Genomic DNA, 115,343 nt, shown 5'->3' on the forward strand with positions numbered 1-115,343 from the left:
ACAACCAGCTCGTCCCCTTCTCGCTCGACGCGGTCGGCTACGACGACATCATCGTGCAGGAAGTCCGCCTGGCATCGTCGCATGGCGGGCCCTTCGAATGGATCCTCGGCGGCTTCTATTTCGACAAGCGGCGCGAGGTCGACTTCGACTATCGCACGACGCCGGAGTTCCTCGACCTGACCGGCGTCACCGCCTTTCCCGACCTCTACTACCAGCGATTCAAGAACTTCACCGACATTACCGAGAAGGCGGTGTTCGGCGAACTCACCTATCGTTTCAGCGACAATTTCTGGGCGACGGGCGGCCTGCGCTATGGCCAGGTTCAGGTCCAGACAACCACTAGGCAAGGGGGCTTCACAAGCAATTTCCTGACGCGGGGCTATTGCACGGTGTTCACCGCACAGTGCTTCGGCTTCGTTCCCGCGCTGACTATTACCCCCGTCCAGGCGGCGACCGGCCTGCTCGCTTCGGACGACAAGCTGTCGTGGAAGGCAAGCCTTTCGTTCAAGCCGAGCGACAATCTGACCACCTATGCGACGATCTCGACCGGCTTTCGCCCGCCGGTGGTCAATGCACGAGCCGGCCTCGCACCGCCTGCCAGCGCCCCGAACGACATCACCATTCCCGATGGCGCAAGTTCGGACAAGCTGACCAATTACGAAATCGGGCTGAAGGGCAGCTTCTTCGACCGTCGCCTGACCGCCAACATCGCAGCATTCTACATCGACTGGAACAACATCCAGGTCCAGGCCAACCGGGTCTCGGACACGATACAGTTCGCCACCAATATCGGAGGCGCGGTCAGCAAGGGCATCGAGGTCGAGTTGGCCGCCTATCCCGTCAAGGGCCTGAGGCTGGCCGCAAGCGGTGCCTATATCGATGCGAAGATCGACGATCTGACGGCTGAGGAAGCGGCCATCTCGGGAGCCGTCGACGGCGTCCGCCTCGCTGCACCGAAATTCTCCGGTTCGGCTTCGGCCACCTACAGCTTCCCGGTGGGCGATACCGAGGAGGCCTTCGTCACCGGTAACCTGTCCTATGTCGGCTCCTACCCGGGTCTGCTGCCCAACATACCCGGGCAGCCTGGCGTACCGTCGCCGCAATATGACGTGACCGACGCGTACACCTTCGCCAACTTCTATGCCGGGATCAGATTCAGCTCCGACTTCAGCGTGACCGCCTATATCGAGAACGTCTTCGACAACGATGCGATCACGTACGTCCATCCCGAAGCGTTTCTCGACGGTCGCTACGCACGCCTCCAGCCAAGGACCTTCGGTGTGCGGACGAGTTTCGCCTTTTGATTTGGGGGGAGAGCCGCGCGGCTTCCTCTTCGGCCGCGCGGTTCGAGCGCCCCTCACCTAGCCTTTTGGGATCGCACGCCATGAAGACCCGCCTATCTGCACTGCCCCTGCTTGGGGCAGCCCTGCTTGCGAGCGCCTGCGCCACGGTCGAGGAACCAGTGCTTCACGGGGCGCCTGGCCTCGCGCAGGTGGATGCCCCCGCGGGCCTGGTCGAGGGGCGCCTCGACGACGGTATCAGAAGCTTCAAGGGCATCCCCTATGCGCAGCCCCCGGTGGGGCCGCTGCGCTGGAAACCGCCCGAACCGTTGCCCCGCTGGCAGGGCGTGAAGGACACCGGCGAATTCGGCGATTCCTGCGTGCAGTTGCGCGCCAATCCCGCCGCGAGTTCGATCTACGCCGACGACCCGGGGCCGACCAGCGAAGACTGCCTGACGCTCAACATCTGGGGCGATGTCGATGCGCGGGACGCGCCAGTCATGGTCTGGATCCACGGCGGCGCGCTGGTATCGGGCGGGACCCGCTTCGGCATGTACGATGGGGAGAGCCTGGCCCGGAAGGGCGTCATCTACGTCTCGATCAACTACCGCCTGGGTCCGCTCGGCTACCTGGCGCATCCCGAACTCAGCGCCGAATCCGACCGCGGGATTTCGGGCAATTACGGCCTGCTCGACCAGATTGCAGCACTCCGCTGGATCAAGGACAACATCGCGGCCTTCGGTGGCGATCCCGAGCGTATCACCATCGCCGGCGAATCGGCCGGCGCGCTGAGCGTCCTCTATCTTATGGCGTCACCCGATGCCCGCGGGCTGTTCCAACGGGCGATCTCGCAAAGCGGCTACATGATCTCCAGCCCGGAGCTTTCGAAGGCGGCGCATGGCCACTATTCGGGTGAGGCGCTCGGCCTGTGGCTGCAAGAGAAGCTCGGCGCGGCGAACATCGCCGAGATGCGCGCGATCGACGCGCAGAGCCTGACCGACCGGGCGATCGGCGCGGGCTACCTCACCTGGGGAACTATCGACGGGAAGGTCCTCCCCCGCCAGACGGTCGAGACCTTCGACCGCGGCGAACAGGCGCCGGTGCCACTACTGGCCGGATACAACAGCGGCGAGATCCGCAGCCTTCGCCGACTGCTCGCTCCCGCTCCCGCGACCGCCCAAGCCTATTCGGAGGCGATCGAGAAGAGCTATGGCGACCTCGCCGAGACCTTCCTTGCGTTGTATCCGCCTTCGGACATCGACGAGAGCATGCTCGCAGCCACGCGCGACGCCATGTACGGATGGACCGCCGAACGGATGGTGGCGGGACAGCAGAAGCTCGGCGAACCCGCGTTCCTCTATCTCTTCGACCATGGCTATCCCGCCGCAGACACCGCAGGGCTGCATGCCTTCCACGCGTCCGAGATCCCCTATGTACTGGGCAATGTCGCTCGCATCACCCCCGCATGGCCGGCCATTCCGGGCACCCCCGAGGAACACGCCTTCGCGAACTCCCTGGCCGAATACTGGGCTGCTTTCGCGAAAAGCGGAAAGCCCTCGGCGTCGGAAGCTCCGGCCTGGCCCGCCTATGGCGCCGAACGGAACATCATGGTCTATGCGGACGAGATCGAGCCTCAAGCCGGGGGGATAGGCCCGGCGTTCGAGCTTCAGGACAGGATCGTCTGCCGCCGACGGGCGGCGGGCAATGTCTCCTGGCACTGGAATGTCGGCATCGCCTCGCCCGAAAACCCGGGCCCGACCGCGCAATGCCAGTGAACCACGGCGCCCTGCAGGACTATTCGCTGACGCTCGACAAGATCATCGGGCATGCGGCCAAATGGCATGGCGCCAAGCAGGTGGTGACCGCCGGCAATGGCGGGCCCGATCGGAGCACCGGCTACGGCGAACTGCTTGCGCGCGCACGGCGAATGTCCGCCGAACTGGCAAACCACGGCGTCGTGGCGGGCGACTGTGTCGCCACGCTGGCCTGGAACACCGAAGACCATATGGCCTCCTGGTATGCCATCATGGGGATGGGCGCCGTATGCCACACGCTCAACCCGCGTCTCGCGGCGGACGCCCTCGCAGCGATGGTACGCCAGTCGCAGGCCCGCATCGTGATCGCCAGCGCCGATCAGCTCGATCAGGTCGACCGGATCGTCGCACAGGGGACGGCGCTCGAAACGGTTCTCGTGATCGATGAAATCCGTCCTGCGACACCCCCGGCGACTCTTCGCCTGACGATCGCGCGTTTCAGGGATGGGGCCGTCTGTCCGGAAGTCGACTGGGGACGGTTCGACGAGAACCAGCCGTGCGGCCTCTGTTTCACTTCGGGGACGACCGGATCGCCCAAGGGAGTGACCTACACGCATCGAGGGAACTTCCTCCACACGCTGCGGCAGTTGCAGGCCGATGTGGCGGGCATCACCGAGCGTGATGTCGTCCTTCCCGCCGTACCGATGTTCCACGCCAATGCCTGGGGGCTGCCCTTTTCCTGCCCCGCCGTCGGGGCAACGCTGGTCCTGCCGGGGAGGAGCACCGATGGCGCGAGCCTCGCGCGCCTGATTGTCGAGCACGAGGTGACGATCGCGGCGGGCGTGCCGACGGTCTGGCTCGATCTCTTCGACCATATCGATCGCGAAGGGATCGAGATGCCCTCCCTGCGACGGATCATGGGCGGCGGCGCGCCGATGCCCGAGGCTCTGCAGCGCCGGATTGCGGCACGCGGGATTGAGGTCCAGCAGACCTGGGGCATGACCGAAATTTCGCCGCTCGGCACCGCGATGCGCCCCGGTGATACAAAGCCAGTCACCGGCACGTCGGGGGTGCCGGCGCTGGGGCTCGACCTCCTGCTTTTCGACCATGACGGGCAACCACTGGCCGAGCAGCGCGACGGCGAAGGCAGGCTGCATGTCCGCGGGCCTTCGGTGGTCGAGCGGTACTTCGGCCAGGATGACAGTGCCACGGTGAACGGCTGGTTCGATACCGGGGACCTCGCGATGATCGACCGCGCCGGCAATTTGCGCATCACCGGCCGGGTCAAGGACCTGATCAAGTCGGGCGGCGAATGGGTCAATCCGGTAGAGATCGAAAACGTCGTCGGGGCGCTTCCGCAGGTCAGCAAGGTCGCAGTAGTCGCACGCTCGCATCCGCGTTGGGGCGAACGGCCTGTCATGGTGGTAGAGATCGCCGATGGGGACTCGATCAGCGATGACGCCTTGCTCGAACCGGTCAGACATCGCTTCGCCAAGTGGTGGGTTCCCGACGATATCATCCGCGTGAGCAGCATCCCCCTCGCCGCCACCGGTAAGATCGACAAGCGGCTGTTGCAGGATCGTTACGGAGCAGGAGTATGAGCAGCCTCGTCAACCGCATCTGGCCCGCCTGCGTGCTCGCATTGTCGCTCACCGCCTGCCTTCACGCCCCGGCGGACGCATCGGGTGAACCGGAAGTCACGACGCCGGCGGGTTCGCTGCGCGGCAGCCAATCGGGTGCGATCCGCAGCTTCAAGGGAATTCCCTATGCCGCCGCCCCTGTCGGCGATCTGCGCTGGAAGGCTCCGCAGCCCGCACCCCGATGGACGGGCGTCCGCGAAGCGCAGGACTTCGGCCCCGGTTGCATGCAGCCTCCGGTTCCCGCGCAGAGCCTCTACAACGATCCGCCCGCAGCGACCTCGGAAGACTGTCTCTCGCTCAATGTCTGGGCGCCGCAGGCCGCCGACAAGGCGCCCGTTATCGTGTGGCTGCATGGCGGCTCGCTCCGGATCGGCGCGAGCAGCCTGCCGCTGTATGACGGCAGTCATTACGCCGAGCGCGGTACCGTCTTCGTGTCGGTCAATTACCGACTGGGCGCCCTCGGCTGGATGGCGCATGAGGAACTGGGCGAAGAAACGCCTTCGGGCCTGTCGGGCAATTACGGCCTGCTCGACCAGATCGCCGCGCTCGAATGGGTGCGCGACAACATCGCCGCTTTCGGGGGCGATCCGGCGAATGTCACGATCATGGGCGAATCCGCCGGCGCGCTGAGCACGACCTATCTGCTGGTGTCCCCCCTGGCGCGCGGGCTGTTCGGCAAGGCGATCGTCCAGAGCACCAATGTGCGCAACTTTCCCGCTCTGCGTGAGCCGAGCTACGGCCTGCCATCGGCCGAGAAGATCGGGGCCGATCTGCTTGCAACGCTCGGCGTCGCCGATATCGCCGAGGCGAGAAAGCTCGATGCGCAGAGCCTTACCAATCGTTCGACTCTGGCGGGCTTCGTCCCGCAGGGGACGATCGACGGGACCGTTTTGCCACGCCAGCTGGTCGACAGCTTCGATGCCGGTGAACAGGCGCGGGTCCCGGTTCTCGTCGGCTACAATGCGCACGAGTTTCGGCCCCAGGGCAGCCTAGGCAACCGCAGCGCGCCGTCGATGGCGAATTACGGCGCGCAGATCGACGAGATCTACCGCGATCTCGGGCCCGAATTCCTGCGCATCTATCCCGCCAGCAAGGGTGTCGACGCGCTGTTCGACGCGACGAGCGACGCGATTTTCGGCTGGTCGGGCGAACGCATAGCGCGAAGCCAGCAGGCGTTGGGGCTCGACGCCTATCTCTACGTCTTCGACTATTGCTATCCTTCGGCCGAAGCGCGCGAGCTGTGCGCCTTCCATGCCAGCGAATTGCCGTTCACCTTCGGCAATATGGACGCCGACGCCCTGCCCGCCATGTGGCCCGTGCCCGACGGCCCGTCCGACCGGGCGGTTTCGGAGGCGATGCTCGATTACTGGACCAGCTTCGCCGCCAGCGGGCACCCCGGAGGCGGCGGTCTGCCCGCATGGTCCGCCTACGACACACAGCAGAATTTCATGCGCTTCGCCGACGAGCCACAGCCGGGTCGCGACATGGTGCCAGGCATGTTCGAGCTGCACGAGGAATTCGCGCGCCGTCAGCGTGCGCTCGGCAAATCGTGGGGCGGTGCGATCGAGCTCGCAGCCGCCGAAGCCGGGCAGGACAGATAACGAGATTTCGGGGAGAGACGAGAGATGACCGACCAGACCGCCGCCAACCCCTACGCGAAGCCGCGCTATCGCTATTTCGTACTGGCGGTGTTGACGCTGGTCTATTCGCTCAACTTCATCGATCGCCAGCTGCTGGTCATCCTGCAAGAGCAGATCAAGGCGGAGCTGGTCCTATCGGACACTCAGCTCGGCCTGCTCTCGGGCTTCGCCTTCGCGCTGTTCTACGTATCCTGCGGAATCCCGATCGCGCGCTGGGCCGATCGCGGGAAACGGCGCAGCATTATCGCGCTCGCCTTGACGGTCTGGAGCCTTATGACGGCGGTCAGCGGACTGGCGCAGAATTACCTCCAACTGCTGCTCGCACGGATCGGGGTGGGGGTGGGCGAAGCCGGCGGGAGCCCCCCTGCCCATTCGATGATCTCCGACATCTTCCGCAAGGAGGAGCGTGCCACCGCGCTCTCTATCTATTCGATCGGCATCTATATCGGGATCCTGTTCGGCTTCGCGCTGGGCGGGTGGATCGCCGATAGTTTCGGCTGGCGCACCGCCTTCTTCGTCGTCGGCCTGCCCGGGGTTGCGGTGGCACTGTTCCTGCGTTTGACGGTGCGCGAACCGGTCCGCGGCTGGTCCGAAGGGCGCGAGAACGACAATGCAGAGGCACCGCCGCTCAAGGCCGTGCTCGGCTTCCTGTGGTCGCGGCGGACCTTCCGCAATCTCGCGCTGGCGGGCAGCCTGCAGGCGCTGGTCATCTATGCCATCGGCAACTGGCTGCCTTCCTATTTCCTGCGCAACTTCGACATCGGCCTGACCGAACTCGGTATCTGGATGGCGCTGACCTCGGGCTTCGGGGGCGGTGCGGGCTCGTTCTTCGGCGGCTGGATGACCGATCGCCTCGGCGTGCGCGACAGCCGGTGGTACGTCTGGGGTCCGGCCATCCTCATGCTCGGCATCGCGCCGGTGCTGCTGGTGATCCTGACGACCCAGACGCTGACCCTCGCCCTGGTTCTGACTGGACTGTTCCATTTCTTGTCGGCATCCTATCTCGGGCCGGCTCTGGCGGTGTCGCACGGCCTCGTCGGCCTGCGGATGCGCGCGCTCACCTCGGCGATCTTCTTCTTCTTCATCAATCTGATCGGGCTGGGGCTCGGGCCGCTGATCGTCGGCTCGCTCAGCGACAGCTTCGCTGCCGGCGACGTGGGGAACCCGTTGGCGATCGCCATGCTGCTGACCGGGTGTACCGCGTCGCTCTGGGGCGGAATGCATTACCTCGTCGCCGCGCGATCGATTCAGGCGGATCTCGACGCGAGCCCCTCGAACGATCCGGTCGCGGCGTGACATGCGCTGCTTGCGAGTCCTCCGGGTTGTAGCCATCGCACCGCTGGCGATGGCGTTGCTCGCTGCGTGCCAGTCGGTTCCAGAGATGCAGGCGCGGTCACCGCTCACCGTAGCCGAGACGCCGACGAAAGCGATCGCCGTCGACGGCCGCTTCATCGCCTGGCGCGAGCACCTGATCGACGACGAGGCGACCAATGGCGGCATCCCGATCCGCGGCGGCGACGGACTTGTGGAAGGCGACATCGACCGCGACGGCTATATCGACATCGTCTCGGTCCACGAAGACTCCAACCATCTGCGGATCGCCTTCGGCAGTGCCGACCCGGATGATTGGACCCTCGTCACCGTCGCGTCGGGGGACATCGTCGGCGCGATCGAGGACGTCGCGATCGGTGACCTCGACGGCGATGGCTGGCCCGATCTCGTCGCAGCCTGCGAGGAGGCGCAGCTCGCCTATTTCCGCAATCCCGGCAAGGCCGTGCGCACCGTCCCCTGGCAATCGCACATTCCTGCGATCACCAAGGGACGCGGCTCGTGGCTCCGCGTGTTCCTTGCGGATGTCACCGGCGACGGGCGCGTGGATGTCCTCGCGGCGAACAAGGGCGCGAGCGATATCGTCGACTCGACCGCTCCGCGCGCCGATCGAACGACCTCGCTCTTCACCCTGTCGGGCGATCCTCTCCTCGATGCGAGTTGGCACGAACAGGCGCTGCTGACGCATGGTGTGCCCAATACCGCGATGCCGGTCGATATCGATGGGGATGGCGATCTCGACGTGCTGGCGGCAGCTCGGATCGACCAGCAGGCCTTCATGCTCGAGAATCGGGGCATGAGCACCGATGGCCGGATCCGCATCGAGACCCATCCGATCGTCATCGATCCGGCGGGCTCGGCCTGCAGCGTCTCCACCTCGGCCTTTCAATCCGATTTCGCGGATATGGATGGCGACGGGCGGACCGACCTCGTCGTCGGCGTAATCGAGAAGTGCGGCGATCCACGCGCACCGAATGGGCTGCCGGCGCTGGGCTGGCTCCATCAGCCGGCCTCGCTCGACCAGCCGTGGGCCTATCGCCGCATCGGCGATATCCTGCCCGACATGGTCATCGGAATCGAGATCGCGGATTTCGACGGCGATGGCGACATGGATGTGGTGACCGGCGGATATTCGGGGCTCAACATCGTCGGGGGCGGCTATTCGGATGCCGAACGCGAAGTCGACAGTCCCTCCGTCACCCCCTCCTCCAGCGTCGGGCGCATCGCCTGGTTCCAGAACCCCGGCGACAGCGCAGGTGAATGGACGCGCCACGATATCTCACGCCGGGTCAGGGGCATGTACGATGGTTTCATCGCCCGCGATCTTGATGCAGACGGCGATCTCGATATCGTCGCAACCCGGGGAAACAGCGGACAGTTTGATGGCGTCTTCTGGCTTGAACAGTTTCGCCCCAGAGCGACTTCCAAAGCCTTCACCCCGGCTCGCGAAGCCGATAGCAGGGCCCTTCCGCTTCCCCCCCAGGACTGGCTCGATCACTACGGCACGGCAAGCACGTTGGTGGCCCCCAACAAACGAAAGTCATTGCCGGGGATCGACAGCCACCAATGAGCTACTAACCGCGCTGCGCGGTTGCGGTACTACTCTTGCGTAGCCGATAGAGCCAGGCGTCAGACTGCCGAACTGAATTGCCCCGACTTCGGTTGTCGATAGACGTCGAAAATCGCGGCGATCGAGCGCGCATAGGGCAGACCTTCGGGAAGGATGGTCAGCCATTCGCGGTCGACCGAGGCGAGCCCACGCGCGACGAAGGGTTCGAGCTGCGGTCGGGCTTCGCGCATCAGCCCCGCCCCGAGCCGGGCGCGGCCATGGCACAGCAGCCGTTCGATGACCGCGCCGCGATAGCGATCCTCCGCGCTGCGAACGATCCCGCGATGCGCGGCCAGCCGGCCTTGCGAACTGACCATGCGGTAGCGCCCGCTGTTCTTCTCGTTCTGCGCCAGGAGGTGCGGAAAACTGCTGATTGCGGAGGCACCGAACCCGATCAGCACCTCGTTCCCATCGTCGGTAAAGCCCTGGAAATTGCGCCTCAATTTCCCTTCGAGCGCTGCCCTCGCCAGTGGATCCCCTCCCGGCCGCGCGAAGTGGTCGAAACCGATCGGGACATAGCCATGCGTGGCGAAATAGGCGTAGCCCAGTTCGGCCATGGCAAAGCGCCGTGCCTGGTCCGGCAGCGCCGAGACATTGATCGCCCGCTGGCGGGGCACGACATGCGGGACATGCGCATAACCGAACAGCGCGATCCGGTCGGCGCCGAGCACCCGGGTGCGCTGGAGGCTGTCTTCCAGGTCCTGCATCGTCTGGCCCGGCAGGCCGTACATGAGATCGAAATTGAGCGACGCCACCCCCGCATCGCGCAGTCCATCCACCGCGCGCACGATACAATCCTCGGGCTGGATGCGCCCGATCGCCTGCTGGCAATGCGCCGCGAAGGTCTGGACGCCGAGGCTGGCGCGGGAAATGCCCAGCTCTGCGACGACCGCCATCCAGTCGGCCGTCAGCGTGCGCGGATCGAGCTCGATCGAGAGCGTCGGATTGTCGAGCGAGAAACAGCTGTCGAGCGTGGCAAAGAGCGCGCGGAAATCGTCGGGCGTGACGGCATTGGGACTGCCTCCGCCGAAAGCTATGGAGGTGACTCGGACACCGGCAGGCAGTTCGCGCGCAACGCTGTCGATCTCGCCATCCAGCGCGGCGAGATAGGATTCGAGCCGCTGCCGCCGGTTGGCACGCCCCGTATTGCAGCCGCAATAGAAGCAGATCTTCTCGCAGAAGGGGATGTGGACGTAGAGCGAGACCTCCCCCTGCGTCCGCTGCAACGCAGTGCGGTAGAGATCGCCATCGATCGCATCGAATTCGGCGGCGGTGGGATAGCTGGTGTAGCGCGGTACCGGCTTCGCCAGCAGCTCGGGGTAATAGGTCCACATGCACGCCAGTTCGCGCATGCGGGCACGAGCGTCATTGACGCAGATCAATTCTCTTCCGGCACGATCCCGCGTGGCAGCCCTTCATCGTGCATGGAGGTGCCGGTTCGCGGTCGCGGCGGATCGGGATCTCGATCGTTCCGCCGCCGCAGAACCTTGCGGTGATGCTGGTCTGCGCGGCGGGCAGCGGGCCGATGGCGAGCGGCAGCAGCGCCGCGAGGCCGATGGCGAGCGAATGGATCACCTCTCGTTCTCCTCGTCCTCGATCAGGATGCGCTGCGCCGCTCCGTCGAGATCCTCGAACTGTCCGCCGCGCATCGCCCAGAAGAAGGCCGCTAGCCCGAGCAGCCCCATGCCGAGAGCGACAGGGATCAGGAAGGCGAGGCCGCTCATCGGGCCGCCCTCGCCAGCCGCAGCGAATTGCCCACCACCACCAGCGAGCTGAGCGACATCGCGACCGCCGCGATCAGCGGTGTGACCATCCCGGCAAGCGCAAGCGGCACCGCGCAGAGATTGTAGAACAGCGCGAAACCGAAATTCTGGCGCACGATGGCCATGGTCCGGCGCGCGACGCGCACGGCGAGCGCAACGGGCATCAGCGAGCGGCCGAGGAACACGGCATCGGCGGCCTGCTGGCTGACATCGCTCGCGCTGCCGGGAGCGATCGAGGCATGCGCCGCGGCCAGCGCTGGGCCGTCGTTGATCCCGTCGCCGACCATCAGCGGGCGGTGCCCGGCGGATTTCAGTTCCTCGAGCAAGGCCAGTTTGGCGTCGGGCAGGAACTCGGCCCGCCATTCGATCCCGAGTTCCCCGGCGACCGCCGCAACCGGATCGGCGCGGTCGCCTGATACGATGCTTGCCTTGATACCGTCGTCACCGAGTGCACGAAGCGCCTCGCGTGCATCGTCGCGTATCGGGTCGGCATAGGCGATTGCAACGCTGTCGGATCCGATCCGCAAGCTGGTCGACAGCGCCGTGCTGGCCCCCGCAGGCCGTTCGAGCGCAACCGGCACATCGCCCAGCATCCCGCTCACGCCGCGCCCGGCTTGCTCCTGCACCATCGCGACCGGTGCCGCCTCGATCCCGCACTCGACCAAGGCCTTGGTGATTCCGCGGCTCAGCGGATGGCGGCTAGTCCGCGCGAGTGCGAGGGCGACCGATGCCTGCTGCGCGGTCAGGTGATCGAGCTGCGGTACCGGCTCGCCCAGCGTGAGCGTGCCAGTCTTGTCGAACAGCGCGATATCGACTTCGGCGAGCCGCTCCAACGCACTGCCGTCCTTCACCAGCAGCCCCCGCCTCGCCAGCGCTCCCGAGGCGACGACCTGCGCCGCGGGAACCGCCAGACCCATGGCGCAAGGACAGGTGATGATCAGCACCGCGATGGCGATGACCAGCGCGTGATGCCAGCCCGCCCCCGCGATCATCCAGCCCACGAAGGCCAGCAAGGCCAGCGTATGCACTGCCGGTGCGTAGAGGCGCGAAGCGCGGTCGGCTATGCGCACATAGGTGCTGCGCGACTGGCCCGCTTCGTCCATCATTCGCGCGATTTCGGCCAGCGCCGTGTCCGAAGCCGCAGCGGTCACGCATACCTCGATAGCGCTGCCGAGATTGATCGCTCCGGCATAGACCAGTTCGCCAGCCTCGGCCGATTGCGGCACGCTCTCGCCGGTCAGCATGGCATTGTCGAGCGAAGTCGCGCCCTGTTCGATCACCCCGTCCGCCGCGAGCGCCTCGCCCGCCGCGACCAGCATCAGCATCCCCGGTTCGAGCTCCGCCGCGGCGAGCGTGCGGCTGGACCCCTTGTCGTCGAGCACCGTCGCGCTCTTGCCCATGCGCGAGAGGAGAGCCCCTATCCCGGCGCGCGTCCTGTTGCGCATGGTGGCGTCGAGCGCACGGCCCGCTAGCAGGAAGAAGAGCAGCATGACCGCGCCGTCGAAATAGGCGTGCGCGCCGCCGGTCAGCGTCTCGTAGAGACTCAGGCCCGCGGCGAGCAGCACGCCGATCGAGATCGGCACGTCCATGTTGGTCCGCCGATAGCGCAGCGCCATTGCCGCGCTGGCGAAGAAGGGACGCCCCGAATAGGCGATCACGGGGATCGCGATCAGGGCGGATAGCCAGTGGAACAGCTCGCGCGTCACCCCGCCCGCCCCCGACCACACGCTGATCGACAGCAGCATGATGTTCATCATGCCGAAGCCCGCGACCGCCAATGCGCGGAGCAGCGCCCTTCCCTCGCGATCGTCCTGCGCCAGCGGATTGTCGGCCACCGGTTGCGCCTCGAACCCGAGCCGCGCGATCGCCTCGACGATCGCCTCGCGCGTCAGTGCGGCATGGTGGCGCACCGCGACCCGTTTGGCCGAGAAATTGACCCGCGCCGCCTCCACGCCATCGAGCCCGGCAAGTCCGCGTTCGATCTTGGCGATGCAGCCGGCGCAGCGCATGCCGGGCACGGTGAAACGGCTATCCTCGAGTCTTTCGGCAGCGAGCGGTTCGGCGGTCAGCGGCGCAGTCATGGCACCTCGCTCTCCTCGACCCAGCGCCCCCCGCCGGCATCGATAGCGAGGCGGACGACCCAGCGCCCTTCGGGAAGGCTCCGGGTAGAAACGAAGCGGTCGGGTCCGATCTGCTCGAACCGCAGGCTGAAATGGTCGGGCCGGCCGAGCGGGCGCCTGAGATCCGCGGAAAGCAGTGCGCCTTGGGGCACCCTTTCGGTCGTCGCCACCAGCCGGCCCTCGGCGTCGCGCCCCAGCGCGGCCGCATAGCCGAGCCGATCCGACACGCGTGCCTGTTCGAGCCAGCCGTTGAACTTCTGGCTGGCGACATAGGAGTTCTCGACCACGACGCCGCCGAACCCGCCAATCGCGAGCGACGCCATGTAGAAATTGACCGCGACGACGATGCCGAAGCCGGCCACCAGGACCAGCGCCATGTGCCTGCCGGTGAATTCGCGCTGCATCACTGGTCCTCCGGAGCATCGAAGCGGGTGGTAACGGTATCGCTCTCGCGCTCCTCGTCGAGCGAGGTCACGCGGAAGGTGAATTCCTCGGACGCGGCGCCCGGCGGGACCGCGACATAGGCGCGCACCTGGCGGACGAGGTCGGCGGGAGCGGTCACTCGCTGGGTCGGCGCCGCATCGCCGCGACCGATGGCATCGGTCCACATCACCGCGCCGGGCAGGCCCTCGACGGCGATCTCCATGTCGCGCGGCCGACTTTGCATGTTACGCAACTTGAGCGTGTAGGAATTGCGCACCGACCCGTCGCTGAGCAGCATATAGGGCGGATTGCGGTCGGGGGCCACGGTCAGCTCGGTATGGCTGCGCACTCCCAGCGCGAACAGCAGCGCCCCGCCGATCCCGCCCCAGATGAGGAAATAGGCCACCGTGCGCGGGCGCAACAGCGTGCGCCAAGGCGATCTCGGCGCCTCGCCCGCCGCCTCGCGCTCGCAATCCTCGAGCGTGGCATAGTCGATCAACCCGCGCGGACGACCGATGTCCTTCATCACCCGATCGCAGGCGTCGATGCACAAGGCGCAGGTGATACAGCCGATCTGGGGCCCCTCGCGAATGTCGATTCCGGTCGGGCAGACCTGCACACACTGAGTACAATCGATGCAATCGCCGAACTTGCCGGGATCGCGTGCGGCCTTCTTGACGCTGCCGCGCGGTTCGCCGCGCCAGTCCTTGTAGGTGACGATAAGCGATTTCTCGTCGAGCATCGCGGTCTGGATGCGCGGCCAGGGACACATGTAGATGCACACCTGTTCGCGCATGAAGCCGCCGAGCGTGACCGTGGTCAGCGTCAGCACCGCCACGGTGATATAGGCGACGGGTGCCGCCTCGCCGCGCCAGAAATCGTGCACCAGGGTGGGCGCGTCGGCGAAATACATGATCCATGCGCCGCCGGTCCAGAAACCGATGACGAGATAGATGCTCCATTTGAGCGCTCGGCGCATGACCTTGCCCCAGGTCCACGGAGCCGCATCGAGCCGCTTGCGCGCATTGCGGTCGCCGTCGACGAAGCGATCGACATGCTGGAACACATCGGTCCAGACGGTCTGCGGGCAGGCATAGCCGCACCAGGCCCGGCCGACCGCGCTAGTCACGAGGAACAGGCCGATCCCCGCCATGATCAGCAGCCCGGCAACGAAATAGAATTCGTGCGGCCAGATCTCGATGCCGAACATGTAGAAGCGCCGATGCGCGAGATCGACCAGCACCGCCTGGTCGGGCGCATAGGGCCCGCGGTCCCAGCGGATCCACGGCGTGACGTAATAGATCGCCAGGGTGACGACCATGACGAACCACTTGAAGCGCCGGAAGGGCCCGTCGATCCGCTTGTTATGCACGAATTCGCGCTTCTCGTAGAGCCGTTCGGGTAGATGCTCTTGCGCCGGTTCGTGGGGTTCGTGTCGGCGGGTCGCCGCCTCGGCATCGGCGACCGCGCTCGACACGGGTTCGTTGGTCTTGGTCACGCCGTCCTCGACGACGAGCGACCAGTCGCGCTCGCCTTCAGACCGGGGTGCGTCAGGGTTGCTCATCGACCTCGACCTCGGGGTCGGCAGCGACCTCCACGAAGTCTTCGCCGCCCCCGAGCGAATGGACATAGGCCGCGAGCATCTTGATCGTCACCGGATCGAGACGCCCTTCCCACCTGGGCATCATCCCCATGCGCGGGTTGAGGATCTGGCGCTTGATCGCCTCGCGGCTGCTTCCGCGCAGCCAGATGGCGTCGTTAAGGCGCGGTGCCCCGACGTCGCGGCTGCCTTCGCCCCGGGGGCCGTGGCAGGCGACGCAATTGTCGGCGAAGAGCTGCGCGCCGAGCGCACTGCTCTCGGCCTTACCGCTGAGCGCCAGGACATGGTCGACCAGCGCGTCGAGCTGGCGCGTATCGAAAGCCCCGGCGAAGGCCGGCATCTGGCTGGTACGGGTCTGGTCATCGCCCGCCTGGCGGATGCCATGCGTCAGCGTATAGTGGATCGCCTTGAGATCGCCGCCCCACAGCCAGTCGTCGTCGTTGAGATTGGGATAGCCGAGCTCGTGATTGCCCGCTGCGCCCGAGCCATGGCACTGGACGCAATTGATGCGGAACGCGGCCGCGCCGCCGGCGACGGCCTGCTGCATCAGCGCGCTGTCCTCGCCCAACCGCTCGATCGGGATGCGCGCCAATTGCTCGCGCACGCCGGTTTGCGCCTGGTCGGCCGCGCTCATGTCCTCGGCAAGCTGGCCGCGGCTCGACCAGCCGAGCACGCCCGCGGTGGCGCGGTCGATCATCGGCCAGGCGGGATAGGCGATGACATAGCCCACCGCGAAGACGATCGTGAGATAGAAGGTATAGAGCCACCAGCGCGGCAGCGGCGTGTTGAGTTCCTCGATCCCGTCCCATTCATGGCCGACGGTTTCGGTGCCGGTCGGCCGATCGATCCGCTTACTCGCCATCGTCTTGCCCTTCGAAAATCAGCGTTGCAGCCGCGTGGTTGCGTTTCCCCGCCCCGGGCCGGAAGGGCCAGGCGCACAATCCGACGAACAGCACCAGCATGAACACCAGGGCGTGGCTGTCGGCGAAGTGCCGGAGCGTGTCGTAGAGGCTCATCGACCCTTCTCCTGCGCGAGTTCCTCCATCGCGGCGGCGCTGTCGAAATCGACCAGCGTGCCGAGCATCTGGAGATAGGCGATGAGCGCATCCATCTCGGTGAGCCTGTCGGGGTCGCCGTCGAAATCGCGAATCTGCGCCTTGGGATAGCGGGTCGCGAGATCGCCCGCATCGGCGTCGGGATCGGCTTGCGCGAGCATGTCGGCATAGGCCTTGTCGAGATCTTCGTCGCTATAGGGCACGCCGACGCGGCGAAGCGCGGTCAGGGTGGCCTTGGGGTCGCCGATGTGGAGTTCGGTATCTTTGAGGAAGCCGTATTGCGGCATCACGCTCTCGGGCACCACGCTCTGCGGATCGGTCAGGTGCTGGACGTGCCATTCGTCCGAGTAGCGCCCGCCGACGCGCGCCAGGTCGGGCCCGGTCCGCTTCGAGCCCCACTGGAACGGGTGATCGTACATGCTCTCCGCAGCGAGGCTGTAGTGACCGTAGCGTTCGACCTCGTCGCGGAACGGGCGGATCATCTGGCTGTGGCAGACATAGCAACCCTCGCGGATGTAGATATCGCGCCCCGCCTGCTCGAGCGGGGTATAGGGACGCACCCCTTCGACCTTCTCGATCGTGTTCTCGAGGTAGAACAGCGGGGTGATCTGGACGAGCCCGCCGATCGCCACGGTGACGAAGGTCGCCACCGCCAGCAGGGTGATGTTCCGCTCCAGCTTCTTGTGGCCGGACAGGGGTTCCTTGGTGGTATCGCTCATGGCTTGCCTCTCATTCGGTCGGAACGGCGCTGGGCTGGTTGGCGACGATCGGGCGGTCGGCCTGGGGATCGTAGGCGGCATCGCGCAGCGGGGCCTCCTCGCGCAGCTTGCCGGCCAGCGTCATCCAGATGTTGTAGGACATGATGATCGCGCCGGAGAGGTACATCAGCCCGCCGACCGCACGCATGACATACATCGGGAACATGGCGGCGACGCTGTCGGCGAAGGACCAGACGAGATAGCCGTCGGGGCCGTATTCGCGCCACATCAGCCCCTGCTGGATGCCGGCCACCCACATGCTCGCGGCGTAGAAGACGATGCCCAGCGTCGCGAGCCAGAAGTGCCAGTTGATCATCCGCAGCGAATACATCCGCTCGCGCTTCCACAAGCGCGGAACGAGGAAATAGACGCAGGCGAAGGTGATCATGCCGTTCCAGCCGAGCGCACCCGAGTGGACATGGCCGATGGTCCAGTCGGTGTAATGGCTGAGACTGTTGACGCTCTTGATCGACAGCATCGGGCCTTCGAAGGTGCTCATCCCGTAGAAGGCGAGCGCCATCACCATCATCCGGATGATCGGATCGGTGCGGACCTTGTCCCATGCCCCGTTGAGGGTCATCAGGCCGTTGATCATGCCGCCCCAGCTGGGCATCCACAGCATCACCGAGAACACCATGCCCAGCGTCTGCGCCCAGTCGGGCAGCGCGGTGTAGTGGAGGTGGTGCGGGCCCGCCCAGATGTAGAGGAAGATCAGCGACCAGAAATGGATGATCGAAAGCCGGTAGGAATAGACCGGGCGTTCGGCCTGCTTGGGCACGAAGTAGTACATCATCGCGAGGAAGCCCGCGGTCAGAAAGAAGCCCACGGCATTATGGCCGTACCACCACTGCGTCAGAGCGTCCTGCACGCCCGAAAAGGCGCTGTAGCTCTTGGCGCCGAGCAGGCTCACCGGCATCGCCAGATTGTTGACGATGTGCAGCATCGCGATGGTCACGATGAAGGCCAGGTAGAACCAGTTCGCAACGTAGATATGCGGCTCGTTGCGCTTGGCCAGCGTGCCGACGAAGACCAGAAAATAGGCCACCCAGACGATGGTCAGCCACAGGTCGACATACCATTCGGGCTCGGCATATTCCTTCGATTGGGTGACGCCGAGGAGATAGCCCGTGGCGGCCAGCACGATGAACAGCTGGTAGCCCCAGAAGACGAAGCGCGCGAGGCCGGGGAAGGCGAGCTGGGTGCGGCAGGTGCGCTGGACGACGTAGAAGCTGGTCGCGAGCAGCGCGTTGCCGCCGAAGGCGAAGATCACCGCGCTGGTGTGCAGCGGGCGCAGCCGGCCGAAATTGAGATAGGGTTCGAAGTTGAGCTGCGGGAAGGCGAGCTGGCTGGCGATGAAGACGCCCGCCAGCAGCCCCGCCAGGCCCCAGAACATGGTGGCGATGACGCCCCAGCGGATCGGATCGTCGTCATAGCGCGAAGGGCCATCGGGCATTTTGAAGAAGCCCTGCGCCTTGCCGAGCGGATCGAAGCGCGTGGCGCTGATCCAGATCATCGCGAAGGCAATGACGGCGATAATCGTGGCGTGGGCGGCGAAACCGCCGTCGGCAGCAGCCACGGCTGCCGCGATCGCGGCGAGCATGATCAGGAACCACAGGCCGATGCGGCCCAGTGCAGCTTCCGCTTGCATGAAAATTCTCCGTCCGTTTCTCGCTGGTTAGGCGGCCCGGTCAGCGCTCGCATTGATCCAGGTCAATTTTGGAAAAAGAAGTCAGGCGGCGTGTTTCAGGAACCCCGCACGCCGCTGGAGATCGGGGCAGTTCCGGAGGATGATTCCGGAGCGCCCCGCGGTTTCGATCACGCCATCGTCCTTGAGCTTGCTCAATTGCCGACTGACCGTCTCGATGGTGAGGCCAAGGCTCTCCGAGATGTCGCGGCGTGACATGGGCAGTTCGAGCGCGACCCGTCCGTCCTGTTCGACCCCGATCCGCCGGGCCATGCCGAGCAGAAAGACCGCGACGCGCTCGCCTGCGGTCTTGCGCCCCAGCGCGATGGTCTTTTCGCGGCAGCGCCGCAGCGACAGCTTCGTGCTGTCGAGCAGCTGCCGCATGATCTCGGCCTCCCCTTCCGCTAGGGAAAGGAACTCCGGCGAGGCGAAGGTGAGGAGGTCGCATTCGCGCAGCGCGCAGACCGAATAGGAGTAATTGTCGGGCTCGGGCACGGTGAATACCTCGCCGGCGAAGTGGAAGGCCACGACCTGATCTCGCGCTTCCGAGGCATGCGCCACCAGCTTGGTCGCGCCTCGAACGACGAAGACGATGTGCTCGCCCCCCGCCGCGAAATCGAGCGAGACGTCACGGGCGAGCGGATGGCACCGCGCGAGCGCCCGGAAACCGCACCGCACGTCCCCGCCCAGAGTCGATGGCAGGACCCGCTCGGCAAATTGTTCGAAGGGATGGGAGAGAGAGGTCATGTCTCTCCCTTTCGCCGGTTCGCCCGGCGAACTCCTTGATCCAGATCAATGCGACGCGAATTGCGCGTCGTTAGCCAGAATGCCGACGCTGCAAGAACCCTGGGTCGCGAAGGGCGACCACTGCAGCGCGAAGGAAGATGGAAATGAACAAGGTGCTCATGGCCGCAGTGGCCGGAGTCGCAATGGTCGCTGCCCCGGCGTACGCCAAGGCGCAGGACGACGAAGGAAAGATCCAGATCAAACTGCTCGGGACCTACGTAGTACCCGATGGCAAGATCACGGCCGTCAACACCGACATCGTCGGCCTCCCCGCGGGGACGCAGACCGAGGCAAGCGACAATTTCGTACCGACGCTGGCGGTCGAGTATTTCGTATCCCCGAACTTCTCGATCGAGACGATCTGCTGCGTTACCCAGCACGATGTCGATGCGGTTGCGGGCCTGCCTGGCGCCGAACTCGTCTCCGACGCCAAGGTTATTCCGGCGACGTTCACCGCGAAATACCATTTCGATCTGGGCGGAGTGAAACCCTATCTCGGCGCGGGCGCGACCTATTTCTGGTGGATCGACGTCGAACCGGGCGCCGCAACCATCCCGCTCGGCGTCACGCGGACAACGCTGTCCGACGAATTCGGCCTGGTGCTGCAGGGCGGCGCCGACATCGCCATCGGCGACAGCGGCCTGGGCTTCACGGTGGATGCCAAGCGCTATTTCGTCGATACCACGGCACGCTGGTATGCCGGCAACACGCTCGCGATCGAGACCGAGCACAAGCTCGATCCCTGGGTGCTCAGCGCGGGCGTCAGCTACCGCTTTTGACCGGCCATCTGCTGGCCCCGCACTGGGGACGGAGTGCGCCCCGCCAGACCCCCGGCCGTTTGGCCCGCCGGGGGTCTGATTACCGTCAGGGAGCCGCCGCAGCGGGAAGCCGCGATCGGGCCTCGCAAGTCGGGTCAGTCCTCGGCGATATGTCCTAGGGGCAGGCTCGGCGGCCTGATGCCCAGGTCCAGCGCGGCCAGCATCTTCGCACTCGTCGTCGGTTTCCCGAGACAGAAGCCCTGCGCATAATCGCACCCCATGGCGCGCGCCAAGGCGAACTGTTCATAGGTTTCGACATGCTCCGCTACGCAGCGGGCACCCGCTGCATGACACAGGTCGACCATCCCGAGAAGAATCTGCCGCGACCTTTCGCTGTGGAGCACGTCGTCGATCAGCGATCCGTCGAGCTTGACCGTGTCGAACGACAATTCCCTGAGATAGGATACGGAGGCATAGCCCGATCCGAAATCGTCCAGCGCGATCGTGAAACCGATATCCGTGAGCTTCCTCAGCTCGCGCTCCGCCTGTCCCAGATCGGTCAGGAGGACGGTCTCGGTCACCTCGAACTGGATCCGCTCGGGGGGTAGCGAGTGGGCATCCACGATCCGAAGGATGCGCTCGGCAGCGGCCGGTCGGCTGAGCTGCATCGCACTCAGGTTGAACGACAGCGAAAGGCCGGGCGGCCAATGCACGGCCTCGCTCAAGGCCTTGCCCAGCAGGCTTTCGTTGAGCCGGTCGATCACGCCCAGCTTCTCGGCGATGCGAATGAATTCGCTGGGACCGACGACGCCCAGATCGGGGCTGTCCCACCGGGCCAGGGCCTCTGCATATTCGGATCGGCCCGTCTCGACGTTGACGATGGGCTGGAAGACGACATGCATCTGGTCGACCGCGTTACCCGACAGGATCAGCTTTTCGATCCTCGCCCGGCGCTGATCGGCCTGAAACTGGGGCTGGTCGTAGAGGTGCCAATGGCCGCGTAGCGATTCCTTGGCATTGTAGAGCGCCGAATCCGCCTGGCGGAAGAATTCGCCATCGGACCGGGTGAAGGGGCCGGCCTCGGTCAGACCGCAAGAAACCCCGACCGAGAGGTCCTTGCCATCCCATTCGATGGGCCTGGCGGCGAGTTCGCAAATCCGATTGCCGACATCCTCGATCTGTTGCCGCGAAAGTCCTTCCTTCCAGAAGATCGAGAACTCGTCTCCGCCCAGGCGCGCGACGAGAGCTGTGTCGGCGAACTCGTCGGTCAGTCGATCCGCAAATTCCTTGAGAATGGCGTCGCCCGCAGCATGGCCGAAGGCATCGTTCGCCGACTTGAAGCCGTCGAGATCGCATATCGCCAGCACGCTGCCGCCGCCGGAGGCAGGCCCCCGCACCAGGTGATGGCGAATTTCGCGGACCAGCCTGCCACGGTTCGCGAGGCCGGTAAGCGCATCTTCGTCGGCCCGTTTGACCGCCTGGGATTCCGCCGCCACCGCGCGGTTGCGTTCGCGCGCGATGGCGAGCTGCCCGCTCACCAGATCGGACAGCGCACGACTATGGACCTGCAATAGCCACATGAAGAGGATCAGCACGAGGAACAGGCTGACCCCGATGCCCTTGGCCGACTGGTCATCGAACAGGAACAGCCTGATGGCGAGAGGCATGCCCAAGATGATCAGCGGCAGCAGTGCCGCGCGCGGGAAACTGCTCAGGCCGTAGGCAGCGCCCAGGGCCGCCAACAGACTATAGAGAATGATGGTCAGTGACTTGTCGGGGTACTGGGTGATGAGCGATTGCGCCCATAAGGAAAAACCGATGCACAAGAGCGCTGTGAAGACCGCCATCTGGATCAACTCGCGGCGAATCTCGCGGAATTGGCGCGTCGGCTTCTGGAAGGCGATCCAGTAGATCATCCGCCACAAGAGGATGCATGACAGGATCGTGACGGGCGAAAACCAATCGAGATCGCGACCATCCGTGGCCACATGCATTCCGACAAGATTGACCAGCGATACGCCGTAGAGCAGCGGGATCTGCTTACGCAGGTTCTCGAAAGTCCCGATGATCTGCTCTCGCTGCTCGCGCGAGCTTCTCGCCGGGAAGAGATAACGCAGGGACCATTGCATCAAAACGGCCATAAACGATCAGTCTCGCAGCCTGGTTAACGCGCTCTAGCTGACCCTACGTAAGACCTCAAACGAACGACCGGCCCCCGCCGTTCCTGTCGGCGGCGATCCGCGGTGTGCGCCAGAATTTGGGTTGCGGCATGAAACCCGCTTGCTAGGCATGGGCGAGAGGAGAACCGCATGAGCGAACTGGACCCCGAACACGTCCCCGTCATCGTCGGTGTCGGCCAGGTCAACGACCGGCCCCAAGAGCCGGGCGACGGGCTCGATCCGGTCGGATTGATGGTCGAGGCCCTGCGTCGTGCCGACAGCGATACGGGCGCTGATCTGCTGAAGGATTGCGACTCGCTTTCCGTCGTGGCCCAGCTCGCCTGGCCGCAGCTCAACCCCGTCGACGGCGCGGTGGCGGAGAGGCTCGGCATCGCCCCTGCGCACCGCATGCAGACCGCCATGCCAAATGGAGACAGTCCGATCCTGCTGCTCCACGAGGCTGCCAACCGGATCGGACGGGGCGAAGCCAGGATTTGCGCCATCACCGGCGGCGAGGCGCTGCGCACGGCGGGCCAGCTGGCGGCGCTCAGGAAGCGTGACGATAGCGAAAAGCCCAATGCACTACGCGATGCCACGCATCGCGTGCGCAAGGGCTATGCGCAGAGCTACGGCCTCGTCGTACCGACAGATGTGTACCCGCTCTACGAAAACGCCGGGCGCGCCGCCCATGGGCAGACGCTCGCCGAAGGGCAGGCGGAGAGCGGCGCCATCTGGTCGCTGATGAGCGAGGTCGCTGCCGAGACCGAAGGGGCCTGGATCCGGAATCCGGTGAGTGCCGACAGTGTCACCACGCCGTCGGAGAGCAACCGACAGATCGCCTTTCCCTACACCAAGCTTCAGGTCGCCAATTCCTCGGTCAATCAGGGTGCCGGCTTCATCGTAACCTCGTTCGCCGAAGCGCGCCGGCGCGGTATTGCCGAAGACCGCATGGTGTGGATCGGTCACGGGGCGGCAGCGCACGAGAACGGCAATTTCCTCGCCCGCGACCGCTACGATGCCTCGCCCAGCCTGGCGACCTCGATCGAGCGAACGATGACGCTGAACGACATTGCCACCGAGGATCTAGCGCATGTCGAACTCTACAGCTGCTTTCCCTGCGTTCCCAAGATGGCGCGCCGCGTACTCGGCTGGCCGCTCGAGAAGCCCGCCACCGTCTTCGGCGGCCTCACCTTCGGCGGTGGTCCGATCGGGAATTACATGAGCCATGCAGTGGTCGCGATGGTCGAGAAACTGCGCGGGTCCGGGGACAAGGGCCTGCTGTTCGCGAATGGCGGCTATGCCACCCACAACCATACGATCCTCCTGTCGGGAGCACCGACCGGCGCCGCTTTTCCGCAGGATTTCGACTACCAGGCCGAAGCCGATGACCGTCGTGGCGCAGTTCCCCCGCTCGACGAGGGCTATGCCGGCCCCGCGACGATCGAGAGCTATACGGTGCATTACGGCCGCGACGGCTCACCGCAATCGGGCGTGGTCGTCGCCCGCACACCCGATGGCGTACGCACGCTCGCGAGCGTCGCCGCAGACGATGGGACGACGATCGCTTTCCTTACCGATGGAAAGCGGGAACCGGTTGGCACGGAAGGCACGGTCGTGCGCGAAGGCGAGGCGCTCGCAGTCTGGCGCCGCGGCTGAGCCTCAGAAGGTGAGCGCCTGTACCACCGTTCCCGCGTGGAGTTCAGCCTGGCCGGGAGGACACCGGATGAGCCAGTCCGCGCGCGCAAGGCCGCCCTGCACGCCGCTGTCCTGATTTCCGATCGGGACCAGGCCCGCATCGTCCCAACACGCCCGTGCGAAGGTTTCGCGGCCTCCTGTCGCCCCCAGCATCGCCGCGAGTGGCAGGTTGCGCCAACGATGCGCCCCATCGCCCCCCTGCAGTCTGGCGAGGAGCGGAACGAGCAGCAGGCGCGCCGTGACCATGGCCGAGGTCGGATTGCCCGGCAGGCCCATCACCAACGCCCCCCCGGCCCGGCCCAGCCACACAGGCTTGCCGGGCTTGATGGCTACCGTGTCGAAGGTGAGTTCGAGCCCGTGGGCGACGAACATCGGCTTGGCGAAATCGCGCTCCCCCACCGAGGCGCCGCCGGTCACCACCACGAGATCGGCGGAGGCCAGCAGATCGCCCGCCAGCTGCTCGAGCGCAGGCAAGTCGTCGACCGCACGGTGACGCGTCACGACCGACCCGCCCTGCCGTTCGATCAGCCCGGCGAGCGCGTGGGTGATGCTGTCGGGAATTGCACGGGGCGAATCCATCGCCTTGCCCGGCTCGGCAAGCTCGTCACCCGTCGCGACCAGCGCGATTTGCGGGCGGCGATGGACCCGGACCGCGCCGACGTCGGCCGCCGCTGCGGCTACCAGCGCCTGCGGATCGAGCCGTCTTCCCGCCGGCACCAGCACCGTACCCGTGTCGAAGTCGCTCGCCCGCTCGCGAACATGGCGAGAGGGGCCATGGCCTTCGCGAAAGCGAACTTCGTCGCCTTCGCGCTCGGCGTATTCCTGCATGATGACGCAATCGGCACCCCCCGGAAGCGGCGCTCCGGTAAAAATCCGGACCGCCGCGCCGATCCCCAGCTGGTCATCGAAGGCGTGACCGGGGCGGGCTTCCCCCACCACCGGAATGGCCTTGCCGACTGAAATACCGCGTTCGATCACGGCATAGCCGTCCATCGCGGAAACCGTATGGCGCGGCGACGCGATCCTCGAGACGATGTCTTCGGCCAGCCAGCGGTGGGAGGCCCCGGCCAGCGCGACGGTCTCCGAACCGAGCGGCGAGACGAACGCACGCAGGCATGCCAGCGCTTCGTCGAAAGAGATCATCCCTTCGACCAGTTCCCGTAACGACCGCCTTCCTTCTCGATCACGCAGACGCCGCCGATCGTCATCGTCTTGTCGACGGCCTTGAGCATGTCGAAAAGCGTCAGGCAGGCGACGGATACGGCCGTCAGCGCTTCCATTTCCACCCCCGTCCGTCCCTCGGTCCGCACAGCGGCCTCGACCGTGAAGCCGGGCAAGGCCTCATCGATCCCGATCGCAAGGTCGACCTGCGAGAGCGGCAGCGGGTGGCACAACGGGATCAGTTCGGCGGTCCGCTTGGCAGCCATGATCCCGGCGAGTTCTGCCGTAGCGATGACGCTGCCCTTGGGCGCCTCACCCCGCTGCACCACGGCCAGCGTTTCGCGCGCGCAGACCAGCTGCCCCCGAGCGAGCGCCCGGCGCGCGGTGACCGGCTTGTCGCCGACATCGACCATCCGCGCCCGGCCGTGTCCGTCGATATGCGATAGTTCAGCCATGTGCCGATCCCTCTTGCATCGTCGCGGCAGGAAGCATTTTCCTACACCGGTGTCGAGCGCCATGATGGCGCAACGGTCGATGGCGTAGGCGTCCTATATCCTCGCCCGAAGCACTGGTAGAACCTCGGCGACGCCCGGGCAGGGTGTCGGGGGTCGGCTTCCATCTCCGGGCGGAGACGGTTTTTGGGGAGACGAGACATGCCACTGGAATTTGCAGGACCGGCGACACCTCTGGACGACGAAGCGATCGAAAGCGCCGCCACCAAGATCGGCTGCCAGGTCGCCGCGGTACGCGCGGTGATCGATGTCGAAAGCCGCGGCGGCTTCCTGGCCGACAAGCGCCCGAAAATCCTCTTCGAACGGCACTATTTCTCGCGCCTGACCGGCCGCAAGCACGATGGGACACACCCGGCGATCTCGAACCCCAAATGGGGTGGCTACAAAGGCAAGGAAGCCGAATACGATCGCCTCGGTCAGGCCATCGCGCTCGACCGCGACGCAGCGCTCCGCTCCGCCAGCTGGGGCGCATTCCAGATCATGGGCGACAACTACCGCCTCTGCGGTTTTCAGAACGCCGAGGATTTCGTCGCAGCGATGGTCTCGGGCGAACCGGCACAGCTCGATGCCTTCGTCGCCTTCGTGAAGAAGAACCATCTCGACGACGAGCTGATCCGCACCGACTGGGCGGGTTTCGCCCGGGGCTACAACGGTCCGGCCTACCGCGCGAACAAGTATGACGAGAAGCTCGAAGCGGCCTATCGCTTCCATTCGGCGGGCGGTCCGCATGTGCTTTCCCCCCGCCCCCTGTTGCGTCAGGGCGACCGCGGCGACGCGGTGAAGGACCTGCAGGCGCTTCTCGGGCTGACCGTCGATGGGGATTTCGGCCCCAGGACCAAACAGGCCGTGGTCAAGTTCCAGAAATCCAAGAAGCTCTATGCCGACGGGATAGTCGGCAAGAACACTTGGGCCGCGCTGGCAGCCGACTGAGCAGCCCCACCGGCGCTTGATGTGTCGGGGGAGTCACGCCCGGCGCGCTGTCGGGCGATACCCGTGGATGATGACGGCCATGATCTGGGACGCCCTCTGGTATATTCAAGTTAGCTTTAACTTTATATCTTCTTGACGAGCCGGAGTTCGTGGAGCTCGACGTCCTTCTGTTAGACCAGCAGCGAGGCGTACGATCGAGACGGGTCAACACGCGCGCGCTTTGATCGCCAGCATACGCGGACAAGCGATCCCATTCCGGGAGGACGCCAACTGGCTCGAGCGCCAAGGTCGCACTTCCCAACCCGACGAATTAGCCTTTGCGTGTCATCGAATAGGGTCGCGAGTGATCGAACTCGTCGATCCCATCGTGATCCGGGCCTTCGAACGGTCGGTTGACGAGGCTGCGAATCTTTTCCGATTGCGGCTCGCGGTGCCGTTCGAGCAGTTCCCGTGCACCCAGCTCGTCGATCGGGCTTCCTAGGTAGAAGCCCTGCCCGAATTCCGCTCCCAGTTCGAGCGCCGTCTCGTAGTCTGCGCGACACTCGATGAACTCGGCAACGGATTCGAGCTTCATCGAGTTGATCATCTGGATTACCCCACGCAGCATGTCGCGCCCTTGCTGCACGCGAGCGCCGCGGATCAGTGACCCATCGATCTTCACCTTGTCGAAACTGATCTCTCGCAGATAGACAAGCGATGCGAACCCGGCGCCGAAGTCGTCGAGCACCATCCTGCACCCCGCCTCACGCAGAATTTCAACGTTGGCGCGCGCCACCTCGAAATTCACCAGCATAGCAGTCTCGGTAATTTCGAACTGCAGACGATGGCTGGGGAAATGGCAGCGTTCGATCAATTCGACAATGTTGCGAGCGGCATCCTCGCAACAGATATGGGCGGCGCTGAGATTGAAGGAGAGCCGGCATGGCAGATCCCAGTCGGCAGCAAATGCCAGAGCCTTTTCCAGCATGCCGAGGGTAATGTCGGTGATCCTCCCAAGCCGCTCCGCAGCTGGAATGAAGAGTGCGGGAGAAATCTCGCCATGGGTGGGGTGGCACCATCTCGCCAATGCTTCGAACGACGCGAGTTCGCCGGTCCTCAAGTTGAGAATAGGCTGATAAACAAGCGACATCTCATCGACAGCATCAACCCGCATGAGCTCGGCTTCGATCGTATGCAACCATTCGCTCTCGTCACGGATGACGTCGTCGAACAGCTTGGTTGCTTCGAGCCCCTCTCGCTTTGCTACGTAAAGCGCAGCGTCCGCGTCGCGCAGCGCGCGCCCGACATCGACCGCATCGGAGCCGAGCACTCGCGCGCCCGCACTGCCGCCGATGCTCACCAGGGCGCTCGACAAGCGCATCGGCCGCCGAATTTGCACCAACGCCTCGTCGCATTGCGCCACCAGTTCGGCGATGCCGTCGGCATGCGTGATACCGCCTCGGAAGAGGCCGAATTCATCACCCCCGAGCCGCCCCACGATCGTTCCCGAGGGCAGCGCCCGCTTGAGGCGACGGGCGACGTGCCGAAGCACCACATCTCCGGCATGATGGCCGTAGAGATCATTGATCGGCTTGAACCGGTCGAGGTCGATGACCGCCAACAGGCCGGTTTGCCCCTCCGTGAGCTGCGCCTCGACATCGCGGATGAAAGCGAACCTGCTCCGCACGCCGGTCAGGCTGTCGGTTTCCGCCTGATGCTGGGCCTGCCTGCGGGCATTGATCAGCTTGAGATGGGTCTTCTCCATTCCGATCAGCGCCTGGTCGGCGTCGTACTGTGCCTTGAACAGCCGCAGCTGTATCCGGTGGCTGGCCTCGCTCAGCAAAAGGCCGACGGCGGTCAAGAATACCACGGCGATGGATGCTGGCAGATTCACGCCGACGAACAGGTAGAGCAGCGTGAGAACCATCGGCAGGACGAAACAGAAGAAGATCACGCGCGACGCGAAGATGATCCCCGTCAACGCGGCGCCTTGAATGAGCGCCGCCAGCATCCCCAGTGCCAGGATGGGACCCCATCCGAGATCTCCGGGGGATTGCTCGGCTTCGAAAAGGCCGATCGAGATGTAGAAAGCTGCCTGCGCCGTCGACAGCAACACGACCATCGCGCCGGTTACCCGGGCCGCAACCGGATTGACGTCTTCGGACTCTCCCGCCACCGGCGGCGAGCTCCAGTGCCGAAAGCGCAGCACGACGGCGAACACCAGGATTGCGCCGACTACCTTGGTGACGGTCTGATCCCGATAGATCCAGGCGAAACCTGCGAAGGGGGCGAGAATCGTGAGATAATAGAGGTGTATGACATCGCGGACGGCCTTGATCCGTTCACGACCGAAAGCGGCAGCGACCTGGTTCTCGGATTCGAACCCGATCATCCTGTCAATGCGTCGCCAAAGATTCACACGCGTCCCCACTTGGCCGAAAATGCCACTCGGAAGCGAAGTTATGGTAAATCGGGCGCCCGTAAAAATACCGTTACCGCCAGCTCGGGAGCGGACTATTTCCCATTACATCCTGTCGACAGTCGATCGCTCCTTCCAATTCCATGGTCGCATTCCGGCCGCCCGCCCAAGGAAAAGTGCGGTAAAACCAGATCGTCTAAGGAAGTCTGAGGTCTACAAGACACGGACATTCTCGGCCCGTTGACTATTATTGCATGCGACCAAAATTCGACTCTCCCATGAAACTATACTTTCAAAGCGGTCGGTTGTTCCATCCGCCAAATGACCTAGGTACCGCTACCAAGTCGGACCGGGATGTGACCTGTCAATCGCAAGAACAGGGTTGCAACTCGCAAAGAGCCCACTCGAACTTGAAGGCTTGAGAGGCCGAGCGTCCATGGCGAGGTGCCGAGGGCGGCTGAGCTGTTCGCCTAGCGGCTGGTGCAATCAGCGCGTCGCCGCTTTGGCCCGCAAGGCAGCGGCAGGCCGGCTGCCAATTTTCGCCGTCCAGAAACTCCAGCTGGCAAGCAGGCCCAAAACGATGAGGGCGAAGCCGGCGAAAGTCAGCGCGATCCGCCATGCAAGCCCCCCGACCTTGCCCGCATGGAGCGGATAGAACTTCTCGACAATCGCGGATGCACGATCGCCCTTCGCGGGGTCGTCCGTCGCGATCACCGCCCCCGTCTCCGGCGCGATCCACACGTAACTTCGTCCGTTCGGCGTCCATTCGAAGTCCTGGCGAAAGCGAATGGCGATCGGCTGGCCGGATTGCTTGGGCATCATCAATCGACGCGCTGCGCCCAAAGGGTAGGCCCATTGGGCATTCGCCATCACGCGTTTCCAGTCGGTGTCGCGATCGGCAGGGGCGAGCCCATCGGGCAGCGTCGGCTGGGAATTCGGCGCGGCGATCGATGACAGCAGAACCGAAGAGATGGCGGGGAAGACCATCATCGTGCCGGTCGCTGCGGTAAGGATCAGCAACGGCGAGGCGATGACGCCGAGATCGCGGTGGTGCCGCACGATCGCGCTGGCGGTATAGCGGGCCGGCCAGAGTCGAAACCGGAACGTCTTTCGCGTGCGCCACCACAGGATCGACCCGGTGATCGCGAACGCCAGCAACAATATCCCGAACACACCCGTGATGGTCTCTCCGGTTTCGCCGGCAAGCAAATGGTGATGGAGATCGAACAGCCAGAGCTCGGGCCTCCCCCACGGCCCGGTCCAGCGGTCGACGACCGTTCCGTCCTGCGCGATATAGGCGCCGCCCCCATCCGCATAGATCGCCTGGTGCAGGCCGATTTCATCGCCCGCAAAGGTTATCCGAGACAGCCCCGGCGCGGTCTCCATGGCGACTTCAATCGCATCGCCCAGCTCTGCCGGGGTGCTGACCGGCGCATCATGCGCCCCGTCGAGCAGGATCCAGTTGTCCTCCCACAAGAGCGCCGTGCCCGAGAGGCCGATGACGGCCAGCAGGAGGCCCACGAAGCCGCCTGTCCAGCGATGCAGGAGGGACAGCAGCTTCATCAGAATTCGCTGCGCAGGCTCAGCGTGAAGGTGCGCCCACGACCGGCGAAGAAGCGGCTGTTGTCGGTCACTCGCACCGTATCGCTATCATAGGTGACGTAGAACTCGTCGGTCAGGTTCTGCGCGGCCAAGGCGATCTCGCCGAAGTCGGCGCGATAGGAGATGAAAGCATCGAGCAGCGTGTAGCCATCGAAATCGGTGGTCGTGGCTACATCGTTGAACTCACGTGCCAGATACATCCGTGCCTGCGCCCGCGCGCCGAAGCGACCCGAGCTAAAGTCAGCGGCGAGATTGATGCGGTCGGGAGAGATATTCGCGCCGTCGAGATCCTCGTCGACCAGACCATCGCCGTCGCTGTCGGTCTGCCCTTCGAGCGCGGCATAGCCGCCGCTGAGCGAAAAGCCGGGCAGCGGGGTCTGCCAAGCGAGGCTGGCTTCGAAGCCTTCGATCTGGATCGGCTGGCGCTCTACCTCGAACACGTCGTTGCGCAGCACGAGGAGCGAACCGAAATCGCTCGACGACCAGAAATAGCTCGCCGATGCCTTCAGGGCGCCGCGATCCCATTCGAGCCCGAGTTCGCGATTGTTGGACACCACCGGTTCCAGCGAGAGGAACTCGTCGACATCCACGCCCTGCTCGGTGATCCCGCGCAGGATCCGGCCGACGTCCGCGATGGTGAAACCCTCGGCATAGCTGCCATAGGCCCGCAGCCCGTCAATCGGTTCGACGATCACCCCGCCGTTCCACAGCAGATCCTTGAACGAGGGGGAGCCGCCCGCGACGTCCACGGCACCGTAATTTGCCAGCGTGGTGAAGTCGCCTACCTTGAGTTCGACATTCTCGTAGCGCAGGCCGCCGGCGAGGCGGACCAGCCCATCGGCCAAGGCCAGGTTGCCCTGGAGGAACGGCGCGAGGCTGCTGAAGTCGCTCCGCGGGACCCAGATGCGATCGGTCTGGACGAGCGACTGCTGCGTCCGGTCGAACAGGGCATCGAACCCGGCCGTCAGGACCAGATCCTCGAAGCCCGAAACCGCGCGTTCGTAGCTGACCTTGGCGCCGAGCTTGCGCGAGCGATTGGCCGACTGGTCGAACAGATTGCCGCTGGGATCGATGGCCGGATCCTGGAAGGTCCCGAAGACCCCGCCGCCGAACACGTCGTTCGTGCGGCTGTAGAAGCCCTGCAGAACGAAGGTACCGCCGCCGAGATCGGGATCGACCAGCGAGGCCGACAGGAGATGCGCGGTGTTCGAAGGCGGCGCGCCCGGCGTATCGCCGCGGATACTCGTCGAGGGAGTGTTCGTGGCGCGGTCGCCGGGGACGGAGACGTAATTGGCGTTGCCTTCCAGCTCGAACCGGTTGGCGACAAGTTCGAAGCGCGCGCCGTTTGCAAGCTCGTAGCCCAGCCGCGCGAAGACCGACCAGCTGTCGCTGTCCTGTACTTCCCCTTGCGTGCCATCGACCCCGATACGATTGCCGGAGCCATCGAAGAACGCGCCGCGTTTTTCAAATGCGGCACCGAAACTCGCATCGAAGGGTCCGGCACGATAGCCCACCAGCCCGGCGGTCTTGGCGCCGATGCCTTCGCCGTCGAACCCGTCGGGAAGCGTGACCTGCGACAGGGTGCGAAACGCTACGCCGTCTTCACGCGGGGCGCCCACGGTGACCTGGTTGACGACGCCGCCGGTGGCACCGATGCCCTGCAGGGCGTTGGAGCCGTAAATGACTTCCACTCGGTCGATGAAGAACGGGTCGATCGTGTAACCGTCGCGCGAGCCATCGCGGACCGGCGTCGACTGCGGGATCCCGTTGATGGCGTAGAGCGGCGCACGTCCGCGCAGGCTTTCGCCGGCACCCGAAAGCTTTTCCCGCGTCGGAGAGAAGGACGGCAGCAGCGCCGACACGGCATCGACGGTCGATCCCGAGAGGAGCACCTGCCGCGAGAGCGCTTCGCTATCGATCACATCCACCGTCAACGGCAGGGCGCTGGCCGGAAGCTGGGTGCGCGTGGCCGTCACGACGATGTTCGCTCCCGCGTCCTGCTCGGGCACGGCTTCGTCCGAAGGCGGGACGTCCTGAGCGAAGGCGGGCGACAGCGGGGCCAGCGCGAGCGCGCCGGCGAGATAGCGGAACATCTGGAACTCCTCGAAGATTCGCCGCCGCCTAACGCTTATGCGACTTACTCGCAATAGCAATCATGGCTAGCGATCCCTGGCTGGCCCAAATGTGCCATTGGTACTGCTCAAGGCCTGTCACTGGTTGCCCTTCAATTACAGAGTCTTACACTTCACCAGCGGCACATCGACCTCGAGCCCGCTGTGCGGCCTCACCGCCGATGGCGATCTCGGCCGGATGACCAAGAACGCGATGGTGAAGTTCCAGAAGTGGAACAAGCTCTACGCCGACGGGATCGTCGGCAAGAACACCTGGGCCGCATTGGCGACGGACCGAGCGGGCTAGTCAGATCGACGCTGCGAGGTCTTCGAACCGCCGCTCGATCTCGGCGCTCGCCTCGGCCGCGGACCTAGCTTCGCCGTCATAGTCGAATTCGAAGCGGAAAGGTCCATCGGCCTCGATCGTGAGGTCGAGGCGATGGATCGTATCGCCTGCCTCCTGATAGACCTCGCGAAGGGCGAGGAAGCATTCCTCGATCCGGTTCGACGCCATGGCGAAGGGAGCCTTCCGCACCTTCCCGTCCTCTTCGACCACGAGGAACCCTCGCAAGATCGCATGCGGCACCGGATCGTCCGAGAAATCGGCATGCATGAAAGCGAAAGCCCAATCGTCGTCGCGGTCAATCGCGTCGAGCACGGCTTCGACGGCATCCTGCTGCTTTTCAATCATGCCCCGCATCCGGCGCCTTTCGAGTTCTACGGTCGCCCGCCACCGGGCTGATTGAGGAATACCGGGACGGCAACCCAGTCTCCGGCATCGGTCCGGAACCGGACCTGTATCCGATCCGGGCGAGTGCTGTCGTCGCTATAGATCGGCTCGACCTGTACTTCCACGATATCGGGCAGGTTTTCGATTATCTCGCGAACGCGGTTTTCGAACTCGACCTTGTAGGCGCTGCTGTTGAGATTCTTGCCCGGATCGCCGGCGACACGCTTCCCGTTCCCCGGCACGACGTTCAACCGATTGACCGGCCCGCCGAAGATATGGGCGAGGAGATGGAAACCGACATCGCCTGCGTCGCCTTCATGCCCGATGCTGCGCTGGAGATCGGCGCCGTGTCGCTTTCCGCGCGTGCGCACCGGCACGCCTTCCGCCATGATCACGCGTCCCATCGCATCGGTGGTAAACGCCATCCTGCCGAATTCGTAGCGGGTGAGCGGAGTCGCGACCGCCGCCGCAGCATCGAAATCGTCTAGCGAATCCATCCTCACGATACGGCGGCCAACCGTTTCCGCCTGAATATCCGGTCTGTCGGTCAGGGCGCGCGCGACGAACTCCTCGAACTTCGCCGTCGTCTGGTCCGGCAGGTCGGGATGGGCCGTGGCGAACTTCCCGTACAATTCCTGCAGTACGTCGGGATGATGCGCGCCGACATAGTGGAGCAGATTGGAATCCTGCGCGATCCCGCGAATGCCGTCGGGCAGCTGTTCGAAACTCGCTCGATGCAATTGACGCTCCGCCACATGACGCAGGCTGAGCCGAAGTTGCTCGGACATGTAATTGGTGAATTCGACGATATTGCGCAGTGCCTGCCGTGCGGTCGTGTCATCGACGCCGGTCGATTTCAGATAGGTTTCGAAGTCCCTGATCGCCTGGCCACGATCCTTCCGCTGCTGCGAGAAAATCGCGGTGACGGCCGCGTCGCGCATGGCTTCGGGCATATGCGCGAGTCCGTCGAGGAAGGCCGCCTGGTCGGGATGCGTCTGGCGCAGATGGTCGATCGCTTCCCGTGCCTGACGGAAGCGTTCGGCGGGATCGGCATCCTCGAACGGCACGCGCTCCTGTGGAGGCAATGCCGAAAGCTCGTCGGGCGCGTCGATCGTGTCGAGAACCGTGTCGGCAGCCTCGGTATCCAGCCCATCTTCCGGTCGCGAAGCGGTGGCCTGCTCGCTCGTGTCGTCCGCATCGGGATTGTTCTGCGGGACCCCCTCGTCCTGGTCGGCAATCTCTGCCACCTCTCCCGCCGCCAGCCGACGCGCTGCAGCATCCGCGAGCAATGCGTCGGTCAAGGGCGTAGTGGATTCGAGCATCTCGGCGAGGAGGCGCTTGCCGAGCGCCGCCTCCGCCGTCGCCGCAGCTGCTGCCTCCCCCGTCGCCTGCTCCGCCGCATGCAGCCTCTCGTCCGATTGCGGCGTCTTGCTGGGCTCACCGGCGGCGGACGCGCCCTCCTCGTGATGGACGACCGGCGGCGCTCCTTCGCTGTCATGCAGGAAATCACGCGAGCGCAACCGCGTACCGCCTTCGCCCGAAGTCACATCGCCCGATGCTGCGCTCCGCCGGACGTGCTGCGCGTTCAGCAGATCGCCGAGGCGCTGCGAGCGAACGGCCGCCTGGTCGGTCACTCCGCCGCGGTACTGGATACCGCTGGTCAGCGGCCCGCCGAGATCGCCGAAGATGATCTGGGGGTTGCCGTGTTCGGCGCCGAGCGAGGCGAGAAAGGCGTTGAACGCTTCTCCCCTTCGGGTGGTGTAGGGCAAGTCGTCGAATGTCAGCGTGCCGTCGATCATCCGGCGGGCGACCTCGGGCGTAACCCGGCCCTCGGCACCAGCGAACAGGTGGAGGTTGTTCATGACGAAATCCTCCCACTGGCGGCGGTGTGCCCCACCGGTCGAAACGTCGACGAATACCCCCAGGTCGCTGCCGCGCAGGATGTAGGGGATGACGTCGCCCGGAACGTCGCCATGCCGCCCCTCGCGATAGGCTCGAGCGGATTCGAAGTGGCGGGTGAAGTAGAGCCCTTCGCCGAAATCGTCGTCGACGCCGCCCGGATTGCGGGTGAAGTCGATACCGGTTTCGATGAGATCGTCGCTGCGCGACCTGGTCGCCCCGTGGAACAGCATGACCAGGGGTTCGCCGGGCGCCAGCTGGCCGGTATCCAGCATATGCTGGCGGGTGGCCTCCAGCGTGACGTCCGATATCATGGCGCGGGTCGCGATCGGGATGGTCTCGTCGTTGAGAATGTTGTGCAGGCGGATCATCGAATCCTCCTGCCCCACCAGCCCCATCCGCTGGACCCGGTCGTGGGCGTCGGAAATCGACGCCGACCGCCCCAGCACCGGATCGATGTCGCCACGTTGGCGCAGCCCCTGTACTTGGAGGTCGAAGTCGTCGGCCATTTCCATCCGCCGGCGGATGAAATCGATATCTCCCCGCGCCGCTTCGCCGAGCATCTCGCCATGCGTTGCGGAGCGTCTGGAGACGACTGCTGACTCGCCTCCTTCGCGCCCCATGTAGATATGTCCGTCGCGTGTGGAAGCCTGCGGCAATGACCCGCCGGCGAGCGACCGTGCAACAGTCTCGAAGTCCCCGATGCTCGAAAACGGACCCAGCTCGCCGACACCGTCGTGGGGCGGACGGAAACTGACCCGGTATTGTTCGTCGTGACCGTTCCGGGTGATCGAGAAATGGGTTTCGTAGTGTTGGTCGCCGAGCCTGATGTCGATGATCGAACTGCGCACCGTGCCCTCGGGCGTTTGCACGGTACCGACACCGGAAAGCAGTTCCCCGCGCAGAACCGTAAAATCGCCTCCGAAGCTGCTCGGCAGGCTGGCACTGAGGCGATCGCTGATCACCGTCGTTTCATGCAGGCGCGGGTGCGAGTGGCGCAACGTCGCCCAGCCTTCGCCGGGTGCTCTTACCGAACCGCGCACGCCCTGGATGACCTTGTATTCGCCGGTCACCGGGTTGTGCGCGATCAGCGCCTCGCGATGCGGGTCCGCGCCCCGTAGCGCATCGTAATTTGCCTTTGCGGCATCGTAACTGTGGGGGTCGCTGGCATAGATCGTCGCGTCGTCGGGCACGGAGGGCTGGTGACGCAGCATTTCGCGATCGAGGTCCGTGTTCGCGAACACCTTCTGCTCCGTCACCGCACCGTCGCCGAGGAATTCCACCAGCGACTGCTCGCCCGCATGGTCCCGATCGTCATGCGCGCGCCGCGGGGTGACGGGCTCGTCGGGATTGAAGGCCGGAAGCTCGCGCGTGATCCGTTCCGATGCCGGCGTGTCGGCGTCGGGATCGTCGCGCGAGCGCATGCGCGGGGCGGCTGGCTCTCCGGGATCGTTCGCCGCGCTCGGCATCCTCGGCAGGTCCGGCGCGCTGTCGGGCGCATCGGCCAGCGCCCGGGCGATCGGGCGGATCGCTTCGGGGAGCATTTCGGGCGAGATCGGGATGCCGAACCGGTCGGCCAGCAGCACCGCGTCGAGCGTATCGGACAAGTCCTTGTTGCTGCGGATCGCGGCGAGTTGCGCCGGATCGACAATGTCGTGACCCAGTGTTCCCGGTCGCCGCCCCGGAGAGGAGCCCCCCTCCCCGCCGCGCGATCCTCCCGGCAGCCGGACTTCCGTATCCATCATGCGGCGGCGCGCTCGGGCCGTTCTGCCGTCGGGGTGCCGTGATGCGTAGTGGTCTCCAGCCCGCTCTGCGCCATATTCCAGCACGCCCTGCGCCGTGGCCTGCAAGCCCGCGACCCATGCCTGGTCCAGAACGTCGCCCCAGCGTCCGCGGCGCTTGCCACGGTCCGCGTCGTAGGCGGCCTCGGCAACGCTTCCCATGAACGCGCCCGCGCCGCTGCCGACCGTCCGCCCGGTGAACTGGGCTGCGGCATTTTGCGACCCGCTGCCAAAGGCACGGCCGGCGCCGGCACCGATCACGCCCGAAATCGCGCCCTTGGCGAGGTGGTGACCGAACTCGCTGCCCCATTCGCCCCGGTCCCATGCTCGTTCGTCCATCACGGCATTGCCGACACCGCCCATGATCCCGGTCATGCCGCCGATCGCGATCTCATCCATCATGCCAAGCGTCCGCATCGATTTGCCGCCCGCCGCCAAGAAGGAGCTGAGCGCTTCGTCGGCGACCATCAACCGGCTGCCCACGGCCTGGAGTGCAGTCTTTCCGCCCGCCAGGTAGACCCCGGCCGCCGCGCCTGCGCCGGCTGTTGCAGACTGGATGATGGTCATTGCAAAGTCGCGGGCCATGTCCTCGTAGCCGTAGCGCCCGCCCTTGATCGCATAGTTGACCGCCATGCCGGCCATTCCCGCCGCCATCGTCGTGAGCACCGGCACCCAGATCGCCGCGGCACCGCCGCCGGTGAAGAAGGTCGAAACCGCAGCGGCGGCCACCACGAGGCTGGTGGTGATGATGTTGGCAATGGCATCGGTCGCCGCCTTGTACTTGGTGGTCGCATGCCGGGCGGAACTGATCGTCAAGCTCAGGGCGTTGGGATCGAACCCCGATTCAGCTGTCGGACTGAAATTCCCCTCGGCATCGAAATTGCCGATCCGCTCCCCACCCCTGCGATTGGTGATGTAACCGCGCTGGTCGAAACTGAGGTCGTCGCCTCCGGCGAGCAAGTTCAGGCGGTCGTAGGTCGCTTGCATCCGGGCGGCTTCGTCGCTCGCCAGCCAGCGACCGAGTTCGGTGGAATCGTCGATCTCGATCCTCGATCGCATCCGCGCCACTTCGAACCTCTCGCGGTCGTTGCGCGGCTGCCCCATGGCGAGCACCTGGATCTCGTTCGCATCGTCGCCCGAAAGCTCGGTGCCCCAGTCGTCGGAATGCTCGAAAATGCCGAGCCGGGCGAACATGTCTTCGCCGTACATGTCCTCGTAAATTGCGGCCGCCGCCTCGATCTGCTCGCGGCTCATCCGGCCGAACTGGCGCTTGATCTCCTCTTCGAGCGTGCCGCCCCGTTCCACCGCATCGCGAACCGCCAGCGCCGCCACCCGCGGGCTGTGCGGCTCATCGACCGCCCGGGCCCGCATGAGAGCCGCGAGGTTCGCATCGTCCCCCGCCGCCGTCGCCAGGCGATCACCCATGCTTCGCCGGATATCTTCGCTGCTGGGCGTGGCCGCACCCTCGCTCGTTTCACCGTGCAGTTCGGCATAGGCTCGCAGCATCTCCTCGCGCTGCCGCAGCGCACGTGCGTTGACCGGCTCCTCTTCCTCGCCATCCTCCCTCGGCGGCCGAGGGCGCGCGTCGGGATTGGCGAGGCCATCGTTGAGACCTTCGAAATCGAGCGCGTTTTCCACGCGGTCGCGTTTCGGCCCACCCTCGCGATTTTCCTCCACGATGACCTGTGCCGCCCTCGCGCGGGCCGAGCGCGGACCATGCCGTGCCGCCTCGCGCATGAGCTGGGCCTGTTCGGCGCTGATCCCTTCGTCGACCTGCCGCCCGATCAGGATGAAGTTTCCGTACCGGTCCTCTCCTGGAGTCCAATCGGTGTAGGTCTGCACCGCCGTGACATCGGCCATCAGCGCGTCGACCCCGGCATCGAGGCCCTCGTCGCTGCTTTCGCGCGCGACGCCCCTGTTGCCGTAGCGCAGCATCAGATCGTTCCACTGCTCGGCGCGGGTCGCTTCCATCTCCTCCGGCGTCGGCGGTGCTCCGGGATAGAGAGTCGTCCCCATCAGATTGTAGGGATCTTCGGTCTCCATCCGACTGGCACCCATTTCGTTGTAGTACCGCGTCATGGCGTCGTAGGCGGCGTCGGCGCCATCATCGCCGCGGGCATCGCGAGCCTCCTTCACCGCCTGTTCCAGCCGGAGCGCCCGTGCGCCTTGCGCATCGCCGGCCATCATCATGTCGTAGACCTGCGCATCGACCCCATCGAGATCCTCGCGGATCGATGTCATGATGTCCGGGTCCGGGAGGTCCTGCAGCTCCTCGCGCGTGGTGACGTCGAGGGCGGACATGGCCTTGTCGACCTGGTCCGTATCGTCCCAGCCCCAGGTCGCGCCCTGCAGTTCGTACCGCGCGCCGAGGGCCCGGTTCCCCTGCAAATAGTTCTGGATGGCCCGCCCGTAATAGAACCGGACCCATGGATCGGTCACGAGATTGCCGAAGCTGACGTAATAGGGGATGTCGTCCCACAGGCTCGAATGGCGGATCGCCTCGTAGCCTTCGCGCAGCGCCCATCCCTGATAATAGGATATGCCGCGCACGATCTCCATCGTCTCCTCGGGACTCTGCCCCGTCAGGGTCATCTGACCGTCCATCTGTTCGGAGCGCTCGTTGATGTCGGATTCCGACGCCCCCTTGGCCTCGGTGCGTTTCTCCTGGACCCGTTCGTCGTCCTGCGGCGTGACCCCCACGACATAGCTCTTGTCGACGAAATCCTTCGGCGCGAGCTGCGGGCTTTCGCCTTCCTCGGTGGCCGGTGGGGTATTTCCTCCCGTCGGCTGGGGGCTTTGGAGTTGCGGTGAGCGCCCTTCCCAAGCCGCGTTCGCAACCTCGAATGCGTCGGTTACCTTCAGCGCCAAGGCATCGAGACGATCCTGCAGGTCTTGCCCGCCAGGGATCGGGTAATTGTCGAGCGTCTTGATCACCGGGTCGGGCATTTTCCGGAAGGTGTCGCGCGTGGCCGCGACCTGCTCGGCCAGCGTTGCCGCGATCTTTCTCGCAGCCTTGCCCATCACCGCGCCGCTGGCGTGGGCCGATTTGTCGATGGCCGCACGCGATCCGTCGGCCTGCTTGACCATCGAGTCCTCGGTCTTGCGGCTGGAGCGGACCATGGTGTCGAGCTGTTTGCGGGTCTGCCCCTGCGCCTCGCGTTGTGCATTCGTCGCACTCTGGATGACGAAGCCGGCGAATTCCTCGGGCGCCAGATCGGTCTTTCCCGCAATCGTCTCGGCCAGCGAAGTGATCGCGATGCCCTGCGCGAAGGCCAGCCCGTCATAGCGCATGACCAGCGCGTTCGTGCCCTTCTCCTCCGCGGTAATCTCGCGGTCGGCAATCTGCTGGATATTGTCGGCGATCGCTGCGCGGGAGTTCTCGAACTGCTCGGCGAGCGAGTTTTCACCCTCCACGCGTACCTTCAGAATGGCCGCCCGTATCTTGCGTTCGGCATCGTCGCAGCCATCGATCGCCTTGCGCTCCATCTTGCCGATCTGCTGCATCGCGGGCCCGCCGCCGCGATTGGTCTCCGACGCCGGAGCGAGCGTCGCGAGCAGCTGGTCGAACTCCCGAAATCCCTCGTCGAGCGTGTTGACCACATTCGTGCGGGTTTGCTGCGCGCGCGTGGTGTGCTTGCCTGCCTCTTCGGACCAGAAGGTATGGCGCAGCCTCGCGACCTCGGGAATGAACCGACCGAGGATTTCGTTCGTGAACAGGGCCAGATTCGGTTTGCTGCCGGTCTCGGCTTCGGTCACGAAGGCCGGACTCGGTTCGCCTCGTAGCTCCGCCATCTTCGGCGGCGCATGGCTTGCCCCCCAATTGATGCATGCCACATCGTTGTCGATCAACGCGATACAATCCTGGCGACGGGTCTGCTGCTCCGCGAGACTGCCTTCGAGCGAGGTTCGCCGCGCGTTTATCGTGCCCCGGGCATTGCGTGCCGCGGCGTGGATCGCGCGGCGCGCGTTGCGGGCGAGACCGCGAAGTTCCGCAGCCGCCGACAATTCCGCGCTCCGCAGCTCGGCCACGGCCCCCTCGAAATCGCTGCTCAGGCGGCGCATCGATATGTCGAGGAGGAGAGTGCGCCGGTCGGCCAGCCGGTGCGCCGTCGCCTGTGCCCGGCTGCGTTCGCGCGAGGCGGTCTGGCGGATTTCGTCGTAGACCTGTCGCGCGGTTGCCGCCGCCTTGGTGAAATAGCCTGCGTAGTCGGCCAATTGGGACGGCAGCGTGCTGTCGTCCTGCTTGGGCTTCGCAGCGAGATAGGCAGGCATCCGCAACGGCGCCTTCACTTCGCCGAAACGCGGGCTGCGCTGGTCCAGCCGGTACGGCACGAGGCGCGGACGCCGCGCAATCGGGGTTCCTTCCGAATCCGTGGCCGGGCTTTCCGGTTCGAGCTGTCGGAGCGTGGCCAGTGCGCCTCCGCCCCCTGCAACCGGTGCCTCCGCGCCTCCCGGAACCGCTTCGCTGCCGGCACCCGGAGCCGCTCCGCCCTCGTCTTCCCGCTCCTCCTCGGTGGTATCTTCGTCGCTCTCCGGGTCGGCGGTTTCTCCGTCCTCCCCCTCTTCGCTCGCCGCATCGGGGGCGCCCGTGATAACGATCGGGTCGAGCGTGACGACGCCGCTCCCCCCGGACGTTGCGCCGGGATCGCCCGTTATGACGATAGGATCGAGAGTAATGACATTATCGTCGCCGGCAGCGTCTTCGGCAGGCGCTCGACCGGTCATGGTAATGGGATCGAGCGTGATCACATTGCCCTGATCGCCCTGCTCGTCGTCAGGCGGACTGCCGTAGATCGTCGTTTCCGGGAGCGTGATGACCCCGCCTTGGGACGAGTCCGGTGGTGGACTACCGTAGATGGTGGTTTCGGGCAGCGTGACGACACCGCCGCCGGAAGCCGGTGGCGCCCGGCCATGGATGGTCATTTCCGGCATGGTGATCACGTTGGCGAGATCGGGATTGACACCGGTGATCCGGTTGTCCCGCAGCCCGCCGTGCACCCGTTCGGCCTGCTGCATGGCTCCACCCCGGCGATCGGGGGGAAGCTGCGAGCGCAGGTAACGGGGTACTTCCTCGTCGTCGGCCCCATGCTCGGGATCAGCCCTCGCCCGCGCTGCACGCGCGGCGCGCGAGCGCTCCATGACCTCGCGCCGGGCGAGCATGGCCGGCGAGGTCACCATGCCTCGAGCGGTGTGCCGGCCTTGCCCAGCTTGGCGTATTCGCGCCGCACCGCGGCCGCGATGTCGCCCCGCGCGATGGGCTTGCCGCTACGGGCCGCGCGGGCCGCCGCGCCGAGCACGACATTGCGGATGTGGCCGCCGGCAATGTCGACTTCCACCGCGAGCAGATCGAGGTCGGCCTTCGCGAGGCGATGCCCCTTGCCCAGATGCTGGACCCACAGCTCGCGCCGGGCCGGACCATCGGGGAGCGGAAATTCGAGAATGGCATCGATGCGGCGGACGAAGGCGCTGTCGAACCGGTCGCGGCTGTTGGTGGATAGCAGCGCGATCCCTTCGAACTCCTCGAACCGCTGCAGCAGGAAATTGGTCTGCGCATTGGCATAGCGATCGTGCGAGTCCGACACGTCCGTCCGCGCGCCGAACAGCGAATCCGCTTCGTCGAAGAACAGGATGAGGTCGGCTTGCTCGGCGGTCGCCAGGAGGTGTGATAGGTTCTTTTCGGTCTCGCCGATCCACTTGCTGGTGAGCGCGGCCATGTCGACCCGATAGAGGGGCAATCCGATCTGCTCGGCCAGCCAGTGGGCGGCCAGCGTCTTGCCCGTCCCGGACTCGCCGCACATCAGGGCGGTCACCCCCGGGGAATAGCGGGCCGTCAGTGCCGGACCAAGGCCGTCGGCCAGCCCGTCGCGCCGCCAGACACGCTCGACCAGCTCGTCGAGAGCCTCGGTCAGTCGCGGTTCGAGGACGAGGCTGTCGCGGGTCACCCTTGCCGTGCGGATGTGCTGCGCGGCGATGCCCAGATCGTGGGAAGGCGCCTGGACCAGCGCCTTGAGGTCGTCCCATTCCGAATGGGAGCCGGCGAGCCGGGCCGCCAGCTGCCCGATCCTTCCGCTACCCTGTCGATAGCTGCGCGCCGCGCGTTTCGCCGTTTCCTCGTCGAGTCCGTGTTCGAGCCAGAGCAGCTCGCGGTCCTCCGGCGATGGCGTACCCAGACGGTATTCGCGAACCGGTCCCTGGATGTCGATGAGGGCTTCGAGCCCGGCCAGGACGATCCGTGGACCGCGATAGGCATGGCATTCGCGCATCTTCCAGCGCTCGCCCGCGCCACCCGGAGCTTCGAAACAGGGGACGATGCCGAGCGAGGCGAACCACGCGGCGTGGCGATATTCGTCTGCATCGCGCGCGACGGCGATCTGCTTTTCCAAGCGCGCCGCGACGGATCTCGCCAGCGCCTGGGCTTCGTTTGCCATGGCTGACCGGATGACCAGGGTCGTGGTCGCCTGCTGCGCGGCAAACGCGGCGAGTTCCCTCGCATCGTCCAGCTGCGCCCTCGAGAGGCGTATATTGGTTGGCGAAGGCAGGGTGAAATCGGGCGTATCGACGGGCTTGCCCGACAGCGCCGCGACCATGTGCGGGGGCAACGAGAGACTCCGCTCGCCGAGGGGCGCTTCCTCATCGCCAAGCCTCAGCAAGCCGGTTGCGACCGCCTTTCCCTGCGCAAGCGCCAGGACCCGGTCTTCGGCATCGCCTGCGATCCGAGCAAGCATTCCGACCATCGGCCGCGCCTTTCCGACCGGTTGCTGCACCAGCGCAACCTGACGGGCAAAGACGGGATCGCGCTCGACTTCGAAGCACATCGCCACGGCGAGGATTTCATCGGCCCCAAGGCCAAGCGTTCCTGCCAGTTTCAGCAGGCGCGCCTGATGCGAACCGACGGCAGGCTCTCGCTCTCGGAGTGCGCCAATGCGTTCGGCGAATTCACCGGATTCACAACTTTCGTCAGGCGCAAGAAACTGGGCCAAGGCCTCCCGCGCGATGGCTGCGAGACTGTCGGCGGGTGCGCAGGCGGACATGTCGGTCATTGCGCCGCGTCCATCGCCGCATCGGAGAAATGGAAGTGCACGATCCGGCCGAGCCACGGGACCCAGCCGGGGTCCACGTCGAGAGCCCGCCGGCGCAGGGCGATGTCGGCACTCGCCAGCGGAAACCGGATGTCCAGCGTCGCGTCGTCGCGGATGATCCAGCCCTGCCGCCCCGCGAGGTCGTGAAGCCGGCGCCGCGCATACTTCCGCAAGGCCTTGTCAGCGAGGCGCGCCCAGAACGCGAGCGGCCGCGCCAGCTCGCGCGCTTCTCGATCGCATTCTTCCGGGTCAAGGCCAAGCCATTGCCCCATCGCCGAGCCGTCGCCCTGCCCGAAGCCGAGGGCCATCTTCACTAGCAAATGCGCGGCGAAATTGTGCCGACGCGAAAGCCCTTCGTCCTCGATCGCTTGTTGCAACCCAAGGCGATTGAGGAGCGGCAGAACAAGGAACACGCCCGCCTTCGCGAATTCGACCTCCAGCGAAAGGATGGCGCGGTCTGGCAAAACCGGTGCCTCCGCGGCATCGGCCCTGGCATCTGCGGGTCCGCGCCCACTCGCTCCTATGAGACATTCCCGGGCTTCCGGGGATGTAGCATGGTCCAAGTCGGCCCCGGTTGGCCTTGCCCTTGCCGCATCGGAAGGCAGAGATGCGGCGTGTGCGCCCCTTCGCCGACTTTCCGTTGCGGTGGCTATCACCGCATCCACGAGGTTTCGGACCGTCGACGACAGGCCGGGCAAATCGGCCGCCCTCTCGGGTCTCTCACCGACCATGGCCAAGGTGGCGAGCCCGATCGCCCGTTCCCGGGTCGTCCGGGTCAGCGCGGCGACGATCAGGTTGCTGACTGCGCGACTGGCCGAGAAATACGGCAATTCGGTCGCGGGTCGGAGGCGGCTCGCCTGCTCGCCTGCGGGCTCACCGGAAGCGGTGGGGGGATGCTCCCCGACCTGCGCCTCCCTCGGTGTAGTGCCGCGTGACTCCTCTCGTGGAGCAAATGCCGACAAGTCCGCCCGTTCGAACACGTCCACGATTTGGGCAGCGTGCCCCGAACTCGCCGCGCGGCACAGAGCACGGGCCAGGACCATGCGCGCCGACCGATCCGCCCACGTCCGGGGCAGTTCCGCGGCCACCCAGTTTTCGGGATTTTCAGCGTTCCACCGGGGCATGACAAGCCGCCAGAACCAGTCGCGCGGTCGCTTTCCGGCAAGTAACAGCTCCCAAAAAAGAGTCGAGGCCTCCGCTCGCGAGCGGAACCAGACCGCGTTCGACGATCCGGCACCCGATGTGGAACCGTGAACGGCCTCGGCGCACACGGCTTCCAGCGTTCCACCGACCTGCCTTTCGAACGAGGAAGAAGGGCCGTCGACGGCCAGGCGCCCGAACGCGATCCTGCGAACCAGGACCAGGCGCCGTGTCGGCGGATTGGCGGCCTCCAGCGCGCGCTCGAGGCGCGTGCGCACCGCCCCGGCGGTGTCGCGCCGCGTATGGAGGGTCAGGTGGCCGACCTGCATGCGATCATCACCTCAACTTCAGGCTGCCGAAATCGACTTTGAAGCCCTTCTGCAAACTCGCTCCAGGTACGAAGCTTCGCACGATGCGGGCCTGCGCCATGTCGGGGCCGATCTCCTCGATCCGGGCCTGCGCCACGCTCACCCCTTGCGCATTGCGGATGACGCCGATCAGCCCGGTCCGGATGACCGAGACGTCGATCGCCAGCGGCACGCGCTGACCCGGCTCGGCAGGGACGGAGGCGGCCAGGCTTGCCGGGATCAGTTGATCGACGGGAGCATGGGCAGCAAGGAGCAGCGCCACGCGGACGAGCTCGCTCATGGCCTCGACAGCATCCGCCTTCCCAGTATCGATCTGGGCAAACAGCCAGTTGACCAGGTCCTGTAACGCGCGGCGCTGCTCGATGGGGATTGCCCCCCATTGGGGAAGGGACGAAAGTCGGGCGAGCGCGACCGGCTCGTCGTACTGCGAGAGCAGTTCCGCCCACTGCATGCGAATGACCGGCGCGATATCGTCGAAGCCGGCATGAAGGCAGGCGGCGACCTTGCCGAGGTCTTCCATCATCCCGCTGGCGGCTCGCGCCAATTGGGGCCGTTCGCGCGCACCGTCCATCACGTCTCCCAGGCTCGCCAGCTCCTGAACCTTCCGCTGCATCTCGCCGAGATCGAGGCGCGCGAGCTTGGCCAGATCGAGCCTCTGAACGAGGTCGTACCGCTTGGCGATGCGCGCACCTTGCATCACCATGGCCCCCTGTACCGCCAGCAACGCGCGGGCCGTACTGGCTTGCACAACGGGCTCGACGGGTCGTGCCAGCGCCAGCCGTGCGCTCACCGCGGCGAGGAAACCGACCGCCACGGGGCGCTTGTCGAGAGCCTCGACCTGACGCGCAATGGACGGGAACCATGCCAGCGGAGCGTCCTGGAAGAGGCCGACGTAGCCGCGCAGCTCCTCTGGCTGGTCTTCATGCCCACGCATGCAAGTAAAGACCGGATCGGGGGCGAGCGCATCCTGCGTGGTCGCGGTACGCAGGGGGCGCCGCAGGAGGTCTCTGCGCGCGCGGCGGAAGATCATCGTGTGTCCGAACTCGCGGATGATCCCGGCCCGGCGCGCGTTGGTCTCGGCAGCGTCCTTCTCTGCCTCGGCCAGGAGAGAGAGGCCGACTTCGACATCGTGACGCGCCTCTTCCAGCTCGATCCCGATCGCGTGGAGGCGCGCGGAAGCGGCATCGATACGCGTGGCGATCGCCTCGGCCGTCTGCCGGGCATCGGCCAGGAAGCCGGTGTAGAGGTCGATCCGCCCCTCCACGAAGCGCATCAGCGCGATCGCATTGTCGAGCGCCTTGACCGCAGCGTTGAAATATTCGGATTCATGTCGGCTGCTTTCATCGGCCGAAAGATCCGCCGGGTCGCTGTATTCGGTCTTGCCCGGCTCTCCACCGGTGCGCTGCTGGTCGAGCAGGACGTCGCCGATCGTATTCGGCGTCCGGCCATCCTTCTTCGCCTTCGCCTCGTCGCCTGTGAAGATGAACCCCGGCGCGGGCAGGTCGGCCAGAGCAATGCCCCTCGCCCGGTCCTTCTGCTCGATATCGCCGACAAGGCCGGCGATGGTGTTCATGATCGCCATCTTCCCCGCGACGGCATATTCGTAGGCCTTCTTCGAGGGGGGATCGTCGATGCGGCGGGCGACGCTGACCGTCCGTTCGACCAGGCTGGGCAGCGGCCGGTCGAGTTGGATGTCGCGCTTCGTGACGTCACGCGCGAATATCCCGGCCGCAACCGAAGCATAGGTCGGCCTGAGGTCGTACTTTATGTCCGTCGCGACACGATAGGTGGGCACAGCCGGCTCGACCGCGGCGACCGCGACCGGCCTGACCGGTGTGGCCCACTCGAGCGCGGGCACGCGCGACGGCTCGACCGGGCTTGTTGCCCGACCGCCCAGCAACCCGAGCAGCCCGGGCTGCCTCTCGGGGGTCAAGCCCAGCGCGACATTCAGCATCGGGCTCGGAGGCGGGGGGGGCGGCGGCGGAGCGGCAAGGGTTACCATGCTGCTGGTGACACCGGCGATGCGCGCCGGCTTGAACGCCATCATCGATGCCATGGTGACGGACTTCTCGCTGGGCGCGGGTGTCGGAACGGGACCAGACCTGCTTTCGGCTGCCGTTCGCGCGGGCGCCACTTCGACCGCCACCTTGTCGGTCGCCTTCGCAAATCTTCCGAACCCGGTATTGCTGACCAGCGTGGTGTGCGATTTTTCGAGGAACTTCGCGAGGTCTTCACCGGTTGCCCGCGCGCTCTCGTCACGGCTGGACAGGTCCGCGAGGGCGGGCGAGGTGACGAGTTTTGCGGCCGCGTCTTTTCCGAGGATGTATTCGCGCAGGCGATAGATGTCGGACCTGGCACGCACGAAGCCGAGATCGACCGCGTCATTGGTCGATTTGAGCCGCTTGTCGACGTCTTCGGCGAGACCGATGAGACCCCTGTTCGAAAGCAGCTTGAGGTGGTCGGCGAGGAAATCCTGCTGCCAGCGCGCGCTGAACGCGGCGATATCGGGCACGGTCTGGAAATCGCCGGACACGACGACGCCAAAGCTATCTTCGCCAAGCTCCAGTGGCTCCGAAACCTTGGCCTTGGCCGATGCTTCAAGCCTCGATTTCTCGGGCCAGTAGCCGGCGAAAAGTGTGCGTTCGCGCCCGGCCGCATCGATCGCCGCGATGGGGCCCCATTCGGCCACCCCGCCCGCCTGGACGAGTACAAGATGCGCCACCTGCCCCGCGGCCTTGGCGGCCACATCCGCCCCATCGATGACCAGCCTGATCCAGGAATCGGCCTCGGGGAGGTCGGACTCGCCGGCCTCCTTCGGCAGATCGTCCATGTCGGCCAGCGCCTTGCGCTCGCCCCAGACATGGCCCAGCACGCCGCTCTTCCCGTCCTCGCTCGCGGCGATACGCACCGCCAGCGCCTTGGGCGGCTTGCTCGAGGACAATCGTACCCAGAGCGACAGCCTGCCCCCCTCGCCCAGCGGCAGCGGAACGGAAGGACCGGCGCCGGCCACTTCGACGCCATTGCCTGCCTCGATCCTGAGTATGCGCGCGGCCCCAAGCGGCGCCGGCAGGTCGCCGACCGCGGCCAGCTCGCCGCTGCGTTCGTCCTCTGCCGGAAATTCGGCGTACTTGCCGTTATAGGCAAGGTTGAGCGCGTTCATCGAACTGCGGACGCTCCCGCGCCGCTTCAACCCGTCGCTTCGATCGTCGACGAAACGGTCGATCGCAATCTGGAATGCCCCGTCGGGAGCGGCAATCCTGAAGAGGTCGCCATCGTAGAGCTTCGCCGGGACCGGAAGCAGCAGCTCGACAGAGTCGGGTTGAGTCAGGTCCATCGGAGCCAGTGGTGCGGCCTCGCGCACGGCCAGTTCGACCTGTTCGATCGCCACCGGGGCCATCCTCACATCGAAGCCGGAAGGGAAGAAGGACTGGTGGCGGGTCAGCGGATCGAACAGGTCGCCCGGCAACATGCCGACGGGCGGCAGCAGCGCGAAGGGCTTGGCGAAGGCTTTCGCATCGGCATTCTCGAGCTCGAGGACCTGACCCGCAAATTGCGCCAGGCGCGCCTGCCACAGATAGGGATTTCCGCCCCTCCCGGCTGAATAGCTCCGCGGCAGGGGGTGCCCGCCGATCCGCGCCACAGCGGCGGCGTCGATGAACTCCAGGCTCCAGTCCTCGGCAAATCCGATCAGGGCGAGCGGCACGCCGTGGTTCTCCCACGGATGAGCGTCGCCCGACCCGAAATTCCGCTCCACGTCGAAAATCCGGTTGGCGAGGAGATTGCGGCGTTGCTCGCCCGGCCCGGGCATTGCGTAACCGAGGCCCCCACCGATGCCGGTCATCTCTTCGGGCCAGGCGTAGAGAGCCAGGCGCGCGCCATCGACATATTGCAGATCGTCGAACGCCTCGTCGCGGCGATCCGGCGGACAATCTCCTTCCGAAGGATTGGCGAGCTCGACCATTACGACGGGCTCGGCGACCAACACCATCACGCGCGGCAGCGCATCGCCATCCCCCTGCTCGACAAGGTGCGCGAGCGATCGGTACATCGTTCGGGGTGCCTCGGGACGCAGCTGGAGCCCGTCGCCCATCGGCGTGTCCCGCGGTTGCCCGGCGGATCTTTCGCGTTCGTCCTCGCCGAGATCAGCGCGGGCGATAACGGGCAGCTTGGCCAGGAGCAGGGACCGGGATGCCGGGATCGACACATCCTCTCCGGATCGAGCCAGCCCCAACCCCTCGCCCACCTGGATCCGCGCGACATCGAGAGAGGCTCCGATCGCGTCGCGCGACGCGGAAACCTCCAGCCCCGCAATGGTGCCATGCGAGACGGATTGTCCGCGCAGGCGCTGCAGCCCCGAGAGCGTCTGTCGCTCCGCTTCGAGGGCGACATGCGAAAGCGCCCTGCCGGTGAACGGCCGGATCCTTCTCCGCCAGAAAGTGCCGGTATTCGGCCTGATCGGGGGATCGACCCCGACCACGTGCTCGTCACCGAAATGCGGGCGAATGGGAGTGATCGATTGCACCATGGCCCTAGGCTCCCAGCAGCTTGCGCACGATCTTCTCGATCTGGGCGACGTCCCGCTTCTCGATCGCGCCAACCACCATCTTGGCCGCTTCCTCGAGTTTGCCGCCCTCGAATGTCGTGCCCACGAGGTCGACTTCCAGCGCGAAACCGGTTTCGGCCAGCCAGTTGCCTTCGGTTCCCGTGAAGAACTTTTCGTCCGAGGCCTTGGCCAGGCGGCGGATACCCTCGCCCAGTTCCTGTCGCTTGAAGACGGTGGCGACCGCCGCGACATCGGCCTCGCTCAACATAGTCGGCGCGGCTTCGGATTCGGTCGCCCGCGTCAGCACGGTGGCGCGGCGCAAGGTAGCGGCGCGGTTGATCGCCAGCGTATTGGCGGACAGTCGGGCATTCGTCAGGACCGCGGGTGACACGCTTGCCGTCCGCAACCCGGTCAGGGTCGGCGTCGCGCTGACCGCCGGCGTGGCGGCGGCTCGTTCGATCACCGCTTGGGGCAAGGCTTCTTCCAGCTCCTTGATCGCCGCGACCGAGAACAGATCGGACTGGATCACCGTTCGCATGCCGAGCAGTTGGTTGATCCGCGCGGTTGCCGGGGCGGTCGCCTGCTTCTTGAGGTTCTCGTAGCGCGTCTTGAGCCGGAGTTCGCCCATGCGCTCGGCAATCCGGCTCTCGAGCGATTCCTCGCTGACCGGTGGATTGGTCGTGACGTCCGGGCTGACGACCACGCTCCCGCTTCTGTGTTCCGAATGCACGATCGTCCGCGTCCGGGCGTAGTATATCAGCGGAGTCCCGTCCGCCGTTCGCGGCAACATCGCGCGCGCTTCGGCAAGCGCCGCCTGCCACAGCGAGAGGCTTGCACTTTCCTCGGCGGTCAGGATGGCGGTGTTTTCGGAGGAGGCCGAGAGGGGCGCGGGCCGGAAGCGCGTGCTTCGGCGCAGGAGCATGGCGTTGAGAGTCGCCAGCGGTCGCGCCGAGCCTGTCGCGGCCACGCTGGCCTTGGCCTTGAGGTCGAGCGTCACCAGCGACTGGGCAAATTGCTGGAACAGCGGACGCGGCACCGGGATGAGTGCAGCGACCGAGAGGCCTTCTGCGCTGCCGGCCTTGGCATCCAGTGCGATCGGCGGCATGCCGACGCTTTCCTCGACGATGGCGGGCATTTCGTCCGCAGGGATGAACCCCACCGTGACGTCGGTACCGGTGGGGAAGTAGATCTGTTCAAGACCGTCCTCGCCCATGGAAATCGCCGCCGCCGGCATCGGCCCGACCGCCGGCAGGAGCGAGAAATGCTCGCTTGCCGGGAAAGCCATCCCCTGCCCGCGGCTGCTCCGCTGCGCGATGACGTCGGCAAGATGCTCTTCATGCTGGGTCACGAACGCCTCCGCCAGCGCGCGGGGCGATGCGCCGAGCGACACCTGCAAGGGCGTGTCCGCACCGACCTCTCGCCGGACCATCGCCGTGTCGATCCAGTCGACCACGCCGCGATCGAGCGCGACCATGGCGAGCGGCAGGGCATCCTGCGGCATGCCCGACCCGGTCCCCGAGAAGATCGCCTGTGCAACGATCCGCCGGGCCTCGTCGAGCGAACCGGCGCTGTCGCCGTCGGGAAAGGCGATCAGCGTCAGTGCGGTCGCCTCGACGATATCGCCATCTTCCACTCTCCGCTGGCCGGTGATTTCGGTGGGATAGGCCGAAACCGGATTGGCCGAAAATTCGACCGGCCTCAGCGCGACTATGAACAGGCCGGTCCGCCGCCCGAGGGGCTGGTTCGGCTTGCGCGAAAGACCAAGCGACGCATCGAGGCGCCGGGTTTCGGGCAAATCCATGAGGGCAACATCGCGGGTCTTCTCGATCATCACGATCGCGCCCGACGGGGTAACCCCGTGGCCGGCTTCGATGACGATCGTCTGCCCGCGCGGATCGTCGGACAGGGCGACCCGCAGGCCGTAGACCACGCCGGTCCCGCTGGCTTGTGCAAGATCGTTCTGCCGCTGGCGGATATAGTCCTGGTCGCGCGTCAGATCCGCGCCGGTAAGCATCCGCCCATCGAAATACCGCGTGCGCCGGCGAACGCCGTCGAGGACCAGGGCGGACTCGGCCAGCAACTCGCCGAGTTCGTCGCGAGACAGCAGAGTGCCCGCCTTTCGCCCCGCTACCTGCGAGGCGCCGAGCGCTTCGGCGACATCGATCTGTGTGCGCCGGGTCGCGGCGACATCGAGAGTCTTGAAAGGAGTGGCCATGACGAAATCCTCGCGAACTACGGCTGGACAAGCGGCCGTTCATCGATCTCGCGCCCGAACCACTTGCCCGGGAAGAAGATGAAGGGTCGCTTGGAGTTATCGACGACAATGCGCTTGCTCATCTGCAAGCGCGGGCGGGTTTCCGGGGCGCTGGGCGGCTTGATCGGCAGGAAGATGCGCGCCAGGAAAATTGCTGCGGGATCGTGCCCGGAAACATGTTCTGCCAGGGGATTTGGCCCGTCCGCCGTGCGGTTCTCGGTTCCCTCGTCCCAGCTGCCGAGCACCGCCTTCAACTGCTTCTCGGCATTGCCGCCGCCCGGCCACTGGTTCGCAGGCTCGGGGATCGGAGCGGGGCCGCCCTCCTGCCGCAGGACGAGTTCGAGCGAACCACGCTCGGCCAAGCGCGAGGAGACCACCGCATCGAGCGCATCGAAGGGCCCGGTGGCGAAGGCCGGCGTCTTCGCCGCTCCGCAGCTGTGCGCCGAAAGGAACAGGTCGGCGGCGACCATATCGTCCTTCGGCACGCGCGGTTCGGAATGGCTGGCGGCGTTGAGTTCGGCATCGCGGCGATCGTCGAACCAGCGGGCGAGCCGGATGCATTGCGGCGAGGATATTTCGACCAGACGGCCATAGCGATCGAGCGCGACGCCGGGCTCTACGGTCAGATGCGCTTCGGGATCGTCGGCATCGGGCGCGACGACGCGCAGCCCGGCGAGCGTGCCGTGACCCAGCAGATATTTCGCAAGCCTGGCCAATCGCGCGCGGTGATAGGTCTGCTCGTCGCGCAGATCGGTCGCGTCGAGCATCTGTCCGATCGAGTAGTTCAGGCGCTCCGCTGCAAGTTCCTGTTCGAGCGGATCGACGACCTCTTCTGCATAGGCATCGCTCATTTCGGCCTCCTGATGGTGATCCGGCTGGGCGTCACGAGCCGCGGATTGACCCGCACGGCCGCCTCACGGACGACCGGCGTCGACAGCTGCCCCGGGCGAACGCGAACCTCCGGCTTCTCGACCGTGACCCTGATCTGCGCGGGATCGCTGACATTGCCCGCATCGTCGGTGACCTGCAGCCGGAAGACATAGCTGCCCGGCTCGAAATCCGACCCGACAGCGAGCACCGGGCGGGGACTTGTCACGGGCTTGTTGGGCGCGAGATTGGGCATTGCGGTCAGCCCCGATCGATCCAGGTGAAGGTGTAGCTCACCACCTTCCCGGGGGCCTGGTCCTTGGACCGCGCGCCCGAAAGAATGATCGTGTCGCCCTGCTTGACGGTCAGATCGCCGAGGACCTTGCCGTTGCCGTCGACGAGGTCGAGCACGGCGGTGGGCTTGGCCGCGTCCTTCACGATCACGTCGATGAAAGCGGGTTCGCTTTCGTTGCCTGCATCGTCGACTACGACCAGCTTGAACCGGTTGGCCCCGAGATCGAGTTGCTCGCCTGTGGCAAGTTCCACCTTCACATTCGGTGCATCGCTCTGCACGGGCTTGTTGCGGACGAATTTCGCCATCGGCTTGTCTCCTCAATTCCAGGTCCAGATGTACCGATCGATCACCCGACCGGTTGCGGCACTCGACCGCAGGGCACTGAGTACGAAGGCGCTGTCGGACAGCACTTCTTCCGGCCCGTCGGCTCTCGCCTTCGGCGGATAGGGCGCTGGCCCGTCGGCACGCGGATCGAGCTGGCCCTCGCCCTCGATCCGGTCGCCACCGCCGATTTCGGATTCGCCGACACGCACGCGGCCCGGATGGACCGGCGCCGCAAGCCAGCTGTCGATCCCCACCAGTGCGTTGATCCCGGCGATGAAGCTGCTGTTGCTTGGCGAAATGATAAGTTCGACATGGGCAGGCGCGGCCTTGCGCGCAGCAGCGCTCAGGCGCGCCAGTTCCGCCGGCGCGCCGTCGCCTTCACCGCGAACCAGCACCAGAGTTCGAAAGGCCAGCTTCTCGAAAAAGCGTTCGACCGCGGCTCTCTCGGCAAGCGATTTGGGCAGATCGTCGCGGAAGAGCGCCAGCAGGGCATCATTGTGTTCTTCGCCGAGTATCAGCGTGTCGCCCACGAGGCTGTTGCCCGATCGGGTCATGCCGAGCGTGAGCGGATCTTCGTGGAGCGTGAGGTCGGCTCCGAGGATGGTGGCGAAGGTGCGTCGCAGGCGAAAACCCTCGACGACCGCAATCCGGCCGCTGGTCACGCCGCCGCCCACCAGCACCTGCGAACCCGCCCCTGCCGATGGGTCGCGCGCCGTCAGCACGAGCGCACGGGCGGCCTTGCCTCCTGCATGGACGAGCGCGAACTGTCCCGGCTGGGGAATGGCGCCGCGTTCGTCCAGGCTGCCGCCCCGGAGCAGCCTCCCTCCGCTTTCGATCTCGAGCTGGGCGAGAAGGCCGCCCAGGGTGCCGTTCAACCGGGCGAGCGGTGCGGCGCAGGCCAGCCTCTGGCGCAGCCTTTGCGGCGACACTTCGCCGGCGGGATCGACACCCACCCACTGGGCAAGCCAGGGGAGCGCGAAATCGGGCGCGGCGAGCGGATCCGTGACCCGCCAACCATCCGCCACGCGGCCTTCGATCGCCGTAAGCTCGGCCTCGAAAATCCCGAGAAAGCGGTCGAGAAAATCGGCAGGCGTGGCCTGACCGCTGTCGGTCGCATCGCTCCCCGCCGCGGTTTCCCGATAGAGCTCGGGCAAATACTTGTCGCGATAGGCGAAGCGGTGGCCGTACACCCGCAAGGCAAACAGTTCGGGGCTGTGCTGCCCGTCCCCGACGAACTCGACATGCAGGTGGAGGTAGCGTCCTTCCAGCCGCCGCACCTGGCGCGCGCTGGCCTGCAACAGGACTTCGAAGTGACCGGCCCGCCCCGGCTGGCGCGGGCAATCGGACAGGCCGGTGTCTCCCGCTATCTCGGACTGGAGATGCGACCACGACCCGGCCGGGGCAGCGCCTTCGCTTGGCAGACCGAAGAGATGCGGGCTCCATCCGCGCGGGTTGTCAGCGCTCGGCAGGGCGGGCCGCTGTGTCGTATTGGACGCCAAGGCCCAGATCCGCAGCCCGGCCGATCCGCGCAGGCAGAGTTCGGCGTGGAGGCGGTGCCACACGCAATCGAAGCGTTGCGAATCGTAAGGGCCGAGCGAGAGCGAGCCCGACCGCGCGAATGTCGCTCGAGAAACCGCCCGCAACCGCTGGAGACCAAGCCGGTCCGGCTCGCCGGACACATAGTTCGGGAGGTCGGCGAGCGCGTTGCAGAAGCCCGCGCCGAACGGCTGGCGCAAGGGATATACGCGGCCGTTGGGAACCGCCTTGTCGGCTTCCGCGAACAGTTCCGCCAGGTCATAGGAGATCGCGCGCGAGGCATGTGCCGGACCGTCGCTGGCGAGAACAGCGATGGCATCGCCCCCGTCCCACGCCAGCGAATAGGGAAAGCGCAGCCCCTCCAGCGGCTGGCTGCGCGCCAGGGTGCGGCCGTCCCACAACAGGAGGACCGCCTCGTTCGACGGATCCCAGCACAGGATGGCCGCACGCCCGTCCGCCCGACCGGCGACCGCCACCGCCTCGAGCGGCGCGGAAATCGAAAGCCGCGGCAGGGTGACGATCGAGGGCGACTGGGGATCGGGTCCGACCGGACCGAAGGCTTCTTCGTCTTGGAAATCGTAGCCGCGCGGGCGCCGCGGTGTGCCGCGCAGGATCGCGAGCGAGCCGCGCGAACGATCGACCAGCAGCATCGCACCACCACCGATGGGTGCCAGCAGATGCGCGTCGAAATCGGCATGCTCCGCACGGGCGTCCGGCCAACGACCGCGCAAATCGTGGATCAGGACGCCGTCGTTCCGGGCGACAAACAGAATGTCGCGGTCGAACGCCATGTCCGTCGGCTGCGACACGCCGACCGGATCGTCGGGCGCAAGCGAAAGGAGGGCCGACCCGGGCATGAAGCCCGACGCGAGCACCGCCTTGCTCGGCCCGTCCCACCACGCGAAGCTGCCCTCCTCGTCGAAGACCGTCGACGGCTGCATGGCCATCTGGCGGCTGAAGGTTTCGTCCTCGGCAAACACCGGAGACGCCTGCTCGCCAGCGAGCCGCACCACTCCCAGCCGCCGGTCCCCGACCAAATTCGCCGGCGCCTTGTCCGGATCGCGGCCGAACCCGAAGCCCGCTTCGCTTGCGATCTGCCAGAAAGGGGTGCCGTTGACATCCATCAACAGTGCTCCGGAACCACGGGCACGGGAACCGCGTCGCCCCCGGCGACGTCGGCCAGACCGGTGTCGGGCAGACGATCCGACGCCTCGCTCCCCTCGCCCACGCCGAGCGAGACGAGTTCGGGCAATTGCCAGCTCTCGAGCGTGATTGTGCGCCGCCCGGCAAGGTCGGCCGCGACAGGCAGCCACCCGCCTTCGGCATCCCGGCGGAACAGCTTGACCGGAGCGACGGTGAACACGCCCGGAACGCGCGAGACGATTGATTCCACGAGCCTCTCGTCGACCGTTCCGCCAAGCGGCCACCCGCGACCCTCCGCGCCTCCCGGAGGCAGCGGCCAAAGCAGGCGATGGACCGTCGCCGTGACGGCATCGAGGATCGCCTCGCGGCGGTCACTGTCGGTGATTTCGACCGCCACTGAAATCCCGATGGGCACATAGTCGGTGCCGACGACATAGAGTTCGGTCGACAGCGGCCGGCGCCGGTCGAGCCAGCGGTAGACGCTTTCGAGCAGGGGCCGGTCGGGCCGCGGCGCCGGTGCCTGGGCGCGGTTGCTCGGCGGGATCGCCATTACCGAGACCGCACCGGGCATGTTCTCGAGACGCTGGTGAGGCTTGAACCGCTCGATGACTTCGACCCGCCCGACCTGAACCCCCGGGGTTGTGGCCGCCAGTTCGGCATAGTCGGTTCGCGTGACCGCGCGTTCGCGATGGCGCAGCGTGGCAGGAATGCGCGCCTCCGCCTGCGCAATGGTCTCGGCATCGGTCCCGCCGGCAAGCGGCAGCGGTTGCGTGACCTTGACCTTCGGCAGGCCGGGGATGTTGGCGAGCTTGGTGATCGATCCCGCAGGCAGGTTCCCGCGGATGCCGCCGCCGCTGCGCATCATCGCGACCTGCACCGCCCGACCTTCGCCCGGCACCTTGCCGTTCACGCCATTGCCGAAGCGGATCGTTCCCGCCTCGCTGTCGAGGGCATAGGCGCGCTCGCCGCGCGCGGTCGCGCCGATTTCGGGTACCTGCCGCCAGGTCTGCAGACCGGTTTCCTCCTCGACCTGTACGACCAGCGTAGCCGGATCGATCGAGGTCTGGCCGAGCGAGAACTTCTGCCCCGATGCACCCGTGCCGCGCCCGACGGTCTGCCGTCCGAAGCTGCGACGTTGCTCGATCTCGACCGCATTGGTTCCGGCCCAAGAGATCGCCATCGAACCGATGGCACCCGGTTTCCGGGGCCGAGCGCGCAGCCAGCCGACCAGTCGTCCCGCGGTCAGCGGGTCGTCGATCCGCGGCGGGCGGTCTCCGACGCCGGCCCGATAGTGGGCGGTGACATCGTTTTCGGGCGCGCCGATATCGTCCACGCCGGGCAGCGCCAGCCGCACCACGCCGGTCTGCGTTACGCCGCGACTGGTATCCGAAAGCACGCGCAGCGGGAGATATTCGTTGCCGTCGCCGCGCCCGGTGCAAATCTCCCAGACGATCGGCAGCGGGGCGCGAACCCCGATTTCCTCATAGAACTGCGCAGTCCGTACGGCAGGAGCGATGCCGACGTTGACGACCTCGCCGCGATTGTCTGCCCCACCGCCCAACTGGGCCCTAGCTGCGGCGACCGTGACAGGATCGGGATCGGCCGCAAGCAAGGCGAGCCAGAGGCAGCCGTCGACCGCCTGCTGCGCAATATCGATACCCGCCATATCCGCCCCGGAGGTGAAGACCGGCGTCGTCACGTAGCCCTGCGCCCGGCTCGGGATCTGGTAGAGTCTCTGCAGATCCGGCAGCAGGCCGCCCAGCTGGCCCTGCTCGAACGAAGTGGGACGCCGCTTGATGTAGCACTGCGAATCCACCGGCAGGAGCGTCACTTCGCTCAAGGTTTCGAAGGGGAACGGCTGGTCGATCCGGCTCAACACGGGGAAGGTCACCGCGGGTACGGGACCCTTTTCGGCCGAGGCAATGCTGATCAATCCCCGGGCTGGTTGCGCCGGCCGCAGGGGCAGGTCGAGCAGACGCAGGAACGCGAGCCTTTGTCGCTCGGGAATGAGATTGGCCCGATAGAGGATGGTATCGCCCAGCCACGCGAACAGCTCGAGCAGCGTGCGTCCCGGATCGCCCGGCTGCGGGTCTTTCCATTCCGGCGTATGCGACGGGATCCGGGCGATCAGGTCGGTGACGAGATCGTCGAAACTGCGGTCGTCGAGGGCGGGCGGACGGATCGGCATCAGGCGCCTCCCACGGATACGGCTGCCTTGATCGCGCCCGGCTGGCCGTTGTGGCGCAGGCGATAGCGGATCGCGACCAGCACGAGGTTGGGATCGGCATCTTCCTCGACGGTGACCTCATCGAGCAGGATACGCCGTTCGAAGCGTCGCAACGCACCGGTTATCCCATCGCGCATCCGCGCCCTTGTGGTGACGGTATTCGGCCGGTGGACCATCCGTTCGAGACCCGCGCCGAAATCGGGACGCAGCAATTGCTCACCGGGGGTGGTTCGCAGGACGACTTCGATCATCTCGCGAACAGACTGGGCAAGCCCGGGCCATTCGATGCGTCCGTTCTCGCCGGGCACGGGCAACAGCGGCCATGCCAGGTCGGGACGCATGCCCTGCGGAGTGGATGTGGCTAGCACGGGAGCTGACACTAGGGGCCTCCCTCGTTCGAAGCTGGTTGGGGGGCCGGGATCGGCAGGCAGATCTTGATCCACAGCATCCAGTGGAAAAACAGGTTGAAGAGCGACAGGAAGATGTTGAGCACGATGAAAGCGCACAGGGTGATGATCGGCAGAGAGAAGCTGCACAGCCAGCCGAGCCCGATCTTCGACGGCTCGCCGCCCTCGCCCTTGAGCGAATCCAGCGGATCGCGGTTCATCAGCGCGGCCAGCTCCGGAGGCATTTCGAACGCCACGTTCGGCTTGATCGAGCGCAGGTCGCCGAGCACCGGGAGCGCGATCTTCGTGGGCGGCCCGTCGCTGTCCCACCACGGCGCGATGTGAAACGGCTTGCTGTAGTCGCTCCACGCCAGCCGCACGGGGCAATCGGGGCCATGCGACAGGCGCACAAAGCCACGCGCGCGGTAGAGCCAGTCGCGGCCCTCGAACCGCGTGGCATCCGAGTGGAAGGAGTCGAATGTCGTCGTCAGGCCCTTGAGCGCCGCGGAGGTCAGGGCGTCTCCGGTCCTGTCGTCGATGGCGGGCCAGCTCAGCGGCATCGTCAGGCCGCCCGCCACGGGCTTCTGTTCGAGCAGCAGCGGGATCGCCTTCCCGATCCAGTCGAGCGCGGGCATCGTCGCCACCACCCGGCCGAATTCGTCGACCCGCATCGGCAGGTCGAGCCCGGCAAGAACGGCCCTTGCCTCGGCTGCCCCTTGGCTGGCTCCGAAGAAGTCGACCTGGACGCTCAGTTGCTGGAGGAACAGGCCGAGCTCGTGATAGCGGCGTTCGTCGAGCGTAACCCCCTTGGCGGAGGCAGCAAGCGGGTTCATGCCGGCCCTCACCAAGGTTGGTACGAAGGGGGTCGGCGCAAGCGCCTCGCCTGCATAGGGCATCGAAATCGAGCCCCGCCGGCGCAAATAGGGCGACAGCGTTCCGACATAGGGATTCGACTGAGGATCGGTCCCGCCTGCGGCGAAGTCGATCCGCGCCTCGTTGCCCGGCGCGCGCTCGTCGCTCGCCACCGGGACCAGGCCGAACAGAATGGTCTTCCCGCGGGCCTTGCACACCTCGGGCGGCGCGACCTGCAGCGGATGCAGTTCCTCGCGCTGCATATCGTTCTTGCGCCGATGCTCGGCCACGATGCGCGTCAGCTCCGCCGCATTCGCCGCGACGGCATGGCGTTGCAGCGGATCGGGATCCAGATCGCCTTCGCCGGTCACCGGAGTCCATCCAAGGACCTCTTCCCCGGCCTTCTTCCACGCCAGGTCGCGGCCATCGCCGGCTCTACGACGCACGACGAGGCCGGAGCCGACGATCTTCTTCGGATCGACCGGCGGCAGCCCCGGCGTCATGCAGTGCACCTCGAACAGGCACAGCTGGAACGTGCGATGCACGGGTGGAGAAAGTTCGAGCCGTCCCGTTCCGCGTCGCCGGCGGACGTTGCGGCGCCCGGCCAGGCGAGACTGCCAGTCGTCCGCCTGCAGATCGGCCATGAGCGCGTCGATGAAATCGTCACCCGAATAGCTGACGATGCATTCGCCCGGGACATTCGTGCCCAGCGGACGAAGCTCGACCGCGTGGTGCGGACGCGGCGGGAGCTTTTGCCGCATGCGCCGCGCGCGGGCCGGGTGGAGGGTCGCGGTCACCATATGTTGCCCGCCCCCGGCGTGTAGGACGGCGAAATAACGCCCGCGGTGGCCTGCAAGGTGGTGCATTTCACCACGCCCGAGAAATCGGCCATGGCCGACTGGACCGAGACCTTGCTCGCCGTGATCTTGCATTCGCCCGAGGCGGTGATGTCGACCTTGGCGCCGCTGGTCAGGACCATGCCTGAACTGTCGATCGTGACCGTCGAGCCGGCCACGTCGCACTGGATCTTGCCGCCACCCTCGTCGGTAATGACCACGCTCGTCCCGCCCGGCGTCAGCAGTTCGATGCGTTCCTGGCCCGAGCTTTCCTCGACGATGGCGATCCTCGTTCCGGCCTTGCCGTTGAGCGACCAGCGATCGACCGCATCCCCGGGGAACTGGTCGGGCGGTTCGGTGGCACCGTTCCACAACGCCCCGACCACGACCGGATGCGCGCTGTCGAAGCCGACGAAGACCACGAGCACTTCCTCGCCCACGTCGGGCAGCGCGTGCATGCCGTAGTCATTGCCGGCAAAGGCGGTCGCCACGCGCGCCCAGATCGGGGCGTCGCCCGCCGGATCGGCGGCCAGCAATTGCACCTGGACCCGGCCCTTGCCGAGAGGGTCCTGTACGGAGACCACCCGCGCGATCTGCGTCGCCGCCAGCCAGTCGGCGGGCGCGTGGAGACGTGCGCTCGAGCTTGTCAGCGGCGCGCTCATGCCTCGCCTCCGAACCGCGCGCATTCCGCCGTAAAATCGGTCTGGTAGCCGTTCTCGAGGTCGAAGCGATGGACGGCCTCGGCGACGACGTACTGATTGGCGAACATGGGATTGAGCCCCGTCAGCGTAAGCCAGCTTCCCACGCGGATGCGCGGATCGCCCACGGCTGTCCCATGGGCGCGCAGGAATTTGCGCGCCTGCCGGCCGTGCGCGGATTTCGCCATGACCTGCGCCCAGGATGCATCGACGGGGCCGTGCTCTTTCAGATGGTTGCGATAGGGCTGGAACTTGCGCGCGAGGACATCCTTCGCAAGCCCGCCCTCGCCCGGCCCCAGCTCGCCTTCGGTCATGCTAGCCTCGGCCTGCTCGCCGGCATCGATGTCCATGCCCGAGACGCTCGTCTCGCCGAACTGGTCCGCGAGATCGGCGGTCGCTCGAAGGGCAACCAGCTTTTCGGGAAAGGCGAGTTCGACTGCCGTCCGTTGATCCCGGGCGAGCGGGCCGACCTGCAGGTCGGTACCGACCAGTTGCAGATCGGCGTCGAGCAAGGCGAGGACGCGCCGCAGGAAGGCCAGGTCGGTTTCCGCCAGCTGCGCCCAAGTCTTGACCGGATCGTCGAGGCCATCGCGCACTTGCGGCGTCAGGCTGTATTCGCCCGCGATCTGCTCGACGATCGCCTTTGGCGACATGTCTTCGAAAAGGCGGGACCGGCGAGTACGGCGCATGGTAAAGAGCAGGTCTTCCGCAAGGACCGTCAATTGCGGACCGCGGTCGGCACAGACTTCGCTTTCAAGCGCGGTAATCAGTCCCTTGAAGATCTCCTGCGGACCGCCCGAAGGGCCCGCATAGACGGCGATCTCCTCGCCCAGTTTGAAAGGCTGGTCGCTGCCGAGTGCGCCGTAGCCAGCACTGCCGTCGGGCGCCGTGACCCAGTCGGTAAAGCTGATCTCGAGCGACGACATTCCTCCGGTCGCCTCGCGCATTTCCATCGCGGTGACCTGATCGGCCAGCATCGGGTATTCCATCGTCCCGATGCGGACGGTGGGACGTGCGCTGAACAGTGTCGGAGGATCGTCGCGCGCCATGATCTAGTCGGCCCTCAGCCTTGCCGTGCGCTCAAGCCGCCGTTCGATCCGGCGCTGAGTAGCCAGCGCGATCCGGGACAAGCGAGGGGATGCGGCGCCCGGAGGGCTGGCGGGCGCCGCAGGCTCGGAAAGAGCGTGCGCTTCCATTTCCTCGATCATGACCGTCATGCTTTGATTCCCATTGTCATTTCCTCGATCACCGGATCCGCACCGATGCGCTTGCCGACGCGGTCGCTCGCACGCCCGCTCCGGAGCTCACCAATCTGCCGGTCGCATCGAAACTGGCATCTGGGCCGGGCTGCGGTGGTGCAGCAGGCGCCATCAGCTTCGACGTCGAATAGGATTGGAATTGCGGCCCCCTGCTGGCCGTCGAGAGGCCGGCGAATGCGCCCTCGCTGGCGGACAGCCCCGCCAGGGCGCTGGTGGAGCCGCCTCCATAGGTGGTCGAGCTGTGCTCTTCCCATCCGCCCGACGGGGTCCAGCTGGACGACGTGCTGGTGCTGACGGTCGAGCCATCGAATCCCGTCGTCGTCGACTCGCTGTAGGCAAACATCGCGCTGCCGCCATCGCCGGCAGAGCCGCCGAAAGCGCCCCCGGCGGCAAAGCCCGCCGACGACGTGCTCGCGAAATTCGAGCCCGCAGCGAAACCGCTCTCGAAGGAGGCACCTGCGCCAGCGCCCGCGCCAAAACCCGTGCCTCCTGCAGCCCCGAAGCTCGAGCCAGCGCCGGCACCGAAACCGGCGCTCGCGCCTGCACCGAAGCCGACTCCTGCGCCAGCTCCCGCGCCAAAGCCAATTCCCGCGCCGCCGCCCGCGCCGAAACCGGCACCCGCGCTGGCGCCGAAGCCTATGCCAGCGCCTGCGGAAATGCCGCCGCCAATCCCCGCGCCGATGCCACCGCCCACGCCGAGACCCACGCCGCCGCCCGCCGCCGCGCCGAAGCCGAATCCGACCGACGCGCCAGCCGACAGGCCCAGGCTGAATCCCGCCGCTGCCTTGAGCTCGACTCCGCCCTTTACCGCGAGACCGCCGCCTCCTCCGCCCCCGCCGCCGCTCTTGGCCTTGTCCTTCTCTTCCTTCTTCTTGTCGTCGGCCGGTGTCGCCGCTTCGCTTTCATCCGGCTCCCCTCCAGGGAAGCGCATGCTTTCTGAGCCGTTCTCGGCGGCGATATCGCGTGCGGCGGAGGTATCGCCAGATGCCGCCCCGACGCGCTGGGCGATCTCGGTCGTGCCCAGGGCACTGTCCGAGATGCTGTTGACCTCGATCTCGATGTCGTCGTTGACCAGCGTATCGAGCTTGGCCCGCCCCTCTTCGACGACGCCCTGCATCGTCAGCTGGACGGTCGAACGGAGCGGCACGCCCTCGCCCGACCAGAAGTCCAGCGTCTCGTTGAAGGATTCGATCACGCCTTCGAATTTGAAATTGCCCCAGACCAGTTCGAGCACCGGAGGCGCATTGTTGTGTTCGGGGTTGGTCAGCGCCATTTCCTTCAGCGCCTGGGTACCGATGATGAAGCCGCCGCGGACATCCATGCCCATGTCGGTGCTGTCGAAGATCAGCGTGGCTTCGAGCTTGGGCTTGGCAGGCTGCGTGGCCTGGTTCGAATTCTCCTCGCCGCCGAGATTGTTGGTCAGCGAAACCTTGAGAGACTCCGGGTTGAAATAGGCCATCCAGCCCATCCCGCCGCCCTTCTCGTTGATCTCCATCATCGCGAAGCTCATGACGGCACCTGCGCATGAAGGCCTTCATGGGCGAGATGGAGTTCCTCGATCGCGATCTCGTCGCTGCTGGCATTGAGGTCGCCGACCCGGAACTTGACGGGCATCGCGTAGGAGAGACGCCACCCGACCACCGCCTCGCGCGAGCTTCCGGTGCTTGCGGGGCTGCCATCCGCCGGAGCGTCGGGTGCCGACGGCGCGCTCGCGATGGTCGGGCGGATCAGGAAAATGCTGACATCGGCGCGGCCTTCGCTGCCCCAGGCACCGTTCAGCCCGCCCGAACCCGAAAAGAGCGACCACCACGCCCACAGATGCCGCGACGTCACGATCCCCCGCTTGAGCATGACGGTCGAAAACGAGACCGGGCCCGGGCGCTGGTAGACGCGATAGTTCTCGCCCCCCGCACGGATCACCTTCGGCTCCATCGAGGCCTCGAGCCCTGTGACCTCGGAGAAGGCGCCGGTGATGACCGTGCGCGGCACCGAACCGCCATCGTCGCCGGTCGTGTCGCGAACCCGATTGTAGAGGCCCAGCGCAATCTCGACGTGGAAATTGAAGCCGGGGAGCGGCGTCAGCGGGTCCTGTCCTGCCGGGATCGTCATGCCTTGTCTCCCGCCCACAAGACCAGCGATACCTTGATCCGTTCGACCAGCTGCGCGGGCAGGACCTCGATATCCGCGACAAGCCGTCCGCTATCGAGGTCCGCTTGGGTCATGCTCCGGCGGTCGCAGACGACAGAAAACGCCTCCGCCTCGCTGCGTCCCCCGAGCACACCGTCGCGCCACAAGGAGCGCAGCAGGCTTTCGAACTGTCGGCTAATGCGGCCCCAGGTTTCGGGTGAGGACGCCTCGAAGAAGAACATCTCGCCCAGCTGGCGGGTATTTTGGACGAGCGAAGCCATGAGCCGCGACACCGACCCGGCTTGCCAGTGGGTGCTGCCGGACGCGGTCGCGTCGCTGAGCAGGCGCCATTCGCCCGCCTTGCGGCCGAAAAGCGAGAGGGTTGCGCCCAGCCAGTCCGCCTGGGCCGGCTCGTGGACGGCCTGCAACATGCGCTGGGACAGGGCCGGCAGGGTGGAGCGGATCGTGCTGCGCAGGCGCCCGGTGGCGGGACTGTGGGCGCCGTCGGTGAGTGTGGTGCGCGCGATCGCCCCGGCCAGAACGCCTTCTCCTCCCTCGACGCCTTCGCCGAGCAAGGACGCGGCGGGCGTTGCCAGCCATGGCCAGGCCAATTGGAGCCGGGCGCTGGAAATCGCGCCCGATTGGTGAACGAGCGCCAGCGTGCGTTCCGCCTCGTTCTGCGATCCATCCAGCGACGCGGCATCGAGGAGCGGGAGACTGGCAAGCAGCATGACATCGCGGCGATGGCTCGCGCCGCCGGTCCCCGCCAGAATGTTCAGCGCGACCCCGATTGCCTTTCGCCAGGTTCCGAAATCGCCCTTGGTAAGACGAGGCGCGAGCACCCGCTCGCTGGCCGGACGCGGAAGCAGGACCACGGCGGGCGCCTCGGGTGCGCAGTCGACGAATTGCTCTTCGATCGTGTCGGGTACGAATTCGGTGCGTTGCACTTGTGCCGGACCCGCAATCAGATCGGGCAGGTCAGGGAGCAGGAGTAGCGCCACATCCTCGAGGTAATGGACCAGCGCCGCCCCGCTCCAGTTGGCGGGATCCCGCATGTCGCCTGGACCGGCGGAGCCGATGAAGCCCGGTAGAAGAGGTGCGCGTTCAGCGGCATCGACAGGAGCAGTGGCCTTGCGCCAGGCGAGCAGGTTGCGAAAGTCGCGCCACGCCGCTTCCCGATCGCCATCGTGCGACGCCAGCACGGGAAGCGGATCGCCCGTCCGTACGACATAGGCCTTCGCACCGCCCTCTTCGAAAAAGGACCGCACGGCCAGACCGAGGCGGCAAGGCACCTGCTCGGGCGATCCCGCCACCAAGGGTCGTTCGTCCCAGGCGAATAGCGCGTCGAAGGTTTCGAAGGAATCGATCGGTACGGGAATGTCGAGCAGGGCCTCGCGCTTCTCCGCAGCGCGAAACAGCGGCCCCGGCCGGACGAAGTCGGTTTGTGCGATCCACTCGGAAACTGCCCCCGGCAGCGGCCCCGGACGCCGATGGACCAGCCCGACGAACAGCGCCACATCGGCCCGGGTCGGCGCGAAGCCGGCCCGCGCGGGGCGTTCCCTGATCTCGATTCCCGGTACGGGCATCGTCCCCCAGCCTCCGTTCGCGTCAGACAGCGTCGAATTCGAAGCCTTCGGCCGCCACGACCAGCTCTTCCATGGCGACATCGCTGCCGCCCTTGGCTGCCAGCGTCGGGCCGGTCCATTTCATCGGTCGCGCGTTGATGAGCTTCCACCGCATGACCGCATTGCCCTGCTCGTCATTGAGCGTGATCGACAGGTTGCGCGCCGTCTTGGGACTGGTGCGGGTCGCCTCGATCCATTCCCAGAAGTTGCGCATGCCCATCAGCCCGCGCTTAAGCGTGACGTCGGATGTCTTGTGGAGCCCGGGCAGCTTGCGCACGTGGTTCTCCTTGTCGTTGCCCTGGCGGTATTCGATGAGGCTGTTCTCCGTCCCGATGCCGCTGACATCGGAAAAGCCGCCCAGCGCACTGTCGGACGAGGTGCCGTCGTTCATTTCGACGAGGAAATTGTAGGCGCCATAGGGTGTTTCTCGGGTTGCCATGGGTCGGCCTCCTTAATCGCGGGAATCGGCCGTCTTCTGGCCGATGCGGAAGATGACGAATTCTGCGGGCTTGAGAGCGGCGACGCCGACCAGGCAGACCAGCCGCCCGTTATCGAGATCGTTCTGCGTCATCGTGCTGCGGTCGCAGCGCACGAAGTAGGCTTCCTTCGCGCTCGCCCCCAGCAGGGCTCCGTTGACCCACTCGTTGTAGAGGAAGTTCTCGACCGTGGTTCGTACATTGGCCCACAGTCTCTCGCCATTCGGCTCGAATACGGCCCATTGGGTGCCGCGATCGATCGAGGCCTCGAGATAGAGGAAATAGCGCCGCACATTGACGTATTTCCACTCGGGGTCCGAACTGGTCGTGCGCGCACCCCAGACGCGGATGCCCCGGTTGGGAAGCTCGCGAATGCAGTTGATGCCGAGCGGATTGAGCAGTTCCTGTTCGCCGAAGCGGACCGAATATTCGAGACCGAGCGCGCCCGAGACGGTTTCGTTGGCGGGAGCCTTGTGGACCCCGCGCTGGACGTCGTTGCGGGCGTAGATCCCGGTCACGAAGCCCGATGGCGGCAGCACCAGCTCTCCGGGTTCACCCGCCGCCCCCGCCACGGGATTGGCCGTCCGGATCCACGGATAATAGAGCGCGGCATAGGTGCTATCGATCTTCGATTTCACCTCGGTAACGGCACCGTTGCCGCTCGGCAGGAGCGAAGGCGGGGGATCGAGTACCGCGATGCGATAGGACCGCCGGGTTTCCGCATGCGATACCAGCATGCCGTTGACGCTGGCAGGCAGAGGCGCGGCAAAACTCGTTGCCCCCGGCGCCGCCACGATCGAGATGTCCTCGATCGCCAGCAGCCCGTCGAGCGCCGACTGGAACTCGGCGCCCTGCGGCGGGCCATCACCCGAGTTACCGCCTTTGAGTTCGACCGATCTTTCGGTCTTGGCGCCGAAGATGGTCTCGCGGACCTCGACACCCTTGGCCTTGTCTCCGATCGACAGCACGACGGGATTGTAGAGCGCGTCGCCCGGATTGGGCGGATTGCCTCCCAGCACGCTGCCGCAATACCGCGGATGGAGTGCATGGAAGCCCAGCCCACCTGCCTCGTAGATGACCCCCGATGCGTCGCTCACCATCACGGCAAGCGAAACGATGGTCACGTCGCCGTCGTCGGCGAGGTTGGTGAACGCAGAGGCGTTGCCCGCGCTCGTTTCCATCGGTTCCGAGCCGATGACGTAATACTTGTCGCCGGCCCGCACCATCGTCCCCGCAGGCTGCTTGAGTGCGAGCTTCTTCGTCGAGGCCAGTTCTTCCTGCACCAGCTGCACCGTCAGGTTCGCACCCGACGGCCCGGCCATCACGCTGCCGATCGGGTTGCGGGCGTCGAGCTTTACCGTCTTGTTCGCCGGCGGGTTGGCGCCATCGTTGAGGGCCCCGGAGGTCGCGTCGCCCGCGTTCGCAGGTTCGATCCGCGCGACATAGAGCCGGCCCCCGCCATTGTTGAAGAACGCCCGGGCGGCATGGGCGATGTAGTTGAGGGTGCTCTTGCCGTTGATCACCAGATTGTCGAGCCCGCCATAGGTGCGCTCGAAATCTGCAAAGGATGTGAGGAGCGGCGGCCGCGCCGGCTTCTTGCCCGAACTGATGGGGCCACGGGCGGTGAGGCCGACGAAGGCGGCGGTGCTGGTACCGACCCCCTCGATCGATTTCGCCCGGAAGCTGGTTTCCTCGACATAAACGGCGGGTGCCAGATATTCGGCCATCGTCAGAGACTCCTGCGCTTGGGATGGGATTGAAAGGCGCGCGCATGGGTCATGGCGCACTCCAGGAAAGGGTCGTGGTGCGAAGCTGCCCGGCAGCAATCTTGACGGTTGCGGGGGGTGTCGCCGAGCCGGCGAGCCGGGCGACGACATCGTCGGGGTCGACGAACCCGCTCATCCGGGCGAGCGAACGGCGTTGCGCCGAGGCGAGATCGGCCGGATCGTTGAAGGACACGAGGTCCGGATCGACGATCGTGTCGAACTTGGCATTGAGATCTGGGGTGACGTTCGCCCCGCCGCCGCTATTCGACAGCGGCACGGTCTGCAGGGCAAGCATCGCTTCTCCCGCCGCATTAGTGATGCCGATCGCCTCGCCCCGATTGCCGTTCGGCCGCATCCGTACGATGGCGCCCTCGATCGGGAAGTGATCGCCCTGGCGTGTCACGGTAACGAGCGCGGCGGCGGACATGCCGGATATGCCTGCACAGGTTCCGAAGGGGATCGCCACCTCGTGCCAGCGAAACAGCGAGTTCGCCTGGTTGCGATGCGACGGATCCGGATCGCGCGGCAGCTTGAGCGTGAAATCGCGGGACATGAATTTCCCGCCGAACGCCTTGATCGACATGACGGCGTCGACGCTTCCGATCGCCGGGGCCGCAGGTTGTCCGGAAAAGGACAGATGATGCGTGGGCAAGGCATCCGCTCGCGTCACGACCCATTCACCCGCCCCCTTCTCCATCAGGTCGAGACCCGGTGCGGACGCTACGAGCCTCTGCCCGACCGGGCGCCCCAGTGGATCGCGCAGCCGGAATGCGGCGAGGACCCGGCGGTCGAGCAAATCCATCGCGGCGGTCACGAGGCCGGCTCCAGTTCGAGCGGGTCGGCATCGGAAAATCCGAAACGGCTGGCGACGACGACTTCGCGGTCCGCCTCGAGCGAGCGGCGGACCCGCAGGATGCGCGCCACGACGGTCGCGCTCAGGTGCAGCTTTTGACCGGTCGCATCCCAGATCTTGGCAATCGGCTCGGCGGCAGTCGGTGTCGCCACGACCTGCAGCGTCTCGTCTCGCTCCCACATCGCCTCGCCCTTGAGCATCGCGCGATCGAACAACTGGTGGGCCGAAAGCTCGAGCAATGCCCACGCGAGTGTGCCCTGCTCTTCCTCGGGCTTGGGCGACCATGAGGCGAGCAGATAGTGGAGTTCGAGTGCAATCTCGGGTCGCTGCGGTTCGCCCGGTATCTTGGGCCTGACGGGGGGCTGGTCCGAGGTCCCCAAGTGAAAGCAGGTCAGGGTGAGGCCGGTCTTGGGGGCTTCTCCGCTCACCAGCTTCGCCAGCGAAAGCTGGCTGATCTCGACGGCTGCCGGCACCGGGCCCAGCTGATTGGCCTTCGCCATCAGGTCGCGACGGGCGCGCAACATGGCGACGATGCTCTCCCCGACCTGGTTCACGGCGGCAATCGTTGCCATCAGGAGCGCCTCCCCCGGCCGTCGCGGGCGCCGGCGCCCCCGAACTCAAGGCGATAGCGCCCCCAGCAATCTTCGATCTGCTGGCGGAAGCGGTCGAAATGACTGGGGCTTGTGACGAGCTCGGCCGCAGGCCTCAGCCCCTCGCCATCGTCCGGGATCTGCCCGAAACCGAGCCGGATTTCCGCGAGACTCGCGTCGAGCTGGAGATGATTGACGTAGAGCGGTGCGGGCGAACGCTCGGGCGCCCCGTCTGGGGCCGCTGGCTTCTTGCCTGCTTCGGTCACTCCCGTTCCTCCATGGCGGCATTTTCGCAAAAAGCGTGCCAACCAATTCGATACGGTTTTACAGTGGGTTACCGGAAAGTGCGGTGTTACAGTTACACAGTCTGCGACAGCGGAGCGTTACAGGTGGGCCGCCGATGTTACACGTCCTCGCTCAAGCCGAGGCGCGCCATCTTGCGATAGAGCGTCATACGCGACCAGCCGAGCAGCTTCGCAGCCTCGGACTTGTTCCCTTCGCAGCCTCTGATGGTTTCGCGGATCAGCTCGGTTTCGGTAACAGGAGCAGCGACCTCTCCGACCCTGCGCGGGGCGATCGCCCCCTGCATCCCCGACACATGGCGCGGCAGATCGCCCACATCGATCACGCCATCGGTTGAAGAGAGGCCGGCCAGTTCGATGCAATTGCGCAACTCGCGCGCGTTGCCCGGCCAGAAGTACGACACCAGCGCGCATTGCGCCGCTTCCGAGAATTGCAGCGGCCCGACCGGGTGCGACGTTTCGACCTGATGCGCAAAATGGCGTGCGAGAGGCAGGATATCGGATCGCCGCCGGGACAGCGGCCACAGTTCGACCTGCGCCACGGCAAGGCGGTAATAGAGATCGCTGCGAAACCGGCCGGCGCTTACTTCCTCGGCAAGATCGCGGTTGGTGGCAGCGATAATGCGCACATCGAAGCTGGTCGGATCGCGGGCGCCGAGGCGGTACACGCTCCCGGTATCGATCGCGCGGAGCAGCTTCGCCTGTCCCAGCGGCGACAGTTCGCCGATCTCGTCGAGAAACAGCGTACCGCCATCGGCCAGCTTCAGCTTGCCGGGATAGCTGCGCGTCGCTCCGGTGAAAGCGCCCTTTTCGTAGCCGAACAGCTCGCCTTCGAGCAATTCGTCCGGGATCGCCGCACAATTGAGCGCCACCAACGGACCGGTCCTGCGCAACGACCGGTCGTGGAGGTCGAGCGCGACGACTTCCTTCCCGCAGCCCGTCGGCCCGGTGATCACCGTGGTGACACCGAACCGCGCGAGCGAGCCTACGTGGTCGCGGATCGTCTGGATATGCTCGCTTTCGCCAATTATCCTGCTTTGTCGACGATCCTCGACCGCGTGGCTATCTCCCGCCGCCGCCTCCCGGCAGAGCACGAGCACCTTGGCATCGCCTGCCAGCCGGTCTTCGACCCCGCGCAGCGTGTCGATCGAGGCAATGCGAAATCCGGCCTGGCGCACGACTGCGGAAAGGTGGCTCACCGAGCGCGCCCCGGCATGCTTTGCGAGACACAGAATCTCGGAACTGTCCTGCAAAATCGCCGCCATTGTGCCGCCTCACTCCAAGGCATCTGCCGCGCTTGCGGCAGACACGATACCTGCGGCCATGAGAGTCCGATTTGCTGCGTCGACCCCTTCCTTCGAGGAAGGCCCTTCAGGCAACACACCAGGTCACAACCGATCCCTCAAGCTCGCCAGCGACCCGCAAATCCCGTTTCCCCGTTCCCGTACCGATGGGCTGGACTCGTCGCCCGCAGTATAAGGGAACCGCCGTTCCCGGGCAATTCCGTCGCAAGGTTTCGCGGGGTGGTTTCCAAACATATTCGGTCTGCGAAACAATATTTCCGGTTTCGCTACATCTTTGTTTCGGCGATCGGTTAAGTTCAAAGATTTCAACGTCAATTATAGTTAACGGCGCAAGGCGAGAAATGTAAATATTCGACAGGGTGGCCAGTCGCATGGCGCAGGTATACAATTACCGCCCGGCGACCCGTCACTAGAAGGCGGTGAAGCGTTTGGAGGAAGGGATGAGTCGTTTCCTTACACGTCGTGCAAGGGTCCTGGCCCTTGCCATGGGAGCGTTGATCGCGCTCGCAGTGGTGCCCGGATCGGCGGAAGAGCCGCGTCAGGTGACGGTGCAATCGCGACTCAGCACCTCGGAGATGCGCTCCCTCGACGCCGCCGTCACCCGGCTTCCCGCAGACAGGGTAGTCGACGCCCAGGGCACGGTTCGCGACGAGGACGACATTCCCGAAACACGCTATCGCGCGGCCACCACGGCCGTGCTGCGCGATCCCAGGATCACCTCCCCCACCGTCGCGCCCACGCAAGCTGCGCAACCGACCCTGGTGAGGCCCGGCTTCACCGAAGTCGTCGAATTGCGCCCCGATCTCGAACGGAAGGCAGAAGCGGCGTTGGCATCCAAGACCGAAATCCGGTCTGCGCTGGCCGACGAGCAGGCCCGGATGTTCGTGTTTCCCGGCCTGATCCGCCAGACCGGATCCGACGGCGAACCGCTCAACCTTAAGGCGTTTGCCCTCACCCGCGAGAAGCTGAGGTACGATCGTGAAACCGGCCAGTACGTGGGCTCGATCTCGGTCGGGCTGGCAGATATCGGGCCGGGCGCAGGCGTTCGCGAACTGACCGCGCCCGAAGTCGTGGAAGTGATCGGCAGCGGCACGGCCGATCCAAGCCCCTTCATCGTGTCGAAGACGAGCCCGCCCTTCGAGAATATCACTATCCGCGTGCCGACGGCACCCGACGGCGCCCTGCTTCGGATCGTGACGCGCTTCGATCGCGAGGGGATCGAGTTGCGCCTTCCCCTGCAACCGATCCTCAAGGTCAGCCTCGATGCCGGCTCGATCGAGGGCTGGGGCATCGGCACATCGACCGTTACCGTCACGGCGGGCGGAATGGACAATCCGGCCGGCAAGATCGTCAATCTGACCGTGGATCCGTTCGGCTATATCTCACCGTCGTCGGTAAAGCTCGACGCCGCCGGCGAAGCCACGGCGCTGTTGCGGTCCGAATCGACCGGAATGGTCACGGTCAGCGGTTCGATGATCGGCATGCCGGCGAGCGAGGACCGGATCCAGTTCAGCTTCCCGTTCCGGACCCTGTTCGCCAGCCTGCTGGGAGCGCTGATCGGGGCGGCAATTCGCCTGATCAGGCCGGGCTCGGGCCCCCGCCCGGGGATCGGCGCCCTGCTGCTGTCGGCGCTGGTCGGCGTAGTGATCTGGGGGGCCTATGCGGTGGGGATCAACCTCCTCCCCTTCACCGCGAGCGTGACCGTGGGCTCGCTGCTGGTCGCAGTGATCTCCGCGCTGGGCGCCTATTTCGGGACAGGTCTGCTCGACGGCAAGGCGCGCGCCGATCCCGAGGCTGCCGCAGAGGACTAGGCTTCGTTGGTCGAAAAGAAGGAATCGCCCGCAGCGAGTTCCACCTTCTCGGTCACGCACACCGGAGCGCTCGCGGGCCAGCGCGCTTCCAAGAGCCGGTCGCGCGCTATGCGTACGATCGACACGGAATTGCCCTGGTTGCCGCCGAGAACGTGAAACGCATCCTTGTCCTCGCCCGCATAGAAGCCGACGTGCCCCTTCCAGCCGTCGATCTTCCCGCGCCAGAAGACGAGGATCGAGCCGAGCATGGGACTGCAGGGGGCACCGAATTTCAGCCAGTTCCGGGCACCCAGCGGATTGCCAGGCAGCAATTCGCTACTGAGCGTCGACGACACGCAGTGCGCGACGAACAGACCGCACCAGGGAATGTCGTCGTCGCGATAATCGATCCCGGCCTTCTTGGCCCAGTCGATGATCTGCGGTTCGTTCCCCGGCCCGACCACTTCGCGAACCCCCATGAGCCGCCGCGCTTCCTGGAACCACGGGATCGATGGGTCGTCCGACGGCGCGACGGCCATTTCGTTGCCGAGCAGGACCACGCTGGTCTTCGGCCCGACGACGCCATCGGCCACCAGGCCATGATCGGCCTGGAAATGGCGGACCGCGGCTTCCGTCAGGCGCCCCCAGACTCCGTCGACCGGGCCGGGATTGTAGCCCTTGCGCGCCAGCGCGTGCTGGATCTGCTTGATGTTCTCTACCGATTTGCTCGCCATCGCTACTCTCCTCGTTTTCGAACTGTAGTCAGGCCGTCCGGTCGCCACCGCCCGCGACGATCTTCACCGCATCGGGGAAGGTCCTCGTCAGCGTCTCGATGCCATGGGCCTCGTCGGACCATTCCTCGCCCTTGAACAATTCCTCGCGGCGACGGTCGATACGATCGAGCGGATAGGTGAAGTGCAGCACGGTGTGCTTCTGGCCCCGCGCGGCCACGATCCATTCGATACACGGCCGCTCGGGATTGCCGTGCCCGCCGTCGCCACTCAGGACGTAGCGCGTGGCCGGAATTGCCTCGAAGAATTCGGCCGTGACATTGCGGTCGCTGCCGTGGTGCGGAACCTTGAGCAAGTCGACCTCGAGCTTTCCCGCACGATCGGCCAGCCCGCACTGGGCAATGGCATCGAGGATCTTGTCGCCCCGCGCATCGCCGGTCAGCAGGTAGCGTTCGTCGCGGGACTCGATCAGAAACACCAGGCTCGAGAGGTTGGCGACCGATTCATCGGCAAAGGACGCCAGCAGGGCCTCGCCGCTGTCGCGTCCTCGCTTGGTCCGCTTGAGCCAGTCGTCATACTCTTCCTCGAGCGCGGACAGTTCGGATTCGAGCGGTCCGAGGACGGTAATTTTCAGATCGTCGATTTCGACCTCGGCACCGCCGGCGGACTTGATCAAGGAGCCGCCGAATTCCGGGTTCACGGGAATACTGAGCGCCTCGGCGAGCTTGCGGATCGCGTGCCCTTGCGAAACGCTGGCCAGCACCTGCCAGTCGCGAAAGGGCATGTCGCCGCCGCGCGGGATATCCGCTTCTCCCGCACTCGCGGTACCGAATTGCTTGGTCAGCTGCAGCCGTGTCTCGGATTCCTTGTTGCCGATGATGTCGTCGAAGGAATTGTGCCACAGCCGGCGGATGCGGAACCGTGGCGGTTTCCCTTCTTCGGCGCGTTCATGCAGGTCCTTCAAAAAACGCACGATGCCGTTGACGTGGTCGTCGTCGATGTGGCTGACCATCATCAGGTCGATCACGAGCGGCTCGCCGTCCGGGATACCGCGTTGCTCCCGAAGCTCTTCCAGACGGGGAAGCAGGGCTTCGTGGTAGACGCCGGCCGGTCCGCCATCGATCAGCGCGAGACGCGGATCGTCCTCGCTGCCGAAATGCAGCAGCATGCAGTCGCCGTGACGGGCAGGCAGGACCTCAAGTTCCATTGAACTTCCTTTCTCATCCTCAGATTGTCTGCATGGCGCGCAGGACGTCGATCAGCCCCGCCCCCTGAAAGCTGCGTTCCCGGCCGAGATCGGTGCAGCTATCCATCAGCACTCGCTTGATTTTCCCCGGGCGACCGATGAATTCCGAATTGCGCGCCATCAGCAGGGCCGCGGCGCCGCTGGCGTGCGGAGCCGCCATGCTGGTTCCGTCGCGCGTATCGTCGGCCCCCTCCTTCCCGCCGGGGATGGCGCTGAGGATTTTCTCGCCGGGGGCCAGCAGATCGGGCTTGGCCCGGCCATCGCCCGTGGGCCCGCGGCTCGAGAAGAAGCTCACCCCGTAATTGTGCGGCGAAGTCCGATGGGTAGCTCCCACGGTCAGCACCGCTTCGGCATTTCCGGGATCGGTGATCGACGACGGGGCGTAGCTGTCGAAGCTTCCGCCACCGCTGAGCTGGTAATTCTGGTATCCGCGATTGCCCGCCGCGGCGACCACGAACACCCCCGACGAAACCAGCCGCTCCGCCTCCTCACAAACCGGGGTCGCACCGCAGGCATAGTTGCGGACCGAGTGCGGGATGGACAGGCTCAGGTTGGCGCCATGGACGATCTGGTAGTTGTTCTGGGTGTTGAGGAAGCGAATGAATTGCATGGCCGCGATCACATTGAATTCGGTGTCCGCCTCCGTCGCGCCGACCACGCGGAAATCCATCAACCGGATGTCGGGGCACACGCCGGTAAGACGTTGCCTGGTCTTGGCCGGATCGCTCCCGTCCCGCTCGCGCCAGTCCGCCGCGAGAATTCCGGCGACATGGGTCCCGTGCGCAACATCCGGGGGCGCCGGCGACGCCACTTCGATATACCGCCTCGCGAGCCCCCAATTGACTGGGCGCCCCCTTTCGGCCTCTTCCGCGAGCAGTTTGAGATCGGCCTTGGCCTCTGCCGCGGCCTCTTTCGATCGCGTGCTCGCGAAGGTCCTGGCCGCTTCGTCGAGCGCCCGAGAATTGAACAGGTAGTCGGTCGAAATCAGATCGCGCAGGCGCGAGAAATCGAACGTCGCCACGACCCTGCTGGTGCCTGCGGCCGACGCGTGATCGACGAAGGCCGGGTGCTCCGCGTCGATCCCGGAATCGAGGATCGCCCATGTGATTTCGGAGCAGTTGACCGCAAAGAGGAGGCGTGCGCTGTCCGCCTTGACCGTCAAGGCCGAGCGATTGACGGCCATCTCCACCGGTCGATTGAGCGACACGGCAAAGACGATCGGATCGGCCATCGCCGGACATGTCTTGGTCAGGCGCCGGAAAATGCCCGCGCCCGCTTCGGTCAGCGCCTCGAGCGAGACGAATTCGACGATTTCCTCGACCGTATCGAGCGTCCGCGGCGGCTGCCCTGTTTCGATCACGTCGCCGAGCGCCTGGACCGCACCCAGCAGGGTGAAGAAAACCGCGGCGCGCCGGACGGCGAACGGAAGATTTTCGCCGTCGCTGGCCATCGGCAGGGTCCCCTGCTTCTCTTCCTCGCGCATCAGGGCGATATTCCGCGCGATCGCATAGGCAAGATCGCTTGAGACGATCTCCTCGTTGCAAAGCGTCCGGAACCAGCCGGTCGCCGGAAGCACGCTTTCGAGCACGCGCGCGAGGCTGAGCCGGGCCACCACGACCCCTTCGAGAAACGAGACGCGCGGCTCTTCGTCCTCGCGGGCAGCACGCGAAAGATAGGCGGCCAGCCCCGAAGCCGGTTGCGATTTGTAGGGTGTGATCAGCAGGTCGAGCCGCCCGCGCGGATTCGATGCGAATGCCGCCAGCACATCGCCGCGGATCGGCGAATCCTGCACCATTCGCCCGTCGGCGCGCGGGCCGAGAAGAAGCCGGTCGATGAGCTGCGGGCCGAGCGAGAGGTCTGCCATGGCTCAGAAGCTCCGATCGGGATAGGGCAGCCTCGAACCGCGCGCTGTGGCCTGCCGGTAATAGGCGCGCACCGCGGCATCGCACTGCACGTAGCCGAGGTTGATCAGCCGCTCCTGCAGATCGGCATCCAACGCCTTGAGACGCGTTGGGGTCTGCGCCAGCCGGAGGACGGCTTCCGCCGACACGGGGAATGGGTCCGCCACGTCGAACCGCTCGATCGGAGTACGGATGCTCCAGAAGGCGCCGGCGCGCTCTCCCGCCAGGTAGTCGCCGACGAGCTGGCGGCTCCGCAGCGCGTGGACCTGGGCATGGATGACCGAGAGGACGCGGCTCGTGTGCGTCACCCAGTTTCTCGGCGGATCGGGATCCATGTCCAGCGCAGCGCCGCCGTCCGACACCAGCACGTCGCGGTAGCGCTTGTAGATCGTTTCCAGTCCGTAATTGTCGTAAATGCCGCCATCGCTCAGCATGATGTCGGAAAAATAGTCGTCCGGCACACCGGGAACCCGGATGTCGAAATCCTCCGGCGAGACCTTGAGGATATAGGGTGACAGCACCGGAGGGAACGCCGACGAGGCCGTGATCGCCTCGGTCAGGGGTAGCTCGGGCCGCGAAATACGTCCTATCTTCCAGTCGCGCATATGGAATTTGGTGAACCGCCACAGCGCGCCGCTCTCCAGATTGGTCGCGTTGAAGACGAACAGCGGGAAATCGGGGAGATCCTGCAGCGTCGCGCCGCCGAACAGGTGCTTGTCGTAGGCCTTGGCCACAAAGTCCGCCGCATTGCCCGGAAGAAACAGCCCGCTGAGCGACGACGACTTGTCGATCGTCCGCCCGGCCATGGTTCGCAGCTTGTCGACGAAGTTTTCGAAAAGGGCATCGCGGCTGGCGATCTTGTCCCAGGCAAGCGCGAGCACGCCGGCGGCGATCGACCCGCCCGAAACGCTGGAAATGCGCTTGATTTCGCCCAGCAGCCCGAATTCGTGGAGGCGGATGATCGCGCCCACGTGATACAACATGGCACGGTAGCCGCCGCCCGACAGTGACAGGCCGATCCCGTCTTCCGGTGTACCTTCGACCTGGTCGTCGACTTCTGCTGGTCCGGCCATTCGCGTATCCCCTCGAAGGGGCTGGTCGCTCGACCTCGGCGGCGTTGCGTGCCGTCAGGCGGGCAATCAGCGATACTCGCAGCGGCTGCCTTGCGGAGGAATGTGATCCCGTCCCATTCCGGGTTCATCGCCCCAGACAGCGCGGTGCAATTTTAGCTCGCGACTCGAAACTCCCCCAAATTGGACCTTTCCCGGCCGAAATATAGGACGAAATCGACGCTACCGCCCCGCGAAACGCGTGTTCCGGTCGCGGAAATTGCCCGTTCAAGGGCTCACAAGCCCCAGCGCATCAGCACGGTGCCGGTGCTTCGGAAGAACGTGGTCGCGGGAAAACCTGCTTCAAGCAGGAGGATTTGGTAGCGGAGGAGGGACTCGAACCCCCGACACGCGGATTATGATTCCGCTGCTCTAACCACCTGAGCTACTCCGCCCCAAAGAGGCATGCCGGGGCAGATGGCCGCTCGGCAGGCGGCGCATTTAGGGTGGCCGGGGCACGCGGTCAACCGCGCATTTACGCCTCGCTCGCGTTTTCTGCGAAGCCCTGCGCGGCCGCCTCGTTCATCCGCCTGACCTTCGCCGCGAGACCGCGATTGAGCGCGTGCGTCAGCGCGGTATCGACCTCGGGCACCGCTCGCGCATAATGCGCCAGCGCGTCGCGATCGAAGGTGGCCACCCGCGACCGCTGGGCGACGATCACGGTGGCCGAGGCGGTCTGGCCCGACACCAGGCTCATCTCGCCGAGAAATTCCTCCGGCCCGCAGGTCCCGACGATCCGGCCGTCGCATTCGACATGCACCCCTCCACGCGCGACATAGATCAGCGGTGGATCGAGCTGGTGCTGGCGCATCAGCACCTCGCCCTCCTCGACATCGCGCCATGTCATGAGATCGCGCAAATGCTCCTGGCGCCCGGGATCCTCGATGCCGAGCAGGCGCTCGAACAGGCCGGTTTCCTCTTCCAGCATGGCACCGCGCCGCGCCCGGCGACGGAGGACCGAGATCTGCACTGTATTGACGGCGACGAAGACGAAAGCGACCACCGTCCAGCCGACCTGCCCGGTCAGCGCGAAATGTCCGAGCAAGCCCAGCCCGGCGACCAGCATCGCATAGCGCAGCTGCCTGATCGTCGTGGCGGCCATCGCGACGACGGCCAGAAGCGCGGCTCCATAGGCCAGGATACTGGCAACTCCGGACATATCCGATCCCCCCTGTATCAGGGGTTCCTTATGCCGCGCCCCGCCCGCGAAATGCAAATTCCTTTATCATCTCCCATGGTCCGCCACGATAGCGATGCAACGCCAGGCCGCGAAACGCGAAGGGACGCGCCGCAATCGTGCCGGCCAGTTCCGCCTGGAGCGCCCTGGCCTCCTTCCCGCTGACCTTGTTCTGCAGGGTCACGTGGAGGCGGGGACGATGCTGGTCCTGCTGGGTCAGCATGCCGAGGAAATGATCGGCGATCATGTCGCGCAGGGCGAGCATGGCGGGGCTGGACAGTTTCACCGCCGTGCCGCGGCCGAGCGACATGATCCCTTCGACATGCCCGGCAACGGGCGCGAATTCGCCGGCAAGCCGCGTGAGATAGCTCGACGCCTCATCCTCGCATTGGGCGGGCAAGGCATGGAACAGCGTGACATGCGCGTCGAGATAGTTGCGCTCGGGCGGGAAATGCGCGCTGCGCAGCGCGGTGAAACGGGCGTGGAGGTCGCGCGGCAATTGCGCGGTGACGATCAGCGGGGCATCGCCGTCCCCGCTCACATTTCCCCGCGCTGGCGACGGATTTCGAACCATTTGGCGACGTTGCGATTATGCTCGTCGAGCGTCTCGGCAAAGGCGTGACCACCACTGCCGTCGGCGACCATATAGCGCGCGCTGGTCTTGGCCGGGTTGAGCACCGCCGCGATCGCCTCGCGCCCCGGATTGGTGATCGGCCCCTTGGGCAGCCCGACCATGGTATAGGTGTTGTAGTCGTTGATCGCCGCGATCTCGGATTGCTTGATGCGGCGCCCGAGCGGCTTGCCCCTGGTGATCGGATAGATGATCGTCGGGTCGGCCTGCAGCAGCATGCCGTCCTTGACCCTGTTCGAGTAGAGCCCGGCGACCATGCGCCGTTCGCTCGGCTTGCCGGTCTCCTTCTCGACGATCGAGGCGAGGATCACCGCGTCCTTCACATTGTCGACCGCGATGCCCTTCGCGCGCTTGGGCCAGGCTTCGGCGAGATAGTTCTGCATCGCCGCCTGCATTCGCGCGAGCACGGCGCTGCGCGCCTCGCCGCGCTCGAAATCATAGGTATCGGGCAGCACCGAGCCTTCGACCGGCACGGGGATTTCGCCGGTCAAATTCTCTTCCGCCATCAGCCGCTCGTGCACCATGATCGAGGGCATGCCTTCGGGAATGGTGACGAAGCGGCGGATCACCTCGCCATGCTGGAAGGTGTCGAGAATGGTTGCATTGCTGGCACCGGCGGGCAGCAGGAACTCGCCCGCCATGATCGGGTCGGACGAGCTGAAGATCTTGGCACGCAGCAGGAAGCCGTCGGCATCGCCGATCAGGCCCTCGTCGGAGAGCTTTTCGGCCACTGTGGTCAGGCTCGCACCCGAGGGGACGATGAAATTGGTGTCCTCCTCGACATTGGCGCCACCCCACCAGCCCGAGAGGAACCAGATCGCGCCGATCGCCAGGACCAGCGACAGCACGCCTGCCAGCAGGCAGCCGGCCTTTTTCACCTCAGTCGACCTTCTTGACGATCAGCGATGCATTGGTGCCGCCGAAGCCGAAGCTGTTGTTGAGCGCGGCTTTGACCTCGCGCTTCTTCGCCTGGTGCGGGACCAGGTCGACACCCTCGGTGCCCTCGTCGGGATTGTCGAGGTTGAGCGTGGGCGGGACGATCTGGTCGCGAATCGCGAGGATGCAGAAAATCGCCTCGACCGCGCCGGCGCCGCCGAGCAGGTGGCCGATCGCCGATTTGGTCGAGCTCATCGACGCGCCGCCGAGATCGTCGCCGAGCACGCGCTTGACCGCGCCGAGCTCGATCGTGTCGGCCATGGTCGAAGTGCCGTGGGCGTTGACATAGTCGATGTCGCTCGTTTCCATGCCGGCCTTGCGCAGCGCCATCTTCATGGCGAGTTCGGCGCCCTTGCCCTCGGGATGCGGGGCAGTGACGTGGTAGGCGTCGCCCGAGAGGCCGTAACCGACCACCTCGGCATAGATCTTCGCGCCGCGCGCCTTGGCATGCTCGTATTCCTCGAGCACCACCACGCCCGCGCCCTCGCCCATGACGAAGCCGTCGCGATCCTTGTCGTAGGGGCGGCTCGCCTCGGTCGGGCGATCGTTCATGCTCATGTTGAGCGCGCGGGCCTGCGCGAAGCCGGCCACGCCGAGCGGGTTGATAGTTGATTCCGCGCCGCCCGCCAGCATGACGTCGGCGTCGCCGTCCTTGATCATGCGCGCCGCGTCGCCGATCGAGTGCGCGCCGGTCGAACAGGCGGTCACCACCGCGTGATTGGGGCCCATGAGGCCGTATTTGATCGAGACCTGGCCGCTGATCAGGTTGATCAGCCGGCCGTGGACGAAGTGCGGCGAGACGCGGCCAGGACCGCGTTCGTGGAGCACGATGCTCTCGCTCTCGATCCCCGGCAGGCCGCCGATGCCCGAACCGATCGAAACGCCGGTGCGCTGCTTGAGGTCGTCGTCCATGTCGACGAGCCCGGCGTCTTCGAGCGCCTGGCCGGCGGCGTCGATGCCGTAGACGATGAAGGGATCGACCTGCCGCTGAACCTTGTGGTCGACGCGCTTGTCGGGGTCGAAGCCGAATTCGTGGTCCTTGGGCTTCACCTCGCAGGCGATGGTGCATTTCTGCCCGGTAGTGTCGAAACGGGTGATCGGCCCCGCCCCGCTCTTGCCCGCGATCAGGTTTGTCCACGTTGTTTCGACATCACCACCAAGGGGGGTGACGAGGCCAAGTCCGGTAACGACCACACGACGCATGTAAATCTCCGCAAAAAGACAACAGGCCCGGCCCGCTATCGGGTCGGGCCTGTCCGGTCCCGCATGATGGGCGGGATTCGAAAAGCGTGGGCCTTAGCCCTTGTGCTCTTCGATATACTTCGTCGCATCGCCCACGGTGGTGATCTTCTCGGCCGCATCGTCGGGGATTTCGACACCGAATTCCTCTTCGAAGGCCATCACCAGTTCGACGATGTCGAGGCTGTCCGCACCGAGGTCGTCGATGAAGCTGGCTTCCTGGGTGACCTTGTCGGCCTCGACGCCGAGGTGCTCGACGACAATCTTCTGCACGCGGTCGGCAGTATCGCTCATTTTTGTCCCTCTCAGATTTGGGGGTTTGTGAATTGCCTGTCGCCCTAATGAACGCAGGGGCACAGCGCAAGAGGGTGGCGCGGCAAAGCGGCCGACGCGGTGGACCGGTGCCTAGCTTCTCCCGGCGGCATAACGCCGTTCCAGCTGACGTTCCGCCTCGATCTGGCTGTCCACACGGTCGAGCCCCGCACGCGCATAGTCGCGCCCCTCGGACGTCGCCATCACGCGGCCGTAGAGGCCCGCGGCATCCTCGAGCCGGCCTTCGCGCTCGGCGCACAGACCCGCATTGAAGGCCACCGAGGAGTGTTCGGGATAGACGGCGAGCATTTCGGCGAAACGCGCGCAGGCAGCCTCCTGATCGGATTTCGTGAGCCGGACGGCATCCTTGAACGCCCCGGAATCGGCTTTGCTCAATCCCTTGCGGCTTTCCATGATCCGCACTTCCTCGTGACGATATTCGGGCGCGAGATCGAGGCGCACGCGGCCGGCGAATTCGTCGACCAGCGATTGGGTCATGTCGGTCGCGGATGGTTTGCCTCGCTCGTCGGCGCAATAGCGCTGCGAACGCAGCAGCGTGTCCTCGGCGGCGTAGAGCGTTCCGCCCTCGCGGGCGATCAGCCGCAACACCGGCTGGAGCGTGACGGTCAGCTTGCGGCACGCGAAGACATCCACCGTTTCCTCGATGCATTTCTTCCGGTCGTCACGCTTCAGGCAGCGGGTGACCTTCTTCTCTCCGTCGCGCGTATCCGAACGCTGTTCGCTGGCGGTGCCGCGCAGTGTGGCCGCCTTGGGTGTCGGCTCGGCGGCGGGAGCTCCCGCAGCGCCGTAGATGTTGTAGGTATTTCCGCCGGGCGATCCGGATTTCACCGTGAAATAAGGTCGCGAATCCAGCCGGACTTCTTCCAGCCGATCGGTGATCGCGATCGCCAGCAGTTCGCCCATATCGCCGCCGAACCGCTCGACCGTGATTTCCTCGATCTCTACGGCGGCCGGATCGCGCGCCGCGTAGACAGCGTCCACGTCGAGCACTTCGGCCGACACGAGTGTCGGACAAAGCAACGCGGGCGCTGCCGCAAGCATAATCTGATATTTGCGCATGATCCTCCCCTGAGCGGGGCAAGCTAGATCACCGGCTCGGCGCTGTCATGCGCAAATCTGTCAGCTCGCCTCGGGCTTGGGCGCCTCGACCATGCGGATGTGGACGTCGCGCAACTGGCGCGGGCTGACGAGGCTGGGTGCGCCCATCATCAGGTCCTGCGCCTTCTGGTTGAGCGGGAACGCGATCACCTCGCGGATGTTGGGCTCGTCGGCCAGCAGCATCACGATGCGGTCGATCCCCGGAGCCGAACCGCCGTGCGGCGGGGCGCCGAGCTTGAATGCCTCGATCATGCCGCTGAAGTTCTCGTCGACATCGGCCTGGCTGTAGCCGGCGATCTCGAAGGCCTTGTACATGATGTCCGGGCGGTGGTTCCGGATCGCGCCGCTCGACAACTCGTAGCCGTTGCAGACGATGTCGTACTGCCAGGCCTTGATGTCGAGCGGGTCCTGCGTTTCGAGCGCTTCCATCTCGCCCTGCGGCATGGAGAAGGGGTTGTGGCTGAAATCGACCTTCTTGAGCTCTTCGTCGTATTCGAACATCGGGAAATCGACGATCCAGCAGAACTTGAAGCAGCCTTCCTCGATCAGGCCCAGTTCCTCCGCCACCCGGGTGCGCGCGGCGCCGGCCAGCTTGGCGGCGTCCTTTTCCTTGCCCGCGGCGAAGAACAGGCCATCGTTCTCGCCCAGCCCCAGCTCGGCATAGAGCTTTTCCATGCCCTCGGTACCGTGGTTCTTGGCGATCGGGCCGCCGAATTCGCCGCCCTTGCGGGTGACGTAGCCGAGCCCGGCGAAGCCTTCGCGGCGCGCCCAATCGTTCATCTCGTCGAAGAACTTGCGGCTCTTCTCATGCGTGTCCGGCGCCGGGACCACGCGCACGCGGCCGCCCGAACCGACGATCTTCTCGAACAGACCGAAGCCGGAGCTGGTGAAATGCTCGGTCACGTCGCTGATGATCAGCGGGTTGCGCAGGTCGGGCTTGTCGGTGCCGTATTTCAGCATCGACTCGGCATAGGGAATGCGCGGGAACTCGCCTGCGGGAGTGACGGTCTTGCCGCCCGAGAACTCCTCGAACACGCCCGCGAGCACGGGCTCGATCGCCTGGAAGACGTCTTCCTGCGTGACGAAGCTCATCTCGAAATCGAGCTGGTAGAATTCGGGGCTGCGGTCGGCGCGCAGGTCTTCGTCGCGGAAGCAGGGCGCGATCTGGAAATAGCGGTCGAAACCCGCCACCATGAGCAGCTGCTTGAACATCTGCGGCGCCTGCGGAAGCGCGTAGAAACGGCCCGGGTGGAGGCGGCTGGGAACGAGGTAGTCGCGCGCGCCTTCGGGGCTCGAGGCACCGAGGATCGGCGTCTGGAATTCGCTGAAACCCTGGTCGATCATCCGGCGGCGCAGCGAGGTGATGACCTTGTTGCGGAGCATGATGTTGGCGTGCACGCGCTCGCGGCGCAGGTCGACGAAACGGTACTTGAGACGAGTTTCCTCGGGATAGTCCTCGGCCGAATTGACGATCAGCGGCAGCTCTTCGGCACGGCTCTGGACGCTGACTTCGCGCGCGAAGACCTCGATCTCGCCGGTGGGCAGGTTTGTGTTCACCGCCACATCGGCGCGCGCCTTGACCACGCCGTCGATGGTGACGACCGATTCCAGTTTGATCTTGTCGAGGATCGGCAGCGCCGCGCTGTCCTCGTCGGCGACGATCTGCGTGATCCCGTAGTGGTCGCGCAAATCGACGAACAGCACGCCCCCGTGGTCGCGCTTGTTGTGCACCCAGCCCGACAGGCGAACGGTTTCGCCGACGTTTTCCTTGGTCAGCTGTGCGCAGGTGTGGGTACGATAGGCGTGCATCTAAAATCTTTCCATTTTCGGAGCTATGGCGCTAGGGGCGCGAGCGTCGCGCTCCTCTAGCAGGAATCGCGCGCGCTAACAGGGCACGGACGGACTTTTGTCAAGTTCACTCGCGCCCGGTTGAACTGGGGCCTCGCCGGCCCGTGGGCGGTACTCCGCCCGACAGAAATGAAAAGATACGATGAAAATACATGAGCTGATTACCGAGACCGAACCGCTGGCGGAACTGTGCGAGCGGCTGGCCCAGAGCGAATTCGTCTGCGTCGACACCGAATTCATGCGCGAGAACACCTATTGGCCCGAACTCTGCCTGGTGCAGATCGGCAATGAGGAGGAAGCCGCGGCGATCGATCCGCTGGCGGACGGCATCGACCTCAAGCCGCTGTGGGACCTGCTGTGCGACAATGAGGAGGTGCTCAAGGTCTTCCACGCGGGCGGGCAGGATGTCGAGATCGTCTACAATTTCACCGGCAAGACGCCGCACCCAATTTTCGACACGCAGATCGCGATGATGGCGATCAGCCAGTCGGAACAGATCGGCTATGCAAATCTGGTCGAAAGCTGGCTCGGCCTGACGATCGACAAGGGCGCGCGCTTCACCGACTGGAGCCGCCGCCCGCTGACCGAGCGACAGATTGAATATGCCATAGGCGACGTCACCCACCTCGCCGATATCTTCCCGCGCATCCTCAAGAAGCTGATCAAGACCGGCCGCGGTGCCTGGCTCGATGCCGAGATGGACAAGCTCGCCGACCCGGACAATTACGCCAACGACGCCGGCAGCGCGTGGCAGCGGATCCGCTCGCCGGGGCGCAATCCCGCGGTGCTCGGGCGCCTGAAGGCGCTCGCCGCCTGGCGCGAGAGCGAGGCGCAGCACAAGAACATCCCGCGCGGCCGCATCATGCGCGACGAGACGCTGGCCGACATCGCCAGCCACCCGCCCAAGAAGCAGCCCGACCTCGCCAAGGTGCGCGGCCTGTCGAATGCCTGGAAGGACAACGATATCGGCAAGCGGCTGATGAAGGTGCTCGAGAAGGCCGAGCCGCTGCCCAAGGACGAAATGCCCGACAAGCCGCAGCGCGGCGCGCCGCTGGGCAAGGAAGGCGCGCTGGTCGCCGACCTGCTCAAGCTGCTGCTCAAGATCCGCGCGCGCGAAATCGACGTCGCCGCGCGGCTGCTGACCAAGGCCGACGAGATGGAAGCGCTCGCCGCAGGCGTGCGCGACCTCAAGATCCTCGAAGGCTGGCGCTACGACGTCTTCGGCAAGGATGCACTCGAACTGGTCGAGGGGCGGCTCGCCTTCGCGGTCAAGGACGGGCGCCTGCTGATGACCCATGTCGACGATCTTCACGCCGGCATGGTCGAAGCGCAGGCGGCGGAATAGGCCCCGCGTGAGCACTTACCTCCCCACGCTCAAGCAGTTGCAATATCTCGTCGCGCTGCACGAGCACGGCCATTTCGGCCGCGCGGCGGAGGCGAGCTTCGTCTCGCAATCGACGCTGTCGGCGGGGATTCGCGAGCTCGAATCGCTGCTCGGCGTGACGCTGGTCGAACGCAGCCGCCGCGTGGTCCGCTTCACCGCGCTGGGCAACCAGGTGGTCGAGAAGGCGCATCGCATCCTGCGCGAGGCGGAGGAACTGGCCGATCTGGTCCAGGCCGCGGGCAAGCCTCTCGCCGGCCAGCTGCGGATGAGCGTCATCCCGACGATCGCGCCCTTCATGATCCCGCGCTTCCTGCCGCGGCTGCGCAAGGAGCGGCCCGAACTCGAGCTCTTCCTGCGCGAAGAGACCAGCCACGACGCGGTCGAATCGCTTCAGCACGGTCGCGTCGACTGCGTGCTGCTCGCCCTGCCCTTCGCCACCGGCGAGGTCGAGAAGGCGCATATCGCCGACGACGAGCTCTATGTCGCCTTCCCCAAGGACGATCCGCGCGACCCGCCCGACCTGGTCCCGCCGAGCATGATCGACGAGGGCCGGCTGCTGCTGCTCGAGGACGGGCACTGCCTCAAGGACCATGCGCTCGCCGCCTGCAACCGCCCCGAACTGCGCGCCAGCGCGACGATGATCGGCACCAGCCTGCACACGCTGGTGCAGATGGTCGACAACGACCTCGGCCTGACCATGCTGCCCAAGATGGCCGTCGATGCGGGCATCCTCGACGGCACCGAAGTCGTCGCCCGCCCGCTCAAGAGCAAGACCGCCACCCGCGAAATCGCGCTGATCTGGCGCAAGAACTCGCCGCGACGGGATGATTTCGAACTGCTCGCCGAGGAATTGCGGGCGGGTTAGCCACAGGCCGGGCTTCAGCTCGATCAGTCGCCGCGGACATCGTTGCGGCCAGGCGTCCGTCCCTAAAGCGGGACGGAAGCCTGTGGTCGAGATTGGCACTACGAACGCGGAGCGCCGCCCTGCGGTTCGCCCTTCCGCAGGGCCATCGCGAGCCGGATGGCTCGAAGCCTGTATTGCGATTTCTGGCTGCGGCCCGGGCACACGATCGGATCCAGGCGAGCAATTCCGGAACCTAACGGCGCAGCCGGCGTTCGAGGGGGTGTCGTTCCACAAGGCGGAGGGGCTTTCCCAAAAGGATTACGTCCCGATGCATTGTGCCAATGCCGTCGTACTCGTCGTCGAGGACGAGATACTGATCCGCATGGATGTCGTCGATCAACTCACCGCACTTGGTTATATCATCATCGAGGCATCCTCCGGTCGCGAGGCGCTCGAAGCGCTCACGAATGCCGATGCGGTCCACATTCTCTTCACCGATATCGATATGCCGGGCGACCCTGACGGCGTCATGTTGGCGCACGAGGTGTCTCAGACACGGCCGGAGATCGGCATCATCGTCACGTCCGGCAAGACGGCGCTCGGTGAGGACAGATTGCCGGTAGGTTCGAGGTTTTTCCCGAAACCCTATGTACCCGCCACCATCCACGTCGCGATACAGGAAATACTGGGGTAATCCGACCGCGAGATAGCGCGTCCTATCCGGCCAGCGATGTGGGCGGCAGGATGATCTTCACTCGCAGGCCATCGGCTCGCCAATCGTAATCGATCGCCGCACCGAGCTGGCGGATCGTCGAGGCGACAAGCCGGGAGCCGAAATTCTGGATCTCGGGAGCCGTGGCCGAGGGCCCTCCGCTCTCGGCCCATGCGATCTCAAGCCCTTCGGAAGTGGCCGTCCAGTCGATCGAGACGGTGCCTCCGGCATCCTTCAGCGCCCCGTATTTGGTCGCATTGGTGGCGAGTTCGTGAAAGACCATGGCGAGGCCGGAAAGCGACTGCGCATCGACGGTATGGTCTTCCCCTTTCAGGCTTATCCGGTTGTCCGCGTCGCCATATCCCAGAGGTCCGAGAATTGTTGCGAGCAGCGTCCGGATCGACGTCATTTCGTCCGAACGGCCGCTCGCATTGCGCACGATGATCAGATCCTGCGCAGACGCAATCGCGCGGAGCTTGCCATTGACCTTGTCCGCCAGGTCCCGCGCGCTCAGCGCCGCCGGCACGTTCAGGTTGATGAGGCTTTGCGCCAGCGAAAACGCGTTCTTCACACGGTGCTGCAGTTCTTCCAGCACCAGCGACTCCGCTTCTTCGGCACGATTGCGCATCCGTTCCAGCCGTATCCGCTCGACAGCGATGGACGTCGTAAGCGCTATCGCCTCGATGATGTCACGATCGAGGTCCGAGGGCTGGCGCGGCTCGCGATAATAGTTGGCGAAGGTACCGAGGATGCTGCCATCGCCGGCCACGATCGGCACCGACCAGCAAGCGCCCAGATCGTGGGAGAGGGCCAATTCGCGGAAGTCGGTCCAGAGCGGATCGGCCGCTATGTCCTCGACGAAGACGGGACGCCCGGTTGCTGCGGCGGTGCCGCAGGATCCCTCTCCCTCGCCTATTTCCATCCCGTCGATCGCGGCATTGTATTCGTCCGACAGGCTCGGGGCAGCGCCGAGTTCGAGGTGCACCCCGTCTTCGGACAACAGCAGGATCGAGGCCAGCATCCCGTCACCGGTCTGCTCTTCGGCAAGGCGCACGATGTCGGATAGTATGGCTTCGCGATCGCCGCCCAGCGCCACGCGACCGAGAATCTGCTGCTGGCGACGCCAGACCTCCGCGAGATACTTGTCCGAAGGCAGGTCGGAGGGCGGTGCGAGCGAATCATCGGTCTGCATGTCTTCGATGACCGGCTCCCTTTCGGATTGGGTACACCGGCAGACCTAAGAGCCTTAACCCGCGATATCAAGCGCATGGCCTCCGTCATGGACCATTGTGGTGCCGCGTATTGCAGTTCGCGAAAACCCGGCCAGGCTTCCAGCTCCGGCGAAATTCGACCAGAGCCGATGTGGTCGGCGGGGCTACTCGCCGACTAGCGCGTGGCTTCGGCGCCCGCCCTGATCAGGGCCGAGTTGGCCAATTGGGTCTTGCTCCAGGCACAGGCCGCGGCGGCACCCAGCCCATGCTGGAAATCACTGATCCGTCCGGCGATGTGCGATGCCTTCGCCAGCTTTGCGAAACGGTCGTCATCGTTCGCGGCATCATCGGCCCCCATGAGGGCCCGCTGGTGCTCGGCATATTGTTGGTTCAGGTCCATGCCCGTTCTCCTGCTGTAGCGGGGATGCTGATGCATGGCCGCAAGTCTATCTCTGTCGCTCAGTCGATCATCGTTGCGACGAGCTGTCGCAACTCGGTGGCGGGTATGGGACTGGCACTGGCCCGTTCCCGATCCGCGCGCGGTGCATGGATTGCGCCATAGCGCAGCGAAAGTTTGGGGCGCGAGGCATCGCGCAGGTTCATTGCATTCATTATTGTCGTGTTCCGGCAGGTTGGCCCCGCCGCCTTTTCTTGGAAGTCTCAGCGCCCGTATCCGCGCTTGCGAGCGCCAGCGGGCGTTGGCCCCGGCGTTCGCTCGCGGAAGACGATCCGGCCTTTGGTCAGATCATAGGGCGTCATTTCGACGTGTACGCGGTCACCAACAACCGATCGGATACGATAGCGACGCATCTTGCCTGCTGTGTAGCAGATGATGCGATGCTCATTGTCGAGGGTTACGCCGAAACGGCCGTCGGGCAGGATCTCGTCGATCGCGCCCTCCATCGTAATGAGCTCTTCTTTCGCCAATCAAATCGTCCTTGCGTACGAAAAATCATCCGCACGGACGAATTCCGATGCGGAGCCGGGTAGGATGAAATGGAAGTGGTGCCGCTACCGCGCCAATGCGCAGAGTGTGGCAATCAAAATCCGTCGCAAACGACGTTAGGCAATTTCCATATAACAGCGTGCAGAAAAATTACAAGAGGCGCGTGCGAAGGATATGAAAATTGCTCGCGTTATCAGGCCACCCAGCCGCGCGAGGGGCGGTTATCTCTTCTGGCGACGGCTGTGCTCCGCCATCGCGTCGTCGAGGCTGGAGTATGTGTAAGGGCCGACCCGATATTGCGTCACGGTCACCGATGTGCCCCCTTCGAGCAATGCGGAGGACGCAGTGGGCTTGACCGAGCCGCCCTCGTTTTCCCACTCGTCGGTCGCCTGGGCCCTGCTGCCCGGGATTTCGGTATCCTGAATCATGCTACTGGTGTTCTCCGGTCCGAAAACGGGAGGCTCCGGCAGATCGGCTACGGTCTCGCTCAGGGTCTTCCAAGACCTGCCGGTCCGCAAAGAGCCCCCATTTCAGTCAGCCGACAACTCCGGGTAGGTTCACATAAGCGGACGTCGAAATGATCATCGCAGTGCGGCGGTTATGTCGCGCTGTCTGGAACGGCGGGTGACGGCCTTACATATGGAACAGCGGACTTTTGGATGCCTCTGTGTGGGCTTCTGGGCGAGACGCGTCTCGGGCGATTAGCCTTCAAACTACCTCCTCTGGGTGCGGTCCGACCGGTTTCCGTTTCCGTTTGCCCACCTCTGGCTGATTGCAGGCAGTCCGCCTAGCGTCGGCCTTCGCCAGCAATCACGTCGGCGACTTCGGCGTATAGGTCAGCATAGGCGGCGCTTGTGCGCCAGGCGGCAGCAATACTGCGATGGGTTTGCCAGCCTGCAGGCTCTGCGATCCGGACGACGTCAAGCCCCCCAGCTTCCGAACTGACATAAAGTTGGGGCAGGAGAGCAAGGCCCACGCCTGAGCCCACCATCTGCTGAAGTGCATCAAGGCTGGTGCCTTCATAATCGGCCAGTATCGTTGCTCCCAGATCCTCACAGATGCTGGCCAACTGGCGATGATAGTGATGCCGATGATCGAGGGTCAGGAATGTGCGACCGGCAAAATCCTTGCGTTGCAAGCTCCTTATGCCCAGCAGCGGGTCATCCGGCGGTACGATGATCCGCAGCGGTTCGCGGAACAACGGTTCGATATGAAGGCCCTTTCCGTCAATGGGCGTAGGAGAAAGAAGCATATCCAGCTCGCCTGCCGCCAGTTCCGCCTGCTGCAGAACGGGGATCCCTTCGCGTATGAAAAGGCGCAGATCGGGATAACGCTTGTGCAGAATCTTGATGACCCGCGGCATGAGATAGGGGCCGAGCGTCGGTGTAACTCCAAACCTGATCGCCCCGGCAGGCCGGGCTGCAAGCTGATCGGCCGCATCGCGGAAATTGCGCGCGGAAGACAAGACCGCCCGTGCCTGCACCAGCAACTCGCGACCACTGGGCGTCAGTTGCATCCCCCTCGGCACGCGCTCGAACAATCTCAGCTCAAGCCGCTCTTCGAGTGAGCGCAGCTGTTGGCTAAGGGCTGGCTGGGTCAGGCCGAGCGTCGTGGCTGCTTCGCCCATATTGCCGATCTCGGCAAGTTTCACGAAAATCTCGATCTGTCGCAACGTGGGCATTAGAATATCTTATCAAAAAGTGGCAGAAAGTCGAATTGGATTATGATGCAACTCTTCCGCATATCCTCATCACCCCATCAAGGAGCGAGTGATGACAACGACATCCGCCGACGAGAAGATCATGATCCCCTATTTGCGCAAGTTGATGCGTGAGCACCGCGCGCTGAATCGCTTGATTGACACCACTAAGTCAGCCGGGGCGCGAGAAGATGTGAAGGCAATGAAGCGCCTTCGTTTGCGCCTGAAGGACAAGATCGCCGCACTTCAGCGTCACTATTACGGACGAAGCTTCGCATAGCTGCGCGACCAGGCGGCGGTTCGGATCGCCCCTCCCAATTTCCCGTTTCCGGATCGTCGCCAACCTATTCCCATGATCCAGCCCACTCCCAAGGAACGCCGGCGCGCGTTCATAGCCAGCGAGAGCGCAGGCGGCATCGTTTTGATCCTTGCCGCTGCAATCGCGCTGGCTATCGCCAATTCGCAGCTGCTCCCGCATTATAAGGCTCTGCTTGATACGCCGGTGCTGTTCAGCGCCGGAAACCTCATCTCGATCGACAAGCCTTTGCTGCTGTGGATCAACGACGGGTTGATGGCGCTGTTCTTCTTCCTCATCGGGCTCGAGGTAAAGCGCGAGATCGTGACTGGTCGGCTACGAAGCTGGAAGCAAGCTTCGCTGCCGGTCTATGCGGCGCTTGGCGGAATGATCGTGCCCGCACTCATTTTCGTTTCGCTCAATACCAGTTCGCCGGAAAACATCCGTGGCTGGGCCATACCTGCGGCGACAGACATCGCCTTTGCGCTCGGACTGTTGGCTCTGTTGGGCTCGCGCGTGCCAGTGGCCCTGAAAGCCTTGCTGCTGGCCATAGCGATCATTGACGATATTGGCGCCATCGCCATCATTGCGCTGTTCTATACCGAAAATATGAACCTTGCGGCGCTCGGCCTCGCTATCGTGCCGGCTGTCGGGATGCTGCTGTTCAACCGTGCGGGTGTAGCGCGGACCATTCCCTATTTCCTGTTCGGCGCCTTTATGTGGATCTGCATACTCAAATCGGGCGTTCACGCGACGCTGGCCGGTGTCATCACAGCTATGTTCGTCCCCATCGCGACGGGCGATGAGCGCCCGCTGGAGCGGCTCGAACATGCATTGCACCCGTGGGTAGCATTCCTGATCCTGCCGGTTTTTGCCTTTGCCAATGCTGGCGTGTCATTCGCCGGTGCGGGCTTCGATGCTCTGTTCGCGCCTTTGTCGCTCGGCATTGCAGCGGGACTTGTAATCGGCAAGCAGGTAGGCGTCTTTGGCGCTTGCTGGTTTGCTGCGAAAACCGGGCTTGCTTCCCTGCCAGATGGCGTGAGCTGGAGGCATATCTTTGGCCTTGCCTGCCTTGCGGGTATCGGGTTCACGATGAGCCTGTTCATAGGCGGGCTCGCCTTTGTCGATCCGGGACAGACCGACGCAGTTAAATTGGGCGTCCTGAGCGGTTCCCTTGTCTCGGCTCTACTCGGAATGACGGTGCTGGGCATTTCTTCATCCCGACATGACGAGGGCATGGCATCATGATCCTGGCCATTTGTCTGGTCATTGCCGGGCTGGTCCTCCTCGTCATTGGCGGGGAGCTGCTGGTGCGCGGTGCGGTGGGGCTCGCCGAAAAGGCGGGCGTCAGCGCGCTGGTAATCGGGCTCGTCATTGTCGGGTTCGGCACCTCGATGCCCGAGCTGGTGACGAGCGTAGAAGCGGCATGGGCCGGATCGCCGGCCATTGCCTGGGGCAATATCGTCGGCTCCAACATTGCCAACAGCCTGCTGATACTTGGTGCTGCTGCGCTGGTTGCACCAATAGCAATCTCGTCCGCCAATCGTTGGCGCGATCCCGGCGTGGCGGTCGGCGCAAGCGCTGTCTTGCTGGTGCTCGTGGCCACGGGCTTTGGCAACGCAATCGTTGGCGTGGCCCTGATAAGCTGCCTCCTTTGCTATATCGCCTGGTGCTACCATGAGGAGCGCCTTGTCGCGCCGGATATGATCCACAACGCCCCGTACGACCGTGGGCAGGCACTGGAACTGACGGACCCAGGTTTACACGCGAAGAACGGAGGCTGGACCAGGCCGGCATTGCTAACCCTTGTCGGTCTGGCTGTGCTGATTGGCGGTGGCAGACTTCTGGTCACGGGCGCGATCGAGCTGGCGCGTATCGCCGGGCTCACTGAAACCATGATCGGCCTGACCATCGTGGCAGTCGGCACCTCGTTGCCCGAACTGGTCACATCCATCGTCGCAGCCCGCAAGGGAGAGGCCGAAGTCGCCTTCGGCAATGTCGTCGGTTCCAACATCTACAATATTCTCGGCATTGGCGGCGCAACCATGTTGCTGGCACCCGGAGCTGTTCCGGCAAATCTCTTGCCCCTGGACATCGGACTACTGCTGGCGAGTGCGCTCGGGATTCTGTTGCTGGCGTTCCTTCGCAGCGTGACCCGACTACCTGCGCTCGCCCTACTCGCCGCCTACGCCGCATATCTCAGTTTTCTGATCCTCAACGCTTGATCCAAAGGAGTTTGTCATGATGTCTCGACGTAATGTTCTGGCTGGCGCCGCCGCCGTGGGAGGAGCCCTGACTGCCGGTACTGGCGCTGCGGCAGCGCAATCGCCAAGGCCCGTTCGTTTGGCGCCCGTCGTCGACGGCAAGACCACGCTCTCGCCTGACGAGGCGCTGGACCTGCTGATCGAAGGCAATCAGAATTTCCTCAATGACGTTCCGACGGCCCCGCCGATTGGCCGGGAACGCAGGCTGGAGATCGCCCAGGGTCAGGCGCCGTTCGCGGCTTATGTCACCTGTTCCGACAGTCGCGTCTCGCCGGAGATACTCTTCGGCCGTGGTCTGGGCGAATTGTTCATCATCCGTAACGCCGGTAACACCGTTGATACGGTGGCTCTGGGCTCAATAGAATATGCGGTTGCCGAACTGGGCGTGCCCCTGATCGTCGTGATGGGACACGAAGCCTGCGGTGCGGTTAAGGCCGCCAAAGCTGTGGTGGATGAAAACGCCACGTTCCCCGGCAGTATCGGACGCATGATTGAGCCGATCATACCTGCCGTTCTCGAAGTGCGCGGTCGCGACGGCGATATGCTCGACCATGCAATCCATGCCAACGTCTCGCGTGTGGTCAAACAGTTGCGCACTTCCACCGATCCGCTGCTGCTCGACCCGCAGGAAAGCGGCAAGCTTAAGGTCGTGGGGGCTCACTACGATCTCGATACAGGCGCTGTTGATTTCTTTGACCGTCCCTGATGCCCTCGTGGATGTCCGGATTGGGCATTTTTCTGGTCAGGACCGGACATTCCGCAAACGGCCCACGTTTTGCCGGTCAGCTGCACGCCTTCGCCTGACCAGCTTCAGGCGCGGCACATTTGCAACTGGCGACGAAGATGGTGTGACTAGTTACCATCACCGCCGAGCGTTCTATCGACCAGCCAGAGATAAAAAACGTGAGCCGCAACGAACACACCGCCTAGCATGAGGGCGGACGGCAGCAGCATGCCTTCTTGGCCTGGTCTCGGTGTAAGCGTCATCGCGCCAACCGAAAGCAGCACGAGCGCACAGATCCCGAGGCTCGGAATAAAAGCGAGAGCGAAAGCGCGGGGGGCAGACTTGGTAACTGTCTCGGAAAGTGGCGCTGACCGGCTTATCATCCATTGCATCGGCAACCTCTGCTCTTTCCTAAAACGAGCATTTGCGCGAATAGACAATCCCGCTAATATAAGCGCAAATACGGCAGATATGATTACAACGGCTACGGTCACGAGCGCCACCTTCCAGGGTCAGAGTAGCACATCGTTTTGAGTCCGCTAGTGGGGTCGGTCATCGAAGGGCAGCTTTTCGCATTCTGAATGCTGAAAGCCGACAGTCTACCTGCGACCCAATCTCCGACATTTCCTACATCGGGCGGGTGCGCTAGGGTTCCGCCCGCTCTTTCTCGCCATCAGACCAGCCGAATTCCCTCCCTTTCGGGTCCCCGGTTTTTCTGCGCCTGAACGGTGTAACACCCGGTCCATGTCTACAGACTGGCCGAGGGCGAATCCTAATCCATGTGCTTGAGGCCGACGCGCAGGTAGTCCCAGCCGGTGATCGCCGTCAGCACCGCCGCGGCCCAGAGCGTGGTGAGGCCCACGGTGTGCGGGACATTGGCCTCGATCGCGCCGAATAGGGTGGTCCATTGCGGCATCCCCTCGCCCAGGATGAGCGAGCCCAGCGCGACCATCTGGAAGGTCGTCTTCCACTTGGCGAGCTTGGACACCGGGACCGAGACCTGCAGCGGGCCGAGGAATTCGCGCAGGCCCGAAACGGCGATCTCGCGCATCAGGATGATCAGCCCGGCGATGACATGGGCATCGCCGACATAGGGGCCGGTCAGCACGCCCTGCGCCGCGAGCACCAGGATCACCGCGGCGACCATGATCTTGTCGGCGATCGGGTCGAGGAAGATGCCGAGCTTCGACACCGTCCCGCTCGATCGCGCGAGATAGCCGTCGAAATAGTCGGTAATGCCCATCAGGCAGTAGAGCACGAAGGCGAGCAGGTAGCCCGCATCCCAGCCCGGCCACCACAGGAAATAGGCCAGCAGCGGGATCGCGAAAATGCGCGACAGCGTGAGGGTGTTGGGCAGGGTCAGCATGCTGGCCGCATGCCTAGCGGCAATCGCCCCGTCGCAAAAGCCGTCGATTGCCCTTGTCCGCCATGGCGATGGCACTAGACTCGGACACGAGAATGGGTTTCTGCCCGGGGGGTCATGCTTACATCGATGCACTTGCTGCGCACGAGGCGGTTCTTGCCGCTGTTCGTCACGCAGCTGTTCAACGCGTTCAACGACAATCTCTACAAGACCACGATGGTCCTGTTCGTGGTCTACGCGGTCTATAACGACGAGAGCACGGAGGCGGCGTTCAGCGGCCTCGCCTCGGGCCTGTTCATCCTGCCCTTCTTCATCCTCTCCGCGCTGGCGGGCCAGCTCGCCGACATGCGCGACAAGGCGAAGATCATCCGCATCATCAAGCTGTGCGAGATCGGCATCATGGCCATCGGCGCGGTCGGGCTGACACTGGCGTGGAAGGGGATCGGGGTGCACGGCTTCGCGATCCCGCTGCTGCTCGTCGCGCTCTTTGCGATGGGGGTGCATTCGACCTTCTTCGGGCCGATCAAATACGCGATCCTGCCGCAGCACCTCGAAAAGGACGAGGTGCTCGCCGGCACCGGCTGGGTCGAGGCCGGCACCTATATCGCCATCCTCGCGGGCACGATCCTCGCCGGGCCGCTGGCGGTCGAGCATACCGGATGGGCCACGGTGGGGATCCTGGTGACCGCCTGTATCGGCTATCTCGTCAGCCGCCAGGTGCCGCCCGCCCCGCCGCTGGGCGAGCCGGAAAAGCTCGACTGGCATATCCTCCGCGCCTCGGTGAAGCTGGTGCGCGACACGATGCAAAATGCGGAGGTCTATTACGCCATCCTCGCGATCAGCTTCTTCTGGACCATCGGCGCGGTGCTGTTCATCCAGTTCCCCCCGCTGGCGAAGAACACGATCATGGCCAGCCCCGAGGTGGCGAGCCTGTTCCTCGTGGTCTTCTCGGTCGGGGTGGCGATCGGCTCCGTTGCGGTCAACGCGCTGCTCAAGGGGCGCGTTTCGGCGCGCTATTCGCCGATCTCGGTGATCGTCATGGGGCTGTTCGTGTTCGCCTTCTACGTCGTCGCCAAGATGTGGGAGGCGGACCAGCCGACCAGCCTGCTGAGCGTCAGCGAGTTCATCGCCTGGCCGATGGCGGCGGTGTTGCTGCTGTGCCTGCTGGGCATCTCGATATCGGGCGGCATGTTCGTGGTGCCGCTCTACGCCTTCCTCACCACGCGGGTCTCTCCGGACAAGGCCTCGCGCACGATCGCGGCGAACAATATCGTCAATTCGGGGGCCATGGTCGGCGGATCGCTGGCCGCGATGGCGCTGAGCGCGGCAGGCGTCCCGATCACCGAGCAGCTGCTGCTCTGCGCCGCCATGTGCCTGGTCTCGGCCTGGCTCGCGCGCCGACTGATCGCCGCGGAAAACGCCGCTGCGGACCTCGCCGCAGCCGCCGGGGCGTGACTGCTAGATGATGAAGGCCAGAACCGCCGCCAGCGTCGCGAAATAGGTCGTCGCCACGCCGCGCACATCCGCGGTGGTCAGGCGCCAGTCGAACGCGGCGCCCGCAGGCCAGTCGATCGCCCTGGTCGCAGGAATATCCGCGAAAGCACTGCGGCGCTGGGGCAGGCTGGCGCGAAACCAGTGGCGGGCGGATTCGTCGGTCAGGACCAGGGCGCGTCTCATGCCCTCACGTTAACGCTTTTTTAACCTTTGGCTATCCTCACCCAAAGAACCTGTCCCCGATTGGGACGGATCAGCGCGATTGCACCACCCGATCAGCCGGGCTAACCGCGGCTCATGACAGCGCCCGACACGCCCCAAGCCGCCCAGCTCCTCATCGACTGCCTGATCGAACAGGGCTGCGACCGCATCTTCACAGTTCCCGGCGAAAGCTTTCTGCAAGTGCTCGACGGGCTCGCCCAGCAGGACGCGATCGAGGTGGTCACCTGCCGGCAGGAAGGCGGCGTCGGCTTCATGGCCGGTGCCGACGGGACGATGACCGGCCGGCCGGGCGTGGCTTTCGTCACGCGCGGGCCCGGCGCCACCAATGCGAGCATCGGCGTGCATGTCGCGATGCAGGATTCGCAGCCGATGATCCTCTTCGTCGGCGACGTCGACAGCGAGATGCGCGACCGCGAAGGCTTCCAGGAAGTCGATTTCGCCGCCTTCTTCACACCGATCGCCAAATGGGCCGCGCGGATCGATTCGGCCGACCGCATCCCGGAATATGTCGCCCGCGCCTATGCCACCGCGATTTCTGGCCGCCCGGGACCGGTCGTGCTCGCCCTGCCCGAAGACATGCTCAGCCGCGAGACTGCCGCCACCCCGCGCCCGCGCGTCGAACGGCCCGCACAGGCGCCCTGCCCCGACGCGATGCAGGCGATGATGGCACTGATCGCCGACGCCGCCGCACCGATCGCGATCATTGGCGGCGCTGGCTGGAATGCCAAGGCCCGCGCACATTTCCAGCTCTTCGCCGAACGGCTCGGCCTACCCGTCGCGACCGCCTTCCGACGGCAGGATGCGATCTCGAGTTCAAGCAAGGTTTACGCCGGGAACCTCGGCTACGGCCCCAATCCCAAGCTGGTCGAGCGGGTCAAGCAGGCGGACCTGATCCTGGCGGTGGGCGCAAGGCTGGGGGAAGCGACCACCGATGGCTACACCGTCCCGCCCCTGACTGCGCCCGACCGCAAGCTGATCCACGTCCATCCCGACCCCGACGAACTCAATCGCGTCTATCCCGCCGATCTCGCGATCTGCGCGAGCATGGACGAGTTCGCCGAGAGCGCCGCACTGTGGGACGATGACGAGGTCCTCGATTTCGATGCGGGTCACGAGGCGCATGCCGAATGGGAGAGCTGGGCCACGGCGCATCCCAACGGTCACGCGCTCGACATGGGACAAGCCGTGCAGTTCATGCGAGACACGCTGCCCGGCGACACGATCATCTGCAACGGCGCGGGCAATTTTTCCGGCTGGTGGCATCGTTACTGGCGCTACGAGGGTCATCCTACTCAGCTCGCCCCTACCTGCGGCGGGATGGGCTATGGCGTTCCCGCGGCGGTCGCGGCGGCTCTGCGCCACCCGGAACGCGTGGTGGTCGCGGTGGCCGGCGACGGCGACTTCCTGATGAACGGGCAGGAACTGGCGACCGCAGTCCAGCACGGTGCCAATCTGATCGTGATCGTCGTCGACAATTCCGCCTACGGCACGATCCGCATGCATCAGGAACGCGAATTCCCGGGCGAGGAGCGGATCAGCGCGACCCGCCTGGTGAACCCCGATTTCGCCGCGCTGGCTGCGGCTTTCGGCGGGTGGTCGGCGCGGGCAGCAACCAACGAGCAATTCGAGGAAGCGCTGGTAGAAGCGCAGGGACGCAGCGGCCTGCGCCTGATCCACTGTACCATCGATATCGAGCAGCTCGCCGCGAGCGGTGCCAGCGTCAGCGGGCTACGCGACCGATAGCAGCGCATACGAAAAGGCCGCCTCTCACGGGAGAGACGGCCCTTCGTCGCTGTGACAGCGCCTGGCTTGCGTCAGACGTCGTTGCCGAGCGCACCTTCGATTTCGCCCTTGAGCTGCTGGGCTTCGCCCTTGCGCTCCTGACGCTCGCCATCGCGTTCGAGACGCTCGTTGTCGGTCATGTCGCCAACCGCCTGCTTGGTGTTGCCGGCCGCTTCGTTGGCATTGCCTTTGATCTTTTCGCTAAGTTCGCCCATGGGATGTCTCCTCTTCTTGAACACGCAGATTATTGCGTGGTTACAGGGATATAACCGACCGTTGCGCGATTGTGTTCCGATGATAGCGATCAAGCGAGGGCGGCTTGCGACGAAGGTCAGATACCCGCCATCGAGCAGATCACCGACCACTCGTCGGGCGTGATCTCGGCCACCGACAGGCGGGACAGCTTGACCAGTTCGCAATCGGCCAGCTTGGGTTCGGCCTTGATCTGCTTCAGCGTGACCGGATGCGGCACCTTCGTCCTCGGCTTGACCTTGACTGCCGCCCACTTGCCCTCGGGATCGGTCGGGTCGGTGATCCCCGCCACACTCACCTCGCAGATGCCGACGATCTCCAGCCCCTCGCGCGAATGATAGAAGAAGGCCTGGTCACCCACCTCCATCGCAGCGAGATTGTTCTTCGCGCGGTGGTTGCGCACGCCATCCCAGGTACCCTCGCCTTCGGCGACGAGATCGTCCCAGCTGTATTTGAAGGGTTCGGATTTCATCAGCCAGTAACGCATCGGGGACCTTTCTCCGTCAAGCAGCCCAGGATGATGCGCGCCTAGCCGCTAGCCGGTGCAGTGACCACCCCAAGGGACCCGCGGTTAACCTGTTTTTAGGCGTCACGGACTAAGCCGGATGCGCAAAGAGCAACCCAGGGGGCGGGATTGACCGCGAATAGTGCCAAGACCCACCGACGCCGAAGCGATCGCCCGAGCCGGAAGGTCGGGGCGCGCGAGCGCGATATAACCACGCTGGGGATCGCCTTTGCCGCGATCATCCTGTTCGTCGGCACGGCGGGTGTGGTCTTGCCCAACCTGCTCAAGGCATGGAACGGCGAGGGCGCCTCGCCCGATGCCGCGCTCACCAATGCCCTGCTTCTCAACATCGCGCTGATCCTGCTCGGCTGGCACCGATACAAGGCGCTGACCGAGGAACTCGTCAAGCGTCGTGCATCGGAAGCCGAAGCGCGCCGCCTGGCCGATATCGACCACCTCACCGGTTGCCACAACCGCCGCAGCTTCACCGCCGCGCTGGGCGATTTGCTGGTCGATCTCGAGCGCCGCGAACAGGCGCTGGCGGCGATCGCCGTCGACCTGGATAATTTCAAGCAGGTCAACGATTTGCATGGCCACCAGGCCGGCGACGAGGTGCTGCGAGTCACTTCCGCACGCATCCAGCGCCTGCTGCCCGACGGAGGAATCCTCGCGCGCCTGGGCGGCGACGAATTCGTCTGCGTGGTGCCTTATCACCCGCAGGTCCCCGACCGTGTCGACCAACTCGCCGCGCGGATGATCGAGCACGTCGCGCGTCCGGTCGAGTATGCCGAGGCGCCGGTCGATGTGACCATGTCGATCGGCATCGCGTCGAGCACGCAGATGGACGACATGCGCGATGGCACGGCCTCGGCACAAAAGCTGATGCACAAGGCGGATATCGCCATGTATCACGCCAAGAAGCAGGGCAAGAACCGCTTCTACTGGTTCGAGCCGCAGATGGAAAACGAACTGCGCTTCCGCAACGAGCTCGAGGCGGGCATCCGTCGCGGCATCGCGGCCGGCGAGTTCCGCCCCTATTACGAACAGCAGATCGACATCGAAACCGGCGACCTGGTCGGCTTCGAAATGCTTGCCCGCTGGGAATCGCCCGAAATGGGCGTGGTCGGCCCGGATATCTTCATCCCCATTGCCGAAGAGATCGGCGTCATCAGCGAAATGAGCGAAGCCCTGATTGCCCAGGCTTTCGAGGATGCCAAGCAATGGGATTCGGATCTCAGCCTCTCGGTCAACATCTCTCCGATCCAGATGCGCGACCCGTGGTTCGCCCAGAAACTGCTCAAGCTGCTGGTGCGCCACAACTTTCCGGCCAACCGGCTCGACATCGAGATCACCGAAAGCTGCCTTCACGAAAACGTCGGCATGGTCCGCACGATGATCAGCAGCCTGCGCAACCAGGGGGTGCGGGTCAGCCTCGACGATTTCGGGACCGGCTATTCGAGCCTGTCGCAACTGCGCAGCCTGCCCTTCGACCGGCTGAAGATCGACCGCGCCTTCATCGCCGAACTCAAGCAGGAAGAGCACGGTGCGAAACTCGTCGATGCGATCCTCACGATGAGCGATGGTCTGAACCTGCCGGTTACCGCCGAAGGCATCGAGAACGAGCTCGTGCTCGAAACGCTCAAGCGGATGGGCAAGATGAAGGGCCAGGGGTATCACTATGGCCGCCCCGAACCCGCCGAGCTCGTGCTCGAACGGCTGGCTCGCCAGAACCTGCTGGCCAAGGACAAGCTCGATAATGTCACCGAGGTCGACTTCACCGCGCATGACAATCGCCACGGCGGGGGCAAACGCGCGGGCTGATACAGCACTGGACGCTGCGCCGACGAGTGCATAGATGCGGCGGCGCAATGCGCGTCGATTTCACCAAGATGCATGGATTGGGCAACGACTTCGTCGTGCTCGACGCGCGCACGCGCGCATTGCCCCTCATCGATCCGGCCATTGCCCGGGCTCTGGCCGACCGGCGCACCGGGATCGGCTGCGACCAGCTGATCGTCCTCGAACCCAGCGATACGGCCGACTTCCGCATGCGGATATTCAATCACGACGGTGGCGAAGTGGGCGCCTGCGGCAATGCCAGCCGCGCCGTCGCTCTCCTGCATGGCTCGGCCGCAAGCGTCGAGACCGCGGGCGGCACGATCCGCGTCGAACCTGCGGGCGACGGTGCCAGCGTCGACATGGGAGAGCCGCGGTTCGAGTGGGACGCGATCCCCCTCGCCTACGGCATGGACACCGCCGTCATGCCGGTCGGCTGGGACGGACTCGACCATCCGGGCGCGGTCAATGTCGGCAACCCGCATGTTATCTTCTTCGTCGCGGACACCGATACCGTACCGCTCGACACGATCGGACCGGAGATCGAGAACGACCCGCTCTTTCCCGAGCGGGTGAACGTGAATGTCGCCACGATCGAGAGCCGCACGCATATCCGCCTGCGCGTCTGGGAGCGCGGCGCAGGTCTGACACGCGCCTGCGGAACCGGAGCCTGCGCCACCGCCGTCCATGCCATGCGCCGCGGACTGGTCGAACGCGAGGTACGCGTGACCCTCCCCGGCGGCGACCTCGTCATCGGCTGGGGCGAAGACAATCGTATCGCCATGACCGGCCCCGCAACCGAGGCCTTTCGCGGCAGCTTCGACTGGAGCGATTTCGCGTGAGCGAGGCCCAGGTCATCTCGCTCGGCTGCCGGCTCAATATTTCCGAGAGCGAGCAAATCCGCGCCATGCTGACGCAGGAGCGCGACCTCGTGGTGGTCAACAGCTGCGCGGTAACCGGCGAGGCGGTGCGCCAGACGCGTCAGGCGATTCGCCGCGCACGCCGGGCCCATCCCGATGCGCGGCTGCTCGTGACCGGCTGCGCCGCCGATATCGAGCGCGACCAGCTCGCCGCCATGCCCGAGGTCGACGGCCTCGTAGCCAATACCGCCAAGTTGGACGCGCGCGCCTGGAACGTGCCTGCGGCCGCTCCCGCACCGCAAAACCGCACCCGGGCGTTCATCGCGGTGCAGAACGGCTGCGACCATGCCTGCACCTTCTGCGTCATCCCGCAGGGCCGCGGACGCAGCAGGTCGCTGACCGTGGCCGAGGTATTGGCCGAGGTCGAATGCCATCTCGACCACGGAGCGCCCGAAGTGGTCATGACGGGCGTAGATGTGACCTCATGGGGTCACGATTTACCGGATACGCCGCCGCTGGGCGAACTGGTGCACGCCGTGCTCCAGACCTTTCCCCAGCTGCAGCGCCTCCGTATGTCCTCGCTCGACGGAATCGAGATCGACCCGCTGCTGTTCGAACTCTTCGCGCACGAACAGCGGCTTATGCCGCATCTCCATCTCTCGTTACAGCACGGCCACGACCTCATCCTGAAGCGCATGAAGCGGCGGCACCTTCGCCGCGATGCGGTAGACCTCGTAACGCGTCTCGCGGATCGTCGCCCCGATCTAGCTGTGGGAGCGGACCTGATCGCCGGCTTCCCTACCGAAACCGCGGAGCATCACGCGGCCAACCTTGCGATCATCCGCGAGCTCAACATCGTCCACGGCCATATCTTCCCCTATTCGCCCCGCCCCGGCACGCCCGCCGCTCGGATGCCGCAGGTTGCGCGCGAAACGGTCAAGCGCCGTGCCGCCGAATTGCGCGCGGTCGTCGGCGCGACGCGCGACGAGTGGCTGGCGTCGCTGGTCGATAAGCCGCACAGCGTCCTCGCCGAACGCGACGGGACGGGCTACACGCCGCACTTCGCCCGCGTCGCCGTGCCCGAGGGGACACCGGCAGGCACCATCGTCTCCCTGACGCCGACCGCATTCGAGAATGGCCTTCTGCAATGAGTGACAAGCAAAGCTGGACCGACCGGCTGTTCGGAGGGTTTCGCAAGACCTCCGAGAAACTGACGAGCAATCTCACCGAGGTGGTCGGCACCGCGAAGCTCGACGATGCGACGCTCGACGATGTCGAGGACGCGCTGATCCTGTCGGACCTCGGGCCGCGTGCCGCCGCGCGGATCCGCGAGAAGCTGCGCGACAAGCGCTTCGGGCTCGAGATCACCGAACGCGAACTCAAGGAAGCCGTGGCCGATGAGATCGCCGCGATCCTCCGCCCGGTGGCCAGGCCGCTCGAAATCACGGCTTTCCCGCGACCGCAGGTGCTACTGGTCATCGGGGTCAACGGCAGCGGCAAGACCACCACCATCGCCAAGCTCGCGCATCTCTTCCAGGAAGACGACTACGCGGTGATGCTCGCCGCGGGCGACACCTTTCGCGCCGCGGCGATCGGCCAACTGCAGACCTGGGCCGACCGCGTGGGCGTACCGCTCGTGCGTGGCCCCGAGGGGGGCGACCCGGCGAGCATCGTCTTCGACGCGGTCAAGCAGGCGACCGAGGTGGGCACCGACGTGCTGATCGTCGACACCGCCGGGCGCCTGCAGAACAAGCGCGAGCTGATGGACGAGCTGGCCAAGATCCGGAAGGTCCTCGGCCGTCTCAATCCCGAAGCGCCGCACGACGTCGTGCTGGTGCTCGATGCCACCAACGGCCAGAACGCCCTCGCGCAGATCGACGTGTTCAAGGAAGTCGCCGGCGTTACCGGGCTCGTGATGACCAAGCTCGACGGCACGGCGCGCGGCGGTGTGCTGGTGCAGGCGGCGGAGCAATACGGCCTGCCGATCCACGCGATCGGCGTCGGCGAGAAGATCGACGACCTGCGCCCCTTCGACCCCGACCTCGTGGCCCGCGTGATCGCGGGGGTGGCGTGAGCTTCATCTCGCAGTCATTGCGAGGAGTCGAAGGCGACGCGGCAATCCATCACGCCGCGCTTGCCGACAGAACCGAAGATGGGTTGCCGAGAGGCTGCGCCGCTCGCAATGACTGATTGAGAGAGCGATGAGCGAACCAGAAACCAAGCCCAAGCCGAAGTCCGGCTGGCTCAACATCCTCGTCGATTACGGACCGCTGCTGGTCTTCCTCGGCGTCTACAAGTTCTACCAGCCGCCCGAGACCTCGACCTTCGGCGAGATCGCCGCGGTGATCTACGGCACGATCGCCTTCATGATCGCGGCCGTCGCGGCTCTGGTCTTCAGCAAGATCAAGTTCGGCCATGTCAGCCCGATGCTGATCCTCTCGACCGCGCTGATCGTCGGCTTCGGCGGGCTGACGATCTGGCTGCAGGACGAGCGTTTCATCCAGATCAAGCCCACCGCGATATACCTGCTGTTCGGCACCCTGCTGCTGGGCGGCTGGCTGCGCGGCAAGGCACTGCTCCAGGTCCTGCTCGAGGCGGCCTTCGAAGGAGTCGATCGGGAGGGCTGGCTCAAGCTGTCGCGCAACTGGGGCCTGTTCTTCTTCGCGCTGGCCGCGCTCAACGAGGTGATGCGCGCGCAGCTCGGCTTCGAGGACTGGCTCTGGGCCAAGCTCTGGGTCTTCATGCCGCTCAGCTTCCTCTTCACCTTCACCCAGATCCCCATGCTGCTTCGCCACGGCCTCGCGCTCGATGATCAGGACGAGGTGGTGAAGGACGAGCCGCCCACGGCTTGATCCAGTGAAAGGGGACGCAGCTGATCTTTCAGGTCGTTGGGACGGGGAGTACAGCTACCCGGACCACCTCGGCCCGGTTACCCCCTTTGTCGCCACGATAGTCGATCACTCTGGCCATCTGTCTGGTTCGATCATGGAGCCCAATACCGTTGCCGCCGGGATGCTGGAGGCTCGGATTGCCGGGGCGCGCAACGGTGTCGGGGTGGATTTTACGAAAACATATGGCCCCGGCGGGCATTCAGACTACGCCAATCCCGTCGACTATGTCGGCACGATTTCCGGTGATGGCAATCTCATACGAGGCAGATGGAGCATCCTCGAAATCGACGGCACATTCGAGATGCGTCGCGACCTCGAGGTCCAAAAGGTAAGCGACGTCGAAGCCGAAGTGTCAGCCTAAATCTCGACCTGGCTCCCCAGCTCGACGACGCGATTGGTCGGCAGCCGGAAGAAATCCATCGCGGTGGCCGCGTTGCGCAGCATCCACGAGAAGATCTTCTCCCGCCAGATAGGCATGCCGGGCTTGTCGCTCGCGAGCAGCGTCTGGCGGCTGAGGAAGAAGCTGGTGTGCATCATGTCGAAGTCACCGCCACAGCGCGACATCTGCTTGAGTCCCAGCGGTACATTGGTTTCCTCCATGAAACCGTAGTGCAGCACGGCACGGTAGAAGCCGTCGCCGAGGTCGTGGATCTCGCAGCGCTTGTCCCCATCGACATAGGGCGTATCGGCGATCAGCACGGTCAGGATCACTACGCGTTCGTGGAGTACCTTGTTGTGCTTGATGTTGTGCAGCAGGGCGGAGGGCACGCCGGCGGTCTGGCTGGCCATGAAGATCGCCGTTCCCGGCACGCGGGTGGCCGAGTTCTTGGCGCTCTTGGCGAAGATCTCGATCGGCAGCGCGGTCTCGCTCATGCGGTCGCGCATCAGCTTGCGCCCGCGCGCCCAGGTCGTCAGCAGGGTGAAGGCGATCAGGCCGATCAGCAGCGGGAACCAGCCACCGTCGGGCACCTTGACCAGATTGGCCGCAAAATAGGCACCATCGACGATCAGGAAGAACAGCACCACCGGAAGCGCGAGGAACCACTTCCATTTCCACACGCCGACGAACAGCACGCCCATCAGCAGTGTGTCGATCGTCACCGCGCCGGTCACCGCGATGCCGTAGGCGGCGGCGAGGCTCGACGAATTCTGGAATGTTAGCACCAGCAGGATCACCGCCACCATCAACGCCCAGTTGACCACCGGAATGTAAATCTGACCGGCTTCGGTTTCGCTGGTGTGGCTGATCGTCAGGCGCGGCATGAAGCCCAACTGCATCGCCTGGTGGGTGATGCTGAACGCGCCCGAGATCACCGCCTGGCTGGCGATGAAGGTCGCCATCGTCGCGAGGATGACCAGCGGCAGGCGGAATTCCTCGGAAGCGAGCAGGAAGAAGGGATTGCGCACCACTTCGGCCGCCTGTTCGGCCGGCAGGCCGGCGATCATCGCGCCCTGGCCGAAATAGTTGAGCAACAGGCACGGCATGACGAAGCCGAACCACGACAGGCGCATCGGCCCGCGTCCGAAATGGCCCATGTCCGAATAGAGCGCTTCGGAACCGGTCACCGCGAGGACCACCGCGCCGAGCGCGAAGAAGGCGATCGCCCCGTCGGTGATGAAGAACTGGACCGCGTACCAGGGGTTGAGCGCCCACAGGATGTCGGGATTGTGGGCGATCTGGTTGAGCCCGAGCCCGGCGATGGTGACGAAATAGACGATCATCACCGGCGCAAACAACGCGCCGACCTTGGCCGTGCCGCGGCTCTGGATGAAGAACAGGAAGATCAGCAGAACCAGCGCAATCGGAATCACCAGGGGATCCAGCCCCGGATTGACCACGGTCAGGCCCTCGACTGCCGACAACACGGAGATGGCAGGCGTGATCATGCTGTCGCCGTAGAACAGCGAGGTTGCGAAGACCCCGAGAAGAACCACCAGCCAGCCATAGCTCGAACGGCCTATGTGGCGGCTGAGCAGCGCGACCAGCGCGAGACTGCCCCCCTGCCCCTTGTTGTCGGCCCGCATCAGGATGGTGACATATTGCAGCGCCACCACGATGAGCATCGACCAGAAGATCAGGCTCACCACGCCCAGCACGTGCATCCTGTCGATCGCGATGCTCGCGGTCCCGGCGAAGGTTTCGCGGAATGCGTAGAGCGGGCTGGTACCGATATCGCCGAAAACGATGCCGATGGCGCCGACAGCAAGTGCGGTACGCGACCCGCTGTTGCCGTGGCCACCATGCGAATCCGCCGGCGGAATGCCGTCGTTGAGCGGGGGCGGCGCGGGTTGGGTATCAGTCATGCGGGATTGGGTTCCGACAGCATCGTGTCACTAGGCCTGTGTGGCGAAGTCGCGGCGATTAGCAGCATGCCCGCCCGCTCGCAACACGCCGCATGTTCAGACGCCTAATCCTCGTCCGGCGATGGTGACGGTGCGATCCCCAAGATCGCTTCCAGCCGTTCGAGTCGCGTTGCCAGAGTGGCCCGCCATTCCGCATCGTCGGGCGCCTCCTTGAGCAGTTCGCGCCACAGGGCCAGCGTCTTGCCCGGCTCGCCTGCGCGCAGGAAGGCCATGCCCAGGAAATAGGTCGGTGCAGGATTGCTCGGATCGATCTTCTCGGCCTGCGAATAAGCGTAGAGCGCGGCGGCAGTGAGTTGGCCATCGGCATGTTCGACCAACGCATTGCCCAGCGCCAGCCAGGCTTCGCTGTCGTTCGGGTTTTCCTCGACCGCATTGCGCAGGAAATTGGCCGCCTGTTCGTGCTGTCCTCGCCGGGTGAACGCATCGGCCGTGACTACGAAGCGCGAGGGCATCGCACCGGAGGGATAGAACTCGCGCCGTGCCGAAACGAGCAGTTCGCCGGTATCGGCATCGTCCTGCGACGCCGGAGCGGCCGGGGCCCCGGCCATGCCCGGGTGTCCCTGCAAGGCATAGCCGGTGAGACCGAACAGCAGCGCGGATCCGAACAGCGTCCACAGGGTTCGCGGCAGTTTGAGCACGACGACGGCCAGCGCAAAGGCCAGCACTGCCAGAAGGAGGACAGGCAGCCAGCTCATCCGCGCCTCCGGAAGCGGCGCAGCAGCAACAGGCCGGCTACCAGCACCAGCAGCAGCGGCACTGCGAAGAGGGGCCAGGTGGTCGCGCTCACCTCGGGCTTGTAGCTGACGTAGTCGCCATAGCGCTGCATCAGCCAGGCGCGGATCGCCTCGGGGTCCTCGCCCGCGGCAATGCGGAGCCGGACCTGGTGCCGCATGTCGCCTGCCATCGGCGCATCGCTGTCGGCGATCGACTGCGACTGGCACTTGAGGCAGCGCAGCGTTTCCATCAGCTCCTGCGCCTTCGCTTCCTGCGCCGGATCATCGAGCTGGCGATAGGCATAGGGCGCGGGCGGCATGTTCTGCTGGGCTGCTAGCGGGAGCGAGAGCGCCAGGACCAGCGAGGCGATGAGAGCGCGGATCATCGGGCCTCCTCCAGCTTTTCGAGCAGCATCGGCACGTCCTCCGCGCGAATATCCCCGATATGCTGGTAGCGGATCACGCCCTTGCCATCGATGACGAAGGTTTCGGGCACGCCCGAGGACCCGATGCCGAGTTGCACTTCGGAGAGGTCGTCGCGCCCGATGCGAGCATAGGGATTGCCGTTCTGAGCCAGGAAGCGCGCGACGTCGGGAGGCCGGTCGCGAATCGCGATGCCAACGATCTCCGCGCCCTGCCGCTTCAGGCTTTCGAGCTGCGGCGCCTCGGCGATGCAGGGCAGGCACCAACTCGCCCAGATGTTGAGCAGGCGCGGCTTGCCGTCGGCGAAATTCGCGCTCGCAGCGCCATCGACACTCTCGATCGCCGGCGGAAGATCGAAATAGGGCAGCCTCTGTCCGATCATGCCGCTTTCGACGAACTCGTCCTTGGGCTGCGTCAGCTGATAGGCCGCGAGCCCGAGGAAGCCCGCGAAGGCCAGCAGGGGAAGCCACAGGCGCCAGCTCATGCGAGCGCCTCGCGCTCGGCGCGCCGTTCGGCGATGCGCGCGGCCAGCCGACGATTCCTGAGGTCGGTCAGCAACCGGCCGAGCAGCGCGAGCACGCCACCCAGCGCGACGAGGAGGCCGCCCAGCCAGATCAGCGGGACGAAGGGCTTCCACCACAGCCGCAGCTGCCAGCGTCCATCGGGCGCGCGGTCGCCGATCACCGCATAGAGCTGGCCGTTCCAGCGCGTGACGAGCGCGCTCTCTGTGGTCTGTTGCGGCGGGGCCCAGAAATTGCGCGCCTGGGGGGCCACGGTGGTCGGCGTTCCGCCGTCATAGCTCACTGCCATGCGGCCCTGCAGCGCGGTCCAGTTGGGGCCGGCCACGGGTTCGACCGCCTCCAGCACGACCGTCCACGGCCCGACAGTGGTGCCGTCACCCTCGCCCACAGCGGCCAGCCGCTCGACCGAGAAGGCGCTCTCGCTCGCCATTCCCAGCAGCGCCACCGCAATGCCGAAATGCGCGACGACCATCCCCCAGGTGGCCAGCGGCGTGCGCGCCAGCCTGCGCCCGCGCAGCGGCATCAGGCTGGCGATTGCGAGACCGAAACCGAGTGCGAGGCCAAGCAGTGGCAGCAGCGCGATCTCGACCAGCAGGCCGAACAGCAGCAGCGCCGCCAGCACCAGCGCGGCGAACAGCGCGGCCTCCTTGCCGATCCGCTCGGGCCGGTCCTGCCGCCAGCGCAGCAGCGGGCCGACTGCCATGACCAGCAGCATGGGTACCGCGAATATCGCCCCCACCGGGTTGAAATAGGGCGGCCCGACCGACACGCGCACGTCGAAAGCCTCGGTCAGCAGCGGGTAGAGCGTGCCGAGCAACACGATCGCGAGGATCGCGCTGAGCATGACGTTGTTGAACACCAGCGCGCCCTCGCGGCTGGCGATGGCGAAGCGCGCGCCCTCGCTGATCGTGCTGGCACGCAGCGCGAAGAGCAGCAGCGCACCGCCGATGAACAGGCTGAGCAGGCCGAGGATGAAGGTCCCGCGTTCGGGATCGACGGCGAAGGCATGGACGCTGGTGAGGATGCCCGAACGCACGAGGAAGGTACCGACCATGCTCATCGAGAAGGCTACCACGCCGAGCATGATCGTCCAGGTGCGCAGAGCGTCACGGCTGGCTAGCACGCTGACCGAATGGAGCAGCGCGGTCGCGGCGAGCCAAGGCATGAGGCTGGCGTTTTCGACCGGGTCCCAGAACCACCAGCCGCCCCAGCCGAGCTCGTAATAGGCCCAATAGCTGCCCGCGGTGATACCCACCGTCAGCAGCACCCAGGCGCCGAGCACCCATGGCCGCATCGCGCGGGCGAATTCGGGGGTCACCTGCCGCGTCAGGAGGGCACCCACCGCGAAGCTGAAGGCAACCGAGAGGCCGACATAGCCGAGATAGAGCGTCGGCGGGTGGAAGGCGAGGCCGATGTCCTGCAGCAGCGGGTTGAGGCCCATGCCTTCGGCCGCGGGTACGGGCAAGCGCTCGAACGGATTCGAACTCAGCAGGAGGAAGGCATAGAATCCGAGCGAGACAACACCCTGCGCGGCGAGCGTCGCGTTCATCGTCCTCTCGGGCAGGCGGCGCTCGGCCGCAGCTATCAGCGCTCCGGCGAGCCCCATGACCATGACCCACAGCAGCATCGAGCCTTCGTGATTGCCCCAGGCGCCCGCGATCTTGAAGATCAGCGGCTTCATCGAATGCGAATTGGCCGCGACCAGCTTCACCGAGAGATCGGTCACCGCGAACAGCCAGACCAGCGCGGCGAAGGACAGCGTCACCAGCACGCCCTGCACCATTGCCGCCGGGCGGATCAGCTTCGCCAGCTCGGTGGGGCCTTCCACCCGCAGCGTCATGAAACCCGCAGCCATCTGCATCGCGGCGAGCGCGGCGGCGAGCCACAGGGCAGCAAGACCGAGTTCGGCGATCATTCGATGCCGACCGTCGTTTCCTCGGCCATCTTCGCGGCCTGGTGCTCGTCCATCTCCTGCAGTTCGCGGGGGACGTAGTTCTCGTCATGCTTGGCGAGGAGCGTATCCGCGACGAAGGTTCCGTCGGGCCCGAGGCGCCCCTCCGCCACCACGCCCGAGCCCTCGACGAAGAGGTCGGGCGCGATCCCGCTGAAGCGCACCGGCACCCGCGAGCCCTCGTTGCCGGTCACCGCGAAGGTGAGCGTCACCCCGTCCGGTGCCGTTTCGAGCGAGCCTTGCTCGACCATGCCGCCGAGGCGCACCGCCTGTCCGACAGCCGGCGGGTCCGAAAGCATCTGCTCGGGCAGGTAGAAATAGCTCGCCTGGTTGCGCAACGCATAGGCGGCGAGCAGTCCCGCCCCGACCAGCGCGAGCAGCGCCAGTGCGACGAGCACGAGCCGTTGGTGCTTGGGTTTCCACGCGTTCATTTGCGCCTGCTCTCCTCGCGACGCCTTTCAGCCCGCTTCATGTCGATCCAGGCCCAGGCGACCATGCCGAGCGTCCCGACGATGCCCACGGCATAGGCGGCGATGACGAAATTCCACTGGTCGAGCGCTTCGCGCATCACGCGGCCTCCATCGCGCGGCGCCGCAAGCGCGCCTCGGCCTGGATATCGGCGAGCAGCGCGCGCATGCGCGCCAGCACGACGCCGCCGAACAACAGCGAGAAGCCGAGCACGGCCACCATCAGCGGCACGAGGAACTGCGCGTCGATCGCACTCTTGCCCATGGTGATGCTGGGCGGCTGGTGGAGTGAATTCCACCACACCACGCTGCGATTGATGATCGGGATGTTGATCGCGCCCAGCAAGCCGAAGATCGCCGGAATACGCGGCGAGACGCCCTCGCGTTCGGCGGCCTGCGCCAGCGCGATATAGGCGAGGTAGAGGAAGGCGAGCACCAGCATGCTGGTCAGTCGCCCGTCCCACACCCACCAGGTTCCCCAGGTCGGGCGCCCCCATATCGATCCGGTGGCGAGGCAGATGACGGTGAAGACAAAGCCGGGCACCGCCGCTGCGCGCGCGGCCAGCGCCGCCAGCGGATGGCGCCAGACGAGGAAGACGAGGCTGGAAATGGCGATCGCGCTCCACCCGCCCATGCCGAGCCAGGCGGTCGGGACATGAAGGAAGAGGATCCGGACCGTCTCGCCCATCAGGCGGTCGGGGGCGACGCGGAACAGGCCCCAAAGCAGCGCGCCCGCGCTCACCAGCAGCCCACTGCCGAGCAGCAGCGGTGTCAGCCAGTTTGCGAGCGACAGGAAGCGCTTGGGATTGGCGAAGCCATGCATCGATTTATACCGTCCAGCCCCGCTTTGGCAGCGCTCTCCCGGTGTCGCAAGGGCGCAGTTCTAGCGGCCGATGAGTTCCTGCGCCATGCGATCGGCAACCTGGTCGGGCGAAGCGCCGGTCTTGTCGCTTTCCTGCCAGATCTGCTCGAGCCGGCCGGGGATCAGCGCGATCCGCTTGCGGACCTCGTTGATGTCGCATGGTGCCTGATCGTTGCGGCACAGATATTCGAGCGTCACCGAGATGATTCCGCCCGCGTTGATCACGTAATCGGGTGCGTAGAGTATTCCGCGCTTGGCCAGCATCGGCCCGTGTTCGGGGCGCTTCAACTGGTTGTTCGCGCCACCGGCCACGATCTGGCAGTCGAGCCGGGCAATGCCCTCGTCGTCGAGGATCGCACCGAGCGCATTGGGGCTGAAGACGTCGCAGGCGACCGACATGATCGTATCGGGCGCAGCGGTATCCGTGCCGAGTTCGGCGGCGAGCGCCTCTGCCCGGTCCATGTGGATGTCCGAAAGGGTCAGCTTCGCGCCGTCGCGGGCCAGCAGACGAGCGACGCCGCCACCGACGCTGCCCGTGCCCTGCAGCGCGACATGGACGCCTGCGACGCTGTCCTTGCCCAGCTTGTGCTGCACCGCGGCCTTGATGCCGAGGAAGATGCCGAGCGCAGTGAACGGGCCCGGATCGCCACCGGCAGCGTCCTCGCCCTCGACCGGCAGGCCCGAGACGAATT

General features: G+C 65.4%; 97 protein-coding genes and 1 tRNA gene (1 of these 98 running past the window's edge). 26 read left to right on the plus strand and 72 right to left on the minus strand.

Going from position 1 to position 115,343, the window contains the following annotated elements; genetic code table 11:
* The 6 genes from ACN4E0_RS06295 to ACN4E0_RS06320 form a co-directional block, all read left to right on the plus strand.
* Positions 1 to 1,304: TonB-dependent receptor (locus ACN4E0_RS06295; protein ID WP_419566645.1), on the plus strand; the 1,304-nt coding region annotated here is incomplete at its 5' end.
* A gap of 80 nt (positions 1,305 to 1,384) precedes the next feature.
* A complete protein-coding gene (locus tag ACN4E0_RS06300) occupies positions 1,385 to 3,055 on the plus strand; it encodes a carboxylesterase/lipase family protein (RefSeq protein WP_419566646.1) in 1,671 nt (556 codons plus the stop codon).
* On the plus strand, positions 3,052 to 4,635 hold the full coding sequence (locus ACN4E0_RS06305) for an AMP-binding protein (RefSeq protein ID WP_419566648.1): 1,584 nt from the start codon (positions 3,052 to 3,054) through the stop codon (positions 4,633 to 4,635). Before ACN4E0_RS06300 ends, ACN4E0_RS06305 begins: the two co-directional genes overlap by 4 nt.
* Positions 4,632 to 6,275, plus strand: a complete 1,644-nt coding sequence (locus ACN4E0_RS06310; protein ID WP_419566650.1) for a carboxylesterase/lipase family protein — start codon at positions 4,632 to 4,634, stop codon at positions 6,273 to 6,275. The genes ACN4E0_RS06305 and ACN4E0_RS06310 overlap by 4 nt, the downstream gene beginning before the upstream one ends.
* Positions 6,276 to 6,299: 24 nt before the next feature.
* Positions 6,300 to 7,610, plus strand: a complete 1,311-nt coding sequence (locus ACN4E0_RS06315) for a spinster family MFS transporter (protein ID WP_419566651.1) — start codon at positions 6,300 to 6,302, stop codon at positions 7,608 to 7,610.
* Positions 7,611 to 7,695: 85 nt separating this feature from the next.
* Positions 7,696 to 9,213 carry an FG-GAP repeat domain-containing protein gene (locus tag ACN4E0_RS06320; protein WP_419566652.1) on the plus strand — a complete coding sequence of 506 codons (1,518 nt, stop codon included), beginning with the start codon at positions 7,696 to 7,698 and terminating at the stop codon, positions 9,211 to 9,213.
* A 59-nt stretch (positions 9,214 to 9,272) separates the two neighbouring features.
* On the opposite strand, the gene hemN is transcribed toward ACN4E0_RS06320, so the two are convergent.
* The 11 genes from hemN to ACN4E0_RS06375 all read right to left on the minus strand — a co-directional run bounded on the left by hemN (position 9,273) and on the right by ACN4E0_RS06375 (position 19,402).
* On the minus strand, positions 9,273 to 10,586 hold the full coding sequence (gene hemN, locus ACN4E0_RS06325; RefSeq protein ID WP_419566757.1) for an oxygen-independent coproporphyrinogen III oxidase: 1,314 nt from the start codon (positions 10,584 to 10,586) through the stop codon (positions 9,273 to 9,275).
* A gap of 31 nt (positions 10,587 to 10,617) precedes the next feature.
* Entirely contained in the window at positions 10,618 to 10,827 is a 210-nt protein-coding gene (locus ACN4E0_RS06330; RefSeq protein ID WP_419566653.1) for a hypothetical protein, read from the minus strand.
* Positions 10,824 to 10,976, minus strand: coding sequence for a cbb3-type cytochrome oxidase assembly protein CcoS (gene ccoS / locus ACN4E0_RS06335; protein WP_419566655.1), 153 nt, complete (start codon positions 10,974 to 10,976; stop codon positions 10,824 to 10,826). The genes ACN4E0_RS06330 and ccoS overlap by 4 nt, the downstream gene beginning before the upstream one ends.
* The gene (locus tag ACN4E0_RS06340; protein WP_419566656.1) at positions 10,973 to 13,096 is read right to left on the minus strand and encodes a heavy metal translocating P-type ATPase; all 2,124 of its coding nucleotides are present in this window, start codon (positions 13,094 to 13,096) and stop codon (positions 10,973 to 10,975) included. The genes ccoS and ACN4E0_RS06340 overlap by 4 nt, the downstream gene beginning before the upstream one ends.
* Positions 13,093 to 13,539, minus strand: a complete 447-nt coding sequence (locus tag ACN4E0_RS06345) for a FixH family protein (protein WP_419566657.1) — start codon at positions 13,537 to 13,539, stop codon at positions 13,093 to 13,095. Before ACN4E0_RS06345 ends, ACN4E0_RS06340 begins: the two co-directional genes overlap by 4 nt.
* The gene (gene ccoG / locus ACN4E0_RS06350; RefSeq protein WP_419566659.1) at positions 13,539 to 15,122 is read right to left on the minus strand and encodes a cytochrome c oxidase accessory protein CcoG; all 1,584 of its coding nucleotides are present in this window, start codon (positions 15,120 to 15,122) and stop codon (positions 13,539 to 13,541) included. Before ccoG ends, ACN4E0_RS06345 begins: the two co-directional genes overlap by 1 nt.
* Positions 15,109 to 16,020: a cytochrome-c oxidase, cbb3-type subunit III gene (gene ccoP / locus ACN4E0_RS06355; protein ID WP_419566660.1), complete on the minus strand. Its 912-nt coding sequence runs from the start codon at positions 16,018 to 16,020 to the stop codon at positions 15,109 to 15,111. Before ccoP ends, ccoG begins: the two co-directional genes overlap by 14 nt.
* Positions 16,010 to 16,174: a cbb3-type cytochrome oxidase subunit 3 gene (locus ACN4E0_RS06360; protein ID WP_419566661.1), complete on the minus strand. Its 165-nt coding sequence runs from the start codon at positions 16,172 to 16,174 to the stop codon at positions 16,010 to 16,012. Before ACN4E0_RS06360 ends, ccoP begins: the two co-directional genes overlap by 11 nt.
* The gene (gene ccoO / locus ACN4E0_RS06365) at positions 16,171 to 16,932 is read right to left on the minus strand and encodes a cytochrome-c oxidase, cbb3-type subunit II (RefSeq protein ID WP_419566662.1); all 762 of its coding nucleotides are present in this window, start codon (positions 16,930 to 16,932) and stop codon (positions 16,171 to 16,173) included. Before ccoO ends, ACN4E0_RS06360 begins: the two co-directional genes overlap by 4 nt.
* Before the next feature lie 10 nt (positions 16,933 to 16,942).
* A complete protein-coding gene (gene ccoN / locus ACN4E0_RS06370; RefSeq protein ID WP_419566663.1) occupies positions 16,943 to 18,619 on the minus strand; it encodes a cytochrome-c oxidase, cbb3-type subunit I in 1,677 nt (558 codons plus the stop codon).
* 81 nt (positions 18,620 to 18,700) lie between these two features.
* Entirely contained in the window at positions 18,701 to 19,402 is a 702-nt protein-coding gene (locus ACN4E0_RS06375) for a helix-turn-helix domain-containing protein (protein WP_419566664.1), read from the minus strand.
* A 143-nt stretch (positions 19,403 to 19,545) separates the two neighbouring features.
* Between ACN4E0_RS06375 and ACN4E0_RS06380 the strand changes: the two genes are divergently transcribed.
* The gene (locus ACN4E0_RS06380) at positions 19,546 to 20,220 is read left to right on the plus strand and encodes an OmpW/AlkL family protein (protein ID WP_419566665.1); all 675 of its coding nucleotides are present in this window, start codon (positions 19,546 to 19,548) and stop codon (positions 20,218 to 20,220) included.
* A gap of 134 nt (positions 20,221 to 20,354) precedes the next feature.
* On the opposite strand, the gene ACN4E0_RS06385 is transcribed toward ACN4E0_RS06380, so the two are convergent.
* A complete protein-coding gene (locus tag ACN4E0_RS06385; protein ID WP_419566666.1) occupies positions 20,355 to 22,340 on the minus strand; it encodes a putative bifunctional diguanylate cyclase/phosphodiesterase in 1,986 nt (661 codons plus the stop codon).
* 168 nt (positions 22,341 to 22,508) lie between these two features.
* Between ACN4E0_RS06385 and ACN4E0_RS06390 the strand changes: the two genes are divergently transcribed.
* The gene (locus ACN4E0_RS06390; RefSeq protein ID WP_419566668.1) at positions 22,509 to 24,014 is read left to right on the plus strand and encodes an acetyl-CoA acetyltransferase; all 1,506 of its coding nucleotides are present in this window, start codon (positions 22,509 to 22,511) and stop codon (positions 24,012 to 24,014) included.
* Positions 24,015 to 24,017: 3 nt separating this feature from the next.
* Here ACN4E0_RS06390 and ACN4E0_RS06395 read toward each other — a convergent pair whose 3' ends face one another.
* Positions 24,018 to 25,196 carry a molybdopterin molybdotransferase MoeA gene (locus tag ACN4E0_RS06395; RefSeq protein WP_419566669.1) on the minus strand — a complete coding sequence of 393 codons (1,179 nt, stop codon included), beginning with the start codon at positions 25,194 to 25,196 and terminating at the stop codon, positions 24,018 to 24,020.
* A complete protein-coding gene (moaC, locus tag ACN4E0_RS06400) occupies positions 25,193 to 25,669 on the minus strand; it encodes a cyclic pyranopterin monophosphate synthase MoaC (RefSeq protein WP_419566670.1) in 477 nt (158 codons plus the stop codon). The genes ACN4E0_RS06395 and moaC overlap by 4 nt, the downstream gene beginning before the upstream one ends.
* Before the next feature lie 198 nt (positions 25,670 to 25,867).
* Here moaC and ACN4E0_RS06405 point away from each other — a divergent pair, with 198 nt between their 5' ends.
* On the plus strand, positions 25,868 to 26,656 hold the full coding sequence (locus ACN4E0_RS06405; RefSeq protein WP_419566671.1) for an N-acetylmuramidase domain-containing protein: 789 nt from the start codon (positions 25,868 to 25,870) through the stop codon (positions 26,654 to 26,656).
* A 310-nt stretch (positions 26,657 to 26,966) separates the two neighbouring features.
* Here ACN4E0_RS06405 and ACN4E0_RS06410 read toward each other — a convergent pair whose 3' ends face one another.
* The 3 genes from ACN4E0_RS06410 to ACN4E0_RS06420 form a co-directional block, all read right to left on the minus strand.
* Positions 26,967 to 29,027 (minus strand): putative bifunctional diguanylate cyclase/phosphodiesterase, encoded by a 2,061-nt coding sequence (locus tag ACN4E0_RS06410; RefSeq protein ID WP_419566673.1) that lies wholly within the window; start codon positions 29,025 to 29,027, stop codon positions 26,967 to 26,969.
* Between the two features lie 513 nt (positions 29,028 to 29,540).
* Positions 29,541 to 30,617, minus strand: coding sequence for a PepSY-associated TM helix domain-containing protein (locus ACN4E0_RS06415; protein ID WP_419566674.1), 1,077 nt, complete (start codon positions 30,615 to 30,617; stop codon positions 29,541 to 29,543).
* Complete coding sequence (locus tag ACN4E0_RS06420) at positions 30,617 to 32,749, minus strand: TonB-dependent receptor (RefSeq protein ID WP_419566675.1); 2,133 nt, start codon at positions 32,747 to 32,749, stop codon at positions 30,617 to 30,619. The genes ACN4E0_RS06415 and ACN4E0_RS06420 overlap by 1 nt, the downstream gene beginning before the upstream one ends.
* Positions 32,750 to 32,840: 91 nt before the next feature.
* On the opposite strand from ACN4E0_RS06420, the gene ACN4E0_RS06425 reads away from it, so the two are divergent.
* Entirely contained in the window at positions 32,841 to 33,074 is a 234-nt protein-coding gene (locus tag ACN4E0_RS06425) for a peptidoglycan-binding domain-containing protein (RefSeq protein ID WP_419566676.1), read from the plus strand.
* Here ACN4E0_RS06425 and ACN4E0_RS06430 read toward each other — a convergent pair whose 3' ends face one another.
* From ACN4E0_RS06430 to ACN4E0_RS06545, 24 genes are all read right to left on the minus strand, one after another.
* Positions 33,075 to 33,458 (minus strand): hypothetical protein, encoded by a 384-nt coding sequence (locus tag ACN4E0_RS06430; protein ID WP_419566677.1) that lies wholly within the window; start codon positions 33,456 to 33,458, stop codon positions 33,075 to 33,077.
* Between the two features lie 26 nt (positions 33,459 to 33,484).
* Positions 33,485 to 42,355 carry a DNA/RNA non-specific endonuclease gene (locus ACN4E0_RS06435; RefSeq protein WP_419566678.1) on the minus strand — a complete coding sequence of 2,957 codons (8,871 nt, stop codon included), beginning with the start codon at positions 42,353 to 42,355 and terminating at the stop codon, positions 33,485 to 33,487.
* A complete protein-coding gene (locus ACN4E0_RS06440) occupies positions 42,349 to 44,217 on the minus strand; it encodes an ATP-binding protein (RefSeq protein WP_419566679.1) in 1,869 nt (622 codons plus the stop codon). Before ACN4E0_RS06440 ends, ACN4E0_RS06435 begins: the two co-directional genes overlap by 7 nt.
* The gene (locus ACN4E0_RS06445) at positions 44,214 to 45,725 is read right to left on the minus strand and encodes a hypothetical protein (RefSeq protein ID WP_419566680.1); all 1,512 of its coding nucleotides are present in this window, start codon (positions 45,723 to 45,725) and stop codon (positions 44,214 to 44,216) included. Before ACN4E0_RS06445 ends, ACN4E0_RS06440 begins: the two co-directional genes overlap by 4 nt.
* 7 nt (positions 45,726 to 45,732) lie before the next feature.
* Positions 45,733 to 50,289 (minus strand): hypothetical protein, encoded by a 4,557-nt coding sequence (locus tag ACN4E0_RS06450; RefSeq protein ID WP_419566682.1) that lies wholly within the window; start codon positions 50,287 to 50,289, stop codon positions 45,733 to 45,735.
* Positions 50,290 to 50,293: 4 nt separating this feature from the next.
* Complete coding sequence (locus tag ACN4E0_RS06455; protein ID WP_419566684.1) at positions 50,294 to 52,522, minus strand: hypothetical protein; 2,229 nt, start codon at positions 52,520 to 52,522, stop codon at positions 50,294 to 50,296.
* Between the two features lie 17 nt (positions 52,523 to 52,539).
* Positions 52,540 to 53,412 carry a hypothetical protein gene (locus ACN4E0_RS06460; RefSeq protein WP_419566685.1) on the minus strand — a complete coding sequence of 291 codons (873 nt, stop codon included), beginning with the start codon at positions 53,410 to 53,412 and terminating at the stop codon, positions 52,540 to 52,542.
* The gene (locus tag ACN4E0_RS06465) at positions 53,409 to 53,684 is read right to left on the minus strand and encodes a hypothetical protein (protein ID WP_419566687.1); all 276 of its coding nucleotides are present in this window, start codon (positions 53,682 to 53,684) and stop codon (positions 53,409 to 53,411) included. The genes ACN4E0_RS06460 and ACN4E0_RS06465 overlap by 4 nt, the downstream gene beginning before the upstream one ends.
* A 5-nt stretch (positions 53,685 to 53,689) precedes the next feature.
* Positions 53,690 to 54,028 carry a hypothetical protein gene (locus ACN4E0_RS06470; RefSeq protein WP_419566689.1) on the minus strand — a complete coding sequence of 113 codons (339 nt, stop codon included), beginning with the start codon at positions 54,026 to 54,028 and terminating at the stop codon, positions 53,690 to 53,692.
* Positions 54,029 to 54,040: 12 nt separating this feature from the next.
* On the minus strand, positions 54,041 to 56,707 hold the full coding sequence (locus ACN4E0_RS06475) for a phage tail protein (protein WP_419566691.1): 2,667 nt from the start codon (positions 56,705 to 56,707) through the stop codon (positions 54,041 to 54,043).
* Positions 56,707 to 58,914 (minus strand): putative baseplate assembly protein, encoded by a 2,208-nt coding sequence (locus ACN4E0_RS06480; RefSeq protein WP_419566692.1) that lies wholly within the window; start codon positions 58,912 to 58,914, stop codon positions 56,707 to 56,709. Before ACN4E0_RS06480 ends, ACN4E0_RS06475 begins: the two co-directional genes overlap by 1 nt.
* On the minus strand, positions 58,914 to 59,333 hold the full coding sequence (locus ACN4E0_RS06485; RefSeq protein ID WP_419566693.1) for a GPW/gp25 family protein: 420 nt from the start codon (positions 59,331 to 59,333) through the stop codon (positions 58,914 to 58,916). Before ACN4E0_RS06485 ends, ACN4E0_RS06480 begins: the two co-directional genes overlap by 1 nt.
* Positions 59,333 to 60,988, minus strand: a complete 1,656-nt coding sequence (locus tag ACN4E0_RS06490) for a hypothetical protein (RefSeq protein ID WP_419566694.1) — start codon at positions 60,986 to 60,988, stop codon at positions 59,333 to 59,335. Before ACN4E0_RS06490 ends, ACN4E0_RS06485 begins: the two co-directional genes overlap by 1 nt.
* Positions 60,985 to 61,689, minus strand: coding sequence for a phage baseplate assembly protein V (locus ACN4E0_RS06495; protein WP_419566695.1), 705 nt, complete (start codon positions 61,687 to 61,689; stop codon positions 60,985 to 60,987). The genes ACN4E0_RS06490 and ACN4E0_RS06495 overlap by 4 nt, the downstream gene beginning before the upstream one ends.
* On the minus strand, positions 61,686 to 62,774 hold the full coding sequence (locus ACN4E0_RS06500; RefSeq protein ID WP_419566696.1) for a phage late control D family protein: 1,089 nt from the start codon (positions 62,772 to 62,774) through the stop codon (positions 61,686 to 61,688). The genes ACN4E0_RS06495 and ACN4E0_RS06500 overlap by 4 nt, the downstream gene beginning before the upstream one ends.
* 196 nt (positions 62,775 to 62,970) lie before the next feature.
* Positions 62,971 to 64,494: a hypothetical protein gene (locus tag ACN4E0_RS06505; RefSeq protein ID WP_419566697.1), complete on the minus strand. Its 1,524-nt coding sequence runs from the start codon at positions 64,492 to 64,494 to the stop codon at positions 62,971 to 62,973.
* Complete coding sequence (locus tag ACN4E0_RS06510; protein ID WP_419566698.1) at positions 64,491 to 65,093, minus strand: phage tail protein; 603 nt, start codon at positions 65,091 to 65,093, stop codon at positions 64,491 to 64,493. The genes ACN4E0_RS06505 and ACN4E0_RS06510 overlap by 4 nt, the downstream gene beginning before the upstream one ends.
* The gene (locus ACN4E0_RS06515; protein WP_419566699.1) at positions 65,090 to 66,697 is read right to left on the minus strand and encodes a hypothetical protein; all 1,608 of its coding nucleotides are present in this window, start codon (positions 66,695 to 66,697) and stop codon (positions 65,090 to 65,092) included. Before ACN4E0_RS06515 ends, ACN4E0_RS06510 begins: the two co-directional genes overlap by 4 nt.
* 22 nt (positions 66,698 to 66,719) lie before the next feature.
* Complete coding sequence (locus ACN4E0_RS06520) at positions 66,720 to 67,175, minus strand: phage tail protein (protein ID WP_419566700.1); 456 nt, start codon at positions 67,173 to 67,175, stop codon at positions 66,720 to 66,722.
* Between the two features lie 12 nt (positions 67,176 to 67,187).
* Positions 67,188 to 68,939 (minus strand): phage tail sheath family protein, encoded by a 1,752-nt coding sequence (locus ACN4E0_RS06525; protein WP_419566701.1) that lies wholly within the window; start codon positions 68,937 to 68,939, stop codon positions 67,188 to 67,190.
* 49 nt (positions 68,940 to 68,988) lie between these two features.
* A complete protein-coding gene (locus ACN4E0_RS06530) occupies positions 68,989 to 69,774 on the minus strand; it encodes a hypothetical protein (RefSeq protein ID WP_419566702.1) in 786 nt (261 codons plus the stop codon).
* Positions 69,775 to 69,788: 14 nt separating this feature from the next.
* Entirely contained in the window at positions 69,789 to 70,403 is a 615-nt protein-coding gene (locus ACN4E0_RS06535) for a Pvc16 family protein (RefSeq protein WP_419566704.1), read from the minus strand.
* Entirely contained in the window at positions 70,403 to 70,687 is a 285-nt protein-coding gene (locus ACN4E0_RS06540) for a hypothetical protein (protein WP_419566705.1), read from the minus strand. Before ACN4E0_RS06540 ends, ACN4E0_RS06535 begins: the two co-directional genes overlap by 1 nt.
* A 137-nt stretch (positions 70,688 to 70,824) precedes the next feature.
* The gene (locus ACN4E0_RS06545) at positions 70,825 to 71,922 is read right to left on the minus strand and encodes a sigma-54 interaction domain-containing protein (RefSeq protein ID WP_419566707.1); all 1,098 of its coding nucleotides are present in this window, start codon (positions 71,920 to 71,922) and stop codon (positions 70,825 to 70,827) included.
* 590 nt (positions 71,923 to 72,512) lie between these two features.
* Here ACN4E0_RS06545 and ACN4E0_RS06550 point away from each other — a divergent pair.
* On the plus strand, positions 72,513 to 73,838 hold the full coding sequence (locus ACN4E0_RS06550) for a hypothetical protein (RefSeq protein WP_419566708.1): 1,326 nt from the start codon (positions 72,513 to 72,515) through the stop codon (positions 73,836 to 73,838).
* Here the strand turns inward: ACN4E0_RS06550 and ACN4E0_RS06555 are convergent.
* From ACN4E0_RS06555 to aspS, 12 genes are all read right to left on the minus strand, one after another.
* Entirely contained in the window at positions 73,835 to 74,551 is a 717-nt protein-coding gene (locus ACN4E0_RS06555) for a TIGR02594 family protein (protein ID WP_419566710.1), read from the minus strand. The genes ACN4E0_RS06550 and ACN4E0_RS06555 overlap by 4 nt on opposite strands.
* Before the next feature lie 28 nt (positions 74,552 to 74,579).
* Positions 74,580 to 75,755 carry a ComEC/Rec2 family competence protein gene (locus ACN4E0_RS06560; RefSeq protein ID WP_419566712.1) on the minus strand — a complete coding sequence of 392 codons (1,176 nt, stop codon included), beginning with the start codon at positions 75,753 to 75,755 and terminating at the stop codon, positions 74,580 to 74,582.
* Positions 75,756 to 75,774: 19 nt separating this feature from the next.
* Positions 75,775 to 77,658, minus strand: coding sequence for a S8 family serine peptidase (locus tag ACN4E0_RS06565; protein ID WP_419566713.1), 1,884 nt, complete (start codon positions 77,656 to 77,658; stop codon positions 75,775 to 75,777).
* 3 nt (positions 77,659 to 77,661) lie between these two features.
* On the minus strand, positions 77,662 to 78,768 hold the full coding sequence (locus tag ACN4E0_RS06570; protein ID WP_419566714.1) for a patatin-like phospholipase family protein: 1,107 nt from the start codon (positions 78,766 to 78,768) through the stop codon (positions 77,662 to 77,664).
* Positions 78,769 to 79,122: 354 nt separating this feature from the next.
* Positions 79,123 to 79,199, minus strand: a tRNA-Met gene (locus tag ACN4E0_RS06575).
* A gap of 80 nt (positions 79,200 to 79,279) precedes the next feature.
* The gene (locus tag ACN4E0_RS06580) at positions 79,280 to 79,963 is read right to left on the minus strand and encodes a Crp/Fnr family transcriptional regulator (protein WP_419566716.1); all 684 of its coding nucleotides are present in this window, start codon (positions 79,961 to 79,963) and stop codon (positions 79,280 to 79,282) included.
* Positions 79,964 to 79,991: 28 nt separating this feature from the next.
* Positions 79,992 to 80,522 (minus strand): 2'-5' RNA ligase family protein, encoded by a 531-nt coding sequence (locus ACN4E0_RS06585; protein WP_419566717.1) that lies wholly within the window; start codon positions 80,520 to 80,522, stop codon positions 79,992 to 79,994.
* Positions 80,519 to 81,490 carry an endolytic transglycosylase MltG gene (gene mltG / locus ACN4E0_RS06590; RefSeq protein WP_419566718.1) on the minus strand — a complete coding sequence of 324 codons (972 nt, stop codon included), beginning with the start codon at positions 81,488 to 81,490 and terminating at the stop codon, positions 80,519 to 80,521. The genes ACN4E0_RS06585 and mltG overlap by 4 nt, the downstream gene beginning before the upstream one ends.
* Before the next feature lies 1 nt (position 81,491).
* Positions 81,492 to 82,751: a beta-ketoacyl-ACP synthase II gene (fabF, locus tag ACN4E0_RS06595; RefSeq protein ID WP_419566720.1), complete on the minus strand. Its 1,260-nt coding sequence runs from the start codon at positions 82,749 to 82,751 to the stop codon at positions 81,492 to 81,494.
* A gap of 93 nt (positions 82,752 to 82,844) precedes the next feature.
* Positions 82,845 to 83,081 carry an acyl carrier protein gene (locus tag ACN4E0_RS06600; RefSeq protein WP_006834437.1) on the minus strand — a complete coding sequence of 79 codons (237 nt, stop codon included), beginning with the start codon at positions 83,079 to 83,081 and terminating at the stop codon, positions 82,845 to 82,847.
* A 111-nt stretch (positions 83,082 to 83,192) separates the two neighbouring features.
* Positions 83,193 to 84,122 (minus strand): hypothetical protein, encoded by a 930-nt coding sequence (locus ACN4E0_RS06605; RefSeq protein ID WP_419566721.1) that lies wholly within the window; start codon positions 84,120 to 84,122, stop codon positions 83,193 to 83,195.
* Positions 84,123 to 84,239: 117 nt separating this feature from the next.
* Complete coding sequence (gene aspS / locus ACN4E0_RS06610) at positions 84,240 to 86,027, minus strand: aspartate--tRNA ligase (RefSeq protein ID WP_419566722.1); 1,788 nt, start codon at positions 86,025 to 86,027, stop codon at positions 84,240 to 84,242.
* 181 nt (positions 86,028 to 86,208) lie between these two features.
* Here aspS and rnd point away from each other — a divergent pair, with 181 nt between their 5' ends.
* From rnd to ACN4E0_RS06625, 3 genes are all read left to right on the plus strand, one after another.
* Positions 86,209 to 87,411 (plus strand): ribonuclease D, encoded by a 1,203-nt coding sequence (gene rnd, locus ACN4E0_RS06615; RefSeq protein ID WP_419566724.1) that lies wholly within the window; start codon positions 86,209 to 86,211, stop codon positions 87,409 to 87,411.
* A gap of 7 nt (positions 87,412 to 87,418) precedes the next feature.
* Positions 87,419 to 88,315, plus strand: coding sequence for a LysR substrate-binding domain-containing protein (locus tag ACN4E0_RS06620; protein WP_419566725.1), 897 nt, complete (start codon positions 87,419 to 87,421; stop codon positions 88,313 to 88,315).
* Positions 88,316 to 88,574: 259 nt separating this feature from the next.
* Positions 88,575 to 88,988: a response regulator gene (locus tag ACN4E0_RS06625; protein WP_419566726.1), complete on the plus strand. Its 414-nt coding sequence runs from the start codon at positions 88,575 to 88,577 to the stop codon at positions 88,986 to 88,988.
* Between the two features lie 22 nt (positions 88,989 to 89,010).
* Here ACN4E0_RS06625 and ACN4E0_RS06630 read toward each other — a convergent pair whose 3' ends face one another.
* The 6 genes from ACN4E0_RS06630 to ACN4E0_RS06655 all read right to left on the minus strand — a co-directional run bounded on the left by ACN4E0_RS06630 (position 89,011) and on the right by ACN4E0_RS06655 (position 92,844).
* Positions 89,011 to 90,198, minus strand: coding sequence for a sensor histidine kinase (locus ACN4E0_RS06630; protein WP_419566727.1), 1,188 nt, complete (start codon positions 90,196 to 90,198; stop codon positions 89,011 to 89,013).
* A gap of 194 nt (positions 90,199 to 90,392) precedes the next feature.
* A complete protein-coding gene (locus ACN4E0_RS06635) occupies positions 90,393 to 90,617 on the minus strand; it encodes a hypothetical protein (protein WP_419566728.1) in 225 nt (74 codons plus the stop codon).
* A gap of 59 nt (positions 90,618 to 90,676) precedes the next feature.
* Positions 90,677 to 90,820, minus strand: coding sequence for a hypothetical protein (locus ACN4E0_RS06640; RefSeq protein ID WP_419566729.1), 144 nt, complete (start codon positions 90,818 to 90,820; stop codon positions 90,677 to 90,679).
* Positions 90,821 to 90,877: 57 nt separating this feature from the next.
* On the minus strand, positions 90,878 to 91,144 hold the full coding sequence (gene infA / locus ACN4E0_RS06645; RefSeq protein WP_419566730.1) for a translation initiation factor IF-1: 267 nt from the start codon (positions 91,142 to 91,144) through the stop codon (positions 90,878 to 90,880).
* A 240-nt stretch (positions 91,145 to 91,384) separates the two neighbouring features.
* A complete protein-coding gene (locus ACN4E0_RS06650; protein WP_419566731.1) occupies positions 91,385 to 91,591 on the minus strand; it encodes a hypothetical protein in 207 nt (68 codons plus the stop codon).
* Between the two features lie 359 nt (positions 91,592 to 91,950).
* The gene (locus tag ACN4E0_RS06655) at positions 91,951 to 92,844 is read right to left on the minus strand and encodes a hydrogen peroxide-inducible genes activator (protein WP_419566732.1); all 894 of its coding nucleotides are present in this window, start codon (positions 92,842 to 92,844) and stop codon (positions 91,951 to 91,953) included.
* Positions 92,845 to 92,935: 91 nt separating this feature from the next.
* On the opposite strand from ACN4E0_RS06655, the gene ACN4E0_RS06660 reads away from it, so the two are divergent.
* The 4 genes from ACN4E0_RS06660 to ACN4E0_RS06675 all read left to right on the plus strand — a co-directional run bounded on the left by ACN4E0_RS06660 (position 92,936) and on the right by ACN4E0_RS06675 (position 96,127).
* Positions 92,936 to 93,142, plus strand: a complete 207-nt coding sequence (locus tag ACN4E0_RS06660; RefSeq protein WP_370032386.1) for a YdcH family protein — start codon at positions 92,936 to 92,938, stop codon at positions 93,140 to 93,142.
* Between the two features lie 72 nt (positions 93,143 to 93,214).
* Complete coding sequence (gene nhaA / locus ACN4E0_RS06665) at positions 93,215 to 94,405, plus strand: Na+/H+ antiporter NhaA (protein WP_419566733.1); 1,191 nt, start codon at positions 93,215 to 93,217, stop codon at positions 94,403 to 94,405.
* Positions 94,402 to 95,382, plus strand: coding sequence for a calcium/sodium antiporter (locus ACN4E0_RS06670; RefSeq protein ID WP_419566734.1), 981 nt, complete (start codon positions 94,402 to 94,404; stop codon positions 95,380 to 95,382). Before nhaA ends, ACN4E0_RS06670 begins: the two co-directional genes overlap by 4 nt.
* Before the next feature lie 16 nt (positions 95,383 to 95,398).
* Positions 95,399 to 96,127 (plus strand): carbonic anhydrase, encoded by a 729-nt coding sequence (locus tag ACN4E0_RS06675; protein WP_419566735.1) that lies wholly within the window; start codon positions 95,399 to 95,401, stop codon positions 96,125 to 96,127.
* Positions 96,128 to 96,917: 790 nt separating this feature from the next.
* On the opposite strand, the gene pgsA is transcribed toward ACN4E0_RS06675, so the two are convergent.
* Positions 96,918 to 97,511 (minus strand): CDP-diacylglycerol--glycerol-3-phosphate 3-phosphatidyltransferase, encoded by a 594-nt coding sequence (pgsA, locus tag ACN4E0_RS06680; protein ID WP_419566736.1) that lies wholly within the window; start codon positions 97,509 to 97,511, stop codon positions 96,918 to 96,920.
* Between the two features lie 114 nt (positions 97,512 to 97,625).
* Between pgsA and ACN4E0_RS06685 the strand changes: the two genes are divergently transcribed.
* Positions 97,626 to 98,963 carry an MFS transporter gene (locus tag ACN4E0_RS06685; RefSeq protein ID WP_419566737.1) on the plus strand — a complete coding sequence of 446 codons (1,338 nt, stop codon included), beginning with the start codon at positions 97,626 to 97,628 and terminating at the stop codon, positions 98,961 to 98,963.
* Between the two features lie 3 nt (positions 98,964 to 98,966).
* On the opposite strand, the gene ACN4E0_RS06690 is transcribed toward ACN4E0_RS06685, so the two are convergent.
* Positions 98,967 to 99,185 (minus strand): hypothetical protein, encoded by a 219-nt coding sequence (locus ACN4E0_RS06690; RefSeq protein ID WP_419566738.1) that lies wholly within the window; start codon positions 99,183 to 99,185, stop codon positions 98,967 to 98,969.
* 114 nt (positions 99,186 to 99,299) lie between these two features.
* Here ACN4E0_RS06690 and ACN4E0_RS06695 point away from each other — a divergent pair, with 114 nt between their 5' ends.
* Positions 99,300 to 100,967, plus strand: a complete 1,668-nt coding sequence (locus ACN4E0_RS06695; protein WP_419566739.1) for a thiamine pyrophosphate-dependent enzyme — start codon at positions 99,300 to 99,302, stop codon at positions 100,965 to 100,967.
* Positions 100,968 to 101,038: 71 nt separating this feature from the next.
* Here the strand turns inward: ACN4E0_RS06695 and ACN4E0_RS06700 are convergent, their stop codons facing one another.
* Both ACN4E0_RS06700 and ACN4E0_RS06705 read right to left on the minus strand, forming a co-directional pair.
* Positions 101,039 to 101,221, minus strand: coding sequence for a CsbD family protein (locus ACN4E0_RS06700; protein ID WP_419566740.1), 183 nt, complete (start codon positions 101,219 to 101,221; stop codon positions 101,039 to 101,041).
* A gap of 116 nt (positions 101,222 to 101,337) precedes the next feature.
* A complete protein-coding gene (locus tag ACN4E0_RS06705; RefSeq protein WP_419566741.1) occupies positions 101,338 to 101,745 on the minus strand; it encodes an EVE domain-containing protein in 408 nt (135 codons plus the stop codon).
* A 147-nt stretch (positions 101,746 to 101,892) separates the two neighbouring features.
* Here ACN4E0_RS06705 and ACN4E0_RS06710 point away from each other — a divergent pair, with 147 nt between their 5' ends.
* The 6 genes from ACN4E0_RS06710 (at position 101,893) to ACN4E0_RS06735 (ending at position 107,711) form a co-directional block, all read left to right on the plus strand.
* On the plus strand, positions 101,893 to 103,584 hold the full coding sequence (locus ACN4E0_RS06710; RefSeq protein WP_419566742.1) for a putative bifunctional diguanylate cyclase/phosphodiesterase: 1,692 nt from the start codon (positions 101,893 to 101,895) through the stop codon (positions 103,582 to 103,584).
* Between the two features lie 47 nt (positions 103,585 to 103,631).
* Positions 103,632 to 104,441 (plus strand): diaminopimelate epimerase, encoded by an 810-nt coding sequence (gene dapF / locus ACN4E0_RS06715; RefSeq protein ID WP_419566743.1) that lies wholly within the window; start codon positions 103,632 to 103,634, stop codon positions 104,439 to 104,441.
* Positions 104,438 to 105,610, plus strand: a complete 1,173-nt coding sequence (locus ACN4E0_RS06720; RefSeq protein ID WP_419566744.1) for a MiaB/RimO family radical SAM methylthiotransferase — start codon at positions 104,438 to 104,440, stop codon at positions 105,608 to 105,610. Before dapF ends, ACN4E0_RS06720 begins: the two co-directional genes overlap by 4 nt.
* On the plus strand, positions 105,607 to 106,533 hold the full coding sequence (gene ftsY, locus ACN4E0_RS06725) for a signal recognition particle-docking protein FtsY (protein ID WP_419566745.1): 927 nt from the start codon (positions 105,607 to 105,609) through the stop codon (positions 106,531 to 106,533). The genes ACN4E0_RS06720 and ftsY overlap by 4 nt, the downstream gene beginning before the upstream one ends.
* 127 nt (positions 106,534 to 106,660) lie before the next feature.
* Positions 106,661 to 107,311, plus strand: a complete 651-nt coding sequence (locus ACN4E0_RS06730; RefSeq protein ID WP_419566746.1) for an inner membrane-spanning protein YciB — start codon at positions 106,661 to 106,663, stop codon at positions 107,309 to 107,311.
* A 133-nt stretch (positions 107,312 to 107,444) separates the two neighbouring features.
* Positions 107,445 to 107,711, plus strand: a complete 267-nt coding sequence (locus ACN4E0_RS06735) for a hypothetical protein (protein WP_419566747.1) — start codon at positions 107,445 to 107,447, stop codon at positions 107,709 to 107,711.
* Here ACN4E0_RS06735 and ACN4E0_RS06740 read toward each other — a convergent pair.
* From ACN4E0_RS06740 to ACN4E0_RS06780, 9 genes are all read right to left on the minus strand, one after another.
* Entirely contained in the window at positions 107,708 to 109,654 is a 1,947-nt protein-coding gene (locus ACN4E0_RS06740) for a potassium transporter Kup (RefSeq protein WP_419566748.1), read from the minus strand. The genes ACN4E0_RS06735 and ACN4E0_RS06740 overlap by 4 nt on opposite strands.
* Before the next feature lie 104 nt (positions 109,655 to 109,758).
* Positions 109,759 to 110,409, minus strand: a complete 651-nt coding sequence (locus ACN4E0_RS06745) for a tetratricopeptide repeat protein (protein WP_419566749.1) — start codon at positions 110,407 to 110,409, stop codon at positions 109,759 to 109,761.
* Positions 110,406 to 110,813, minus strand: coding sequence for a cytochrome c-type biogenesis protein (locus ACN4E0_RS06750; RefSeq protein WP_419566750.1), 408 nt, complete (start codon positions 110,811 to 110,813; stop codon positions 110,406 to 110,408). The genes ACN4E0_RS06745 and ACN4E0_RS06750 overlap by 4 nt, the downstream gene beginning before the upstream one ends.
* Complete coding sequence (locus ACN4E0_RS06755; protein ID WP_419566751.1) at positions 110,810 to 111,334, minus strand: redoxin family protein; 525 nt, start codon at positions 111,332 to 111,334, stop codon at positions 110,810 to 110,812. Before ACN4E0_RS06755 ends, ACN4E0_RS06750 begins: the two co-directional genes overlap by 4 nt.
* Positions 111,331 to 113,286, minus strand: coding sequence for a heme lyase CcmF/NrfE family subunit (locus ACN4E0_RS06760; RefSeq protein WP_419566752.1), 1,956 nt, complete (start codon positions 113,284 to 113,286; stop codon positions 111,331 to 111,333). Before ACN4E0_RS06760 ends, ACN4E0_RS06755 begins: the two co-directional genes overlap by 4 nt.
* The gene (ccmE, locus tag ACN4E0_RS06765) at positions 113,283 to 113,753 is read right to left on the minus strand and encodes a cytochrome c maturation protein CcmE (protein ID WP_419566753.1); all 471 of its coding nucleotides are present in this window, start codon (positions 113,751 to 113,753) and stop codon (positions 113,283 to 113,285) included. Before ccmE ends, ACN4E0_RS06760 begins: the two co-directional genes overlap by 4 nt.
* Positions 113,750 to 113,890 (minus strand): hypothetical protein, encoded by a 141-nt coding sequence (locus ACN4E0_RS06770; RefSeq protein ID WP_419566754.1) that lies wholly within the window; start codon positions 113,888 to 113,890, stop codon positions 113,750 to 113,752. The genes ccmE and ACN4E0_RS06770 overlap by 4 nt, the downstream gene beginning before the upstream one ends.
* Positions 113,890 to 114,612, minus strand: coding sequence for a heme ABC transporter permease CcmC (gene ccmC, locus ACN4E0_RS06775; RefSeq protein ID WP_419566755.1), 723 nt, complete (start codon positions 114,610 to 114,612; stop codon positions 113,890 to 113,892). Before ccmC ends, ACN4E0_RS06770 begins: the two co-directional genes overlap by 1 nt.
* Before the next feature lie 60 nt (positions 114,613 to 114,672).
* On the minus strand, positions 114,673 to 115,343 hold the 3' portion of the coding sequence (locus ACN4E0_RS06780; RefSeq protein WP_419566756.1) for a Leu/Phe/Val dehydrogenase. It continues 394 nt past the right edge of the window; 671 of the gene's 1,065 nt are visible here — the last part of the coding sequence; its start codon lies off the right edge, out of view; the stop codon is at positions 114,673 to 114,675.

This window comes from Qipengyuania sp. (assembly GCF_048550555.1).
GTDB lineage: Bacteria > Pseudomonadota > Alphaproteobacteria > Sphingomonadales > Sphingomonadaceae > Qipengyuania.

Bases quoted from the DNA above. Each gene is read 5' to 3' on its own strand.
- ACN4E0_RS06505 (WP_419566697.1), bottom strand. From the start codon at position 64,494: ATGAGCTTCGCGATGATGGAGATCAACGAGAAGGGCGGCGGGATGGGC.
- ACN4E0_RS06580 (WP_419566716.1), bottom strand. From the start codon at position 79,963: ATGTCCGGAGTTGCCAGTATCCTGGCCTATGGAGCCGCGCTTCTGGCC.
- ACN4E0_RS06570 (WP_419566714.1), bottom strand. From the start codon at position 78,768: ATGGCCGGACCAGCAGAAGTCGACGACCAGGTCGAAGGTACACCGGAA.
- ACN4E0_RS06300 (WP_419566646.1), top strand. From the start codon at position 1,385: ATGAAGACCCGCCTATCTGCACTGCCCCTGCTTGGGGCAGCCCTGCTT.
- ACN4E0_RS06730 (WP_419566746.1), top strand. From the start codon at position 106,661: ATGAGCGAACCAGAAACCAAGCCCAAGCCGAAGTCCGGCTGGCTCAAC.
- ACN4E0_RS06760 (WP_419566752.1), bottom strand. From the start codon at position 113,286: ATGATCGCCGAACTCGGTCTTGCTGCCCTGTGGCTCGCCGCCGCGCTC.
- ACN4E0_RS06690 (WP_419566738.1), bottom strand. From the start codon at position 99,185: ATGAGACGCGCCCTGGTCCTGACCGACGAATCCGCCCGCCACTGGTTT.
- pgsA (WP_419566736.1), bottom strand. From the start codon at position 97,511: ATGCTGACCCTGCCCAACACCCTCACGCTGTCGCGCATTTTCGCGATC.
- ACN4E0_RS06740 (WP_419566748.1), bottom strand. From the start codon at position 109,654: ATGACTGATACCCAACCCGCGCCGCCCCCGCTCAACGACGGCATTCCG.
- ACN4E0_RS06360 (WP_419566661.1), bottom strand. From the start codon at position 16,174: ATGAGCCTCTACGACACGCTCCGGCACTTCGCCGACAGCCACGCCCTG.
- nhaA (WP_419566733.1), top strand. From the start codon at position 93,215: ATGATCCAGCCCACTCCCAAGGAACGCCGGCGCGCGTTCATAGCCAGC.
- ccmE (WP_419566753.1), bottom strand. From the start codon at position 113,753: ATGAACGCGTGGAAACCCAAGCACCAACGGCTCGTGCTCGTCGCACTG.
- ACN4E0_RS06650 (WP_419566731.1), bottom strand. From the start codon at position 91,591: ATGATTCAGGATACCGAAATCCCGGGCAGCAGGGCCCAGGCGACCGAC.
- ACN4E0_RS06310 (WP_419566650.1), top strand. From the start codon at position 4,632: ATGAGCAGCCTCGTCAACCGCATCTGGCCCGCCTGCGTGCTCGCATTG.
- ACN4E0_RS06470 (WP_419566689.1), bottom strand. From the start codon at position 54,028: ATGGCGAAATTCGTCCGCAACAAGCCCGTGCAGAGCGATGCACCGAAT.
- ccoS (WP_419566655.1), bottom strand. From the start codon at position 10,976: ATGAGCGGCCTCGCCTTCCTGATCCCTGTCGCTCTCGGCATGGGGCTG.
- rnd (WP_419566724.1), top strand. From the start codon at position 86,209: ATGAAAATACATGAGCTGATTACCGAGACCGAACCGCTGGCGGAACTG.
- ACN4E0_RS06435 (WP_419566678.1), bottom strand. From the start codon at position 42,355: ATGGTGACCTCGCCGGCCATGCTCGCCCGGCGCGAGGTCATGGAGCGC.
- ACN4E0_RS06480 (WP_419566692.1), bottom strand. From the start codon at position 58,914: ATGCCGATCCGTCCGCCCGCCCTCGACGACCGCAGTTTCGACGATCTC.
- ACN4E0_RS06315 (WP_419566651.1), top strand. From the start codon at position 6,300: ATGACCGACCAGACCGCCGCCAACCCCTACGCGAAGCCGCGCTATCGC.
- ACN4E0_RS06475 (WP_419566691.1), bottom strand. From the start codon at position 56,707: ATGGATGTCAACGGCACCCCTTTCTGGCAGATCGCAAGCGAAGCGGGC.
- hemN (WP_419566757.1), bottom strand. From the start codon at position 10,586: ATGTGGACCTATTACCCCGAGCTGCTGGCGAAGCCGGTACCGCGCTAC.
- ACN4E0_RS06375 (WP_419566664.1), bottom strand. From the start codon at position 19,402: ATGACCTCTCTCTCCCATCCCTTCGAACAATTTGCCGAGCGGGTCCTG.
- ACN4E0_RS06555 (WP_419566710.1), bottom strand. From the start codon at position 74,551: ATGGCGAGCAAATCGGTAGAGAACATCAAGCAGATCCAGCACGCGCTG.
- ACN4E0_RS06430 (WP_419566677.1), bottom strand. From the start codon at position 33,458: ATGATTGAAAAGCAGCAGGATGCCGTCGAAGCCGTGCTCGACGCGATT.
- ACN4E0_RS06345 (WP_419566657.1), bottom strand. From the start codon at position 13,539: ATGCAGCGCGAATTCACCGGCAGGCACATGGCGCTGGTCCTGGTGGCC.
- ACN4E0_RS06495 (WP_419566695.1), bottom strand. From the start codon at position 61,689: ATGAGCGCGCCGCTGACAAGCTCGAGCGCACGTCTCCACGCGCCCGCC.
- ACN4E0_RS06755 (WP_419566751.1), bottom strand. From the start codon at position 111,334: ATGAGCTGGCGCCTGTGGCTTCCCCTGCTGGCCTTCGCGGGCTTCCTC.
- ccoN (WP_419566663.1), bottom strand. From the start codon at position 18,619: ATGCAAGCGGAAGCTGCACTGGGCCGCATCGGCCTGTGGTTCCTGATC.
- ACN4E0_RS06380 (WP_419566665.1), top strand. From the start codon at position 19,546: ATGAACAAGGTGCTCATGGCCGCAGTGGCCGGAGTCGCAATGGTCGCT.
- ftsY (WP_419566745.1), top strand. From the start codon at position 105,607: ATGAGTGACAAGCAAAGCTGGACCGACCGGCTGTTCGGAGGGTTTCGC.
- ACN4E0_RS06700 (WP_419566740.1), bottom strand. From the start codon at position 101,221: ATGGGCGAACTTAGCGAAAAGATCAAAGGCAATGCCAACGAAGCGGCC.
- ccoG (WP_419566659.1), bottom strand. From the start codon at position 15,122: ATGAGCAACCCTGACGCACCCCGGTCTGAAGGCGAGCGCGACTGGTCG.
- ACN4E0_RS06515 (WP_419566699.1), bottom strand. From the start codon at position 66,697: ATGCCCGTACCGGGAATCGAGATCAGGGAACGCCCCGCGCGGGCCGGC.
- ACN4E0_RS06565 (WP_419566713.1), bottom strand. From the start codon at position 77,658: ATGGCAGACCTCTCGCTCGGCCCGCAGCTCATCGACCGGCTTCTTCTC.
- ACN4E0_RS06520 (WP_419566700.1), bottom strand. From the start codon at position 67,175: ATGGCAACCCGAGAAACACCCTATGGCGCCTACAATTTCCTCGTCGAA.
- ACN4E0_RS06600 (WP_006834437.1), bottom strand. From the start codon at position 83,081: ATGAGCGATACTGCCGACCGCGTGCAGAAGATTGTCGTCGAGCACCTC.
- ACN4E0_RS06460 (WP_419566685.1), bottom strand. From the start codon at position 53,412: ATGAGCGATGCCTATGCAGAAGAGGTCGTCGATCCGCTCGAACAGGAA.
- ACN4E0_RS06455 (WP_419566684.1), bottom strand. From the start codon at position 52,522: ATGGCCACTCCTTTCAAGACTCTCGATGTCGCCGCGACCCGGCGCACA.
- ACN4E0_RS06450 (WP_419566682.1), bottom strand. From the start codon at position 50,289: ATGGTGCAATCGATCACTCCCATTCGCCCGCATTTCGGTGACGAGCAC.
- ccoP (WP_419566660.1), bottom strand. From the start codon at position 16,020: ATGGCGAGTAAGCGGATCGATCGGCCGACCGGCACCGAAACCGTCGGC.
- ACN4E0_RS06635 (WP_419566728.1), bottom strand. From the start codon at position 90,617: ATGGACCTGAACCAACAATATGCCGAGCACCAGCGGGCCCTCATGGGG.
- ACN4E0_RS06405 (WP_419566671.1), top strand. From the start codon at position 25,868: ATGCCACTGGAATTTGCAGGACCGGCGACACCTCTGGACGACGAAGCG.
- ACN4E0_RS06550 (WP_419566708.1), top strand. From the start codon at position 72,513: ATGGGAGCGTTGATCGCGCTCGCAGTGGTGCCCGGATCGGCGGAAGAG.
- ACN4E0_RS06630 (WP_419566727.1), bottom strand. From the start codon at position 90,198: ATGCAGACCGATGATTCGCTCGCACCGCCCTCCGACCTGCCTTCGGAC.
- fabF (WP_419566720.1), bottom strand. From the start codon at position 82,751: ATGCGTCGTGTGGTCGTTACCGGACTTGGCCTCGTCACCCCCCTTGGT.
- ACN4E0_RS06535 (WP_419566704.1), bottom strand. From the start codon at position 70,403: ATGGCAACGATTGCCGCCGTGAACCAGGTCGGGGAGAGCATCGTCGCC.
- ACN4E0_RS06560 (WP_419566712.1), bottom strand. From the start codon at position 75,755: ATGGAACTTGAGGTCCTGCCTGCCCGTCACGGCGACTGCATGCTGCTG.
- ACN4E0_RS06770 (WP_419566754.1), bottom strand. From the start codon at position 113,890: ATGCGCGAAGCGCTCGACCAGTGGAATTTCGTCATCGCCGCCTATGCC.
- ACN4E0_RS06655 (WP_419566732.1), bottom strand. From the start codon at position 92,844: ATGCCCACGTTGCGACAGATCGAGATTTTCGTGAAACTTGCCGAGATC.
- ACN4E0_RS06420 (WP_419566675.1), bottom strand. From the start codon at position 32,749: ATGTTCCGCTATCTCGCCGGCGCGCTCGCGCTGGCCCCGCTGTCGCCC.
- ACN4E0_RS06340 (WP_419566656.1), bottom strand. From the start codon at position 13,096: ATGACTGCGCCGCTGACCGCCGAACCGCTCGCTGCCGAAAGACTCGAG.
- aspS (WP_419566722.1), bottom strand. From the start codon at position 86,027: ATGCACGCCTATCGTACCCACACCTGCGCACAGCTGACCAAGGAAAAC.
- moaC (WP_419566670.1), bottom strand. From the start codon at position 25,669: ATGGCTGAACTATCGCATATCGACGGACACGGCCGGGCGCGGATGGTC.
- ACN4E0_RS06395 (WP_419566669.1), bottom strand. From the start codon at position 25,196: ATGATCTCTTTCGACGAAGCGCTGGCATGCCTGCGTGCGTTCGTCTCG.
- ACN4E0_RS06640 (WP_419566729.1), bottom strand. From the start codon at position 90,820: ATGAACCTGCGCGATGCCTCGCGCCCCAAACTTTCGCTGCGCTATGGC.
- ACN4E0_RS06500 (WP_419566696.1), bottom strand. From the start codon at position 62,774: ATGGCGCGCGACGATCCTCCGACACTGTTCAGCGCACGTCCCACCGTC.
- ACN4E0_RS06415 (WP_419566674.1), bottom strand. From the start codon at position 30,617: ATGAAGCTGCTGTCCCTCCTGCATCGCTGGACAGGCGGCTTCGTGGGC.
- ACN4E0_RS06510 (WP_419566698.1), bottom strand. From the start codon at position 65,093: ATGACGATCCCGGCAGGACAGGACCCGCTGACGCCGCTCCCCGGCTTC.
- ACN4E0_RS06735 (WP_419566747.1), top strand. From the start codon at position 107,445: ATGGAGCCCAATACCGTTGCCGCCGGGATGCTGGAGGCTCGGATTGCC.
- ACN4E0_RS06445 (WP_419566680.1), bottom strand. From the start codon at position 45,725: ATGCAGGTCGGCCACCTGACCCTCCATACGCGGCGCGACACCGCCGGG.
- ACN4E0_RS06660 (WP_370032386.1), top strand. From the start codon at position 92,936: ATGACAACGACATCCGCCGACGAGAAGATCATGATCCCCTATTTGCGC.
- ACN4E0_RS06390 (WP_419566668.1), top strand. From the start codon at position 22,509: ATGAGCGAACTGGACCCCGAACACGTCCCCGTCATCGTCGGTGTCGGC.
- ACN4E0_RS06745 (WP_419566749.1), bottom strand. From the start codon at position 110,409: ATGAGCTGGCTGCCTGTCCTCCTTCTGGCAGTGCTGGCCTTTGCGCTG.
- ACN4E0_RS06685 (WP_419566737.1), top strand. From the start codon at position 97,626: ATGCTTACATCGATGCACTTGCTGCGCACGAGGCGGTTCTTGCCGCTG.
- ACN4E0_RS06465 (WP_419566687.1), bottom strand. From the start codon at position 53,684: ATGCCCAATCTCGCGCCCAACAAGCCCGTGACAAGTCCCCGCCCGGTG.
- ACN4E0_RS06695 (WP_419566739.1), top strand. From the start codon at position 99,300: ATGACAGCGCCCGACACGCCCCAAGCCGCCCAGCTCCTCATCGACTGC.
- ACN4E0_RS06525 (WP_419566701.1), bottom strand. From the start codon at position 68,939: ATGGCCGAATATCTGGCACCCGCCGTTTATGTCGAGGAAACCAGCTTC.
- ccmC (WP_419566755.1), bottom strand. From the start codon at position 114,612: ATGCATGGCTTCGCCAATCCCAAGCGCTTCCTGTCGCTCGCAAACTGG.
- ACN4E0_RS06675 (WP_419566735.1), top strand. From the start codon at position 95,399: ATGATGTCTCGACGTAATGTTCTGGCTGGCGCCGCCGCCGTGGGAGGA.
- dapF (WP_419566743.1), top strand. From the start codon at position 103,632: ATGCGCGTCGATTTCACCAAGATGCATGGATTGGGCAACGACTTCGTC.
- ACN4E0_RS06670 (WP_419566734.1), top strand. From the start codon at position 94,402: ATGATCCTGGCCATTTGTCTGGTCATTGCCGGGCTGGTCCTCCTCGTC.
- ACN4E0_RS06320 (WP_419566652.1), top strand. From the start codon at position 7,696: ATGCAGGCGCGGTCACCGCTCACCGTAGCCGAGACGCCGACGAAAGCG.
- ACN4E0_RS06750 (WP_419566750.1), bottom strand. From the start codon at position 110,813: ATGATCCGCGCTCTCATCGCCTCGCTGGTCCTGGCGCTCTCGCTCCCG.
- ACN4E0_RS06410 (WP_419566673.1), bottom strand. From the start codon at position 29,027: ATGATCGGGTTCGAATCCGAGAACCAGGTCGCTGCCGCTTTCGGTCGT.
- ACN4E0_RS06440 (WP_419566679.1), bottom strand. From the start codon at position 44,217: ATGACCGACATGTCCGCCTGCGCACCCGCCGACAGTCTCGCAGCCATC.
- ccoO (WP_419566662.1), bottom strand. From the start codon at position 16,932: ATGAGCGATACCACCAAGGAACCCCTGTCCGGCCACAAGAAGCTGGAG.
- ACN4E0_RS06385 (WP_419566666.1), bottom strand. From the start codon at position 22,340: ATGGCCGTTTTGATGCAATGGTCCCTGCGTTATCTCTTCCCGGCGAGA.
- ACN4E0_RS06705 (WP_419566741.1), bottom strand. From the start codon at position 101,745: ATGCGTTACTGGCTGATGAAATCCGAACCCTTCAAATACAGCTGGGAC.